This is a genomic window from Alteromonas sp. P256, assembly GCF_036864455.1.
Lineage (GTDB): Bacteria > Pseudomonadota > Gammaproteobacteria > Enterobacterales > Alteromonadaceae > Alteromonas.
The window spans coordinates 1-115,343 of sequence record NZ_JAZETM010000011.1; the positions used below are offsets into that span (position 1 = coordinate 1).

The 115,343-nt window shown below is 43.9% G+C and carries 99 protein-coding genes and 1 pseudogene; 56 read left to right on the forward strand and 44 right to left on the reverse strand.

Annotated elements, in window-relative coordinates:
• Nucleotides 1-611: 611 nt before the first annotated feature.
• Complete coding sequence (locus V7R39_RS14965) at nucleotides 612-1,589, reverse strand: transposase (protein WP_334031671.1); 978 nt, start codon at nucleotides 1,587-1,589, stop codon at nucleotides 612-614.
• Between the two features lie 458 nt (nucleotides 1,590-2,047).
• On the opposite strand from V7R39_RS14965, the gene V7R39_RS14970 reads away from it, so the two are divergent.
• The 8 genes and pseudogenes from V7R39_RS14970 (at nucleotide 2,048) to V7R39_RS15005 (ending at nucleotide 12,994) form a co-directional block, all read left to right on the forward strand.
• A complete protein-coding gene (locus V7R39_RS14970; RefSeq protein WP_334031673.1) occupies nucleotides 2,048-4,636 on the forward strand; it encodes a bifunctional diguanylate cyclase/phosphodiesterase in 2,589 nt (862 codons plus the stop codon).
• 161 nt (nucleotides 4,637-4,797) lie between these two features.
• Nucleotides 4,798-6,159: an alkaline phosphatase PhoX gene (locus tag V7R39_RS14975; protein ID WP_334031674.1), complete on the forward strand. Its 1,362-nt coding sequence runs from the start codon at nucleotides 4,798-4,800 to the stop codon at nucleotides 6,157-6,159.
• Nucleotides 6,160-6,424: 265 nt separating this feature from the next.
• The gene (locus V7R39_RS14980; RefSeq protein WP_334031675.1) at nucleotides 6,425-6,601 is read left to right on the forward strand and encodes a hypothetical protein; all 177 of its coding nucleotides are present in this window, start codon (nucleotides 6,425-6,427) and stop codon (nucleotides 6,599-6,601) included.
• Between the two features lie 56 nt (nucleotides 6,602-6,657).
• Nucleotides 6,658-6,821: pseudogene (locus V7R39_RS14985) on the forward strand (catalase); the annotation flags it as partial.
• Nucleotides 6,822-7,347: 526 nt separating this feature from the next.
• The gene (locus tag V7R39_RS14990; RefSeq protein ID WP_334031677.1) at nucleotides 7,348-8,400 is read left to right on the forward strand and encodes an aldo/keto reductase; all 1,053 of its coding nucleotides are present in this window, start codon (nucleotides 7,348-7,350) and stop codon (nucleotides 8,398-8,400) included.
• 530 nt (nucleotides 8,401-8,930) lie between these two features.
• On the forward strand, nucleotides 8,931-10,118 hold the full coding sequence (locus tag V7R39_RS14995) for a hypothetical protein (RefSeq protein ID WP_334031679.1): 1,188 nt from the start codon (nucleotides 8,931-8,933) through the stop codon (nucleotides 10,116-10,118).
• 266 nt (nucleotides 10,119-10,384) lie between these two features.
• Entirely contained in the window at nucleotides 10,385-12,331 is a 1,947-nt protein-coding gene (gene acs, locus V7R39_RS15000; RefSeq protein WP_334031681.1) for an acetate--CoA ligase, read from the forward strand.
• A 15-nt stretch (nucleotides 12,332-12,346) separates the two neighbouring features.
• Nucleotides 12,347-12,994 (forward strand): response regulator transcription factor, encoded by a 648-nt coding sequence (locus V7R39_RS15005; RefSeq protein WP_334031684.1) that lies wholly within the window; start codon nucleotides 12,347-12,349, stop codon nucleotides 12,992-12,994.
• 105 nt (nucleotides 12,995-13,099) lie between these two features.
• On the opposite strand, the gene V7R39_RS15010 is transcribed toward V7R39_RS15005, so the two are convergent.
• The 4 genes from V7R39_RS15010 to rimK all read right to left on the reverse strand — a co-directional run bounded on the left by V7R39_RS15010 (nucleotide 13,100) and on the right by rimK (nucleotide 16,666).
• A complete protein-coding gene (locus tag V7R39_RS15010; protein WP_334031686.1) occupies nucleotides 13,100-14,134 on the reverse strand; it encodes an amino acid ABC transporter substrate-binding protein in 1,035 nt (344 codons plus the stop codon).
• Between the two features lie 73 nt (nucleotides 14,135-14,207).
• Complete coding sequence (locus V7R39_RS15015) at nucleotides 14,208-14,642, reverse strand: ATP-dependent zinc protease family protein (protein WP_334031808.1); 435 nt, start codon at nucleotides 14,640-14,642, stop codon at nucleotides 14,208-14,210.
• A gap of 5 nt (nucleotides 14,643-14,647) precedes the next feature.
• A complete protein-coding gene (locus V7R39_RS15020) occupies nucleotides 14,648-15,679 on the reverse strand; it encodes a succinylglutamate desuccinylase/aspartoacylase family protein (RefSeq protein ID WP_334031688.1) in 1,032 nt (343 codons plus the stop codon).
• Between the two features lie 81 nt (nucleotides 15,680-15,760).
• Entirely contained in the window at nucleotides 15,761-16,666 is a 906-nt protein-coding gene (gene rimK / locus V7R39_RS15025; protein ID WP_163107308.1) for a 30S ribosomal protein S6--L-glutamate ligase, read from the reverse strand.
• A gap of 274 nt (nucleotides 16,667-16,940) precedes the next feature.
• Between rimK and V7R39_RS15030 the strand changes: the two genes are divergently transcribed.
• Nucleotides 16,941-17,561 carry a mechanosensitive ion channel domain-containing protein gene (locus V7R39_RS15030; protein WP_334031809.1) on the forward strand — a complete coding sequence of 207 codons (621 nt, stop codon included), beginning with the start codon at nucleotides 16,941-16,943 and terminating at the stop codon, nucleotides 17,559-17,561.
• An 18-nt stretch (nucleotides 17,562-17,579) separates the two neighbouring features.
• Here V7R39_RS15030 and V7R39_RS15035 read toward each other — a convergent pair whose 3' ends face one another.
• A complete protein-coding gene (locus V7R39_RS15035) occupies nucleotides 17,580-21,032 on the reverse strand; it encodes a PAS domain-containing hybrid sensor histidine kinase/response regulator (RefSeq protein ID WP_334031693.1) in 3,453 nt (1,150 codons plus the stop codon).
• Between the two features lie 257 nt (nucleotides 21,033-21,289).
• On the opposite strand from V7R39_RS15035, the gene V7R39_RS15040 reads away from it, so the two are divergent.
• The 4 genes from V7R39_RS15040 to V7R39_RS15055 all read left to right on the forward strand — a co-directional run bounded on the left by V7R39_RS15040 (nucleotide 21,290) and on the right by V7R39_RS15055 (nucleotide 26,193).
• The gene (locus V7R39_RS15040; protein WP_334031695.1) at nucleotides 21,290-21,556 is read left to right on the forward strand and encodes a DUF4212 domain-containing protein; all 267 of its coding nucleotides are present in this window, start codon (nucleotides 21,290-21,292) and stop codon (nucleotides 21,554-21,556) included.
• A 4-nt stretch (nucleotides 21,557-21,560) separates the two neighbouring features.
• Complete coding sequence (locus V7R39_RS15045; RefSeq protein ID WP_334031697.1) at nucleotides 21,561-23,267, forward strand: sodium:solute symporter family protein; 1,707 nt, start codon at nucleotides 21,561-21,563, stop codon at nucleotides 23,265-23,267.
• 285 nt (nucleotides 23,268-23,552) lie between these two features.
• A complete protein-coding gene (locus tag V7R39_RS15050; protein ID WP_334031699.1) occupies nucleotides 23,553-25,382 on the forward strand; it encodes a putative nucleotidyltransferase substrate binding domain-containing protein in 1,830 nt (609 codons plus the stop codon).
• A gap of 118 nt (nucleotides 25,383-25,500) precedes the next feature.
• Nucleotides 25,501-26,193: a 3'-5' exonuclease gene (locus V7R39_RS15055; RefSeq protein WP_334031700.1), complete on the forward strand. Its 693-nt coding sequence runs from the start codon at nucleotides 25,501-25,503 to the stop codon at nucleotides 26,191-26,193.
• Between the two features lie 43 nt (nucleotides 26,194-26,236).
• On the opposite strand, the gene V7R39_RS15060 is transcribed toward V7R39_RS15055, so the two are convergent.
• The gene (locus V7R39_RS15060) at nucleotides 26,237-27,220 is read right to left on the reverse strand and encodes a GGDEF domain-containing response regulator (RefSeq protein WP_334031702.1); all 984 of its coding nucleotides are present in this window, start codon (nucleotides 27,218-27,220) and stop codon (nucleotides 26,237-26,239) included.
• A 198-nt stretch (nucleotides 27,221-27,418) separates the two neighbouring features.
• Nucleotides 27,419-27,925: a fasciclin domain-containing protein gene (locus V7R39_RS15065; RefSeq protein WP_334031703.1), complete on the reverse strand. Its 507-nt coding sequence runs from the start codon at nucleotides 27,923-27,925 to the stop codon at nucleotides 27,419-27,421.
• 378 nt (nucleotides 27,926-28,303) lie between these two features.
• Between V7R39_RS15065 and V7R39_RS15070 the strand changes: the two genes are divergently transcribed.
• Entirely contained in the window at nucleotides 28,304-29,470 is a 1,167-nt protein-coding gene (locus V7R39_RS15070; RefSeq protein WP_334031704.1) for a tetratricopeptide repeat protein, read from the forward strand.
• 111 nt (nucleotides 29,471-29,581) lie between these two features.
• Here V7R39_RS15070 and V7R39_RS15075 read toward each other — a convergent pair whose 3' ends face one another.
• From V7R39_RS15075 to V7R39_RS15095, 5 genes are all read right to left on the reverse strand, one after another.
• The gene (locus V7R39_RS15075; RefSeq protein ID WP_334031705.1) at nucleotides 29,582-30,421 is read right to left on the reverse strand and encodes an isopenicillin N synthase family dioxygenase; all 840 of its coding nucleotides are present in this window, start codon (nucleotides 30,419-30,421) and stop codon (nucleotides 29,582-29,584) included.
• Between the two features lie 168 nt (nucleotides 30,422-30,589).
• On the reverse strand, nucleotides 30,590-31,801 hold the full coding sequence (locus V7R39_RS15080; protein WP_334031706.1) for a NupC/NupG family nucleoside CNT transporter: 1,212 nt from the start codon (nucleotides 31,799-31,801) through the stop codon (nucleotides 30,590-30,592).
• Between the two features lie 12 nt (nucleotides 31,802-31,813).
• Nucleotides 31,814-32,437: a uridine kinase gene (udk, locus tag V7R39_RS15085; RefSeq protein ID WP_334031708.1), complete on the reverse strand. Its 624-nt coding sequence runs from the start codon at nucleotides 32,435-32,437 to the stop codon at nucleotides 31,814-31,816.
• Between the two features lie 245 nt (nucleotides 32,438-32,682).
• On the reverse strand, nucleotides 32,683-33,645 hold the full coding sequence (locus V7R39_RS15090; protein WP_334031710.1) for a hypothetical protein: 963 nt from the start codon (nucleotides 33,643-33,645) through the stop codon (nucleotides 32,683-32,685).
• A 2-nt stretch (nucleotides 33,646-33,647) separates the two neighbouring features.
• Entirely contained in the window at nucleotides 33,648-34,409 is a 762-nt protein-coding gene (locus tag V7R39_RS15095; RefSeq protein ID WP_334031712.1) for a PhnD/SsuA/transferrin family substrate-binding protein, read from the reverse strand.
• A 507-nt stretch (nucleotides 34,410-34,916) separates the two neighbouring features.
• Here V7R39_RS15095 and V7R39_RS15100 point away from each other — a divergent pair.
• Entirely contained in the window at nucleotides 34,917-38,087 is a 3,171-nt protein-coding gene (locus tag V7R39_RS15100; protein ID WP_334031713.1) for a TonB-dependent receptor, read from the forward strand.
• Nucleotides 38,088-38,233: 146 nt separating this feature from the next.
• Nucleotides 38,234-38,917 carry a type 1 glutamine amidotransferase domain-containing protein gene (locus tag V7R39_RS15105; RefSeq protein ID WP_334031715.1) on the forward strand — a complete coding sequence of 228 codons (684 nt, stop codon included), beginning with the start codon at nucleotides 38,234-38,236 and terminating at the stop codon, nucleotides 38,915-38,917.
• A 224-nt stretch (nucleotides 38,918-39,141) separates the two neighbouring features.
• On the opposite strand, the gene argR is transcribed toward V7R39_RS15105, so the two are convergent.
• A complete protein-coding gene (gene argR, locus V7R39_RS15110) occupies nucleotides 39,142-39,606 on the reverse strand; it encodes a transcriptional regulator ArgR (RefSeq protein ID WP_334031716.1) in 465 nt (154 codons plus the stop codon).
• 261 nt (nucleotides 39,607-39,867) lie between these two features.
• Between argR and mdh the strand changes: the two genes are divergently transcribed.
• Entirely contained in the window at nucleotides 39,868-40,806 is a 939-nt protein-coding gene (mdh, locus tag V7R39_RS15115; RefSeq protein ID WP_032095517.1) for a malate dehydrogenase, read from the forward strand.
• A gap of 218 nt (nucleotides 40,807-41,024) precedes the next feature.
• Here the strand turns inward: mdh and V7R39_RS15120 are convergent, their stop codons facing one another.
• The gene (locus V7R39_RS15120) at nucleotides 41,025-41,822 is read right to left on the reverse strand and encodes a hypothetical protein (protein WP_334031717.1); all 798 of its coding nucleotides are present in this window, start codon (nucleotides 41,820-41,822) and stop codon (nucleotides 41,025-41,027) included.
• A gap of 194 nt (nucleotides 41,823-42,016) precedes the next feature.
• Nucleotides 42,017-44,638, reverse strand: a complete 2,622-nt coding sequence (ppc, locus tag V7R39_RS15125; RefSeq protein WP_334031718.1) for a phosphoenolpyruvate carboxylase — start codon at nucleotides 44,636-44,638, stop codon at nucleotides 42,017-42,019.
• A 233-nt stretch (nucleotides 44,639-44,871) separates the two neighbouring features.
• Between ppc and V7R39_RS15130 the strand changes: the two genes are divergently transcribed.
• From V7R39_RS15130 to V7R39_RS15195, 14 genes are all read left to right on the forward strand, one after another.
• The gene (locus tag V7R39_RS15130; RefSeq protein ID WP_334031719.1) at nucleotides 44,872-45,492 is read left to right on the forward strand and encodes an FKBP-type peptidyl-prolyl cis-trans isomerase; all 621 of its coding nucleotides are present in this window, start codon (nucleotides 44,872-44,874) and stop codon (nucleotides 45,490-45,492) included.
• Between the two features lie 353 nt (nucleotides 45,493-45,845).
• On the forward strand, nucleotides 45,846-47,024 hold the full coding sequence (gene fabV / locus V7R39_RS15135) for an enoyl-ACP reductase FabV (RefSeq protein WP_334031720.1): 1,179 nt from the start codon (nucleotides 45,846-45,848) through the stop codon (nucleotides 47,022-47,024).
• A gap of 485 nt (nucleotides 47,025-47,509) precedes the next feature.
• Nucleotides 47,510-48,850, forward strand: coding sequence for a Na(+)-translocating NADH-quinone reductase subunit A (locus V7R39_RS15140; RefSeq protein ID WP_334031721.1), 1,341 nt, complete (start codon nucleotides 47,510-47,512; stop codon nucleotides 48,848-48,850).
• Nucleotides 48,851-48,853: 3 nt separating this feature from the next.
• Nucleotides 48,854-50,056, forward strand: coding sequence for an NADH:ubiquinone reductase (Na(+)-transporting) subunit B (locus tag V7R39_RS15145; protein WP_334031722.1), 1,203 nt, complete (start codon nucleotides 48,854-48,856; stop codon nucleotides 50,054-50,056).
• Entirely contained in the window at nucleotides 50,046-50,810 is a 765-nt protein-coding gene (locus V7R39_RS15150) for a Na(+)-translocating NADH-quinone reductase subunit C (RefSeq protein WP_334031723.1), read from the forward strand. The genes V7R39_RS15145 and V7R39_RS15150 overlap by 11 nt, the downstream gene beginning before the upstream one ends.
• 10 nt (nucleotides 50,811-50,820) lie before the next feature.
• The gene (locus V7R39_RS15155; protein ID WP_032095524.1) at nucleotides 50,821-51,453 is read left to right on the forward strand and encodes an NADH:ubiquinone reductase (Na(+)-transporting) subunit D; all 633 of its coding nucleotides are present in this window, start codon (nucleotides 50,821-50,823) and stop codon (nucleotides 51,451-51,453) included.
• Nucleotides 51,454-51,456: 3 nt separating this feature from the next.
• Nucleotides 51,457-52,065 carry an NADH:ubiquinone reductase (Na(+)-transporting) subunit E gene (gene nqrE, locus V7R39_RS15160; protein WP_032095525.1) on the forward strand — a complete coding sequence of 203 codons (609 nt, stop codon included), beginning with the start codon at nucleotides 51,457-51,459 and terminating at the stop codon, nucleotides 52,063-52,065.
• A gap of 20 nt (nucleotides 52,066-52,085) precedes the next feature.
• Nucleotides 52,086-53,318, forward strand: a complete 1,233-nt coding sequence (gene nqrF, locus V7R39_RS15165; protein WP_334031724.1) for an NADH:ubiquinone reductase (Na(+)-transporting) subunit F — start codon at nucleotides 52,086-52,088, stop codon at nucleotides 53,316-53,318.
• A gap of 75 nt (nucleotides 53,319-53,393) precedes the next feature.
• Entirely contained in the window at nucleotides 53,394-54,422 is a 1,029-nt protein-coding gene (locus V7R39_RS15170) for an FAD:protein FMN transferase (protein WP_334031725.1), read from the forward strand.
• 9 nt (nucleotides 54,423-54,431) lie between these two features.
• Nucleotides 54,432-54,665 (forward strand): (Na+)-NQR maturation NqrM, encoded by a 234-nt coding sequence (nqrM, locus tag V7R39_RS15175; protein ID WP_032095528.1) that lies wholly within the window; start codon nucleotides 54,432-54,434, stop codon nucleotides 54,663-54,665.
• A 159-nt stretch (nucleotides 54,666-54,824) separates the two neighbouring features.
• On the forward strand, nucleotides 54,825-55,295 hold the full coding sequence (locus V7R39_RS15180; protein ID WP_334031727.1) for a type II secretion system protein: 471 nt from the start codon (nucleotides 54,825-54,827) through the stop codon (nucleotides 55,293-55,295).
• Nucleotides 55,296-55,430: 135 nt separating this feature from the next.
• Nucleotides 55,431-56,501, forward strand: a complete 1,071-nt coding sequence (gene dinB / locus V7R39_RS15185) for a DNA polymerase IV (RefSeq protein ID WP_334031728.1) — start codon at nucleotides 55,431-55,433, stop codon at nucleotides 56,499-56,501.
• Between the two features lie 134 nt (nucleotides 56,502-56,635).
• Nucleotides 56,636-56,884 (forward strand): DUF1653 domain-containing protein, encoded by a 249-nt coding sequence (locus V7R39_RS15190; protein WP_334031729.1) that lies wholly within the window; start codon nucleotides 56,636-56,638, stop codon nucleotides 56,882-56,884.
• Between the two features lie 247 nt (nucleotides 56,885-57,131).
• Complete coding sequence (locus V7R39_RS15195; protein ID WP_334031731.1) at nucleotides 57,132-58,031, forward strand: MBL fold metallo-hydrolase; 900 nt, start codon at nucleotides 57,132-57,134, stop codon at nucleotides 58,029-58,031.
• A gap of 134 nt (nucleotides 58,032-58,165) precedes the next feature.
• On the opposite strand, the gene V7R39_RS15200 is transcribed toward V7R39_RS15195, so the two are convergent.
• The 5 genes from V7R39_RS15200 to V7R39_RS15220 form a co-directional block, all read right to left on the reverse strand.
• A complete protein-coding gene (locus tag V7R39_RS15200; RefSeq protein WP_334031732.1) occupies nucleotides 58,166-58,612 on the reverse strand; it encodes a group I truncated hemoglobin in 447 nt (148 codons plus the stop codon).
• A gap of 4 nt (nucleotides 58,613-58,616) precedes the next feature.
• The gene (locus tag V7R39_RS15205) at nucleotides 58,617-59,444 is read right to left on the reverse strand and encodes a DUF3034 family protein (protein WP_334031810.1); all 828 of its coding nucleotides are present in this window, start codon (nucleotides 59,442-59,444) and stop codon (nucleotides 58,617-58,619) included.
• 14 nt (nucleotides 59,445-59,458) lie between these two features.
• Entirely contained in the window at nucleotides 59,459-61,786 is a 2,328-nt protein-coding gene (locus tag V7R39_RS15210) for an EAL domain-containing protein (protein ID WP_334031734.1), read from the reverse strand.
• An 8-nt stretch (nucleotides 61,787-61,794) separates the two neighbouring features.
• The gene (locus V7R39_RS15215; RefSeq protein ID WP_334031736.1) at nucleotides 61,795-62,529 is read right to left on the reverse strand and encodes a methylamine utilization protein; all 735 of its coding nucleotides are present in this window, start codon (nucleotides 62,527-62,529) and stop codon (nucleotides 61,795-61,797) included.
• 169 nt (nucleotides 62,530-62,698) lie between these two features.
• Nucleotides 62,699-62,917, reverse strand: a complete 219-nt coding sequence (locus V7R39_RS15220; RefSeq protein ID WP_334031737.1) for a VF530 family protein — start codon at nucleotides 62,915-62,917, stop codon at nucleotides 62,699-62,701.
• Between the two features lie 186 nt (nucleotides 62,918-63,103).
• On the opposite strand from V7R39_RS15220, the gene V7R39_RS15225 reads away from it, so the two are divergent.
• From V7R39_RS15225 to V7R39_RS15240, 4 genes are all read left to right on the forward strand, one after another.
• On the forward strand, nucleotides 63,104-63,964 hold the full coding sequence (locus V7R39_RS15225; RefSeq protein WP_334031738.1) for a class II glutamine amidotransferase: 861 nt from the start codon (nucleotides 63,104-63,106) through the stop codon (nucleotides 63,962-63,964).
• 146 nt (nucleotides 63,965-64,110) lie between these two features.
• On the forward strand, nucleotides 64,111-64,296 hold the full coding sequence (locus V7R39_RS15230; protein WP_334031739.1) for a hypothetical protein: 186 nt from the start codon (nucleotides 64,111-64,113) through the stop codon (nucleotides 64,294-64,296).
• A gap of 504 nt (nucleotides 64,297-64,800) precedes the next feature.
• Nucleotides 64,801-65,544, forward strand: a complete 744-nt coding sequence (locus V7R39_RS15235) for an SDR family oxidoreductase (protein WP_334031740.1) — start codon at nucleotides 64,801-64,803, stop codon at nucleotides 65,542-65,544.
• Between the two features lie 17 nt (nucleotides 65,545-65,561).
• Nucleotides 65,562-66,455 carry an NmrA family NAD(P)-binding protein gene (locus V7R39_RS15240; RefSeq protein ID WP_334031741.1) on the forward strand — a complete coding sequence of 298 codons (894 nt, stop codon included), beginning with the start codon at nucleotides 65,562-65,564 and terminating at the stop codon, nucleotides 66,453-66,455.
• A 55-nt stretch (nucleotides 66,456-66,510) separates the two neighbouring features.
• Here V7R39_RS15240 and V7R39_RS15245 read toward each other — a convergent pair whose 3' ends face one another.
• Nucleotides 66,511-67,413 (reverse strand): LysR family transcriptional regulator, encoded by a 903-nt coding sequence (locus tag V7R39_RS15245; RefSeq protein ID WP_334031742.1) that lies wholly within the window; start codon nucleotides 67,411-67,413, stop codon nucleotides 66,511-66,513.
• A gap of 157 nt (nucleotides 67,414-67,570) precedes the next feature.
• On the opposite strand from V7R39_RS15245, the gene V7R39_RS15250 reads away from it, so the two are divergent.
• On the forward strand, nucleotides 67,571-67,915 hold the full coding sequence (locus tag V7R39_RS15250; protein ID WP_334031743.1) for a nuclear transport factor 2 family protein: 345 nt from the start codon (nucleotides 67,571-67,573) through the stop codon (nucleotides 67,913-67,915).
• Nucleotides 67,916-68,146: 231 nt separating this feature from the next.
• Here V7R39_RS15250 and V7R39_RS15255 read toward each other — a convergent pair whose 3' ends face one another.
• Nucleotides 68,147-68,428, reverse strand: a complete 282-nt coding sequence (locus V7R39_RS15255) for a type II toxin-antitoxin system RelE/ParE family toxin (protein ID WP_334031744.1) — start codon at nucleotides 68,426-68,428, stop codon at nucleotides 68,147-68,149.
• Complete coding sequence (locus V7R39_RS15260; protein WP_334031745.1) at nucleotides 68,421-68,672, reverse strand: type II toxin-antitoxin system ParD family antitoxin; 252 nt, start codon at nucleotides 68,670-68,672, stop codon at nucleotides 68,421-68,423. The genes V7R39_RS15255 and V7R39_RS15260 overlap by 8 nt, the downstream gene beginning before the upstream one ends.
• A gap of 443 nt (nucleotides 68,673-69,115) precedes the next feature.
• Here V7R39_RS15260 and V7R39_RS17870 point away from each other — a divergent pair, with 443 nt between their 5' ends.
• The gene (locus V7R39_RS17870) at nucleotides 69,116-69,433 is read left to right on the forward strand and encodes a tyrosine-type recombinase/integrase (RefSeq protein WP_438823553.1); all 318 of its coding nucleotides are present in this window, start codon (nucleotides 69,116-69,118) and stop codon (nucleotides 69,431-69,433) included.
• Nucleotides 69,434-69,765: 332 nt separating this feature from the next.
• On the opposite strand, the gene V7R39_RS15270 is transcribed toward V7R39_RS17870, so the two are convergent.
• A complete protein-coding gene (locus V7R39_RS15270; protein ID WP_334031747.1) occupies nucleotides 69,766-70,707 on the reverse strand; it encodes a LysR family transcriptional regulator in 942 nt (313 codons plus the stop codon).
• A 162-nt stretch (nucleotides 70,708-70,869) separates the two neighbouring features.
• Here V7R39_RS15270 and V7R39_RS15275 point away from each other — a divergent pair, with 162 nt between their 5' ends.
• The gene (locus tag V7R39_RS15275) at nucleotides 70,870-71,385 is read left to right on the forward strand and encodes a lactoylglutathione lyase family protein (protein ID WP_032095540.1); all 516 of its coding nucleotides are present in this window, start codon (nucleotides 70,870-70,872) and stop codon (nucleotides 71,383-71,385) included.
• 127 nt (nucleotides 71,386-71,512) lie between these two features.
• On the opposite strand, the gene V7R39_RS15280 is transcribed toward V7R39_RS15275, so the two are convergent.
• The 4 genes from V7R39_RS15280 to V7R39_RS15295 are packed head-to-tail and all read right to left on the reverse strand — an operon-like array spanning nucleotide 71,513 to nucleotide 76,188.
• Complete coding sequence (locus V7R39_RS15280) at nucleotides 71,513-72,154, reverse strand: MBL fold metallo-hydrolase (RefSeq protein ID WP_334031748.1); 642 nt, start codon at nucleotides 72,152-72,154, stop codon at nucleotides 71,513-71,515.
• Between the two features lie 32 nt (nucleotides 72,155-72,186).
• Nucleotides 72,187-73,473: an APC family permease gene (locus tag V7R39_RS15285; RefSeq protein WP_334031749.1), complete on the reverse strand. Its 1,287-nt coding sequence runs from the start codon at nucleotides 73,471-73,473 to the stop codon at nucleotides 72,187-72,189.
• On the reverse strand, nucleotides 73,466-75,169 hold the full coding sequence (locus V7R39_RS15290) for an amidohydrolase (RefSeq protein ID WP_334031751.1): 1,704 nt from the start codon (nucleotides 75,167-75,169) through the stop codon (nucleotides 73,466-73,468). Before V7R39_RS15290 ends, V7R39_RS15285 begins: the two co-directional genes overlap by 8 nt.
• Nucleotides 75,166-76,188 (reverse strand): serine/threonine dehydratase, encoded by a 1,023-nt coding sequence (locus tag V7R39_RS15295; protein ID WP_334031752.1) that lies wholly within the window; start codon nucleotides 76,186-76,188, stop codon nucleotides 75,166-75,168. Before V7R39_RS15295 ends, V7R39_RS15290 begins: the two co-directional genes overlap by 4 nt.
• 120 nt (nucleotides 76,189-76,308) lie before the next feature.
• On the opposite strand from V7R39_RS15295, the gene V7R39_RS15300 reads away from it, so the two are divergent.
• Both V7R39_RS15300 and V7R39_RS15305 read left to right on the forward strand, forming a co-directional pair.
• On the forward strand, nucleotides 76,309-79,281 hold the full coding sequence (locus V7R39_RS15300) for a sensor domain-containing protein (protein WP_334031753.1): 2,973 nt from the start codon (nucleotides 76,309-76,311) through the stop codon (nucleotides 79,279-79,281).
• A gap of 28 nt (nucleotides 79,282-79,309) precedes the next feature.
• Nucleotides 79,310-79,684, forward strand: coding sequence for a PH domain-containing protein (locus V7R39_RS15305; protein WP_334031754.1), 375 nt, complete (start codon nucleotides 79,310-79,312; stop codon nucleotides 79,682-79,684).
• Between the two features lie 121 nt (nucleotides 79,685-79,805).
• On the opposite strand, the gene V7R39_RS15310 is transcribed toward V7R39_RS15305, so the two are convergent.
• Nucleotides 79,806-82,025: a S9 family peptidase gene (locus V7R39_RS15310; protein ID WP_334031757.1), complete on the reverse strand. Its 2,220-nt coding sequence runs from the start codon at nucleotides 82,023-82,025 to the stop codon at nucleotides 79,806-79,808.
• 70 nt (nucleotides 82,026-82,095) lie between these two features.
• On the opposite strand from V7R39_RS15310, the gene V7R39_RS15315 reads away from it, so the two are divergent.
• The 8 genes from V7R39_RS15315 (at nucleotide 82,096) to V7R39_RS15350 (ending at nucleotide 93,141) form a co-directional block, all read left to right on the forward strand.
• Nucleotides 82,096-82,716, forward strand: a complete 621-nt coding sequence (locus tag V7R39_RS15315; protein ID WP_334031759.1) for an NAD(P)H-binding protein — start codon at nucleotides 82,096-82,098, stop codon at nucleotides 82,714-82,716.
• A gap of 228 nt (nucleotides 82,717-82,944) precedes the next feature.
• Nucleotides 82,945-83,670: a tRNA1(Val) (adenine(37)-N6)-methyltransferase gene (locus V7R39_RS15320; protein WP_334031760.1), complete on the forward strand. Its 726-nt coding sequence runs from the start codon at nucleotides 82,945-82,947 to the stop codon at nucleotides 83,668-83,670.
• A 12-nt stretch (nucleotides 83,671-83,682) separates the two neighbouring features.
• Entirely contained in the window at nucleotides 83,683-84,168 is a 486-nt protein-coding gene (locus V7R39_RS15325) for a YgjV family protein (protein ID WP_334031762.1), read from the forward strand.
• Nucleotides 84,169-84,442: 274 nt separating this feature from the next.
• Nucleotides 84,443-85,033, forward strand: a complete 591-nt coding sequence (locus V7R39_RS15330; protein ID WP_334031763.1) for a hypothetical protein — start codon at nucleotides 84,443-84,445, stop codon at nucleotides 85,031-85,033.
• Nucleotides 85,014-87,233, forward strand: coding sequence for a UDP-forming cellulose synthase catalytic subunit (bcsA, locus tag V7R39_RS15335; RefSeq protein ID WP_334031764.1), 2,220 nt, complete (start codon nucleotides 85,014-85,016; stop codon nucleotides 87,231-87,233). The genes V7R39_RS15330 and bcsA overlap by 20 nt, the downstream gene beginning before the upstream one ends.
• Nucleotides 87,234-87,239: 6 nt before the next feature.
• Nucleotides 87,240-89,567, forward strand: a complete 2,328-nt coding sequence (locus V7R39_RS15340; protein WP_334031765.1) for a cellulose biosynthesis cyclic di-GMP-binding regulatory protein BcsB — start codon at nucleotides 87,240-87,242, stop codon at nucleotides 89,565-89,567.
• Complete coding sequence (locus tag V7R39_RS15345) at nucleotides 89,561-90,646, forward strand: glycosyl hydrolase family 8 (protein ID WP_334031766.1); 1,086 nt, start codon at nucleotides 89,561-89,563, stop codon at nucleotides 90,644-90,646. Before V7R39_RS15340 ends, V7R39_RS15345 begins: the two co-directional genes overlap by 7 nt.
• 5 nt (nucleotides 90,647-90,651) lie before the next feature.
• Nucleotides 90,652-93,141: a cellulose synthase subunit BcsC-related outer membrane protein gene (locus V7R39_RS15350; RefSeq protein ID WP_334031767.1), complete on the forward strand. Its 2,490-nt coding sequence runs from the start codon at nucleotides 90,652-90,654 to the stop codon at nucleotides 93,139-93,141.
• Between the two features lie 11 nt (nucleotides 93,142-93,152).
• Here the strand turns inward: V7R39_RS15350 and V7R39_RS15355 are convergent, their stop codons facing one another.
• The 5 genes from V7R39_RS15355 to V7R39_RS15375 form a co-directional block, all read right to left on the reverse strand.
• A complete protein-coding gene (locus tag V7R39_RS15355) occupies nucleotides 93,153-94,445 on the reverse strand; it encodes a collagen-binding domain-containing protein (protein ID WP_334031768.1) in 1,293 nt (430 codons plus the stop codon).
• 170 nt (nucleotides 94,446-94,615) lie between these two features.
• The gene (locus tag V7R39_RS15360) at nucleotides 94,616-95,023 is read right to left on the reverse strand and encodes an ExbD/TolR family protein (RefSeq protein ID WP_032095551.1); all 408 of its coding nucleotides are present in this window, start codon (nucleotides 95,021-95,023) and stop codon (nucleotides 94,616-94,618) included.
• A 144-nt stretch (nucleotides 95,024-95,167) separates the two neighbouring features.
• On the reverse strand, nucleotides 95,168-95,953 hold the full coding sequence (locus V7R39_RS15365; RefSeq protein WP_334031770.1) for a CLCA_X family protein: 786 nt from the start codon (nucleotides 95,951-95,953) through the stop codon (nucleotides 95,168-95,170).
• A 33-nt stretch (nucleotides 95,954-95,986) separates the two neighbouring features.
• On the reverse strand, nucleotides 95,987-96,523 hold the full coding sequence (gene fldB, locus V7R39_RS15370; RefSeq protein ID WP_334031771.1) for a flavodoxin FldB: 537 nt from the start codon (nucleotides 96,521-96,523) through the stop codon (nucleotides 95,987-95,989).
• 18 nt (nucleotides 96,524-96,541) lie between these two features.
• Nucleotides 96,542-98,401 carry an alkaline phosphatase family protein gene (locus V7R39_RS15375; RefSeq protein WP_334031772.1) on the reverse strand — a complete coding sequence of 620 codons (1,860 nt, stop codon included), beginning with the start codon at nucleotides 98,399-98,401 and terminating at the stop codon, nucleotides 96,542-96,544.
• A gap of 336 nt (nucleotides 98,402-98,737) precedes the next feature.
• Here V7R39_RS15375 and V7R39_RS15380 point away from each other — a divergent pair, with 336 nt between their 5' ends.
• Nucleotides 98,738-99,856, forward strand: coding sequence for a hypothetical protein (locus V7R39_RS15380; RefSeq protein WP_334031773.1), 1,119 nt, complete (start codon nucleotides 98,738-98,740; stop codon nucleotides 99,854-99,856).
• Between the two features lie 239 nt (nucleotides 99,857-100,095).
• On the opposite strand, the gene msrA is transcribed toward V7R39_RS15380, so the two are convergent.
• Nucleotides 100,096-100,641, reverse strand: a complete 546-nt coding sequence (gene msrA, locus V7R39_RS15385) for a peptide-methionine (S)-S-oxide reductase MsrA (protein WP_334031774.1) — start codon at nucleotides 100,639-100,641, stop codon at nucleotides 100,096-100,098.
• 157 nt (nucleotides 100,642-100,798) lie between these two features.
• Between msrA and V7R39_RS15390 the strand changes: the two genes are divergently transcribed.
• The 3 genes from V7R39_RS15390 to V7R39_RS15400 all read left to right on the forward strand — a co-directional run bounded on the left by V7R39_RS15390 (nucleotide 100,799) and on the right by V7R39_RS15400 (nucleotide 103,546).
• Entirely contained in the window at nucleotides 100,799-101,194 is a 396-nt protein-coding gene (locus V7R39_RS15390) for a thiol-disulfide oxidoreductase DCC family protein (protein WP_032095557.1), read from the forward strand.
• A complete protein-coding gene (locus V7R39_RS15395; RefSeq protein WP_334031775.1) occupies nucleotides 101,184-101,909 on the forward strand; it encodes an SDR family NAD(P)-dependent oxidoreductase in 726 nt (241 codons plus the stop codon). Before V7R39_RS15390 ends, V7R39_RS15395 begins: the two co-directional genes overlap by 11 nt.
• Before the next feature lie 215 nt (nucleotides 101,910-102,124).
• Complete coding sequence (locus V7R39_RS15400) at nucleotides 102,125-103,546, forward strand: sodium-dependent transporter (RefSeq protein WP_334031776.1); 1,422 nt, start codon at nucleotides 102,125-102,127, stop codon at nucleotides 103,544-103,546.
• Nucleotides 103,547-103,766: 220 nt separating this feature from the next.
• Here V7R39_RS15400 and V7R39_RS15405 read toward each other — a convergent pair whose 3' ends face one another.
• Both V7R39_RS15405 and V7R39_RS15410 read right to left on the reverse strand, forming a co-directional pair.
• Nucleotides 103,767-104,594 (reverse strand): NAD-dependent epimerase/dehydratase family protein, encoded by an 828-nt coding sequence (locus V7R39_RS15405; protein ID WP_334031778.1) that lies wholly within the window; start codon nucleotides 104,592-104,594, stop codon nucleotides 103,767-103,769.
• 294 nt (nucleotides 104,595-104,888) lie between these two features.
• Nucleotides 104,889-105,689 carry a DUF2884 family protein gene (locus tag V7R39_RS15410; protein WP_334031779.1) on the reverse strand — a complete coding sequence of 267 codons (801 nt, stop codon included), beginning with the start codon at nucleotides 105,687-105,689 and terminating at the stop codon, nucleotides 104,889-104,891.
• Nucleotides 105,690-106,088: 399 nt separating this feature from the next.
• On the opposite strand from V7R39_RS15410, the gene V7R39_RS15415 reads away from it, so the two are divergent.
• Entirely contained in the window at nucleotides 106,089-106,280 is a 192-nt protein-coding gene (locus V7R39_RS15415; protein ID WP_334031780.1) for a hypothetical protein, read from the forward strand.
• Nucleotides 106,281-106,369: 89 nt separating this feature from the next.
• Here V7R39_RS15415 and V7R39_RS15420 read toward each other — a convergent pair whose 3' ends face one another.
• From V7R39_RS15420 to V7R39_RS15430, 3 genes are read right to left on the reverse strand one after another with little or no spacing between them, the layout of a single operon-like run.
• A complete protein-coding gene (locus V7R39_RS15420) occupies nucleotides 106,370-107,638 on the reverse strand; it encodes a mechanosensitive ion channel family protein (RefSeq protein ID WP_334031781.1) in 1,269 nt (422 codons plus the stop codon).
• A 3-nt stretch (nucleotides 107,639-107,641) separates the two neighbouring features.
• Nucleotides 107,642-108,535, reverse strand: a complete 894-nt coding sequence (locus tag V7R39_RS15425; protein WP_334031782.1) for an acyltransferase — start codon at nucleotides 108,533-108,535, stop codon at nucleotides 107,642-107,644.
• Entirely contained in the window at nucleotides 108,532-109,446 is a 915-nt protein-coding gene (locus tag V7R39_RS15430; RefSeq protein WP_334031784.1) for an acyltransferase, read from the reverse strand. The genes V7R39_RS15425 and V7R39_RS15430 overlap by 4 nt, the downstream gene beginning before the upstream one ends.
• A 113-nt stretch (nucleotides 109,447-109,559) precedes the next feature.
• On the opposite strand from V7R39_RS15430, the gene fghA reads away from it, so the two are divergent.
• Nucleotides 109,560-110,402, forward strand: a complete 843-nt coding sequence (gene fghA, locus V7R39_RS15435; RefSeq protein WP_334031811.1) for an S-formylglutathione hydrolase — start codon at nucleotides 109,560-109,562, stop codon at nucleotides 110,400-110,402.
• Between the two features lie 139 nt (nucleotides 110,403-110,541).
• Here the strand turns inward: fghA and V7R39_RS15440 are convergent, their stop codons facing one another.
• From V7R39_RS15440 to V7R39_RS17875, 3 genes are all read right to left on the reverse strand, one after another.
• The gene (locus V7R39_RS15440) at nucleotides 110,542-111,396 is read right to left on the reverse strand and encodes a nucleotidyl transferase AbiEii/AbiGii toxin family protein (protein ID WP_334031785.1); all 855 of its coding nucleotides are present in this window, start codon (nucleotides 111,394-111,396) and stop codon (nucleotides 110,542-110,544) included.
• Nucleotides 111,380-112,411: a type IV toxin-antitoxin system AbiEi family antitoxin gene (locus V7R39_RS15445; RefSeq protein ID WP_334031786.1), complete on the reverse strand. Its 1,032-nt coding sequence runs from the start codon at nucleotides 112,409-112,411 to the stop codon at nucleotides 111,380-111,382. Before V7R39_RS15445 ends, V7R39_RS15440 begins: the two co-directional genes overlap by 17 nt.
• Nucleotides 112,412-112,890: 479 nt before the next feature.
• Entirely contained in the window at nucleotides 112,891-113,049 is a 159-nt protein-coding gene (locus tag V7R39_RS17875) for a pyocin activator PrtN family protein (RefSeq protein ID WP_438823554.1), read from the reverse strand.
• Between the two features lie 346 nt (nucleotides 113,050-113,395).
• Here V7R39_RS17875 and dusA point away from each other — a divergent pair, with 346 nt between their 5' ends.
• Nucleotides 113,396-114,406: a tRNA dihydrouridine(20/20a) synthase DusA gene (gene dusA / locus V7R39_RS15450; protein ID WP_438823555.1), complete on the forward strand. Its 1,011-nt coding sequence runs from the start codon at nucleotides 113,396-113,398 to the stop codon at nucleotides 114,404-114,406.
• 193 nt (nucleotides 114,407-114,599) lie between these two features.
• The gene (locus tag V7R39_RS15455; protein ID WP_334031789.1) at nucleotides 114,600-114,908 is read left to right on the forward strand and encodes a hypothetical protein; all 309 of its coding nucleotides are present in this window, start codon (nucleotides 114,600-114,602) and stop codon (nucleotides 114,906-114,908) included.
• The last annotated feature ends 435 nt before the right edge of the window (nucleotides 114,909-115,343 follow it).

The following is a 115,343-nucleotide window of genomic DNA, read 5'->3' on the forward strand; positions in this document are numbered from 1 at the left end:
TCGTGAAGGTGGTCGTACAGTAGGTGCTGGTGTTGTTGCGAAGATCCTAGACTAATCTAGACTCTGCAAACACTGCACAAAAAAGCGCACTTAGGTGCGCTTTTTTTATACCTACGATTTACTAAGGAGACGATTTACTAAGGAGACAGTCACTTTAAACTGTCATTTTTTATACCTCCGAAAAATCTACTATTGAGACAGGCACGTTAATTTCTCTAATTTAGCCATTCCCGCTATTACAACCAGCTACTATCGAGACAGGCATAACATGTACGCATAGCAAGCAATGCTACCAATTAGACAGTCACAACAAACCAGCCATTATCAAGACAAGCACAAAAAACAGTCGTAAAGCATCATTATTAAGAGAGTCACAGTAGATACGCATAGACACTAAAAAGACAGGCATAAAAAATTATAATAATAAAGCGCCAAATATCGAACGCTATGTATAGATTTAGTTACGATGGGGATGTGTTTTGTTGGCCAAACAGTGATTGATGTAAATTGAATCAGTATGATTTTGTGTAATGACGAGAGCTCTGTCCTGCAGTTACTACTCTGTTAAAGTCCAACCCTATTAGCATTATGTTGTTTATTGAGATATTCACCTATCCAAATAAGCGCATAGCATTGTGCTTCCCAAAAACTCTTAACTGCTTTCGGTTATGAGCATATTGCTCAAGTTTAATCACCTGGCCTGCCGCTTGTTTAAAGCAAACTTCAAATCGTGTGGTTAATATCAACCACTTTTCATTACTTATATTAAGCCGGTCTAGAATATTAGGTACTTGGTTGGTGATTTTGTCTCGCTTATTAGGAGAGATGTTACGGCTAGTGACGTCGACCAACTGAATATAGTCGACGAGGCTGAAAGGTAGACTATTTTCAATATTCTGCTGAGAGCTGCCTTTTAGCGGCATGAGGTGTTTAGGTATCTTGCCTGCTTTGGCAGCATGAATACGATACTGGATACTAGTATGCCGAGAGGCCTCAGGTGAAACGGCTAACTTCGCGCGAACTGGATTTAGGTCAACGTATGCCATACAGGCTGCGAGAGCGCCATCATCTAATAGTGCTTGTGACTTAAACCGTCCCTCCCAAAAGTGTCCGGTGCACTCATCCTCTTTATTTGCGGCTCTGGCGATATATTCATTCAAGGCTCTCATAAACCAACTAATGTCGTGTAAGCGCGTTCGCCAAGTCTCCGCTGTGCTTTCCACGGACTCTATTTGAGCATCACTAAGGTCTTTTCTTGTCTCTTGTAAAGCATATTTCTGTGTTAATAAAGTTCCTTTGTACAGAATGTGCCACCGTTGAATTACTTCATCTGTAGTGAGCGCCTGTGCCTTTTCCCTGCAAATATGCAGCACAAGGTGGGTGTGATTGCTCATTACCGCATAAGCACAAACATCAATGGTAAATACTTCACTCAGGACATGAATTCGATCTTCAACCCATTGACGGCGATGTTCGAAGCTTTTTCCTTGCTCAGAACCGCACAAAAACGCTCGGCGAACACATCTAGATACGCAGTGATAATAGGGCGTGTCTGATAAACTAATTTGTGATTTTCTGGCTTTTGGCATCAAGTTTTCTAGCTCTGGGTTATTTAATTACTAGTGTGTATAGCTAACTAGGCTAAAGAAAGTGTATTGAGGTACAGTTTTGTTTATCTGAATGTTTGAAAAATGCCTGTCTCGAAAAGTGACTTGTGATTCCTGTCTTCATAAACAGTCTTCATAAGCACCTTAATAAATATCTGTCTCAATAAATATCCCAGGTAAGGTGCCTGTCTCAATAAGTAGTAAGCTCAAACACTGCCTATTCATTATATTAGAATTCACTTAGTTATTGTTTGTATTAGTATTTTTTGATGCCTGTCATTATTAATCAGTCACTATTAATCAATTGACTGTGATGCAGACTCTACTATTATACTACTAAAGACTAAGGCATCGTTTTTAACGTTCTTTTATGTCTTTCCATTCATCAACGCTACCAACATAGATGCGGTTAATGGGTTTATGTTGAGTAATTGAGGGCTATGTTTTCACATAATACGGTTTACGAAGAGGCTGAGTTTCGCGGCCTCGTTCGCAAATACAGGCAAGAATTCTTCGATGAGCTTGTTGGATACAACGCATCGTTGAAAGCAGATTATTTACTGCTTGGTGTCCGAGACAAAGACTGTGTTTCAGTGCTTATTGGCATTCAACAGCAGTCTGAAGTCAGCGAGCTGTTTGAGTATCCCTTGCAGGGCTCACCTTGTGAGCAGGTTTTGCAAACCGGTATTTGTGCATATCCAAATGCGGTTTGCTCTCTATTCCCACACGACGCCTCTCTTTCCCAAATAGGTGCTGAGGCTTACCTTGGCGCTGGGCTTTTCAATGAGCTTGGGCGCAATGTCGGAATTTTGGTTGCTATTTTCAATTCACCTCAACCCGACATCGAACGCGATAAAGCTGGATTTCATGCAAGCGCGAAGCTAATTGCTACGCGCCTACAAAAATACTTTTTAGAAACCCGAACAATCAATAATTTATCTCTACTTGATGAGGTTAGCAGTCTTTCAAAAACTGGAGCATGGGAATACTACCCACAGGATAAAAAGCTTTTCTGGTCTAAAGAGACCTACGCAATACACGGTGTGGCCATGAAAGTCCCCATCGATGTTGAGCAAGCGTTAACATTTTATAAGCCAGAGTCTAAAGCTGTCGTTCAGTCGGCGTTCCATGAGTTGTTAGCACACAACACGCCATACGATATTGAAGTGCAAATTATATCGGCACATAACGATAGCAAGTGGGTCCGCACCTCTGGCAAGTATGAGTTAGACGACGAGGGAAATATACGTCGTTATTTCGGTGCATTCGAAGACATCACAAATTACAAAAGCACTGTATTACTAAGCGAAGAGCGGGCAAGCCGAATACAGAATATTCTCGATAACATAAACGATGCGGTAATAAGCATAGATGCAAAAGGCATAATCCTTAATTGTAACGACATCACGCTTAAAATATTTGGCTATGATGATGGTGAGCTTATTGGGAAGTCGGTTGAGATGTTAATGCCCGAGCCTTATGCATCAAATCACGCTAGTTATATGGCGAATTATGAGCGCAGCGGAAACGCGCAAATCATTGGTACTGGTCGGCAGCTCCCGGCAAAGCGCAAGGACGGTTCGGTATTTCAAATGGAGCTATCGCTGTCTGAAAGTACGGATGTAGGAAAAAAAATATATATCGGTGTAGTGCGCGATATTAGTGAGCGTATTGCGGCGCAGGATACGATTTATAACCTAGCCTATACCGATAGTGTCACCCATTTACGCAACAGACAGTGGTTTCAAAAAGAGTGCAAAGACTTAATCTTGCGGGCCGCTGTACATGAAGAATATATGCACATTTTATTGCTTGATATGGACAATATGGCGCAAATAAATACGCGCCTTGGCTATTCAAATGCAAATAATGCGCTTCAAGCCATTGCTGAAAATTTATCGTTTATAATAGGCCATGAATACCATATTTATAAGTTTGCAGGCGACAGCTTTATTATCATGTCTAAAAAGACCTATAAAAAAGCTGACATTTACCGCTTTGATACCAGCTTAATTGAGAACGCGCTTATTAATCCTCGGCACTACGACATAGATACCGAAGATGGCAACTGGTCACTAAGTGCATCCCTTGGCAGCGCGGTATTTGAAGCCAATAAGCAAAATTATGAGCGCGTGGTCAATGTACTAGAAAACGCGGTTAAGCAGGCTAAGAAATCAGCGCCTTTCGGACTTTGCCACATTTCCGATGATGGCATGCAAGAGTTCGATCGCTACCTCGCTATCAAATCTCATTTACGCCAAGCCTTAGATAAACAGGAGTTATCTCTATCGTTGCAACCCCAGGTGAATCATCAAGGAGTTACCACGTCGTTTGAAGTCTTAGTCCGCTGGCATTCTAATGAGCTGGGGACAGTGAGCCCTGGCGACTTCATACCTATTGCGGAAGAAAGTCATATTATCTGCGACATTGGGAATTGGGTTATCGATGAAACACTTAAAACCCTAAAGCAGTTTATAGCGCGAGGTTTAGACTTGTGTGTTGCCATCAATATAAGTGCCAAACAAATTGTACAGCCAGACTTTGCCTCTTCTTTGCTAGCAAGAGTTAATTATTATGGCATTCCTGCTCAAATGGTTATGTTAGAGCTTACTGAAACGGCGTTAGTGATAGATATAGATATTGTTAAAAATACGATGGATCAGCTAGCAAAATGCGGCTTCCGCTTTTCAATCGATGACTTTGGAACTGGCTATTCCAGTCTGGCCTATCTAAAAGAGCTTCCAATTAGCGAGTTAAAGATAGACAAAATATTCATAGATGATGTCAGCACCTACAGCAATCACAATGGCTCGCCTATAGTTGATGCAATTATTGATATGGCAAGAGCCCTTAATGTGACATCCATTGCTGAGGGCGTAGAAACCTTGGAGCAAGTTGAATACTTAATCAGCAAAGGGTGCAATCGCTTTCAGGGTTATTATTTTTCAAAGCCTATGCCTGTAGAGCACTGGCACAATACTAATCTGATCAACAATTTGAGCACCAATACCAGTACTAAGCTAAAGTAAAAATATACGACGTCAATAATGATTGTTTTTGCCATCTATTGTTATACTATCACAATAGGTGGCGATGATTTATGTACATCTGCGCACTTAGGTCTTGCTTGTTTAATGCTACCTTTCTACCTTTCTACCTTTTTATCACGAGCACCTTTGGGGCATTTAGTATGATTACACGGCGACAGTTTATGTTGGGCTCACTCGCTTTTGGCGGTCTTGCGTCAAGTGCATTTGGTAAAAGCCAACTGAGTAAGGCAGTAGCTTCTGCAATGCCCATTGCAAGGGGCTACGGTAACCTTGTAAAAGACAAAAACTCACTACTAGATTTGCCAGAAGGCTTTGCCTACCGAGTAATATCTCAATTTGGCGATGCTATGTCAGATGGCCTGCACGTGCCCGATAGAGCCGACGGTATGGGCTGTTTTGGCCTTGATGAGCAACGTGTTGCGCTAATTCGCAATCACGAGCTACATCCCACACATATTGAAAAGCAGCCTCAGTCTATTCAACAGCATTCGCCAGCTTTATTTTACGACTCCTATAGCAAGGGGAGTGCGTTTGAGGGTACTGCACTGCCTGGAGGCACAAGCACCCTTGTCTATAATCTTTCAACTCACAAGGTTGAGCGGGAATTTATAAGTTTAAGCGGCACTGTGCGCAACTGCTCAGGCGGTATTACCCCATGGGGAACATGGCTTACCTGCGAAGAGTCGGTAGATAAACCAAACGGCGTGGTAAGCAAAGATCATGGCTATATTTTTGAGGTTCCTGCCTCTGCCACATCGATGACGCAACCCAAGCCTCTTAAAGCCATGGGGCGATTTAACCATGAAGCCGCAAGTGTAGACCCTCGCACAGGAATGGTGTATCTCACTGAAGACCGAGGCGATAGCGTGCTATATCGGTTTGTACCGAATACGCCTGCTAAATTGGCAGGTGGCGGCAAGTTGCAAGCCCTTAGAGTGGTCGACAAGCCTCAGTTCGATTCACGAAATTGGAATAATCCTTCTATGGAAACAGGGCAGTGGTTTGATATTGAGTGGGTAGATTTAGATAATCCAGAAAGCCCAGAGGACGATCTTCGTATACAAGCCTACAAAAAAGGTGCTGCCTTGTTTGCGCGTGGGGAAGGTATGCACTGGGGGGATGAAGAGTTATATTTTTGCTGCACCAACGGTGGAGAAAAACAGTTGGGGCAAGTAATGCGTTTGGTTCCATCAGTTGGTGGCAGTGCTGATAAACTTCAACTGTTCTTGCAAAGTGAAGATAAAAGCCTGTACAACTTTGGTGATAATCTAACGGTGTGTCCAAACGGGCATTTATTAGTATGCGAAGACCAATACACCGATATAGTTGATAACCATCTTCGTGGAGTAACACCAGAGGGTGAGGTGTATAACTTTGCTAAATTGCATGCACAAACCGAACTTGCTGGAGCCTGTTTTTCTCCTGACGGCAGCACGCTTTTTGTCAATGTTTACTCGCCTACTAAAACGTTGGCTATCACTGGCCCTTGGCTTAGCAGTTAATGGATAGCAGTTAATGGGTAGTAGTTAATAAGTAGTAGTTAATAAGTAGTAGGAAAGACGGCATTTTACTTTCTCTTCATCCGCTATTTTTCCTAATCCTCTCTTTCTTTCCTTAGTGCTCATTGCATCTGCTTCCATTGTATTTTTTTACTAGATTAGCAAGCATCTTTACAATCTATTAAATTAATACTGTGAATCAGTTTTTGTGGTTTTAATAGTTTTTTTAAATTAATGATAATGCTCCTAACTTAACAAGGAGAATCAAATGAACACATTACTAAAAAAACTATCAACGCCGAACGGTCACCGTGATTCCTTCACTACGGACCAGACTGTTCAAATGCGATGCAACTATGCTGACAACTATTACGGCGACCGAGTTTGCGTTGAAGTTAAAAATACCCAGTCCCGCATTAACATTCATGTAGGAGTTCAGCTTTGAGTACCACATTATAATCTACTTTATCTAAATTTATCTTAGGCGGCGTTACAGCTAGTATGCTTGCACTTGGCGTTAGTACAGGTACGCTTACTCATCAAAATGGCGCTTCAGTAGGTGATAACCAGAACTCACAAACAGCGGGTCCATAGGGCCAGCTTTACTGGAAGACTCTCACCTTATTGATAAGCTAGCTGCGTTTGATCGTGAGCGTATTCCAGAGCTAAGCGATATCTCAGCGAGCTCTTGCTGACGTTGCACGGTTTTCTAGCCGCTCAAAGCAATCATTCAAACTAGATTTTATGCCAAGTGGGTTTACAGAATTAAAGTCAGCTTACTGAATTCGCTTTCTAGATGATTGAATAATGAGGTCGAATTCGAACATTATTATCGAGACAGGCACTGCAATTATTCTTAATGCGAGCCGTTAACGTGACAGTCAAAGAAGGTATTATCGAGACAGGTAATTAAAGTGACAGTCATAGAGAGTAATTAAAGTGACAGTCATAGAGCGTTATAGAGCGTTAGGCAGAACATCACATTGGCTCTGGGATAATGCACGATAATGAGACAGGCATCGTAATCTCTGGCATCATAATCTCTACTAAGACAGTCATTCTAATCGCGGCCATTCTAATCGCGAGTAGCAGGCTAGCAAAACAATCAGTGAAAAAGAGCGATTCACAAAGTATGAGTGCTTAACGACTCAAAGGCATAGTTCAAAAGAACATTTTAGAGGTAAAAGTAGAATGAAATTTAATATTTTGGGCTCAAGTGGCTTAAAAGTTTCCGATATATGTTTAGGTACTATGACTTGGGGCATCCAAAATACGCAACAAGATGCGGATGCTCAAATGGCCATGGCCCTAGACGCGGGTATTAATTTTATCGATACAGCAGAAATGTACCCGGTACCGCCTAATAAGCAAACATACGGTGATACGGAGCGTATTATCGGCAACTGGATTTCTCGCAATCAAGACGCGCGCAATGACATTGTGGTGATGACCAAGGTAGCAGGTGCAGGCTTGAAGTATATCCGAGAGGGTGGGCCAATAACGGCTTCTTCGCTTACTACTGCTCTTAATGAATCACTCGCGCGTTTACACACCGATTACATTGATGTGTACCAGCTTCACTGGCCAAATAGAGTAACCCCTCACTTTGGCAAGCACTGGCCTGACAGTACAGACCCAACAGCCATCGACCGCGACAGAGAAATCAGCGGCATGCGCAATATTCTCAAAGGTATAAAAGCGGCCCTTGATGCGGGCAAAATTCGCCATTGGGGACTATCTGATGATACTCCTTGGGGGATTCACACATTTTTACGATTGTGTGAACAAGAAAATGTGCCGTTACCCGTGTCTATTCAAAACGAGTTTAGTTTATTACACGCAAAAGATTGGCCTTATCTTATTGAAATGTGCCAGTGTGAAAACATTGCTTATCTGCCTTGGTCGCCGCTAGCTACGGGAATGCTCAGCGGTAAATATCACAATGGTGCACGTCCTGAAGGTTCGCGCTGGACATTGGCACAGCGAATGGGGTTGTTCAGAGACCAACCTGCAGCGCAATTAGCTACCGAGCAGTACGTTAATATTGCAAAGGACGCAGGCATTACACCGTCGCAACTTGCTCTAGCATGGTGTCAGCAAGTACCGGGTGTTACATCTACTATTATCGGTGCAACTACGCTCAAACAGCTTTCTGAAAATATCGCAGCGTTTGATATTACGCTAAGCGATAACACACGTAACGATATAAATAACGTGTTTAAAGCGTATCCCATGGGATTTTAAATCTACCCATTTAACTTCGGTCTGCGCGCCTTAAGGCAAGGTGCGCTAATTCATTTTTCTAACGTATTGACGCACACTCCCCACGCTTTTCTAAGTTGAACTACTGCTTTTCAATTCAGCGCTTGTCCTATTTTTTAACTCCCACTGCCCCCTATCATTTTAAAAGGTCGGCAATAAGATCGGTGATTTTCTCTTTTTTACCTATGCTTACAGCTTTAGCCATTCAGACGTTGAAATCTGTAATGCTTTGTTTGAAGTTCTTAAATTAAACAGTACTTTAACTTATTTATGTGATGACTTAGCGCTAATTCAACCTACTAGAAATAATAAGACTTTGGTCGCAACAACTATGATTTATAGAGTATTTTGCTTATTTTTAACCCACAATTGGTTTGTTGATTTTATGTTAACCGTAAGTTAATCCGTTGCATGGTCACACTAAATTACATACTCCCTGCGCTTACACGCGTTCGCAGGGGCACTGAGATAAGAATTAAAGTTAAACACTACAAATAATTTTGGAGAACCACATGCTTAATCGTGTAGCTGCATCGTGCGCACTTGTTTTGATATCTTCACCTGCTCTAGCTTTTGAATTCAGTTTTAAAGGTATGATCAAACCCGAAATGGTAACGTCTGATCAAGGCGTTGCTAGTTATGGCAGTGCTTATAGCCAAGTAGCCCCAACGCATGCGTTAAGAACCGATATATTTGGCGGTGCGCCAGCAACAGAGCAACAGACGACGTTTCTTAGTTCTGATGCCACGTCGTTTCAAGCGGCACAGTCTCGCTTTTCACTAAACATGAGCCATGAAAAAGTAAGAACGGTATTGGAATTTGATTTTATTGATGGTGAAGATGGCTTTACTAACCAAACAGCCATTCAGGCTCAGGAGCCACGGCTTCGCTTGGCTACTATCTATTACGATATGGATGAAAATTGGACGTTCTTCGGTGGTCAAAAGTGGAGCACTGCCGCAGGTATCAAATCAAGCGGCAGCTATAACTGGATTGGTAATGCGTATCGAGCCGGTAATTCTGGGTTTTTGGCCGTGGAAGTGGGTGCGACATATAAAAATGATGGGCTAATGGTAACCGGCGCTTTAACGGGTAAGGGAAGAAACGCTACCGCAGGTGGTATTAATGCGAATGAGCTTGGCAGCATGCCTGGTTTTGCGGTTGACGTAAATTATAGTTTCTCTGGTCATAAAATTGGTGCCGCTGGTCATTTTGCTGAATTAAATTATGAGGATGAAGCTAATTTTACCGCTGGTGAAAACCAAGATGCGACCTTGCTTAAAATGTATACAACACTGAATTTTGGATCAGTTAGCCTAAACGCCGAATATTATACTGGTGAGGCCTTAAACAACCAGAATGCCCTAGGTGTTGCTCCGGCCTCAGGTTTAAATGCTGCGGGCGAAGTAAGAGAAAGCTTTAGCGAAAGTGGCTTCTTTACTTATGTGACTTGGAAACTCAACGCAGACTCTACGATTAAAGTGGGTTATGCCAGTGCTTCTGTCGACTCGGGTGACCGTGCTCGCTTATCACTTACTGATTTAAATGAAAACACCACCGCTTATATCAATTACGGACATAAGATAACGGATAGCTTTACCGCGTTCGTTCAATTGACTAACTTTAACACCGAATACGGAAGCGATTTTGAGGACTTCTCGGCAAATGTTGGCCGCGCGGGTGTAGTCTTTAAGTTCTAGAGATTAAGCCGTATCGTTTAAAGTGCACACTTGTTATTTCTTCACTGAAATAACAAGTGTGCACGTCGTTTAAGCACTTTTTAGTAATTGCCATAAATAATTTGACCGAATAAAAAAATAATAAGGCGTCTATAAATCGACTTTGAGCAAAAATTATTTCAATCAAAAAGTCATTAAGACCAATGTCTCATTTTGCTTTATTGATTAATGACTAGAGTAATAACTAATCACTCGAGAATTTAACATTATTAAATCGGAGGCAATCTATGACTGCCAGCAAGACTTATCCCGTACCAGAAAATATTCTTCAATCTACACATCTCACTGCGTCCCAATACGACGAAATGTACAAGAAGTCGATAGACGACCCTGAGTCATTCTGGGCAGAGCATGCTGCATTATTGGAGTGGTACGAAACGCCAACAAAAATTAAAAATACGGTTTTTAATAAAAACGACGTATCGATAAAGTGGTTTGAAGATGGCGCGTTAAACGCAAGTTATAACTGTATCGACAGACATTTAGAGAAAAACGCCACTAAGGTTGCCTTTCACTGGGAAGGTGACTCTCCACAAGACAGTTTAGATATTACCTACCAACAGGTGCATTACGAGGTATGTAAGTTAGCAAATGCACTCAAAGAAATGGGCGTAGAAAAAGGCGATCGCGTGGCGATTTACATGCCTATGATACCAGAAGCCGCTTATGCAATGTTGGCCTGTGCCCGCATAGGTGCAGTACATTCTGTTATTTTTGGTGGCTTCTCGCCAAATGCCATTGCTGATCGCATTAACGACAGCGCAGCTAAAGTGGTTATTACCGCAGATGAAGGGCGTAGGGCAGGGCGAAGTGTTCCTCTTAAAGCAAACGTTGATAAGGCGTTGGCAGACAATGCTTGTCCTTCTATTACTCATGTAATCGTACACAAGCTGACTGGTGGCGATATAAATTGGAACAGCAAGCACGACGTTTGGTGGCAAGATGCAATTGACAATTGCTCTGCTCAATGTGAACCAGAGGTCATGAACGCTGAGGACCCACTTTTTATCCTCTATACATCAGGTTCTACTGGTACACCGAAAGGTGTTGTGCATACTACGGGCGGCTATTTATTGTATTCAGCCATGACGTTTAAATATGCCTTTGATTACAAAGACGATGATATTTACTGGTGCACAGCAGATGTTGGCTGGGTGACTGGACATAGCTATATGGTTTATGGGCCTATGGTTAACGCTGCTTCACAGGTATTCTTTGAGGGTGTGCCCACGTATCCTGACGTAAAGCGTATTGCACAAGTAGTTGAAAAATATAAAGTAACCAGCTTGTATACTGCCCCTACAGCGATCCGCGCGCTTATGGCTCACGGCGATACGCCCGCAGAGGGCTGTGACCTATCATCTCTTCGTTTATTAGGGACTGTAGGTGAACCGATTAATCCTGAGGCATGGGAGTGGTACCACAGAGTAATAGGTCAAGAACGTTGCCCAATTATCGATACCTGGTGGCAAACGGAAACCGGTGGTCATATGATTTTGCCGTTACCGGGTGCGACAGCGCTGAAGCCCGGCTCGGCAACTCGCCCTTTCTTTGGCGTAGCGCCAGCGTTATTTGATGCTGATGGTAATGAACTTGATGGTGCCGCCGAAGGTAACCTTGTTATAAAAGACAGCTGGCCAAGTCAAGCGCGAACCGTCTATGGCGACCATAAACGCTTTATTAATACTTATTTTAGTGCGTATGAAGGCGTGTACTTTACCGGTGATGGCGCGCGTCGCGATGAAGATGGCTACTATTGGATAACAGGTCGCGTAGACGACGTTTTAAATGTTTCAGGTCACCGTTTAGGTACTGCAGAAATTGAAAGTGCACTTGTGGCACACAGCAAAGTGGCAGAGGCCGCTGTTGTCGGCTATCCACACGATATCAAGGGCCAAGGGATTTATGTTTATGTAAGCCCTATTGAAGGCGTGGAGGTGAATGACGCTCTTACTAAAGAGTTGAAAACCTGGGTGCGTCAAGAGTTGAGCCCTATAGCTACGCCAGATATTATTCAGTGGTCGACTGGGCTACCTAAAACACGTTCTGGTAAAATTATGCGACGCATACTGCGTAAAATCGCAGCAAACGAGCATGAGCAATTAGGTGATACATCAACGTTGGCGGATCCATCCGTTGTTGATACACTCATAGAGGAACGACTCAATAAATAATTAAGGAAATCGACAATGATAACGCTTTTGATTGCAGATGATCACCCGCTGTATCGCGATGCATTAAGAGGCGCTTTATCGTTGTCGCTGCCGTCCTTGACCCTCAAAGAGGCAGGGGATTTAATGTCTACGGTTGATATGCTTAATAAAGAGGATGTCGACCTGCTTCTTCTCGATTTACATATGCCCGGCAGTAACGATCTGTTCGGGCTTCTTCATATCCGCAAACTGTACCCAGACATTCCTGTTGCTGTGGTATCGGGCACCGAAGACACTGTGTTAATATCTAAAATTATTGGTGTTGGAGCATCTGGCTTTATACCCAAGACCGCCAGTGCACAAGACATAGGTAGTGCTGTTGAAGCCATTCTCGATGGCGATATTTGGTTGCCTGAAGGACTCAGTGAAAGCGTCGATGAAGTTGACGAGGCATTCTCAGAGCTCGCGGATAAGGTTGCTTCACTGACACCCTCTCAGTACAAAGTGCTGTGTTATATGCGAGATGGTCTGTTAAATAAGCAGATTGGCTATAACTTAGACATTGCTGAAGCGACGGTAAAAGCCCACGTTACGGCCTTATTCAAAAAGCTTGGCATCAATAATCGCACACAAGCGGTGCTGATTGCGTCGCAGCTAGAATTAGAGCCGCCCTCACGTCAATAGCGCTACGATGTGGCGAATTAAACCAAGGAGGTTTAACTTCGCTCTTTTATCACCTAGCTCTTTCCAGCTGAGCTTTACGTAGTCGAGTTATTAACCTCCGTGTTCTCAATTAGAGCTTTTAATGGCCGTGCTTTCAACAGCGTCCTCTGCATCACTAGCATCCATAATAGCGCCATCTGAAGCCGAGCTATCGAACAACAATTCAGCGGGGGCTAAAAGCGGAAGAAAATTTTCAATCGCTTTTTGACTCTCTTTACTTAAAAGCGGATTGTCGATACTTATAACGGTTCGCCCCTTTACAAGTGCAAGGCTTTGTTGATAGCCCTTATGCTCTTTTAACAACTGTTGGAATCGATGGTTTTTTAACAGCTGTAATAAGCCTTCGGTTATTCGTGTGGCAAGCTGCTGATTATTACTACCCACAAAGAAAAAAATCGGACTAGGGTATGAAATAACGATATTGTCCTCAACAACAAGCCCCTTACTAAAGTCTTTGTGCTCCATTTCCTCTAACACTTCCATCACGCTTCGAGGGAACATATCAGCAAATCCCTCTGACACCATTTTAAATGACGCGCGATAAGTGGTTTCAATTACCCGAATACCCGCTTTTCTAAAAATAACGGTATCGGGCCAGTCATAGCCAAGCACCGCTCTGAACTCCTTAAGATCTGTAATATCCATATCCTTAGAGAAGCGGGTGTCTTCAGCGTTAACTAACAGGACGCGCTTGCCAAAGAGTCCAGCCATAATAGGAATGCGGATGGGCAAAAAGTAGGCTTCTCTGTCTGATGAGGTAACGCTCCACGTAATATCTAAAAGGTCGTGCTCTAAACTTCTGAGCTGTCGGCGCTGAGGGCTTTCTTGAGTACTCACTATGAATTCGAAAGTGCCGTAGTCCGCTTGCGTTATAAGAAGTGCTTCAGTGAGTAACCGTTTCGCGTGGGCGTAAACTGCATCCCGGCCTGGGTGAACATTAGGTAGTCTTATTATGGTGTGGGCAGCGCTAGCAGTGTCGTTTGTTTGATTGGCATAAGCGTTTGGAGTGAAAATAAAAAAGCTAACGGCAAAAAGCACGCAAACCATACGTGCTTGTAGAGATGAAAAAAGTAAAGCCTTACCTGGCTGACACATGTCCATTGCGATCTTTCCTTTGATAACAGCGCGCTGACCTTTGCTATACAGTAACTGCTAGGCAAAAGGGGAGTGCGCTCTAGTCTTTTCCAGTGAGAAGGAAATCATATTCAGGGTCTACAATGAAATGCCCAGCCATTCCCTCTCGGCCTAGTAACATTGAATATGTCATTTCCGAACGGTCTGTTAGCGTTAGCTGTATATTCCACTGAAGACCGTCCATAATAATATCAGTGAGTATAACATAACGCTTTTCACGGGTAGCGGTAGAACTTTTCACCTTTTTTTTGCCAAAAACTTTCGCTTCACGTCTCACCACCGTATCTACATTATAAATATCAGGGTGGATATCAAAGCTAATCCATAGCTCATCGCCTTTGGTTAGCTCTTCAATATTATCCACATGCAAAGACGACGTCGCCGCCCCAGTGTCTACCCTCACATTAAGTTCTGTAATGGCTAGCTGGGGAAGGTCACATAATTCTACAACACCAATAAGCTTTTTATTATTCATCATTGTTACTCAATAAGAGGTTCTTCGCTAGGCAGCAAGTTGTCCTGATAAAGCTCAACATGCTCGGCTACCTCGGTTGGCTTAGAAAAATAGGCAATGTGGTATATAGCTTCACCCTCTTGAGTAAGCGGTATGTTTTGTTTTCCAATAACAATACCCTCAGCCGGGCTAATAATATTGCCGACAAAGTTGCCAAATGGGTCGGCAATGGCGGCTAATTTATCACCCTTTTCAACATGGTCACCAAGCTGTGCCAAGTGGGTAACAAAGCCGCTTTCTGAAGCCCTTACCCAGCCGCTTTGCTGTGCAATAAAACGATTGATACTGTGGCCTTTGCTGCGACTCTTATTCAGCATGCCAAGGTGTCGCATAGTATTGATAATACCTTTTACACCTGCTCTTATTGAAAATTCATCATAGCGAAGTGCTTGACCAGCCTCGTACAGCAGAATCTTTACGCCACTAGTACTAGCCGCCTCTCGCAATGAACCTTCACGAATTTCAGCATTCAGCAATACCGGTACGCCAAATGCTTTTGCCATTTCCAGCACGTCCGTATCGTCTAAATTTGCCCGAATTTGCGGAAGGTTACTTCGATGAATAGCGCCGGTGTGAAGGTCTATTCCTACGTCGCACTTACTCACCACCTCGTTAAAAAACAGGTTCGCCAATCTGCCTGCTAAAGAGCCCTTTTTACTTCCGGGAAAGCTGCGGTTTAAGTCTCGTCTGTCGGGTAAATAGCGGGATTGATTCAGTACACCGTAAACGTTAACCATCGGTACTGCGATAAGTGTGCCGCGCAGTTTTTCAATGGCTTTTGAGCGAATTAAGCGACCTACAATTTCTATACCGTTAAGCTCGTCGCCGTGAATTGCTGCACTAACAAACATAATTGGACCAGGGCGTTTGCCTCGTTTTACATAAACGGGAATGCTCATATTCGTCGCTGTATAGAGCGGTGGCATTTCAAGTTCTATTTTTTTGGTTTCGCCTGGGGCTATATCGTGTCCCCCAATTGTCAAAACATTATTTACCACTAAGGTTTTCCTTCACAGATGGCGTTGCAGCCTTAAATTACTAATAGGGCGACACACCCTAACCATCACCTAACGACCTACTTATCCTTTACCACGTGTCTTTGTTTTATGTGGTTCAGCGCTTTTTTCAATGAACGAAATGATCATCGCCGCAACGTCTTTGTTGGTCGCTTTCTCTATACCTTCTAAGCCCGGGGATGAGTTAACTTCCATTACCACAGGGCCATTGTTAGAGCGCAAAATGTCTACTCCACAACAGTTGAGTCCCATGGTTTTCGCAGCATCTATTGCGGTTTTGCGCTCTGCGGGGCTTAATCGTACTAAGCTAGCTTGACCGCCGCGATGTAAGTTAGAACGAAACTCACCTTCTGCCGCTTGACGCTTCATCGCTGCTACCACTTTGCCGCCCACTACCAAGCAGCGAATGTCACTGCCACCCGCCTCTTTGATGAATTCTTGCACCAGTATGCTGGCGTTTAACCCCATAAAGGCTTCGATAATAGATTCAGCCGCATTATGTGTATCTGCTAGTACTACGCCAATGCCTTGGGTGCCTTCCAGTAATTTTATCACCACGGGAGCGCCACCAACGGTTTTAATCACGTCGTCTATTTTATCTGGGTGATGAGCAAAGCCTGTTCGCGGCATGCCAATGCCTTTTCGAGAGAGCAGCTGTAAGGAGCGAAGCTTGTCTCGAGAACGGCTAATAGCAACAGATTCATTAACACTGTATGTGCCCATCATTTCAAACTGACGAACTACCGATGTGCCGTAAAAACTCACTGACGCGCCTATACGGGGAATTACCGCATCGTAATAGGGAAGCTTTCTTCCTTTGTATCTTACCGAAGGGCGGGCACTGGTGATATCCATATAGCAATGCATAGTATCAATAACATCCACTTCATGGCCTTTTGCTTTGCCTGCCTCAACAAGGCGTGAAGTAGAGTAAAGTTTTGGGTTTCTCGAGAGTATTGCAATACGCATTGATATATCAACCTTGATAACGATAATGTGAGTTTGCTCACGAATTAACCACACCGTTACATGTGATACGTAAATGCGCAAGCTATTTAGGCGCGCATACTAATTGAGTCTGTAACAGGAGTCTTACGAAATTTTCTTATGGTGGCGATTGTTTTTATTTTATGAAAGAGTAGCCCAATAACGATAGCATGTCGAAGATGGCGGTATATTTGCCGTGAGCTTACTAACGAATATTTACACTGGTATGAGGATTTTTGTGAAGAATGACGGGGTAATGATAGAGCTGTTAAATGGAGTTTTACGCTGGGCAACTGAGTACCAATCAAACATCATATTTAGCAGTTTGGTTTTGTTGGTTTATTTGGTTATGTCTAGAAAGTTACTGCCAAAAATTGAAAATGATATTGCCAAGTCAAAGTTAAAATCTCATAGCGCATTAAAAGGGCTATTTGCTGCGCGTGTTCTGGTGGCTACGGTTTCTTTGTGTTTACTGTTACTTGCATGGGGTATCGACTTTTCAGGGCTACTTGTACTTTCCACGTCCATTATTACGGTAACCGGTGTGGCTTTATTCGCGAGCTGGTCGTTAATAAGCAATATTACTGCCTACTTTATTTTGCTCACCAATGTGTCTTATCGCAGAGGCAACTACCTACGCATTATCGATGGCGATAATTTTGTTGAAGGCTTTATAGCTGATATTGGTCCGTTTAGTACGAGGTTGGTGACAACAGAGCGCGAAACCATTATGTACCCAAACAACCTTATTCTTACTCGCCCTGTTATGCTAAATCCGAAAGTAAAGTGGAGCAGCCTAGGAAAAGTGGTGGCTAAAACCGACACGCCTACCCCTAAGCACGTAGACGATTCAAACCAAGTAAATGAAGATCGATAGCAGATTTTCTCAACGTATCTAATCGCGCTCTACATTTTTGGCTGCTCGAATATAGCGGGTCATGCTTTGCAGTAAAGCCCGCAGCTTTGCTGGTTTGAGCGGTTTAGCTAAAAAGTTAACTCCCTGCTCCTTGCATTGAACCACTAAGTTTTCATCAGGGGTTGCTGTAATCAATGCCGCGGGTACAATCACATTCAGCGTTGTTCGAATAAGTTCGATAAGTGCCAAGCCGTTTTTATCTTCTTCATAACTTAACTGATAATCCATCAATAGTATTTGTGGCTTTACAGACAGTGCAAGCGATACTGCATCATCCCAATTATTGGCAAGCGTTACGCTAACGCCCCACTTTTCTAGCAACGTACTTAATGCATCTAAGTTTTCCCGTTGGTCGTCTACGCACAATACTTTCATACCGCTGAACGTGGTGTTTTTGGGCTTTGTAGTTTGGGCAGAAGGATGCTTGGCGGCTGCTCTTTCCAGCGTAAATTGAAAGCTGCTTCCCTTGCCTAAGCGAGATGAAACTTTAATATCGCTGTTAAGCTGTAAACTAAGTCGCCTTACGACACCAAGCCCCAAGCCAAGGCCGTGCTCTTTGCTTTCATTGGCACGGAAAAAGTCGCCGAATATGTTGTCCAATTTATCGTTGGAAATTCCAATCCCAGTATCCAAAATGTTAAATGTAACGCTGTTGCCGATGGGCTTTACAACAAATAGCACTCTGCCTTTTTCAGTATACTTTACTGCGTTTGACAGTAAATTTTGTAAAATCCGATATAGATAAGTTTTATCAGCTCGCACCCAACATGGGCGAATGATTGCCTTAAGTGCCAGCCCTTTCTCTTTCGCTCGCATAGACATCTCATCCACAAGAGGTGAAAGTAGGTTGCTCACGTCAACCGACTCGAAATCTGGCTTCATCTCGCCTTGGTCAAGGCGCGCAATATCTAGCAATGTACCGATAAGTGCTTCGCTCGACGATACACTGTGGCTAAGCTTTTGAATGATGGCATGCGTTTGCTCTGGCAAGTCTTGCTCTTCTAATGCACTCACATAAAGCTTAGCCGCATTGAGTGGCTGCAACACATCATGGCTGGCGAGGGCTAAAAATCGCGTTTTACTTGCGTTGGCATCTTCTGCAGCTTTTCTCGCTCGAATTAACTCTTTTTCGGCGCCAGAGCGTTTTTCAATTTCAAGGCGAAGCTCTGCATTAATGGAATGCACTTCTTCAGTACGCTTTTTAATTCTGGCTTCAAGATCGATATTTGACTCTTCAAGGGCCTGCTGAATTTCTACGTGGCCAGTAATGTCATTAAAACTTGTTACAAAGCCGCCACCAGGTAATGGGTTACCCACCATTTCTATCACTCGCCCATCTTTTCGCTGACGGGTGAATCGATGGGGCATGCCTGAGCGTAAATGCTCTAAGCGCTTCTCTACCTCGGCTTCAACATCATATGTGCCAAACTCTCCCTGTGTGGCGTTATAACGAATAAGACGTTCAATGGGTACGCCAACAGCAAGTAAGTCGTCAGGAAAAGGATACAGGTTTGAGTAGCGCTTGTTCCACGCGACTAAATGCAGATGCTTATCGACAACACTTATCCCTTGGTCCATATTTTCAAGCGAGGTTATTAGCGCGGTCATATTAAATTGCATGGCTTGAGTAGTGTCATCAAAAAAGTTGATGATCTCAGTGAAGTCCATCTTTTTGCCGCGCAATGCACTATCTAGCAGTACTTTTGCACTTGATGCCCCAATTACACCACCTAGCGCTCGCTCACAGAATGATAAGAATGACTCATCGGGGGTATCTTGCTCATTCAGCTGACAGTGATTAAGCGTCTGGTATTCATCAACAAGCTGTAAGCATCTGCCCGAACCCATAAATGTGGACAGTAGCGTGGTTAAGTCTGACACCCTCACGCTTGTTGCTTGAGTTTTTACTGTGTTACTAGCCGACATCGTGGGAGACACAAAAGCCTCAGCCTGAATGCGATCGATAAGTCGCTGGGGTGCAAACCAAGAAAAAAGCACGTACATAAACGCATTGGCGGCTAAACTAATCATAGCTCCTTGGCTAATCAGTTCGTTTTGTTCAAGCCTTGACACTTGGTCGCTCACAATAGGTAGCACTAGCCACAAAACCCAAATAACCAAGCCAATCATTAATCCGGCATATACGCCATGGGCATGGGCTCGCTTCCAATACAAGCCGCCTACAATGGCCGGTAGTAATTGAATAACTAATGAAAAAGCAATAAGACCTATAGAGTGCAACGAGCGGCTGCTGGTCATTTGCTGGTGGTATAAAAAGGCCATTAGCAAAATGAAGGCGATAACCACCCGCCGTATTAGTCTAATTCGGCGTGAAATATCACGTTTTCTGCTTGTGTCTTCGGTCAGTGCCAGTATGCGCGGCAGAATAACGTCGTTTGTTAGCATAGTGCTGAGCGTAAGCGTTGCCACAATAATCATCGCAGTGGCAGCAGACAAGCCGCCAACAAAAACGATGACTTGCAGTAGTGTAGACTCTGAAAACATGGCTAGCGATAGTACATAGGAATCCGGTTCAATATTGCTGCCTGCAAATATGGCTTTGCCCGCAATAGCAATTACAGGAATAACTGCTGAAATAACAATGAGATAAGTTGGGAAGAGCCAGCGAGCGGTGCGCAAATGAGACAAACTTAAATTATCGATAATGGCTACGTGAAATTGTCGCGGCAAACACACAATGGCGGCGGCTGCCATTATTGTTTGGGCAATGAATGAAAATGAGCTAAAGGTAGACAAAGCCGCTTCGTTTAAGAAGCTTTCAAAAAAGGGGCCGTTCTGAGTGGTTTTCCACGCGCTATAGCCAACAAACGCCACAACAACTAACGCGAGAAGTTTTATCGACGACTCGAAGGCGATAGCTAGCATTAACCCTCTTCTGTATTCAGTGACATCCGTTTGGCGTGTACCAAAATAAATAGCGAAAGCTGCAATAAAAGCCGTTGCCGCAATAATAATGATGTCGTTTTTAGGTTGCTGAGTAAGCAACTGAAACGTGTTGCCAACCGCTTTTAGTTGCAGCGCGATATAGGGAATGGTGGCAAGTAATGCGATAAGTGTAACCACTAACGCTACTGTTTGACGCTTTCCGTAACGAGAGGCAATAAAGTCGGAAATAGTCGTGATGTGCTGCTTTTTACTTACAAAAGTAAGCTTGTAAATAAACTTATAACCCACCACATACACCAAGATAGGGCCGAGCATAATAGGCAGATAAATCCAGGTATCTCTACTTGCCTGTCCCACCATGCCGAAGAACGTCCATGCAGTACAGTAAATAGCCAATGCAAGCGAGTATATCGCTGGGTGTGAGGTAAGCGCTCGCGCCGTTGGCGAGTTCTTCTCGCCCCAGCTTGCCAGAGAAAAAAGTAAAAACAGATAAAGTAATGCTAGTGTAACCCAACCAAAAACCATAGCCTTCCCGTTAACTAAAAATTTACAACTCGATGCGTATTATACCGATTGAGACCTTCGTCTACCTACGACCATGGTCTCATTTTTAAATATTTCATGCAGGTCTAAAGTGATATTCAACCTCCTATGGGCTTGGCTTTGATGCTTTTGGTTGTCGTTGATAGTAACGTTGAATCAGTAGCAACAATGTAAAAAAGTTAAGCGTTAGGAAAATGTAAAAAAACAACAACCGATTAACCTGACGTGGGGACGGAACAATGTCTTTTAGAAATAATGATGACCAAAAAGCATATTGGAAGGAGAATCTTGCTCTCCTTTTTAAACTTTTAGTCGTTTGGTTCGCTGTATCTTTTGGTGCCGGCATTTTATTTGCCGATGCATTAAACAACATCCAATTCTTTGGTTTCAAACTGGGCTTCTGGTTTGCACAACAAGGTTCCATTTTAGTTTTTGTTGCTCTTATTTTTGTCTATATGGCGAAAATGAATGCAATGGACAAACGTTACGGCGTAGACGAGGAGTAATACGATGGATGTTCAAACACTCACCTTTATCATTGTTGGCGCTACTTTCGCGCTGTACATTGCAATTGCGATTTGGGCCAGAGCCGGATCGACAAACGATTTTTACGTCGCCGGTGGCGGTGTTCCGCCTGTACTAAACGGCATGGCAACCGCTGCCGATTGGATGTCAGCTGCATCGTTTATTTCTATGGCGGGTCTTATCTCCTTCATGGGATACGACGGAGCCGTTTATCTTATGGGGTGGACCGGTGGTTACGTTCTGCTTGCGCTTTGCCTAGCACCTTATCTTCGCAAATTCGGAAAATTCACTGTACCCGATTTTATTGGAGACCGCTACTACTCACAAACCGCGCGAACTGTTGCGGTATTTTGTGCCATTTTTGTCTGTTTTACCTATGTGGCAGGGCAGATGCGAGGGGTCGGCGTTGTATTCAGTCGATTCTTAGAAGTTGATATTGTTACCGGCGTTGTGCTTGGTATGGTTATTGTTTTTTTCTACACCGTACTGGGCGGCATGAAAGGGATTACCTACACGCAAGTTGCACAGTTTTGTGTGATGGTATTTGCGTATGTAGTTCCTGCGGTATTTATTTCCATCATGGTAACCGGTCATATTCTTCCTCAAACCGGATTCGGTGCCACGCTGGCCGATGGGTCGGGCATGCATCTGCTGCAAAAGCTCGATAATTTATCCACCGATCTTGGGTTCCATGAATACACGACAGGCACGAAAAGCACGATTGACGTGTTCTTCATTACCTTTGCACTTATGGTAGGTACGGCAGGTTTGCCACATGTTATTGTTCGCTTCTTCACGGTTCCTAAAGTACACGATGCGCGTAAATCAGCGGGTTATGCACTAGCGTTTATCGCCATTGTTTACACCACTGCACCGTCTCTAGCTGCTTTTGCTCGCGTTAATATGATTGAAACCATTAACGGGCCCGAGCTTACAGGTACAAGTTACGAAGAAGCACCATCGTGGATTAAGAACTGGGAGCAAACCGGACTTATCGAATTTAACGATAAGAATGGCGATGGCGTCATGTTCTATTCAGGCGATGAGCGCAACGAAATGACCGTAGACCGTGACATCATGGTACTGGCGAACCCTGAAATTGCAAATTTACCGGCTTGGGTTATTGCTTTAGTGGCTGCCGGTGGTGTTGCCGCCGCACTTTCTACCTCAGCTGGCTTGTTACTTGTAATCTCCACGTCGGTATCTCATGACTTACTGAAACGAAACTTCGCGCCGAATATTACGGATAAGGCAGAGCTATTTTATGCACGATTGGCCGCAGGTGTCGCCATTGTGATTGCCGGCTACTTTGGTATCAATCCGCCCGGTTTCGTTGCGCAGGTGGTCGCTTTTGCCTTCGGCTTAGCAGCGTCCAGTTTCTTCCCTGCTATTATTATGGGTATCTTTAGTAAACGTATGAATGATAAAGGTGCTGTTGCAGGAATGCTATCTGGTATTGCCTTTACCGCGACGTACATTATCTACTTCAAGTTTGTTAATCCGGCGGCGAACGTACCCGACAACTGGTTGTTTGGTATCTCACCGGAAGGTATAGGTACACTGGGTATGATAGTTAACTTTGTGGTGGCATTCCTTGTCTTTAAAGTGACGGATGAAGCACCAGAGGAAATCCAAGAGTTGGTTGAAAGTATTCGCTATCCTAAGGGAGCGGGCGAGGCCTCTGCACACTAATGAATGAAAAACATGAGTAAGAAGAAGCATTAGTACAATAGAAAACCAACCTTCTAGCAGTGTTTAGTCGGTTGGTTTTTTTTCTTTTGTGCAGGTGTCTCTTTCTTTAATGAGTTAATCAATTCATTAAAGAAACGGATATAGGCATACGGCGAAAGAAGTATCAGCAGACTCAGATGCAAAAGCCAGAAGTGAAAACCAGAGGTAAAAACTAGGTGTAAAGACCGAGCATAAAAAGGCACAGCGCAGTTACAAGGCAAAAAGTAAGAGAATAAGGGTGAACAAATGACAGCAATAGCAAAGCAGGTTGAAGACTTTCTTTCTACATCAGCACCGTTTGATATGTTGGATGAGTCCAAGCGTCATGACCTTATTCGACATGCTGATTTATTATATGTGACGAAAGATAATACAGCGCATTTTGCGACGGGCGAGCCCCGACTTTATCTTATTCAAAGCGGTCAGTTTTCCGTGGAAGATGGAGAAGGCGCTGCTAGGCATTTAAGCGAGGGAGATTATTTTAATTATGCTGCAATTTTAGATAAGCGAACTTATTCGCTTTCGGTACATGTAGATAGCCCTGGACTAGTTTACAGTTTTGCCGCTGAAGACGTATGTGCGTTACTTGAATTTGTAGAGGTTAATAGCTTTTTTACGGGCTTACGCAATAATGCGCTGCAAAATCACGCCATAGCCGACTCCAATTCCATGTGGCTATACAAGTCTCTAACCGATGTTATCGATAAAGCGCCTGTGGCCGCCCACAGTAATACGTCAATTGCAGATGCTGCCATGTTAATGACTCAAGAAAAAGTATCTTCTTTATTGGTAACCAATAACGACAAGCTAATTGGCATAGTGACAGATAGAGATTTGCGCTCCCGCGTAGTCGCCAACGCTCTTGATACCGCTCTTCCGGTTAAGCAAATAATGACCGTAAACCCTACCCAAATTGGCAATAGCAGAACTCTGTTTGATGCTATGGCATTGATGACAGAGAAAAACATTCATCATTTGCCGGTTATCGACCATCTATCTCAGTCACCCATAGGGATGGTGACGGCCAGCGATATTATAAGGCACCAAAGGGGCAACGTACTTTTTATTATTGGAGAGCTCACAAAAGCGAATAACCTGTATGAGCTCACAAGGCTGTCTTGGCAATTGCCACACTATTTTGCCGCGCACGCCAAGCGAGCCGGAGATTACGACATTGCGGGCAAAATCTTGTCTCAGGCAACCGACGTGATGACGCGAAAGCTAATTGGCTTTTTTCAGCAAGATAATGGTAAAGCCCCAATGATGTTTGCTTGGCTAGTGTATGGCTCGCAGGCAAGAGAAGATCAAACCACGGGCTCCGACCAAGACAGTGGGTTATTGTTAGCATCTACGCCTAACGAAAAGCAGGCCGCTTATTTTGCGGATATGACAGATTACGTATGCAAAGGATTAGCGAAATGCGGTATTAAGCTGTGTGATGGCAATATTATGGCCAGTAATCCTGAACTGAGATTGTCAGTTGATGAAGCGGTTAAAGAAGCCGAGCGGTGGGTCGCAGCACCTACAAGCAAGGCTATTATGCATTTTAATATTTTTTTGGATGTACGCTGTGCTGCGGGCGATGCAAGCCTGTTCAAACAGCTGCAGAAAAGGCGAGCACCATTATTACAGCAGAAGATGTTTTTAGCTGCCCTGGCGCGCAACAGCAATGATGTGTCTGTCCCCCTATCTATGTTTCAAAAATTTAGCTATGAGAAAGGACGTAAACAGAAAGATACCATCGACTTAAAAACCCGTGCGGTGGCGCTTATTAACAACATTGCACGAATTTATGCGTTAGCTGATGGTATTACCTTGCCCAATACGGTTGCCCGCCTTGAGAGTTTGTCTGATAAGTCTGAGCTTTCTACTAAGGATGCGGCTAATTTGAAAGATATCTGGGTATTTTTAAATAGGCTACGCTGGCGTCATCAGCTAGAGAACAAAGTCACCGATAATCTAGTGTCGGTGAGTATGTTGTCGTCGATTCAAAAGCACCAGCTTAAAGCGGGCTTTAAAGCAATAGAGCGAGCTAACGAAGCCATGGTAATGAAGTTTTCCGGCGGAGTTGGTTAGCGCATCCCGTGTCACTGCCCACCAGAATAAATGACACAAAGGTAGGCAACGTTGGGGCAAGAAAGCCGTAAGGTGATTTAAAGCATAAGGCAAATTAACGGGTAGGGTTAAACGATAGATGATATTGCAATGGCTTAAAAGACAGCTCACATTATCTGCAGGGTCATCGCTAACAAAGCAACTTAGCGATAGGTATATCAATGACACGGACTTACTGGCTATTGATGTTGAGTTGACCTCACTTGATGCCAAAGCCACGGATATTACATCTATAGGATGGGTGGCAGGTAAGGGCGGGCAGTTGTCACTAAGTTCTTGCGAGTACTTTGTTATAAACACATCAGCTGCGTTAGGCCAAAGCCCAGTCATTCACGGGTTAACGCATGATATTTTGGCCCAAGGCAAGCCGTTAGCCGTGAGCTTAGATAAGTTGATGCCACGGCTTCAATCGTCAGTACTGGTGTTTCACAATGCGAGCCTTGATTTAGCAGCGCTTAACAAAGCGTTTGTAAAGCTGTCGTTACCCGCTACGGATGTTATCTACATTGATACGCTTAAGCTCGCGGTTTATCAGTTGAGCAAACAGCATCAAGTGCTTCCTACCAATAGTGCAACGCTTACCGTTTGTCGACAGCGATTAGACCTTCCAAGCTGTCCTGAACACAACGCCCTAGATGACGCACTCGCCACACTTCAGCTGTTATTCGCTCAGTTTGAGCAGTTTGGATTAGACCAATCCAGTCCGTTATCGCAACTGCTGCACACTAAGGCGTTAGGGAAATATCGATTGGGAGAAACACAGGACAGATAAAAGCACAGAAGGGGTAAAAACGTAGCCAACAAAAAAGCTGAGATTAAACAAGTATTCGTCTTTTTGTTTCTCGTACAGGGGTATCATACTCGGCTTCATCAAGCCCTTCTACTTTCAAACGATTTCGACCATCGGTTTTTGCAAGGTAAAGGTTTTTATCAGCTTCTAGCATGATATAGTCTATCGTTTTCTCATCGTCCGCGTTTTTAGTCGAGAGTCCTGCGCTTAATGTGACCCTGTCAAATTCAGAGGCGTCATGCTTGATATTCAATTCATATACGGTTTCTAACAGCCTCTTTGTTACCGCAGCGGCGCCTTTTGTGTCCGTATTTGGCAAAATAACTAAAAACTCTTCACCACCGATACGAACCAGCTTGTCCATAGGCCGTTTTAATGTGTCACTGATACACTGGCTGACTTTCCACAGACAGCTATCGCCGTCTAAATGACCGTACATGTCATTGAAAAGCTTAAAGTGGTCAATATCTAATATGACAAGTGACAGGGGCGTAACATTGCGAAGTCCATCTCGAACAAGTCTGGGAAGATAATCATCGAGGTAATGGCGGTTATATGCGCCAGTGAGCTTATCTATATAAATTAACTTTTCAAGCAAGTCATTGCGTATTTTATTTTTTAGGTGAGACTTTACGCGATTTTGAAGTGTACAGGCATTAACTGGCTTAACCACAAAATCCACACATCCTGAATTCCAGCATTTTGATTCCTCTTCTTCCGTTGACGATGAAGTAACAAAAATAATGGGTATGGATTCACATTTTGGTTTTTTGCGCAACAATGCTGTAGTGTCGTGACCGTCTAATTCTGGCATGGACACGTCCATCAAGATTAGGTCAGGTTTTTTAAACCGGCAGTGCTCGATGGCCGCTTTTCCAGAATCAACTGAAACGCAGGAGACTATACCGTTCAGTAAGGTTTCTAGTATGAGTCTGCTACTCGCGTCGTCATCTACAATAAGAACGCTACAATCAGAGAGTGCTCTGTTGTCAACTTGTTCGATGTACACAGCAATTCCTCGTTAGGCGACTACTCTCAGGCAGTATTTCTATTAACTCTACACTTACGCGAGAAAAAAAGTTATTAAACATAAGTTTAAATAATGGAAATCTAATGTGTTGGCAAGGCAGACCTGAAATCTCTATGCCTCTGATACGAAAAACCACCGCGTTAAGCAGTGGTTTATTACGTTTTCTGGTTTTTGTAGTTATAGCGCTGCTGCCACATCAGCAGGTAACAATACGGCATCAATGACGTGAATAACGCCGTTTTCAGCCATTACATCAGCTTTTACAACGTTCGCATTGTTAATCTTTACTTTACCCATAGCGGCATTTACCGTCACGTCGCTACCTTCCACTGTGGTGGCCGATGAAAGTGATACTACGTCTTTCGCCGTTACCTTACCTGCAACAACATGGTAAGTAAGAATTTGCACCAAGGTGTCTTTATTCTCTGGTTTTAACAACATCTCCAATGTACCTGCGGGAAGCGCTGCAAAGGCGTCATTAGTAGGTGCAAATACGGTGAACGGTCCATCACCTTTTAATGTGTCTACCAAGCCACCAGCTTTTACCGCAGCAACCAAGGTTGAAAACATTGGGTTGCTCGCCGCTGTGTCAACGATATCTTTATGGTCACCCATTTTATGATGACCAGCAAATGCAGATGAACTAACGACTAAAATAACTAAAGCACTTAAAAACTTACGCATAATATTTCCTTTTGAGTTTATCCAACGGTTATATAAATTAACTATCATTTAACAAGTTTGATTTCGTCTATGGTTACGGTGGTTTCTAAAAAAGTGATGATTAACTTTATGTAACGTGAGAGCCCATAGTGTCGAAATACATCTGTGAGGGGGACGAAGCGATAAAAGGCTGTGCTATTTATTTTATCCGGTGCGGCAAACAGAAAAAGAAGAGAAGCGAAATTAAAGGCAAAGAACACAGGTTCAAGACAGAAAAAACAAAGTTATCAGGGCAGTCTATACTTACGGTAGCGAATGAAGCTTCATAGAGGCTCGAAGCGCGCTTTTATTGAGCGGCTTCATGAAACGCCTGTGAAAAGCGCATGAGGAGAGTTTGTCATGTCTACCCGATCGTTCTTAATACCATTAATCATAATGACGTATTTAACTGCTTGTCAAAGTACACAGCAAGGTGACCTTGCCACTGCAGATATCAAACCCTTATTAAAAGATGAGTTGTTTCCTAGCTATCATCTTTTCCATGTTGAGTCAGAGGAAGATGTATTTTATCTCGGTGAAGAAGCAAAACGCTTTGCAGAGCGTTCTGCTTACGATAACGCATTAAATGCAAAGAATGTCAGTGGCTTTGCAAATGCTATTTTAGACTACTCAGACAATGGCATGATGTACCGCAACAACGCCAATACAGTGGCCAATACCACCTTTAATAACCGGGCGGCTAATTGCCTATCTTTGTCAATAATGACCTTCGCCTTAGCCCAACACCTTGGATTAAATACTACATTTTACGAGGTCGACATTCCCGAGTATTGGACCCGTAGAGATGGCTTTAGTTTGCTCAATGGGCATATCAATTTAAGAGTAAGCGCGCCAGAAACCTCAATGGCAATTACCATAGGAACAACGTATGCCGACGTAGACTTTGACCCACAAGTTATTCGAAGCCACTTTCCCCGCATTGCAGTATCGAAAAGAAGTGTTTTAGCCATGTTTTATAACAATAAAGGCGCTGATGCATTTGTGGCAAATAGCTATACTCGTGCATACAGCTATTTCAGAGCGGCAGCGAAAATTGCGCCAACATTACAACAAACCTGGACAAACTTAGGCGTGCTTTATCGTATGCAAGGAGATTTTGAACAAGCTCAAAGGGCCTATGAGCACGCGTTGTCTCTCGATCCTGAAAATTTAACCGTGTGGGAAAACCTGGCAATATTATATCGATATCAAGATAAGCGGGAGGAAGCGGCTGAACTGTTTAGCAAAATAGAAACGAAAAGAAAGACCAACCCTTTTTATCATTTCATTCTTGGCGAGCAATCATTTGAGGATGGTAAGTTTAAGAAGGCGCTGAGTCACTATCAACGTGCTGTACGACTAGACAGAAAGAATCACGAAGTGTTATTTGGTCTGGCTAAGGCCTATTTCGAATTGGGCGATACCAACAATGCCGTACGTTACCTTAAAAGCGCTGAGACTTACGCACCAGATGATTATAGTGCTGAACGCTATTCAACAAAGCTTGCTATATTAGCCCGACGCTGAATACCTATGCAATTAAGTGGATATGAAATTGAGAGAATATGCGAGTGAGAAGATATAAAAAAGCCACGGACAAGCCGTGGCAGAAAGGTAACACTACAAAAGGAACTTAACTTAAATCACGCCCAGCTCACGAAGGCGCTCTTGCAGGTATGAGCCTGCGGTATGACGTTCTGAAAGAACAACATCTGGTCGAGGGTGCAAAAACAACGGTAATGAAATACGAGCCTTTGTCATATCTGCGCCATCAGGATTCACTACCCTGTGAGTTGTCGATGGGAAATAATGGCCAGATGCTTCTTGCAGCATGTCACCAATATTCACAATCAAACTACCAAAATCACAAGGGACATCTAGCCAGCTGCCGTCTTTGGCTTGAACCTGTAGGCCTGGCTCATTTGCAGCTGGTAAAATAGTAATTAAATTAATATCTTCATGAGCAGCAGCGCGAATTGCGTCTACTTCCTCATCACCACTTAGTGGCGGATAGTGAAGAATGCGCAAAAGGGTTTGATCTGAATCTTTAATCATATCCCCTAGCGGCTGACGGTACTTATCACTTACTTCACTTGGTGAGTGAGACTCAATCCAACTCAATAACTCTGAAGCAAGCGTGTTGGCTTCTTTGTAGTATTGAGATACCTGAGGACGTAGCTCCTCTGGACACTGGCCCCAAGGATAGTAGTGATAATACTCTTTGATGTCTTTTTTCGTGAAACCCTTGGCTACCTCAGAAACGCTCTGAGGAAAAAATCCGTCTTGCTTACCTTTGTTATAAAGGTAATCGTTCTTCTGTTCACTATTGAAGAAACCCTGCCAATTGTCATAAATACCTTGAACCAAAGACTGCTGAATAGGGTGGTTCTTAAGAACACCAAATCCAGTTTCCCGAAGTGATTTAACAAATTCTTCTTGTGCGTTTTCAGCTTGGTAATCAACAGCAACTAATTGCATAACGTTATCCCGTATATTTTGATTGCGGCATTATAAAGGTAGACGGGCTACAGAAAAAAGACGCAGGCGTTGATTCAGATCAACGCCTGCGAAGAATGTGCGTAATTTACATAAACCTGACCGTTTAGTCTAGTAAAATCTTGACCAAATAGTCTGTTTAAGAAAATTTTAACCGAGAGAAAGGAATATGCCAGCCAATGCAGCACTCATTAAGTTAGATAAGGTTGCAGCAATAACTGCCTTTAATCCCAGTCGCGCAATTTCTTTTCTGCGTGTTGGTGCCATCGCACCAATTCCGCCCATCAAAATAGCGATAGAAGAGAAGTTTGCAAAACCACATAATGCAAAGGTGATAATGGCCTGAGAGGCTTGAGACAGCTGATCTTGGTTATCTAAAAAGCTGAGGTAAGCGACAAACTCGTTAACCACCATCTTTTGTCCAATAAAGCTACCAGCAAGTTTTGCTTCTTCCCATGGTACGCCGATTGCCCATGCTAGTGGCTGAAGAACAAACCCCAGGATCCCTTCAAAAGTCACGTTTTCATAGCCAAAAAGCCCCGCGGTCCAGCCAATGAGGCCGTTGAACATGGCAATAAGTGCTATGAAAGCGAGTAGCATTGCACCTACGTTTAACGCAAGCTGCATGCCTGACGCTGCACCACTAGCAGCAGCATCAAATACGTTGGCGTAGCCTGCACTGTCAGCATCTACGTCGTGTAAATCTTCGTTAGGCTTAGTCGTTTCAGGCAAGATAATTTTCGCCATCAACAATCCACCTGGTGCCGCCATAAAGCTCGCGGCCAGTAAGTATTTAAGGTCTACGCCCATACCTGCATATCCGGCCATCACAGAGCCCGCAATTGATGCCAAACCACCCACCATAATGGCAAATAGCTCAGAACGCGTCATGTGTGGAATAAAGGGGCGAACTACCAGGGGCGCTTCGGTTTGACCGACAAAGATATTTGCTGCTGAAGACATTGACTCAGGTTGACTGGTGCCTAATAGCTTTTGCAGAAGACCACCAATAATTTTTATAACAACGCCCATCACCTTAAGGTGATAAAGCACCGCAATCAGTGCGGAGAAGAAAACAATAACGGGAAGTACATTAACCGCAAATATAAAGCCAAGAGAATTATTGCCCAGGGGGCCAAATAAAAAGTTTATTCCGTCTTGGCTGTAGCCAATGATATTGCCAACAAATTCTGTTGCTTTGAGGAGGAACTCCTTGCCGGGTTCAAAATACAGGACAAACGCACCCACGGTGGCTTGAATAGCGAATGCACCGCCCACAGTACGCCAGTTTATGCTGCGCCTCGCCGACGACATCGCTAATGCAATACCTATTAGGAGCGCAACGCCCAGTAAACCTACCATAATGTTATTCCCTTAAAGAAGCGCTTGCTGAATGTGTGATTTGATCACATCTAATGCAATTTGATTTTTTCCACCCTGCGTTACTACTACGTCGGCAGTAAAGCGGCTTGGCTCAATGAATTGGTGGTACATTGGTTTTACGGTTTCTTCGTACTGCTTAGCAACAGACTCTATAGAGCGCCCGCGTTCTTTTAGGTCGCGCATCATTCGGCGCATTAGGCAAATATCCAATGGGGTATCAATAAAGATTTTCACATCGTACAAAGGAAGGAGATCCGTACGAGCTAGCAACATAATACCTTCAAGAATGATAACTGGTGCTGGATTTAAGCGCTCAGTTTCAGGCAAACGAGTGTGTGTTTTGTAGCAATAGTGAGGATAGTCAATTGGCTGCCCCTCTCTCAACGCCTGCAAATGCGCTTTAAGCAACTCGTGCTCAAATGCGTTTGGATGGTCGTAGTTATTTTGCTCGCGCTGATCCATGGGCAAATGATCTTGCGCACGGTAGTAATGATCCTCGCGCAAAACCTGAACAGGACGGCCTTGTGCGCTGAATCCGTTAAATAAATTTTTCGTAAAAAGAGACTTCCCAGAGCCTGAAGCTCCAGAAATGGCAATAATTAATGGCGATTGCATAGTACTTTAAGGCTGATTTTATTGGTGCAAAGATACGCGCTTAGCCCTCACGAATCAATGTTATATTCGTGTTTCGTTGGTTTTTGGTCTGGTCTTTGCTAAGTCTTTTGTTGAAGTTCACCGATATTTCAAGGTATTGCAGGTCCTTCATTAAACCATGAAGAAGTTATCCAATTGGTCAATATAATTCACATGCAAGGGGGGGGGGTGTTCAAATTTAGAGCAAACTGTCTAAGCCAACGCCCCTAGTTACCAATTATTTCTATGTCAGCTAACACGATTTTGGATAAAGCATAAGAATGTTGTTTTGAGCGAGAACCTTCACCTTGTGCTCTTGGTGGATAGTAGGTTTCTTTTTCAGCATTAAAGTCGGTAAATACTTCATCAAGTGACGCTCGAATCTCGCTGAGGGTTTTATCTAAATTGGCGTTAAAGTCTGGCCTTTTTCGTTTAGTATGACCTAACTCAATAAGGCGACCAAAACTTTTATTCGCTAATGCGACTAACTCATTGGGTACGTCTTTATGCACATGTAATGGCACTCCTGGATTCTCGATGCAGAACTTCACTAACGCAGTGTAAAAACACAGAGGTTTGTTCTGTAACGTCACAGCATTATCGGTGACGCCGTTTGATATGGTTTTATCTTGTAAGTTGATAATAAGTTTTGGGGTAGGGGGCAGTAATGACTCTGCCCGTTGCGCCCTTTGCTTTGCAGTGGTTCTGGTGTTAATCGCAAACATCGGTGTTATAAGAAGTGACGCTATCAAAGCGGTCCAACTAAAACCAAGTGCGCTAGATATAGGTTTGCTAACTATCTCTATATCTATTCGCTGCTCGGCATTTCTTAACACCGTTGTATAGCTTTTAGGAAAGCTAGCTTTTGTTATTTTCTCGCTTTTAAATTCCACACCTTGAATCGACTTCACTAAAACAGGGTAGGCTTGGGTGGATAGTTCCGCATTCAACGTTGTAGCGTATTGTGATATTGCGTAGCGATTTACGGGCGTTTGCAGGGTTTGATTACCCACGTCTAAAAAAGCGCTGTCTAAGCTAATTCTTCGTTCAACCTTATCAATGGCGCTATGAAGCGTGCTTCGATAAGAAACAAACTGTCCAGCAACAGCTATGCACTGCAGTAACAAAAGCAGTATCAACCCATTAATTACAATTCGTCGCTTGGATTTGAAAAATAGTTTATTCGACATGTTCATCGGCAGCCTTCCTCAAGAACAATATTCTTATAGTAGGGACGAGGATGTGCCATAGCGATATCATGAATAACAGACTGCATTGCGCAAAATAGGTCGGTGTTTTGAGTTTGCATTTTTAAATACCAACGCATTCCGCTTACCTGCTGTAATAATGGTGCGGTATAATTTTTTGACAGAATTTCTTCGTCGTCTTTTGCCCAATAAGAGGAAATAATATCTACTTCACCCGCGAGCAGCGCTCGCCGTAATTCTTTATGTGAGCTGTAATATACAATGTTGACATTAGTGTCACTTAACCCAAGCCGTTTCAGTACGGTTTTTGGCACTATGTGGCCTGACCGGCTGCTTGGGTAGTCGAGCAAGCCAATTCGCTTGCCCAATAAATATTCTTTTTCTAGTTTAGGCTTTTCTCGTAATGAGATAAAAAATGCCCCATAGTCTGGGTGAGATGCAATAGGTGTTAAGCCGTAAATATCGTTCGCTGCGAATGCTTCAACCACGTTTCTCTTAACTAATGCTAAATCAACTACACCATGGTTGATATAACGAAAGGTGTCATAGTCACTCTGACCTACTATAACCGTTACCTCTCCATATTGCCGCTTTATGACGCTATTGTTACAGATTTTCTCACTAGCAAGCTGTGCAATTCTGCTGTCTGTAACATATACCGAAAATCGGTCGGCATTGGCTGAAAATTCGCCGCTACAGGTTAAGTATTGACCTGTTTGTGGTGGTATATCAGAAAAGTTCCGCAAATTTGAAAAATAATTAATCGAGACGCAGCAGACTGCAGCGAATACTAACAACCACCATTTTAGTAAAGAAACAATTCGAAGAGTTGTCAAAAAACGACCAATAAAGTTAATAATCGAAAGTAGTATTTCAACAGCTAAGATTATTTATTGCAATAGGTAAGTTTATTTTATTGTTCTATCTACATGATTTTTATCTTTTTGTTGTGGGTTAATCTGATTTTTGTTAACCGCTGTTTATTAGTCGCAGGTGTGACAAGAATAGCGATGTAAATTGCGAGTAGGAAACAATAATAACAATAAGTAATTTAACTTGACCGCTTGGTCAGCTTAGATAGGCGTAGCTGTTTACGATATATGAATTCTGCGTAAACAAAAACGCAATTTTGTAATAAAAATGACACGAAGCTCGAAGACAATTTAACCAAATCTTGTCCAAAACACAGGGCGAGCGATTTGTTGTCTGTAACATCTAATTAGAAAAACATTCTAAACAAAAGGGAAACACACATGAACTTTAAAGCAAAACTCAGCCGCGTTGCGATCGCTGTTGCTGTTTCTGCTGGCTTAGCTGGAACAGCTATTGCCCAAGAAACATCATCAGGTATTCGCGGTACTATTGTTACGGAATCTGGTGCAATCGTTGATGGTGCTACGATAACTATTACCGATCAACGGACAGGACAAACTCGTACCTACGAGTCTGAGAGCAACGGTGCTTTCAGCGCTCGCGGCCTTCGCGTTGGTGGTCCTTACACAATAAATGTAACTGACAGCAGTGGTTCTCGTACTGTTGAAGATGTTTATCTGTCACTTGGTGAATCATCATCTATCGATATTTCGTTGCAGCCCACAGATGTAGAGCGAATTGTGGTAAGCGGTTATGCAGGTGGTGTTATAACAGAAACAAATGGACCGTCGGCAAACTTTGGATTTGAAGATTTACAAACGCAGCCGAACGTAGACCGAGATATCAAAGACGTTATTGCTACCGATCCACGTATCTCAATCGATCCGACTAATGCAAACGCTATTGGATGTGCTGGTGTAAACAACCGTTTCAACAGCTTAACGGTTGATGGTGTTAAGCAGAATGATAACTTCGGTCTCAACGCAAACGGGTACCCAACAGAACGCCTTCCTTTCCCATTTGACGCTATAGATCAAGTTGCTGTTGAGCTTGCGCCATTTAACGTCCAGTATGGTGGATTCACAGGTTGTAATATCAATGCGGTAACGCGTTCTGGTACTAACGAAGTACACGGAAGCGTATTCTTTGACTACACCAATGACTCATTGCAAGGCGACTCGGTCGATGGTGACGATTTTGTTGTTCCAGCGTTTAACGAGCGTCGCTATGGTGCGACTATCGGTTTCCCAATAATCAAAGATAAGTTGTTTTTCTTTGGTGCCTTTGAAAAGCACGAGCCAGTAGAAATTATTGAGTTTGGACCGGAAGGTGCCCCTGTCCTTAATGAGATTGAAGGGTTAACACAAGACGTTGTTGACCGCGTAGCTGGAATTGCGAATGACGTATACGGTTACCAAGTTGGTGATGTACTTAGTTCGCTTGACCTTAAAGAAGAAAAAATACTCGCTAAGCTTGATTGGGAAATCAACAATGACCACCGTGCACAGATCACTTACCAAAATACAGAAGGCTTTACACTAAGTACTTCTGGATTGGGTAATGACAGCTTTGCATTTTCAGACCGTTTCTATCAGCGCGCAAATGAGTTGACAACCTACGGTGTTCAGATTTTCTCTGACTGGTCTTCAAAACTTTCAACCCAATTTCGTGTGAACCGAGCAGAAGTAGTTAACGGCCAGACTCCTCAGACTACGCAGCCTGATTTTGGCTCTGTAACTATTTTCGACGTCGTACCAAACGTTGATTTTAATATTGGTGCTGACCAATTCCGCCAAGCTAATCAGCTTAACTATGATACTGACAACTACGTGTTCATCGCTAATTATTTTGAGGGCGATCACGAAATCATGGCAGGTGTTGAGTATGAGAGTGTCTCGGTATTTAACTTATTCGTGCCAGGCAGCCAAGGGATTTTTGAATTTGATTCTTTAGAAGACTTTGAGAACCAACAGGCTAGCCGAATTGAATACAACATTCCTCCGTCACTAGATGTTAATGACGGTGCAGCCGAATTTGAGTTCAATACATTTACTGCTTACATGCAAGACCGCTGGATGGTAAATGCGGACCTTACCCTAACATTTGGTCTTCGTTATGACCGTTGGGATTCTGACAGCGACCCTGTTGCAAACAGCCGTTTCGAGCAGCGCTATGGCTTTTCTAATGCACAAGGTCCAGACTTTGACCTCGTTCAGCCTCGCTTGGGTTTCAACTACATTGTTGATGATGAAACGTTTATTTATGGTGGAGCGGGCTTATTCGCGGGCGGAAATCCAAATGTGTGGTTGTCAAACAACTACTCAAACAATGGCGTGTCTATTCGTGGTTCAGAGTTTGAAGGGGATGCTACAGACCCTCGAGTATTAGCAGCATTAGATGGTACTAATACCGCCAATTTTGGTTTCGAAGTACCTGCGCTATCGACTGACGAAGAGTTCTTTGTTGGTGGAGACGGTGCAGTTAATGCTATGGCGCCAGGTTTTGAAGTGCCTGCGCTGTGGAAATATAACATTGGTATCCAAAAAGAAGTTCAATACGGTGTAATCTTGGCCGCTGATATTATGTATACGCGTGAAGATAACCCGGCTATGTCAGTACCGCTGAACGTGCGTAACATTGGTACTGCACCAGATGGTCGCCCTGTTTACCGAGACTTCGATGCATTAGATGCTGACTGTCAAGCTGATCCACTTAGCTCAGATTGTGGTCGTTCAGGTACAGATTATTTGCTAACCAATAACCCTGATGAGGGTGATGGCTGGGTTTATACCTTTACAGCGCAGAAGACCTTCGACAACGGGTTTGACGTTAACTTTGGCTACTCTCATCAAGACATTGAGCAAGGTAGTCCAATGAACAGCTCAACCGCAAGTTCAAACTTTGGTAACCTATCGGTTCGTGACCTAGGGCAACCAGCTGTTGCGACAAGTAACTACCAGGTTGAACATCGCTTTACGTTAAACCTTAGTTATGCACATGAGTTTATCGACGGCTATCCAACGCGTGTGAATCTTTTCGCGACTCGCCGCAGCGGTCAAGTGTTTAGCTACACATTCGATGGAGACCCAGGTTTTGGTGATGAGCGTTTCTTTGAAGATAGAAACCTTCTTTATGTACCACTTGAGAATGATCCTATCGTCAATTACGCGCCTGAGTTTGACCAAGCAGCCTTTAACGACTTTATTGCTGATGCTGGTCTGAACGGTTCGCGCGGCACAATTGTCGATAGAAATGCTCAAGACTCAGATTGGGTTTCTAGGGTTGACCTTCGTATATCTCAGGACATTCCTGGCTTTATGGAAGGACACACAGGAGAAATATTCTTTGTTGTAAGAAACCTAGGAAATCTTCTTAACGACGAGTGGGGCACGCTTAGACAAGTTCCATTTGAGTATAACGAACCTGTTGTAGACGCGTCTTTTGCTGACGGGGTATATACCTTCGAAAACTTCGATGGGCCTCGCGGCCAACGAGTTGATACACCAGCATCAACTTGGTCTGCTCGTGTAGGTATTAACTACCGCTTCTAATATCGATAGTTTTAAAACTACGTAAAATCTTTGTAGTGTTAAATGCCACTTGCCTTTACGGGCAGTGGCATTTTTTTTGATCTAATCATTCACTTTGGACGAAAGAAAAAGACTCTATTCTCTGGAAATCAATGCAAGGAGGTCAAATGTCAAAGTCTATTCTTATGGTAATGACATCACACGAAATCATGGGCGATACGGGTAACAAAACCGGTATGTGGTTAGAAGAGTTTGCCTCTCCCTACTATGCATTCAAAGACCAAGGCTACTCCATTACACTTGCATCACCTATGGGTGGTCAGGTACCTATCGACCCCAATAGTCTCTCCGACGACGCGATGACCGATGATGCTATTCGCTACACAAAAGACGATATTGCCCGAAGTGCAATCGCGTCTACAATTCCGTTAGAAGATGTGAGAGCAGAAGAATTCGATGCGGTATTTTACCCAGGCGGACATGGCCCATTATGGGATTTGTCGGACAACGCTCATTCAATTAAATTAATTGAAGATACTATTGCTGCGAATAAGCCTGTTGGTGCGGTGTGCCATGCGCCAATTGTACTTAAAGACGTGAAGATGCCTGATGGTAGCTTTCTTGTTGCAGGTAAGGCAGTAACAGGTTTCACAAACAGTGAAGAAGCTGCAATGCAGTTAACTGATGTGGTGCCTTATTTAGTGGAAGACGAGCTGCGAAATAAAGGCGGTAAATTTGAAGCTGCAGACGACTTTGCAGTGAAGGTATGTACTGACGGGTTACTGGTAACGGGTCAGAATCCACCGTCATCACGACCTGCCGCAGATGCCTTAATTAAGTTGCTGTCATAGAGTGCTTCGGTGCACTGCACCGATGGTGCGAATAACATGATAACGTGAACTAAAACGCAAAAAGCCGCCAATGGCCTCACTTCATAGTGAATGTCCATCGGCGGCTCTTTTATAGGCTGTGACGTTTATTGTTTGGCGCTACTTAGTAAAATTGTCTCAGTTAGAGACTGTCTTTATTAAACGTTGTCTTAGTTAAACACTGTCTTTATTAAACACTGTATTAGTTAAACGTTGTCGAATAACTCTTCCACACGAATTCGCAATTCTTCAATTTTCTGAACATCCGCAGGGGCGATAAAGATAGTATCGTCACCGGCAATGGTACCCAGTACGCCATCTTTTTTACTCAATGAGTCGAGCAGGCGGGCAATGAGCTGTGCGGCGCCAGGGCTAGTTCTAATGATAACCATGACATTATTGTGTACAACATCAAGCACAAGCTGCTTTAAGGGGCTTTTAGCGGTAGGCATACCCAACTCAGGGGGAAGACAGTACACCATGTCCCCACGGGCGTTACGGGTACGTACGGCGCCAAATTTACTGAGCATTCTTGATATCTTCGATTGACTAATGTTGTCAAAATTTTGGGCCTTTAAGGCGTCTACAATTTCACCTTGTGAACCGTAGCTCTCTGCTTTTAGTATCTCTTTGAAAGCTTTAATCAGTTGTTCTTGTTTTGAATTAGCCATTCAGCGCTCTTTTTTCATGTCGTTTATCGTTTTCGTCGGTAGGGCGTGACAAAAACGTGAGAATCTGGTTTTTATTCGCATATTGTGCCCCACAGGTGGACTTTAGGCAATTTGTTTGCATAATCATCCATGATAATGAATATTGACAAAATATCGCTGCTTATGACGTCAATAAGACGATCCGGTGATTGAGTTTTCCCCCGCGTTGCATTAGTGTGACGTTCCGTTTAAATACGTGAGTAATCCCATAGGAGAAATGGTATGAAAGTAGCCGTGTTAGGTGCTGCAGGTGGTATCGGTCAAGCGCTGTCGTTGTTGTTAAAAACACAATTGCCAGCAGGTTCAGATTTAGCGCTTTATGATGTTGCGCCAGTTGTTCCTGGTGTTGCAGTTGATTTAAGCCACATCCCCACTGCGGTTAAAGTAACCGGTCACGGTAAAGATGACCTAGCTGGTGCACTAACTGGATCAGACGTTGTTCTTATTCCAGCAGGTATGCCGCGTAAGCCGGGTATGGATCGTTCTGATCTATTCAACATCAACGCTGGAATCGTTAAAAACCTCATTGAAGGTGTTGCTGATAACTGTCCAGATGCGTGTGTTGGAATCATCACCAACCCAGTTAATACTACAGTTGCTATCGCAGCTGAAACGCTTAAAGCAAAAGGCGTTTACAACAAAAACAAACTTTTCGGTGTAACTACGCTTGACGTTATTCGTGCTGAAACGTTCGTTGCTGAGCTTAAAGGTGTAGATGTTGCTTCTGTGCATGTACCAGTAATTGGTGGTCACTCTGGTACAACTATTCTACCTCTTCTTTCACAAGTTGAAGGTGTTGAGTTTACCGACGAAGAAGTGGCTAGCCTAACGACTCGTATCCAAAATGCGGGTACTGAAGTTGTTGAAGCAAAAGCTGGCGGCGGTTCTGCAACCCTTTCTATGGGTCAAGCAGCAGCGCGATTCTGTCTATCTCTTGTTGCAGCAATGCAAGGCGAGAATGTGGTTGAGTACACTTACGTACAAACAGATGACAGCGATGACGCAGCATTCTTTGCACACCCAGTTCGCCTTAGTGCAAACGGTGTTGAAGAAATCTTGCCATACGGTGAGCTAAGCGCATTTGAAGAAAAAGCGAAAAACGACATGCTTGAAGGCCTACGTGGCGATATCAAGCTAGGCGTAGACTTCGTAAACGGTTAGTCGAACAGTGTAATTGGCCGACCTTTGAACGAAGGCACGCCGTGAATACTTCCCTGTAGGCTTCGCCACCGCATCCATGCGGTGGAGAGCCTACTTATCAAAGCCCCGCCAATTTAAAAACACCACACTTAATTGTTTACCAGAGATATTTTAAAAGAAAACATAAGTACGACCTTACGTATCCAGCCTTTTTGTTACATCCTGTAGGCTTCGCTGCCTTATTGGTTTTTGATTCGGTATAGTTTTATTTCCCCCGTGCCAGCTGGATAACCTTTATGTAAGGCATAGGTATAGCCGTGTATCATGCCTTCTGCTTTAACAAATAAAAGAATGTTTGAGGCAAAGGTAGTGTGTGAGGCTTCAATCTCGATCACTTTACCGTTTATACTGACGTTGTCTGGTGAAAAATGAGTTTGAGTTTCCTGAAATGTATTAGTGCCTTTGCTATATACACTTAATGTTCCCTGTTTATGCTCGTTCAATTGGAGTAATGCCAGCTCTGGTTCATCTAAATACTGCATCACGCCAACCCATGTGCCGTAGGGGGGCTCTACTAAACTTTTCTCAGCGTCCAGAAGGAGATGCTTACGATTCTCAACAAATTTACGGGGAGTGGATTTTGCTTCTTGTTTTACAAGCCGATAGGTTCGAGATAAATAACTGTCATCCCCTTTATAGCTAGATTCTAAAACCGAAAAACCGATCCCTAAATAAGGAGATAGGGTGAGAGTTCGCGTTACGTTGTCTTCAATAATCGTGTCGATTGTGCACCGGTTTTCTATGCACTTTATATCGTTATTGGTGAAGGCTGTACGTCGAACTTTTTTCAAACCACCCGGGATGACTATTTCATAGAAGTAGTGTTCATCACTGTCAGTTATTTCAAGCAGTCTGAAGGTTAATTCATCATCAGCAATGCCTTCCCATAACCCTGGTGACATTTTCATAGTTTTAGCGTTGCCGATATTACTTAGCGACAACGATGCTATAAATAGTGTTAGTAGAATAGTGCGCATTTTTAATCCTTTAAAAAATAGGAGAGGGCTTTTAAGGTTGCCAGTCTCGGACTGCTTATAGGATTAAAGTAACGATTTTTACCAATAATTCAAATAAAAAGCCCGTGCTGTTAATCCAGTACGGGCTTTTCGAATAATGATGTTTACGTAGTCAGTGGTTTAACTGACCGCTCATCAAATTAACGTTATTTCTATTAACCAGTATTACGCATACCAATAGCGATACCTGCAATCGTCACCATCATAGCGCGTTCTAAGCTGGTATTTTGCGACTCATCACCTGCTTTGCGGATGCGGTCAAGCAATTCAATTTGCAGATAGTGAAGAGGCTGCAAATACGCTGCGCGAATTTCCATCGACTCTTTGCCTTGAGGATCATTTGCCATAATGTCCTCTTCGCCAGTTATCGCAAGTAGAGAAGAAATACTCTCTTTTAACTCACTGCGCAGTGCTTCACCAAAGTGCTTAAGCTCTTTTGGCACTAAGCGTTCGTCATACGCTTCACTGATGCGAGGGTCGGCTTTGTGGAACACCATATCTAACATTGATAGGCGTGAACGGTAAAATGGCCATTCGCTGAACATTTCGTTGACGACTTTCTCGTTTTCTGGTGTTTTTACGCTATCGATTGCACGCATAACGCCAAGCCAGCTAGGCAGTACTAAGCGCGTTTGTGCCCATGCAAATATCCATGGGATAGCGCGTAGGCTTTCAATACCGCCCTGAGGTTTACGCTTCGCAGGGCGGCTACCTAATGGTAACTTACCAAGTTCTTGTTCTGGCGTTGCAACGCGAAAGTAAGGAACAAACTCTTCATCGTGACGTACAGTGGCGCGATAGTTGTCTCGGCCCTGACCTGCCATAGTAGTGATGAGCTCGCGCCATTCTTCTTTTGGTGCCGGAGGCGGGAACAACATGGCTTCAATAATAGCGCTGGCATAAATACCTAAGCTACGTTTAGCCAGGGTTGGCATACCAAACTTATAGCGAATGGTTTCACCTTGTTCAGTGACACGGAAGCCGCCTTCAAGAGACCCAGGAGGTTGCGAATAAATAGCGGCGTGAGCAGGTAGTCCACCACGACCGATAGTACCGCCACGACCGTGGAACAGCGTCAGTGACACATCAAACTCTTCAGCAATGGCAACGAGTGCTTCTTGAGACTGATACTGTGCCCAACCAGCGGCTAATGCTCCGGCGTCTTTTGCAGAATCAGAATAACCTATCATCACAAACTGACGGCCTTTCACGTATCCGCGGTACCAGTCAATTGACAGCAGCTTGCGCATCACATCAGGCGAGTTATTCAAGTCATCCAATGTTTCAAACAATGGCGCAACAGGCATTGGCCAGCTTACGCCACTTTCTTGTAACAATAGCTGCACGGCAAGCACGTCAGAGGGCTCACTCGCCATTGAAATAATATAAATACCAAAACCGTGTTTGCTGTGTTTAGCTACCACTTTACAGGTATCGAGTACTTCTTTTACGTCATCTGATGCATCCCACTTAGCCGGGAATAAGGGACGCTTTGAGCCAAGCTCGCGTAATAAGAACGCCTGCTTGTCTGCTTCGCTCCACTGTGCGTAATCACCAAGGCCAAGATAACGCGTTAGTTCACTGAATACATCTGAGTGACGCTCTGAATCTTGACGTACATCAAGGCGCAGCAGATGAATACCAAATACGCGAGCACGGCGAATGGTGTCCAGCAATAAGCCATTGGCAACGACCTGCATCCCACAGTCAATCAATGACTGATGACACAGCATGAGTGCATCGATAAGTTCATCGTCGCTTTCAATCCAATCCGATGAATCAGGGTTTTTCCCAGCAAGGTAGTCGTCAATTCCATCGCGAGTTTTAATGAAGCGGTTTACTAATGGACGCAACAGGGCGCGGTAGGGTTCGTTTGCATCGCCAACTTTAGCACGAACTTCGTCGTTGCAGTCGTACATTGAAAGTTCAACCTGCAGGCGATCCAAATCGATAGCAAATAATTTTGCTGCTCGCTTTCTTGCTAACAATAATACTTGCTCAGTTACTTTTGAGGTAACGAAAGGGTTGCCGTCGCGGTCGCCGCCCATCCAAGAGCTGAACTGAACTGGGGAAGCGTCAAGTGGCAACGCAACATTGTAATCTCTAGTAAGTCGATCACTTAACTCGCGAAGGAAGTCTGGAACCGCTTCCCATAGCGAATTCTCGATAACCGAGAAGCCCCAGCGAGCTTCATCTACAGGTGTAGGGCGTACCGAACGAATTTCTTCAGTATGCCAGGCCTGTGCAATTAAATCGGCGATACGCGTTTCTACTTTGCCGCGGTCGACATCGTTGAGTGATTCTTGGTGAACGGCCTGCAAGCAGTCAGCTAATTCTTTATGCTTATGTATTAGCGTTCTGCGAGTAACTTCAGTAGGATGGGCAGTTAAAACAAGGTCGATATTGAGTTTGCCTACAGCCTCTTGCACTTTTTCAGTAGTAAGCTCGGCTTTATCAAGGTGCTCAAATAATGCATCCATCGACGCATCAACATTCATCGCTGCGTTGTACTCTTGCTCAGCAATATTGCCTAAATTCAAAAACTGCGCGAATGCACGACCAACGGTGAGCAAATCATCGTCAGACATGGTTTTGAAAGTTTCTTTCAGTTCTTCGCTACAATTTCCGTCGCCCTGATACGAGGCTCTGCCGTCAATTCGTATTTTTTCAATACGATCAAGCCAGTCTTGACCCAACTGATTTTTAATCGTTTCGCCAAGTGTCTTTCCAAGATATCGAACGGTATCTTTTAGTTCAGCATCGTGATGAGTTTGCATGCTATCCTCCTAAATATATGGTCATAACCATACTGTGTCCTTTGCAACTTGTCTAACCTCTTTCGGTTATAATTTACAACATTTTGATACTTTAATAGCCTTATTAACAATGCTGAAAGCAAGATAAATTGTGGTGTGATACACTCTCGCACCGGAAAATGCAGAAAAATTCTCGCAGTGTGCGAGTCGTTTAAAATTCGTACTGCATTTGTAATTTAATTTCAGGAGTTATTGTGACTGATACTTTCAATACAGTAGAAACCCAAGCAAGTTATGGCATTGGTTACCAAATGGGCCAGCAACTACAATCTAACCCGTTCGACGGCCTAGCGATTGATGCAGTTGTAGCTGGTTTAAAAGATGCGTTTGCGGCTTCTGCACCTCAAGTTGATAACGACACGCTTCGCGATGCGTTTGGTGAAATCCACAACCGTATGCAAGCTGCTAAAGAAGAAGCAAGCAAAGCTGTGATCGAAGCAGGAACTAAATTCCTGGAAGACAACGCCAAGCGTGACGAAGTTAACGTAACAGAGTCTGGTCTTCAGTTTGAGGTGATCGCTGAAGGTGAAGGTGATTCACCTGTAGCTGAAAGCACGGTTCGTGTTCATTACCACGGTACTTTAACTGACGGTACAACATTCGACAGCTCTTATGAGCGTGGTCAGCCTGCAGAATTCCCAGTTGGTGGCGTTATCAAAGGTTGGACTGAAGCACTTCAAAGCATGAAAGTTGGCGCAAAATGGCGTTTATATGTACCTCACGACCTTGCCTACGGTGAGCAAGGTGCTGGCGCAGCAATTGCACCTTACAGCACACTGATTTTTGATGTTGAGCTACTCGACATTCTAGGTTAATCAGCCTATTGGGGCGCCGTATTTTGCTGCGCCCCAATCGCTACTGAAATCGCTACTGAAAAATCATCCGGTGTAGTAAAGTAGCATCAATAAAAATCTTCTTTTGTTAAAAACACTACCTATTAAAAGCACCTTCCGTAAAAAACATCCTCAGTAAATTGGGCTTTTAGCAAGGCCATATTCAATACCCCTTCCTTTGCGTTATGCTGTGTGATACTCGTCCGCATGGATAATTACCCACTCAGCGAGCAATTATCTATGCGGGCTGGTATAAACGATTTTCGATCTGCTCCGAGTTGTTAAACGCAATGACGGCATTACAATAGCGCCACGCTTAAATAAGGAAAATTATTATGATTATCAAGCCTAAAGTGAGAGGCTTCATATGTACAAACGCGCATCCAGTGGGCTGTACAGCATCAGTTAAAGAACAGATCGCATATGTACAAGGTCAGGGCGACCTAGGTAATGGACCAAAAAACGTACTCGTTATTGGCAGCTCAACAGGCTATGGCCTTGCGTCTCGTATTACTTCAGCCTTTGGATATGGCGCTAAAACCTTGGGTGTATGTTTTGAAAAAGCCCCAACGGAAAGAAAAACAGGTACTGCTGGCTGGTATAACACCGCCGCGTTTCACAAAGAAGCTAACACCAAAGGTTTGTACGCAGACACTGTAAACGGCGATGCATTTTCTGATGAGATAAAAGCAGAAACTATCGAAAAGATTAAGCAAAACATCGGAAAAGTAGATCTTGTCATCTACAGTCTCGCTTCACCGCGTAGAACAGACCCAGAGACGGGGGTAACCTACAAGTCTACTTTAAAGCCTGTGGGCCAGGCTTATACCACCAAGACTTACGATACTGATAAAGACAAAGTCCACGATGTATCTTTAGAGCCTGCTAATGATGAAGAAATTCTCAATACCATCAAAGTAATGGGTGGAGAAGATTGGGAACGCTGGATGGACTTTCTTCGCGATGCGGATGTGTTGGCAGAAGGGTGTAAAACAACTGCCTACACCTATATTGGTAAAGAATTAACCTGGCCTATTTATGGGCAAGCGACAATCGGTAAAGCGAAAGAAGATTTAGACCGTGCGGCAGCGGCCATTATTGGTAAAAATAGCGACCTCTTTGTTGAAGCTAACGTCAGCTCGCTTAAAGCACTTGTTACCCAAGCAAGCTCAGCAATCCCAGTAATGCCCCTTTATATCTCACTCATTTACAAAGTGATGAAAGAAGAGGGAACCCACGAGGGCTGTATTGAACAAATCCACGGGTTATTCACTCAGTGCCTCTTTGGCGATAACCCCACTCTTGATGAAGCCAATCGCTATCGTATGGATGCAAAAGAAACCAACGACGCAACGCAGGCCAAAATTAAGGTGTTGTGGGACCAAGTCACTCAAGAGAACTTCCATGAGTTAAGTGATTACGCTGGCTATCATCACGAATTTCTTAAGCTGTTCGGGTTTGATATTGAGTCGGTAGATTACGAGCAGGATGTGGATCCTCAGGTAAGTTGGTAAGCGCTGAATAGCGACGCTAAAACATGTTGAAAGCCGCCTACAAAGGCGGCTTTTTTAAAGCCTATTTAACGCGTTGAATGTAAAAATTAGCCGATATAGACCATAGGTTTACATTAAATTGTCGAAAATTTTGTCTTTATCTGTGATTTGCGTGGCACAAAGGCATTGGTTAATGCTAAAATCCCGATATTAAGTGAGGAGTTTTCAACGATTCCTTGCCTATACAGCAGTATCGAATTTGATATCATAGTTTTCGCAACAAATAATTCAAATACTGCTGTCCAATAAAAACAGGGCGAAAAGCCCGCGTTAGGAATAAGCCGTTGCGGCCACGTAGCAAGCAAACCGCGACTTTATCGGTAAGTTTCGCCAATCAAAACAAAAAAGGTGTTTAGCACCTGTTACTAGTACGCTTTTGCATGCTGACAGGCAGGATAACTGCGGTTATGCAAAAGGGTATTTATATTAGAGTAGTGCAATTACATATGATAAAAATCAAGAAAGGTCTCGACCTCCCAATTGAGGGAGCGCCAAAGCAGGAGATTGCTGATGCATCTGCTGCAACGCGCGTTGCCATTCTGGGAGAAGAATATGTGGGTATGCGCCCTACCATGCACGTCCAAGCTGGCGATGTAGTGAAGAAAGGTCAGGTTCTTTTTGAAGACAAAAAGAACCCTGGCGTTAAATTCACTGCACCAGTAGCGGGTGAAGTGGTAGAGGTTAATCGTGGTGCAAAGCGAGTGCTTCAGTCTGTAGTTATCAAAGCAAACGGCAGCGATGCTGTTAAATTTGATACGCTATCTGCTGAACAAATCTCAAGTGCTTCACGAGAGCAGCTTCAATCAATCCTAGTGGAATCTGGCATGTGGACAGCGATTCGTACGCGTCCATTTAGCAAATCGCCTGCGTTAGATTCCGTACCAAACTCAATTTTCGTTACAGCAATGGATACTAATCCACTTGCAGCCGATCCGGCTGTGATTATTGCTGAGCGCCAAGAAGACTTTGCAAATGGTCTGAAGGCGTTAACGCAATTGAGCGGTGGAAAGACTTACGTCTGTAAGGCGCCAGGTACATCGGTAGCAACCGGTGATGCTGCGGTAGACGTAGAAGAGTTCGGTGGTCCACACCCAGCTGGTCTTCCAGGTACGCACATCCATTATTTGGATTCTGCTGGCATGAACAAAACCGTTTGGCATGTTAATTACCAAGACGTAATCGCCATTGGCGCATTGCTGACAACAGGTGAATTAGACAGCAGACGTGTAGTTTCATTAGCCGGTCCTGCAGCTAAAAATCCACGCCTTGTGCGCACAATGGTTGGAGCTGATTTAGCAGAATTAACAAAAAATGAACTTGTAGACGGTGACGTACGCGTTGTGTCTGGCTCTGTACTTAACGGTACAACAGCACAGGGTGTACACGGCTTCTTAGGTCGTTTCCACACACAAGTTTCAGCATTAAAAGAAGGTCACGAGAAAAAGTTCTTTGGTTGGATTGCTCCAGGCTCAGACAAACACTCAGTGACACGTGCTTACCTAGGTCATTTAGGTGGTAGCAAGAAATTTGATATGACAACAACTACCAATGGTTCAGAACGTTCTATGGTTCCAATTGGTAATTATGAACGCGTTATGCCCCTAGATATCATTCCTACGCTTCTGCTTAGAGATCTGATTTCTGGTGATACTGACGGTGCTCAGACATTGGGTTGCTTAGAGTTGGACGAAGAAGATTTGGCGTTGTGTACATATGTATGCCCTGGCAAATATAATTATGCTCCTATTTTACGCGACTGTTTGGCCACGATAGAGAAAGAGGGTTAAGTCATGGGTTTAAAAGCGTATTTAGAAAAAATCGAACCGAACTTCGAGCCAGGTGGTAAGCATGAAAAGTGGTATGCGCTTTACGAAGCTGCGGCGACCATCTTTTACACGCCCGGTAAAGTAAACAAAGCAAACACTCACGTGCGCGATAGCATCGACCTTAAGCGCATTATGATTTTTGTATGGATGGCAACATTCCCAGCAATGTTCTTCGGCATGTACAACATTGGCTTACAAGCGCAAGACGCAATTGCTGCTGGTGCGGGTACTCTGCCTGACACGTGGCAAGCGGGTTTGTTCTCTGCCCTAGGTGGAGACTTATCAAATGCCGGCGTACTAGGCATGTTCTTCTACGGAGCGTGTTTCTGGTTACCTATTTATGCCACTACCTTTATTGTTGGTGGTTTCTGGGAAGTCCTTTTCGCTTCAGTGCGTAAGCATGAAGTTAACGAAGGTTTCTTCGTAACCTCAGTACTTTTCGCTCTAACGTTACCTGCAACAATTCCTTTGTGGCAAGTAGCGCTAGGCATCACTTTCGGTGTTGTTATTGCGAAAGAAGTATTTGGCGGAACAGGCCGTAACTTCTTAAACCCAGCATTGTCTGGTCGTGCGTTCTTGTATTTTGCTTATCCTGCACAAATCTCAGGTGACCAAGTATGGGTAGCGGCAGATGGTTACTCGGGTGCAACGTCACTAAGCCAAGCGGCTTCTGGTGAACTTGACTACGCAAACATGGATCACTGGATGAACAGCTTCTTGGGTACTATCTCAGGTTCTGCTGGTGAAGTATCGACCCTTGCGATTATTCTTGGTGGTTTATTCATCATGTATATGCGTATTGCAAGCTGGCGCATCGTTGCCGGTGTTGGTCTTGGCGTAGCATTCTTTGCAACACTGCTCAATGTAATCGGTAGTGATACCAACGCAATGTTTGCAATGCCTGCATATTGGCACTTTGTAGTCGGTGGACTTGCCTTCGGTATGTTCTTTATGGCAACAGACCCAGTTTCGGCTGCATTCACAAACCAAGGTAAATGGGCTTACGGCTTCTTCATCGGATTCATGACGGTATTAATACGCGTATTGAACCCAGCCTTCCCTGAAGGTGTGATGCTAGCGATTCTATTTGCTAACTTGTGGGCACCATTGTTCGACTATTTCGTCGCGCAGAGCAATATTAAGCGGAGGGTAGCACGTGTCGGCTAAGAAAGAATCTTTAGGCAAAACGGTAGGCATTGTTGTAGCCGTATGTTTAGTATGTTCAATTGTTGTATCTGGCGCGGCCGTTGGCCTGCGCTCGCTACAGCAGACAAACGCTGCTCTTGATAAAAAGAGTAATATCCTTAACGCTGCGGGCCTTTATGAAATGGGCATGAGCAACAGCGCTATCGAAAGCACCTATGACGAGCGTGTTGAACCGCGCTTTGTTAATCTGGATAGCGGTCAATTCGTTGAAGCGCCAACTGCAGATTACGATATGTATAAGGCTGCTAAACAAACTGAATACAGCACGCAAGTAACAAACAGCAATGTTGGTTTCCAACGCCGCCCTGACGTAGCAAGTGTTTACTTGGTGCGTGACGCACAAGGTGATGTTTCGCGCATTATCTTGCCTGTGCACGGCAGTGGACTGTGGGATCTTATGTACGGTTTCTTAGCGCTAGATGCAGACGGACAAACTGTTCGTGAGCTTATCTACTATCAGCAAAAAGAAACGCCAGGACTAGGCGGTGAGGTTCAAAATCCAGCGTGGCAGGACAAATGGGATGGTAAAGAAATATACGAAAACGGCGACGTAGCCATTCGTGTAGTAAAGAATGCTAACCCAAGCAATCCTCACACAATTGATGCGCTTTCAGGTGCGACCCTAACAAGTAACGGTGTAGAAAACACAATTCGTTACTGGGTAGGCGAGCAAGGCTTCGGCCAATTCCTGAAGAACCAAGCATGGCGTTCATAAGGGAAGTCTCATGGCAGATACTAAAGAAATGAAAAAGGCCCTCTTTGGGCCAATCTTGGACAACAACCCGATCGCCCTTCAGGTACTAGGGGTATGTTCAGCACTGGCAATTACCACAAAGCTGGAAACAGCGTTGGTAATGTCATTAGCACTAACAAGCGTTGTAGCATTCTCAAACTTGTTTATCTCACTTATTCGCAACCAGATACCTTCTAGTGTTCGAATTATTATTCAAATGACAATCATTGCCTCATTGGTAATTGTTGTTGACCAAATATTGAAAGCGTATTCGTATGAAATTTCGAAACAGCTGTCGGTGTTCGTCGGATTGATAATTACTAACTGTATCGTAATGGGTCGTGCAGAAGCCTATGCGATGAAGAGTCCACCTCTTATGAGCTTCCTTGACGGGATAGGTAACGGCCTAGGGTACTCTTTTGTACTTGTCGTTATTGGTACCATCAAAGAGCTATTTGGCTTCGGTACTATTCTTGGATTTGAGATCCTTCCACTTGTTCAGAACGGTGGTTGGTACCAAGGTAACGGGCTGTTAATACTGCCATTCAGTTCATTCTTCTTAATCGGCGGCTTAATATGGTTTATCCGTACTATCCGTCCAGAGCAAGTAGAGCCTAAGGAGTAAGTCGTGGAACATTATTTGTCGTTATTTGTTCGCTCAATATTTGTTGAGAACATGGCGTTATCACTTTTCTTAGGTATGTGTACCTTCTTGGCGGTATCTAAGAAAGTTAAAACTGCAATGGGTCTTGGCGTAGCAGTAATTGTTGTACTTGGTATATCAGTACCTGTTAACCAAATCATTTACGTTAATATCCTTGCTCCAGGTGCGCTTGCATGGGCGGGCTTCCCAGAAGCTGATTTAAGTTTTCTTAATTTTCTAACCTTCATCGGCGTTATTGCGGCGTTGGTGCAGATATTAGAAATGAGTTTGGATAAGTTCTTTCCAGCGCTATACAACGCACTTGGTATCTTCCTACCACTGATCACAGTTAACTGTGCAATTTTTGGTGGTGTAGCATTTGCCGTTCAACGTGAATATAACTTGACCGAAAGTGTAGTTTACGGCGTAGGAAGTGGTATCGGTTGGGCAATTGCTATTGTGCTATTGGCCGCTGTACGTGAAAAGCTGAAATACGCAGATATGCCTGATGGTATTCGCGGTCTTGGATCGGTATTCATGATTGCGGGTCTTATGGCGTTAGGCTTCCAGTCATTCACTGGTATTCAGCTTTAATCGAGCTCGGGAGCATTTAAATGAATAACGTAGAAATTTATCTAGGCGTCGGCATGTTCATTGCCATTGTATTGGCACTAGTATTCATCATCATGTTTGCCAAGTCTAAATTGGTACCAAGTGGTGACGTTACTATTACAATTAATGGCGATCCGGACAAAGCTATTAAAACTGAGCCAGGCGGCAAGTTGCTAGGTGCGCTTGCAGATGCTGGTTATTTTGTGTCTTCAGCGTGCGGTGGCGGTGGCTCTTGTGGTCAGTGTCGCGTAGATGTGCATTCAGGTGGTGGCGAAATTTTACCTACTGAGCTTGACCACATTACTAAAGGCGAAGCGCGCGAAGGTTGCCGTTTGTCGTGTCAGGTTGCTATTAAGCAAGACATGGACATTGAACTTGAAGAGTCAGTATTTGGTGTTAAGAAGTGGGATTGTGAAGTTATCTCTAACGATAGCAAAGCTACCTTCATCAAAGAACTTAAGCTTAAAATTCCTAACGGCGAAAGCGTACCGTTCCGTGCTGGTGGATACATTCAGATCGAAGCTCCACCTCATCATGTTAAATACAAAGACTACGATATTCCTGATGAGTACCGTGGTGATTGGGAACGTTTTGGCTTCTTTGACATTGAATCAAAAGTTGACGAAGAAACAATTCGTGCTTACTCGATGGCTAACTACCCAGAAGAAGAAGGCATTATTATGCTTAACGTGCGTATCGCTACGCCGCCGCCTAATAACTTAAGCCTACCTGCTGGTAAAATGTCATCGTACATCTGGAGCCTTAAAGAAGGCGACAGCGCGACTATCTCAGGTCCATTTGGTGAGTTCTTTGCTAAAGACACTGATGCTGAAATGGTATTCGTTGGTGGTGGTGCGGGTATGGCGCCAATGCGTTCACACCTTTTCGACCAACTACGTCGTTTGAAATCAGACCGTAAAATCTCATTCTGGTACGGTGCCCGTTCACTTCGTGAAATGTTCTACACAGAAGATTTCGACGAGCTAGCCGCAGAGAATGAAAACTTTCAGTGGCACGTTGCACTTTCTGATCCGCAGCCTGAAGATAACTGGGAAGGCGAAACTGGGTTTATTCACCAAGTATTGCTAGAAAGATATCTGAAAGATCACCCTGCACCGGAAGACTGTGAGTTCTACATGTGTGGGCCACCTATGATGAACGCTGCCGTTATCAACATGCTTAAAGATTTAGGTGTTGAAGACGAGAACATCATGCTAGATGACTTCGGTGGTTAATCTACGCAAATAAGTTTATAAAAGGGGCGTAAGCCCCTTTTTTGTTTGTGTAAAGGATAGAGTAAGGAACCTATTGTGATTCGATTTTTTGTTCGAATTCTATTAGCGGTGATTGCCATATCAATGGTAATGCTTGCAAGCTGCAGCGATAAAAGTCGTCCTGTTGTGCATCTGCAGGGACAAACTATGGGCACAACGTATAACGTTAAGTACTTGGCTGATAAAGGTAAGGCGGTAGAAGGTCTTCAGGCTGAGATTGATGCGCGTTTGGTTAAGGTTAACAAAATGATGTCAACTTACGACCCCACGTCTGAGTTGTCGCGCTTTAATCAGTATCGTTATACCGATAATTTTGTGGTGTCTAATGATACTTTGCTTGTGGTTAATGAGGCATTGCGGCTGGCCAAATTAAGTGGCGGTGTATTAGACGTTACCGTAGGCCCGTTGGTTAACCTATGGGGGTTTGGCCCCACTAAGCGACCTGAGAAAGTACCATCTCGCAATGATATCGACGGTGTTCGCGATTACGTAGGTCATCAAAAATTAGGTATTACTCAGACGGGACTGAAGAAGCAGCATCCTATGCTGTACGTCGACCTATCTACCATCGCTAAAGGCTTTGGTGTTGATGAAGTGGCTGAAATACTAGAGCAGTACAACATCGAAAATTACTTAGTTGAGATTGGTGGCGAGATGCGTGTTAGAGGACTGCGTGGCGATGGTAGCGAGTGGTTAATTGCCATTGAAAAGCCAGTGACTACAGAACGCGCAATTCAAAAAGTGGTGTCGATTGGAACAAACGCTGTGGCAACATCGGGTGACTATCGTAATTATTATGAAGAAGACGGCACGCGTTATTCTCACCTTATTGACCCGACCACCGGTTATCCTATATCGCACAATTTAGTGTCGGTAACCGTCATCCACCCGTCATCAATGACCGCAGATGGCCTTGCCACTGCATTTAACGTGATGGGGTGGGAACAGGCTATTGAAGTGGCAGAGCAGGAAAATCTTGCTGTATTTCTCATTCGTCGCACAGATGATAGTTTTGAAGAGTATGCGTCGCCAGAATTTGATAAACTGGTCACAGTTCATAATTAAGGGGTAGGTATGTCTACATTTATTCTCGCATTCGGTTTCTTTTTGACCATGGTTGCTGCTATGGCCATTGGTTACTTGGTGCAGCGAAAAACTATTTCGGGAAGTTGTGGCGGATTAGGTGCAATCGGTATAGAAAAAGCGTGTGACTGCCCAGAGCCTTGTGATCGTAAAAAATCGCGCATGGAAAAAGAAGAAGCACGTCAGAAAAAGCTAAATGAATGGAAGCAAAACCAAATTCTGTAGGTTAAGACGCTTTCAAATTCCCGTTACATGAGAACGAAGCCGCTAGCTGCCCACTAGCGGCTTTTTATAACGGTTTTATTTCAAGTTACTTTTAAGTTCATATATTGTCTCTTAATAAATATTACCTTATGAATATGTTGATACTAAAGAAGAGTATTTATGAAGTTAGGTGAAGAAGGGTTTACCCTAATAGAGTTAGTTATCGTTATCGTTGTTTTAGGGATCCTCGCTGTGACCGCAGTGCCTCGACTAGTGGACTTAGGACGTGATGGACGAATTGCCACCCTTGAAGCCGCAGAGGGGGCAATGAAAACAGCGTCTGATCTTGTCAACTATAAGGCCAGGCTCGAAAATAAAACCGATTGCAACTTAGACCCCACTGTAGAACTTGCAGGACAAACTATTACCCTACGCTGTGGCTTCCCGTGCCCTCACCCGAGCGGTATTGAAAGGGCGATGGATGTAAGCGAAGGATTAACTTGGAGTGGAGGCAATTGTTCAGGTAGATTGGGAAATATCAACCTTACATTAGATGAAGCTCCAGACCCTGCAAATTGCAAGGTGAGATATGCAGCTGCTCGGTCAGCTGATTCAAAACCTATCATTAGTCTAACAACAAGCGGCTGTTAGAAACTCTTTCATTTAATCTTCAAAGAGCACGTCTCACTGGAATAAGTCTTCGCTAGTCGCTACTATACTGTCTATATGTACAGTTTGGTATTAGCATACACTTATAAGCATCCTAGTACCGCAATGTGAGTTTAAATGCGAAAAATCATCCACGTTGATATGGATTGTTTTTATGCCGCAGTGGAAATGCGGGATAATCCTGCGCTTAAGAATATTCCCATCGCGATAGGGGGAAGTTCTGATCGCAGAGGCGTGATTTCAACGTGTAACTATCCGGCAAGAAAATATGGCGTGCGTAGCGCAATGGCTACCGCTTATGCCATGAAGCTGTGCCCAAACCTTACCTTAGTGAAAGGCCGGATGGACGCTTACGCCAGCGAGTCTCAAAAAATTCGTAAAATATTTTCTGACTACACAGACTTAGTAGAGCCATTGTCATTAGATGAAGCATACCTTGATGTGACTAACAGTCAGTTTTGCGGCGGCAGCGCTACGTTAATAGCGGAGGAAATCCGCGCAAGAATCGAAAGCGAGTTGGGTTTAACCGCATCAGCAGGGGTCGCCCCATGTAAGTTCGTTGCAAAGGTAGCAAGTGATGAAAACAAACCCGACGGCATTTGTGTGATTACGCCGGATAATCTTGATGAGTTTGTTCGCAATATGCCGCTAAAAAAGATACCTGGTGTGGGTAAAGTGACAATGCAAAAATTGGCGCGTATGGGGCTCAACATTTGTAACGATGTGCGCCAGTATCCGTTTGAACGAATACAGAAAGAGCTTGGAAAGTTTGGCAGCGTATTGTGGGAAAGGGCCCATGGCATTGATGAGCGTGAACTATCAGTGTCTCGTGAGCGAAAATCAATTGGTGTAGAGCGTACCTTAAGTGACGATATTCAGACGATTGAACAGTGCAAGGCATTCCTTCCCCATTTACTCGAAAAGCTCCACGAGCGCATGGAAAATCACAAGAAAAGAACAGGGAAGCCTGTGCGTTTAAGAACACAGGGCGTTAAGCTTAAGTTTAATGATTTTCAGCTGACTACCGTTGAGCATCGACATGCCATGCTTGAAGAGCATTATTTTGCAACGCTGATGGAAGAGGCTTTTGAACGGGCCAAAGGACGAGGAATACGCCTAGTAGGAATACACATAGGCTTAGCTGCCCATCAATCAACGCAGCAATTGATCTTACCCTTTGACGATTAACGCCAAGCCATTCAAGCCAGCCAAGCCAGCTAAGCTAAGCAAATAGAGCTAAGCAAATAGAGCTTAGCAAATAGCGCCAAGACATTTAACAAACGCAATCATATGATAAAGCTAGCTAAGAATAAGGACCCACAATGGAAACGAAACAGCTCATTACTCCAGGTCGCTACAAGCATTACAAAGGCAATATGTACGATGTGTATGAGATTGCCACACACTCAGAGAATGAATCGAAACTGGTGGTATACAGGCCCTGTTACGGCGAACGTGCACTGTGGGTTCGCCCTCTCGGTATGTTTACAGAAACAGTAGAGCGTGACGGAAAGGAAGTATTGCGCTTTGCTTATATGGGCGATATTCCAGACGGTGAAAAAATGATCTAATACGTCGATTAAGCCATAGTGAATGCATAGTCAATTTTATGCTTAATATCGGCCATTAGTTAATGCTAGTTAAGGTTAATCGTCCGATATCGTTAGTATCTAATAATCAATGCCAATCAAGTTGCTACATATTAGTAATCGATAGAATGGTTGTGCCAAATTAATAGCGTTAAAGTAATTGCATTAATCGCCAGAGTATTTGAATTACAGCATTGCATGTACAGGTTAACCACCCAAGGAAAGTAGAATGAAAACAATGAATAAAACGTCGATACATTCACTGTCGGTAATAGCGGCGGCACTAGTTGCGCTATCGACAGTAGCGTTACCAACCTCTGTATCATTTGCACAAGATAGATTTGCAAACGTGGAAGTAAAAGCGACACCTATTAAAGGTGCTGTGCATATGCTAACGGGAATGGGCGGTAATATCGGTGTTTCTGCAGGTGAAGATGGCGTACTTATTATTGATGATCAGTTTGCTCCGCTTGCGGAGAAAATTGCCGCACAACTTGGCGAGCTTGGCAGCGACAAACCTAAGTATGTAATAAACACCCATTATCACGGTGACCATACAGGCTCGAATGCGTTTTTTCACAGCCACAAAGGCGCCACTATATTTGCTCACGAAAACGTGCGGGTGCGTTTAGCGGGAGACGAGAACGTCGAGCCTGACGCCTTGCCAACGATAACCTACGAAGACGGCATCAAAATATATTTTAACAACGAGACGGTACATGTGATGCACCTTCCTGTGGGTCATACCGACGGTGACAGTGTTGTATGGTTCGAACAGCCTAATGTTATGCATACAGGCGACTTATTTTTCAATGGCATGTTTCCCTATATAGACCAAGGTGCAGGCGGCAATGTAGTGGGGTATATGGAGTCTGTGCAGCATTTACTGACCAAGATTGACGATAACACCATGATCATTCCCGGTCACGGTGGTGTAGGCACTAAAGCGGAATATACGACGTTTCTTAACATGATCAATGAGACATTTGATTATGTAAAAGCCCTTAAGCAAAAGGGTAAGAGCCTTGATGAGGTAAAAGCTATGGGGCTTGAGGATAAGTGGGCTACATGGAGTTGGAACTTTATTAACGAAGAAAAATGGATCAGCACGCTTTATAACGACGCCTAGCATTAATACTAGCCCGCATACTTCCCGTCATTTCCCTTGCCGCTACTTTAGTCCTCAGGCAAGGGAGCCCTTAAAAAATTAGTCCTCAGGCAAGCGAGCCCTTAAAAAAGTAGTTTTTCTAAACAAGTCGCATCTTACAAATAAAGCATTTCATCGCGAGTGGGAGCAAGCACTCTTAGCACTTTGTTTTGCAGCGGGTGGGGCACGTCTGCCTTGTTCATTGCATTAATCAGTAAGTCGACGGTGCGGTTAAAGTCGGCTTCAGTAATATTCATACCACCATGCACTTGTTCCATGGTATCGCCTGAATACTCGCAGGGGCCGCCGGTGCGATGACATATCTGTTCACTTAATTTATCGATAAAGCGGTTAATATCTGCGCCGTCAAAATAGGCGAGAATAACAGGGTCGCGCTCAATCTCAACAACAAAGTTTTCTACTATCTCCTCTATCTTTTTACTGCCGCCCAGCTCTGCGTATACGCTTGATGATGGGTTTTGGCCACCAATGTTGGTAGAGCAGCCACTCAAGCCGATAATTGCCACAAAACTGATGAAGGGGAGAATACGCGTTATCAACATGATGTCACCATAATTGGCCATTTATTGAGAGATACAGGCCATTTTGTTGTTGTGCACCTGCCATACTTCCAAGTTCAGCCCAAGCAAGGGTAAGTGCAATGTGTTTGTTGGGGATATAGCTAACAAAGTAATCTACCCAATCTTCTTCACCTAAACCCAAATTATCAGGTTTCTGACGATATTCTGCGCCAATGGCAACGCTGCGCGAGAGCAATATGCCTGCTGAGGCTTCAAGCATAACTTCATAATTGCTGTTTTTTGCTCCGCCGAACCCCAGCAAACCAAGCTGGTTGGCTTTAGTGGCTCGCGCCGTCACATTCCACACCGCATTGAAGCCTGCTATAGCACCTAAATGAATCTTAGTAGCGGCAATGTAATAGTCAGTACCGTTTGATGAAGAGTCAGCGCCAACTAGGTCTGCGATTGCACCATCTTCAAGTCGTTTGTGTTGAAAACCAATACTGACTTGGGGCAAGCGGGAGTAAACCGCGTCTCCATAAAGACGATATTTCACTCCGAATATATTTTGCCTTATGTCGACGCCCAGCTCTTTTAAGTCGAACCGCTGGTGGGCTGCACTAATTTCAATACGGTCGTAAAAAGAAGCAGACACGCCCATAACATTCAGGCGATAGTCGTCAAGGTCTACCTGCGTCATCACAGCATTAACAGATACTTGGTCTTGGGTATCGTAGCCGGCTAGCGTTGCCCAGGGAACTATTCCGCCTCCGCCAGAGCCTTCAACTTGGATAAGACCCGCAGTGCCAAGCAATTTACCGTCGCCAGCGAGCGCTTCATTGTTATAAACCATCAATAAAAGAGCGCATAACATCGCCGCACAGTGTTTCATTGTGATATCCAGTCAGTGTTTTTGTTATCTTTGTACCATTGCATAAATTGCTCTACCGGTACAGGGCGAGAGATAAAATAGCCCTGAGCATAATTACACCCCCATTGATTAAGCAATGACAGACTAGGTAGGGTTTCAACGCCCTCAGCAATCACTTTTAAGTCAAAGTTATGCGCTAAGTCGATAATGGTTTTTACTATCTGTTGGTCACTTTGGTTTTTGTCTAAATTAAGAACAAAGCTTTTATCTATTTTAAGTTCATTAACCGGTAAGCTTTTTAAATACGACAATGATGAATAACCGGTACCGAAATCATCGATTGCCAGAGTAAACTCCGCCTCCCTGTACAAACAAAGTTCACTGTATACACCCTGGGCATCACTAACTAAGTCACTTTCGGTTATTTCAAAAGAAAGTTGAGTGGGGGATAGCCCGGCTTCTGCAATATGAGACTTAATTTGCGGCAGTAGTGATGTATTCAATATATCTTTGGCGGATAGATTAATGGCAACGCAAACATCTACGTTGTTATCCACCAATGTCTTAGTGTCGTTAATGGCGCGTTTAATTACCCAGTCGGTAACGGCCCCTATTAGCCCTGCCTGTTCGGCAACTAATATAAACTCATCAGGGCCCACAAATCCAAGGTTTTTGCTGGTCCAGCGCATTAATGCTTCCGCATGACTTATCGAGCCACTGTCTAAGCATAACTTGGGCTGATAAACCAAGGAAAGCTCAGGGCTATCTCGGTGCAAAGCCTGCTTTAATTCGGTAATGATGCTAATACGCCGCGTGTATTCAGCGTCGAAATCTGGGCTGTAGCGAACGCGGTGCTTTGGCAAATGGCGAGCATGGTCTAATGTAATCGCGAGGCGTTTTAACAGAGTGGATGGGCCATCGGCGTCTTCAGGGCAGTGTAACTCACCAAAAGACAGCTTCAATGTAATCTCAACATTTTCTGCGTAAATAGGCGCTTCAAGTTCAGTTTGAATAGAGGCCAAGTCGTTACTACTGAGCCTAGATTCGGGCATCCATAAAAATTCACCACCATTTAGTCTTGCTGCTACACCGCCAAGCTCATCTAAGCGCCCTGCTAGAGTATGTAAGCATAAGTCGCCGTTGCTGTAACCAAACACATCATTCACATTTCGAAAGCTAAGAATATTTATCCCAATGACGTCAAAAGACTCTTTGTTATTTAACTTTTTATTGATGACATCGGCAATGTGATAGCGGTTGGATAGGCCTGTAAGCAGGTCGTGTCTGGCTTGAAATTGAATTTGTTCCTCACGCATTTGAATATTGCTTTGCATTGACTGAAAAGAGTCAGAAAGCGCCGCGATTTCTGTTGTATGAGATTTTACAAGCTTTTTGTGACTATAAACACCTGCGGCTATTTCTTGTGATATGGCTGATAGTCGATGAAGAGGTTTTGATATTCGTCTTGCAAATAATGCGGCAATAAATAGTGATACCGCAAGAAGCAGAGCGGCAATTATGCTAATTTGCTTTTGTAGTTTGGCAAATTCGGTTAATAGCGTTTGGGCGCTCTTTGAAAGCTCTAGCGTTATTTTTGTATCACTATCGTTAAACAGCGGTATGTATTGGGTAATGAGTTGGGCTTGGTTTGAGGGAATAAAAGATAACCAAGACAGCTCGTCTACGCCGTTTACGCGATTATAATTTTCTTGGGCATCATTAAGCGTGGTTTGCTTAAAAATGATGCTGTCTTGTTTTTCTGCCACAATAGCAATTTCAGACAATGTAATTGATTTTAAACGAGCTAAAACGGACCCATCTATTCTAAAGCCGATAGCGGCGATTGCGATGGGGTTTGGGGCTTCAACAAGTAAAAATAGCACTTGATAAAGTTCATTATTCACCACAATAAATGCATTCTGGCCACCTTGTTGTAGCGCATTTTGCACTAGTTGAGGGTGAGGAAACTGCTGTCCAGACTGTAATCCTTCAGAGGTACTACTGGTAATACTGCCCGACAACGACAATAACGCCATCATGTCTGCGCCAACTCGGTTACCGTGATTTTCTAGTGTGCTCGTTATAGTGGCGTTATCTTGAGATGCTACTGCGCTTTTAAAGCCAAAATCATCAACAAGTACACTCGCGTTAGTAAATAGCTGTTCTTCACGGTTACTGAAAACTTCTGCTACTACGTAGCGCGCAACTTCAAGACTCTCTGCTAATTCGCGTTTGGCATGTTCAGTGGTCGACGACCACACGCTCAACAGTATTGCTATTGTTGACAGCAAGACTAGTCCTGCCGCCAGTCTAAATACATTTTGATTGAGAGAATAAGACTTCAAAAGTTACCTCAACCGCCAAACCGACTAGAGCCAAAGATGCGTTTTTTAGGCGGTGGTGCTCGACGGACTAACTCAACTTTAGCAAAGGAGCTGCCGTCCCTGTCTTCTAGCATTACTTTCACTTTAAGGCTGCCATCTATCGACAAATCTTTATGCCACACTATCACACTTTCTGGTACTGGCTGGTCAAAACTTGCTAAGCCGTTACTGTCAGACACGCTAGTTATTTCCCCATCTGACACGTAAATATGCCCTACCATATCGTCATGTATATTGCAGCCAAGGGTGCCAATACCCGGCTTGTCAAATAGAACAGGATCAACATTCGACCCTTTATACAGCTTTATTTCAAATGGTTTAGTGGGGGAGAAACTATAAACGTGATGACGTATATCATCACTGTTGGGAAATTTGACCCTTTGGCCTTTTTGAATGGCGATAACGCGAGGTAAAAACTGCTTATCTACTTGGTCCATAATGGCCACCTGCTCACCATCGCTTTGAAAACTGCCCGTAGCAGCGTGCTTTGCAGTTTCTTGATGAGTGGTGGCAGTTACGCTGGGGGACGTGTTTAGCTCGTTGGGTATAGGGAGAAATGCGACCACAGCATTGCTGACAGGCTTATTGTCTTGGTCGACAACGGTCACCGTGCTAGTAGCTGCAGCGCAGGACAGTGAAAAGCTCAACGTAAAAAGTAACGCATAATTTAACAACGTTCGAAATTCAACAACTTGCTTAACCATGGCTTCTTCCTTCCGTTGTTTTTCGTCTTACTAAACATAGCAGTATTTGTACTTCTAGGTACATTAAAAAGTAAACAATATTAAGATGTTGATTGAACGCTAGTTATCTATTTAAATCAAATAAAACAGACGAAACACGTAGTAGCACGTTCTTTATGTAAAATCGATACTACTTAGAAAATGTCTGTATATAAAGTTGCTCCACCTTGTCTCTCGCCCACTGAGTTTTGCGTAAAAATTTAAGTGACGATTTAATAGAGGGATCGTTATAAAAGCAATTAATTCGAATGCGATAGTACAACCCTTCCCATCCGTAACGCTCGTGCAGTTGGGTTACTATATTCTCGAGGGTGAGACCGTGCAGGGGATTATTTGGTTGTTCTTTCATGTGGCAGCCAAGCGTGTTTTTTTAATATAGTACCATATCTAAAATCGCCATCGTAGAAGGTGTCGCGATGTACTAATCGTTTGTCAGCTCCGAAGTAAAGACAATGTATCCAACGTTGAATTGATTGATTGGCTCTGCTTGCGTATTCTCAGTGCTGAAGAATTAGTAGTAAAGGGAAGCCAAGCAGTGTGTGAACTTTTAGGCATGAGTGCCAATACACCAACAGATTTATGTTTCAGCTTCACCGGGCTTACCCGCCGTGGCGGTGAGACCGGCCCACATAAAGATGGGTGGGGAGTGGCATTTTACGAAGGTAAGGGCGTAAGGATGTTTCACGACCCTGAACCTAGCGCCATATCACCCATTGCAGATTTTGTCTCTACGTTACCCATCAAAAGTAAAACCGCCATCTGCCATATTCGACAAGCGAATGTGGGCAACATTATGTTGGCGAATACTCATCCCTTTGCGCGTGAGCTCTGGGGTGAGTATTGGGTATTTGCGCACAACGGCCAAATACCCAGCTTCTCTGCTGCAAAAGGCATGTATGAGCCTGTGGGCGATACCGACAGCGAAGCAATGTTTTGCGACATTATGAACCACGTACGACAACATTTACCGCGAGACACATCGCCCCTGCAATTGGTCGAGTCTCTTGTTTCATTAGCTAAAGCTTATGCCAAGCAAGGTGTCTTTAATTGTTTATTGGGTAATGGCGACTGGTTGTTTACGTTTTGCAGTACCAAGCTTGCCAGTATTACCCGAAGAGCACCGTTTGGGCCAGCGTGTTTAAAGGATGTGGAAGTAGCCATCGATTTTGCAGCTGAGACCACACCGAAAGACGTAGTGAGTATTATTGCTACAGAGCCCCTAACCAATGATGAGCAGTGGGATGTTTACGAGCGAGGGGAATGGAAACTGTGGCAAGACGGAGAAGTGATTGCTGCTGGTAAAGTAGATGTGCCTGAACACAAAAAAGAATCTGAAATGGTATCTCCCAACCCGGATATTGAAAGAAAATCGTCAACGGATGAGAACCAAGGCTAACGTGTAGTAGTGGCGTTAGTTGGATTAACAGATTTTTCTAAAAAACCATAACGTCAAATGGAGAGTTTTTAAGCTCATTCGAAGGTCAATTTGCGAGCACACAAGTACCTATTAAAATTCGCTTCTGGGTTGAAAATGGAAGATTGATGAGTCAAGGAGAGGGCCAAAGCGATCTTCCACTGACAGCGTATTCAGAAACAGAATTTCGTTTTGATCCTGCTGGTATCGTCTTCAACTTTGACAAACCGAGTGCCTCATCATCTCAGTCAAATGGTTTCATTCTAAGCCAAGGCGGTGGTAAATATATTTCAAACGCCAGTAGTAGCATGTAAGTCAGTTTTCTTTGACTAAAGTCAGAAGTATAAAATAACATCGTTTAATGTCTTAACTTGTCTTATGGAGCAACAAAACTCTTGGCTGTGGGGCGGCAAAGTACGTGAAGCGAACCTTCAGATATACCAATAGACTATTGCAGGAGTGAGCGTATAAAAGTCACCCAACCTTCCACATTCAAATGGCTCCTAAAAGGCAGTTTCCTGACATTCGTTTTTTATCATATAGCTATAATTTAGCGCCTAAATAGATTCCCAAATTTGGTGCTCACGGACTTGCTGTCTCGGGATTTTCTTGCAATAGAACTTAATATCTTGTTGCCTAATGCCAACTTCTCAATTGTGATTTACCCAATAGATCTTAACTGTCATGAGCAATATGAATCATGAGGTTGCATTTTTTGCAATTACAGCTTGTAAAAAGTGGGCACATACAAAGAAAATACAACTAACTATTATTCTCCTCGAACCATAACACTATTTAATTAAATCGAGGAAACAATCATGACTAATTCAAACGACCAACAAACAGCAATCATCACTGGCGGCTCACGTGGTATCGGAAAAGCAATCGCGCTTAAACTAGCCGAGCAAGGAAACAACGTTATCGTAAACTACCAATCCAATGCATTAGAAGCCGAAGCAGTTGTCAAGCAGGTGCAGGCAATGGGTGTAAAGGCTAAAGCAGTGCAGGCAGATATCAGTGAGCGAAAATCTGTAGATGACTTGTTTAACGTAGCAAAAGCAGAGTTTGGCGGTGTAGATATCGTTGTAAACAATGCTGCCGTGCAAATACATAAGATGATAAATGAACATACGGCTCAAGACTTAGATTCAATTTTTGACATCAATGCAAAAGGTGCGTTTTATGTCTTACAAAATGCCGTGCAACATCTTAACGAAGGTGGCCACATCGTGGCACTTTCGTCGTCACTGACCACGATGATGGTGCCAGGTTACAGTGCTTACAATGCAACAAAAGCAGCTGTTGAACAATATGTGCGCTCTGCGGCAAAAGAAGTGGCTCAAAGAGGCATTAACATTAACGCAGTCGCCCCCGGACCCGTAGATACAGAATTACTACGTAATACTGAAACCGAACAAGGTCTTAAATTTTTAGCTGGATTATCTGGATTTCAACGCCTAGGTACGCCACAAGATATCGCCAATATTGTTGGTTTCTTTTGTAGCGATGACAGCCGCTGGGTGAGTGGTCAGGTAATTCGTGCTAACGGCGCACTTATTTAAGTTTAAGGACCATAGATATGAAGACTCAAGCAAATATACTTATTATTGGTGCGACCGGCAAAGTTGGCGGTATGGCCTTAAACTACTTGGTTGAAAACACTAATCACAACGTGATCGCGGCGGTGCGGAAAAAAGAGCAAGCCTCTGCCTTTGATACTCTCGGCGTTCAAAGTGTGTATCTCGACCTTGATGATGTATCGAGCATTCGTCAAGGCTTAAAAGATATAAATAGAGTGCTTCTGCTAACTGCATATTCCGTCGATATGTTAAAGCAATCGATGCGCGTGATTGATGAAGCGAAGTCAGCGGGCGTAAAACACATTGTGCACGTTGGTGCATCGGGTAATCCAACAGCAGAAGTCGCCCATTGGGGATGGCACCGAATGATTGAGGCCTACATTGAAAAACAAGGCTTTAGTTTCACTCATTTGCAACCAGAAGCCTTCATGCAGAATATTACCGCCTTCGGTTGGCTGTCTCAAAGCAGTCTCACTAACTTGATCGGGAATTCGGTTTGGAGTTGGGTTGATGCCAACGACGTTGGGGCATTTGCTGGAGCTGTCTTAGCAAAGCCTGAAATATACTCTGGGCAAACGTGGCGGTTGGGCTATGCCAGAGCATCCATGCAAAAAGTAGCGAGAATGATTTCATCAAGTGTGCTTCAAGATATCAAGGTACACGAGCAAAACCCTGATAATTTTTATCAAATCGCAATCGAAAATGGTGCCGACCCCGCGTATATGTCTTGTGTGCGAGACCAGTTTAAACTCAACTCAAAAAACGCCATCGAACATGCAGATATGATTTTTGATGAGCATGCGTTTGAACAAACGGTAGGATATAAGCCGACCTCGTGGCCTGCATTCATAGAGCGCGAGCTAGGAGGATTGAAAGCAGCCACAGCTGCTTAAGCTTTAAAGTGGTAATTGGTTTAGGCTCTTTAGTAAAGAGCCTACATCTATTCATTTATAGTTGAACAGACTCCATTTTTGACACCAAAGTATCAATAAAAGTGCGCACTTTCGCTGGCAAATAACCGGTTCGAGTATACTTATACAGCGCATGCACTGGGTAGACTGGTTTTTCCCAATCAGCAAACAGCTCTACCAATTTACCATTTTGAATATCTTCGCCAAATAACCAAATAGGCCCGTAGTGTAAACCTGCTCCAGTATGCACTAAGTTGGCAATTGCCCCGACGTTATTAACGGACAAGCGCCCTCTAAGCGGAATTTGCAAAGCTTGGTTATTTTTCTTCATGGTGAACATATCGGGTGTAGCAAGCCACTGGTATCGTATAAACTCACAATTTGCTAGTTCTTCTCGGCTACCATTTGGAATATTCGCGTTAACGTAATCTGGGTGACCCACAACACACATGCGCATGTCGCCAAGATGCCGTGATTTAAGAGTAGAATCTTGCAATTGCCCAATACGAATTGCGACATCTACGTTGTCGTGCATAAGGTCGACATATTGGTCACTGAGCAGTATCTCTATCTCTAGTTTTGCATGCCTTTGTTGCAATTCGCTTGCCCATAAGCTCACATACTGCGCCCCAAAATCGACCGGGCAACTCACCCTTAATAAACCTTTTGGTGTATCTTTTGCGCCAGCGACTTCAACTTCTATTTGCTCCAACTCTTCGATTATTCTGCTCATATTATCGTAATAAAGCTGGCCCGCTTCGGTGGGAGCTGATTGTACTTTTGAGCGCTCAATCAATTTTATGCCTACATGCTCCTCAAGGGCATTGAGTCTTCTGGTTACTCTTGATGGCTCAGTATTGAGCTCAATGGCTGTCATACGCAAGCTACCCAATTCAACAATACGCAAAAACATGCGCATGTCATCAATCCCGATCTTCATGCTAAGTCCCCAAATAACGAACGTTAGCATCGTCTCATAAATTGCATTTATTGCAACTTATAGTTGAGTTAAGTAGGTGTTCAATTCATTTTTGACAAGACATAAAGTAGTACTCACGCAATCATAAGCGTTCGTTCAAACAAATCGGAGAAACCAAATGCGTAAAACAATATCAATCTTTTTACTTTTAACTACTTTCTTTGCATCTGCGAATACCAGCCTTATAGACTCGAAGTCGACCTTGGAATCTAAGGTTCAATTGCTACTCGATAGAGAAGAAATTAGCCAAACCATCACAAACTACGGGCTGTCATTTGACCAACTCGATTGGAAATTACATCGCAGCGTATTTACAGATGAAATCCAAATGGATTTTTCAGCATCAATTGGCGATGGTTTATCCACTATGCAAGCTGACGACTGGGTAAACGGCGTGAAAGGATTCTTTCATAATTTGAATGCTACGCAGCATATTGCTGCGCCTCTGACCATCAGTATATAATGTACAAAATTAAAAATATTTTGTGCTTAAGCCAGCATACTTTATGCTCGTGAGAACTCCACTTTTTCAACTTGTTTCAATTTTTTTGAATAACAATGTCTTGGAAATCCAGGACCATAGTCTAAAAGTTAATCCCTTGATGACGTTATCGAAAAAAGGGCATATCGTTGTAGATGTTACGGCTACGTCTGCTTTTGAATGTGCTCTGTCTGTCATTTTATGACAGTCTAGTTATAGTTTTACTGGATATTTGCGTATAACACGCGTTATCTCTATGAAATTTTCGCGCTCAATGAAATAGATGGAATACGTTTGATAAATTGCTCTGCGGTATCCTTTGCGCACTTCATCAATTAGGGCAAATTGAGCAGGATTATTAACGATTTTTGGAAATACGCTCAGTAGACCCTCGTAAAACTTAAGTGCTGATTGAGTACCGAAATGCACTTCGCCATATTCTAAAATATCAGCGAGGTCCTTTTCTGCGGCAAGGGTTAGCCTATAGTCAGACACTTATACGGCGCTTCTCTTCAAATTCCTGCAAAATTTGTTCAGCTGATTTGGTGGAATAGCCACTTTGCTCACCCACAATGAGCGCCTCTCTGATGACATTAATGTCTTCGTTTCGACGTTGCTCTTTGCGTATTAAGTCTCTCAGTAATTCGCTATCACTGGCGTATTCGCCGCTTTTTAATTGACTTTGCATCCACTCATTTTGCTTATCAGTAACGGTGATGCTCTTTTTAATCATGCTCATGTTTCACCTTTAAACCTTATTAGTAGTATTTAATACTATTATACATGGCGCTTGTATTGCAATGGGATTCTGACCGTCTATGGTTAGACTCAATTCTGGAGAATGCTTATGTACCCACTTGCCGTTTATAAGAAAAAAGAGCCTTGGAATAAAGGGAAGCTAGTTGGCCAAAAACTAGCTTTGAAGCAAAAGCGCCTTTAGCCATAAAAGAAGTGGGCAATTCGAATTAGGTTAGAAATTTCAGGAAACATAAGGGACCTTGCATTGTTTAGTCTTGGCCTAGATAGCAAACTCCGAGGTTGTGATTTAGTGTCCTTGCGTGTCAGAGATATTGCGCTAGGAATGAATATTCAGTCGCGAGCCGCTCTCTGTTTCAAAAGCAGATTCAGCAAAAAACTGGCCGGCCTGTTCAGTTTGAAATTACTGAGCAGACTCGAGCAGCAATAAAGGCATTGATTCAAAAAGATACGCTTGATAATTCCGACTATCTTTTCAAATCTCGGATCAAGGATTCACCGCATCTTTCTACGAGGCAATATAGCCGTATTGTCGATGGGTGGATAAACTCAACCGGATTAGAAGAAACGCACTATGGTACCCATACGATGCGTCGAACAGAACCTTCCTTGATTTATAAAAAGACTAAAAATATAAGAGATTGTCAATTGCTCCTCGGCCACTCAAAATTAGAGAGCACGGTTCGATATCTGGGCATTGAAGTTGATGACGCATTAGAGATTTCAGAGAGCATCGATATTTAAATTTGCTTTACTCGCCAACGGCGGCTTTTGGATGTCGGCTGTCCGTCAAAACCACACCCATCAATGTCGCCTTATGGCACATATCGGAATCAAGAACTGTGCGACCTGAACGTCTGCTGTTTATCTTTTGCTGCCTGTCGGGTCAAGTCGAAACTGTCGATCAAATGTGTGATTAGATATGAGCCACTACCACTACACCTGTTAACACCAATCCAACTAACGTTATTTTTCCAGTACTTTTTTAAATACCAACCCTCTACGCGAAACATTGCTCCGCCCTCGCTATAGAACTTTTCACAGTCGCCTTATGATAGAGCCTTATTAAATAAATCTCATGGCGAAGAGTTGCAGACACTCTTCTTTATCACATTCTTTACTATATTGTAGCGAGCGGGCAGCGCAGCGTGTGCTGCCTGAACGCAGTAAAGAGGTTCGGTCACATCATTTTTAGGTGTATACACCGTAAGCTGATTTGCCACGTCGACAAACTCAAGTGTGCTGCTTGGTAACACCGTAAAGCCAAGCCCTTTACTCACTGGAATAAGAATTTGAGAGAGTTGATTTACATAACCTGAGTGCTTAAGTTTACTTGGGTTAATAAGCGCTAAGTCTGCTTCGCCGCTGTCTTTAATGTAGCGCTGCAAGTAATGCACGGCGTCAGGATGATTAATAAGCCCTAGTGTATTGAGTGTGTCGACGATATTGTTTGCGCTGTGTTTATTATTGCGCTTTTCTTGGCGCTTTCCTTTTTTGGTAAGGTATGAGCTTGGCAAAATAAGCCCTAACGGCTCTTCACCTAGATAGGTGCAGGATACATCTTCTATGTTGGGCATATTCGTCACTATGCCAAGTTCAAAAGCCCCGTTAGTGATACCAGAGAGAATGGTTTTTCTAGGCGCAACTTCAAGATGAATGTTAAGTTTAGGGTGCTGCGTCTGCAATGCGACTAGAGCAGGGTAGATACGCTGAGCAATGGCACCCGAGCAAGCGACGATACATTTGCCCTCGTAAGGCTCATCAAACTTTAAGCTGGCAACAAAGTGTTGCTCCTGCCGCTGTTGAGCTTTGGCATATTCGAACACTCGTCGTCCCTGCTCGGTAAGCTGAATGCCTTTACCTAGGCGAATAACTAATTCACAGCCACACGTTTCTTCAAGCTTTTTTAGGTGCTGGCTTACGCCGGGCTGTGTCATAAAGCGCTGTTCAGCAGTGCGGGTAAAATGGCCAGTTTCTGCCAGTGTGATAAAGGTGTCTAACCAAATAGGATTAATCATGGTTATAATTTTAAATTATCAAAGTGAGAATTAATGATAATTTCAAGTTTTACCTTTGTCTAGCTATCATCGCTTCACGTTGACTCACAGGCATTCTATTGAGTGGCTTGGGTTTCCTTCTACTATTTGTTTAACGCAAGCATGCGTTAAGAGGAGTAAGTGATGACTGAAGCAGTAAAAACACCGTATCCACGTACGTTTTCTCATATTGGGTTATCAGTTCCCGATTTAGACGCGGCCGTAAAGTTTTACACCGAAGTACTAGGTTGGTACTTGATCATGAAGCCAACAGAAATTCTTGAAGATGATTCTGCAATTGGTGAGATGTGCACCGATGTTTTCGGTGCTGGCTGGGAAAAATTTCGCATAGCTCACTTATCTACTGGAGACAGAGTAGGGGTGGAAATATTCGAATTTAAAGATCAGCAAAACCCAGAAGACAACTTTGAATACTGGAAAACGGGCATCTTTCACTTCTGTGTTCAAGACCCAGATGTTGAAGGCCTTGCAGACAAAATTGTAGCCGCTGGTGGTAAAAAGCGCATGAAAGCGCCGCGTTATTACTACCCTGGTGAAAAGCCTTACCGCATGATTTACATGGAAGACCCGTTTGGGAACATTCTTGAAATTTACAGCCACAGCTATGAACTGCATTACGCAAGTGGTGCTTACGAGTAAGCGTTAATTCATTATCTAGGCTAAAACTGACGTCGCCGCTTCTGCTTTAAATACACAGAATGTTAGATGGCGAAAGCGAGTGCGGCATCTCGTGTAACTAACCCCAATGCAATTAACCCCACAGCAATCAACCATAAGGCCCAGACACATAGGGGTTGGTTGCCCTCTCTGTGGCGATGGTGGTGGTAGGCCCATGCCCTGGATAAATGGTCATCAAATCGGGAAGCGTGAGGATCTTTTTCTTTATTGAGCTTATCAGCTGCTGCTGATTGCCCTGCGGGAAGTCTGTACGTCCAATCGACCCTGCAAAAATAATATCTCCAACAATCACTTTATTGCTAGTGCGTTCAACCAGCGCTACGTGTCCGGGGGTATGCCCAGGGCAATGCAACACATTTAACGTTAAACCGCCAACAGCAATGGTGTCATTATCGTTAAGCCACTGGTTAGGCTCAAAGGGCGAAGCAGGTGGAAAGCCAAACATCTGACTTTGCTGCATGAGGGCATCTAACCAAAACTTATCACCTTTATGTGGACCGATAATGGGCACATTAAAATGTGACGCTATTTCTGCGGTGCCGCCAACATGGTCGAGGTGGCCATGGGTAAGTATTATTTTATCAATATCAACGTGGTTATCGTTTGCCGCTTTGATCAATTTATCTACGTTGCCACCAGGGTCGACAAAGGCGCCCTTCATAGAGTCTGGGTCCCATATTAGGGAGCAATTTTGAGCGAATGGAGTCACGGGTATAACAATAATTTCCACAATATTTCTCTTTTTTTTGCAAATTAACGCTTTTAGTCTTTCGCGTTTCTCGTGAACAGCCAGTAAAGTGCTGCGCCTATCACCAGCTCGCCAACTAAGAATAACCAAGCATTGGTTGCCGACTGACTGATCGACCAAATACACACAGCCAGGGCTATAAAGGGTACTGCACGTTTGACGATGTTGGGTGTGTAGGTGAGCTGATGTTGCGCTTTCATGAGCACTACAACGCACACCGCGTAAACTACAAGCCTTGCTAATACACTTGAAATTGCAAGCCACACGAAGCTTCCGCTTAGCGCCATAACGCCTGCAAAAACACCTAATACTAAAACCGAAATATATGGAGTGGCAAACTCGTTATGCACTTTGCCAAGCCAGTGCTTACCCAATGTGTTTGGGATAAGAGATTGACGTGCCATGGAGTACGTAAGACGTGATGTTGAAATCATGTTGGCAAGTAGGTTTCCAGCTACAGACACAACGGCGGTCAACGTCATTATCAGCGCGCCAGTTTCACCAAAAATAATATTAGCAAGGGCGATTAACGGAGCGCTATCGGGTGTTGCAGCGCCAAGCGTATGCCAGTAAAGCCACTGAACGCAGAAATAGAATAACGCTATACCTGACACTGTCAGCATTAATGCTTTTGGAATGGTTTTCTTAGGAGAGTTAGTTTCGCCGCTGGTAACCACAACCGTTTCAAAACCGATAAAGGCGTAAAGCGTAATGAGTGCGCCTGCAGAAATGGTATCTAATGTTGGGGTGACAACGGGCGAAGCAGTAGAGAAATCAAGTTGCCAATATCCTACGCCAATAAGCGCTACAAAGGGCAATAGCTTCAAAACAGAGATTGTGTCGAGGGAGCGCATTGCTGCTTTTAGCCCCACAATATTGACAAATATGAGTAGGCTAGTGAGCGCTATTATTGCCAGAGATTTTCCCATTCCTGCGTTGATTTCTGGCCACAAATAGCCGGCGTATAGCAGCAGAACGTGCATATTGGCCGCAATGGCAGTGGCCCTGGCAAGGTAATACACAAACCCCGTTTGAAAGGCCGCTGCATTTCCAAACCCTTTACGGGCGTAAATAACAGGGCCACCAGTTTCTTGATAAAAAACAGCAAGCTGCCCAAAACACCATACAATGGTGAGCATGAGGGCGCCAAAAATAAGAAATATATAAGGGCTAAACGCGCCTAACTCTGCAGCCATTTTAGCAGGCAAGGCAAAAATACCAGCGCCGATAAGGCCGTTCAGTACAAGTAAGGCGGCACCAATGCCGCCAATACCCTTAGTGAGCAGGCTGTTTCTAGTCATTGTTTAGGCTAAAAACGTGTTCACCGGCAACATAGGTTGAAAGTACTTTTGTTTTCCAAATGTGCTGAGGCTCAATACTGAAGATGTCTTGGTCGACTAAAATAAAGTCAGCCCATTTACCTGGAGTTAGTGTCCCCAATGTATCTTCCATATGTCCCGCATAGGCGGCATCAAGAGTAAAGCCCTTGAAGGCTTGTTCGATAGACAAAGCTTCGTGAGCATACCACCCTTTAACCGGCTGATTGTCTCTGTCTTGACGGGTCACCGCAGCGTGTAGGCCATAAAACGGGTTGGCCAATTCCACAGGAAAGTCGGAGCCAAGTGGCAGTGCAATGCCCGAATCTAGCAGTGTTTTCCACGCATAAGCGCCTTTCATTCGATCTTTACCGATGCGATCTTCTGCCATATTTTTGTCGCTGGTGGCATGGGTAGGCTGCATGGATGGAAGCACCTTCAAGCCAGAGAAGCGCGCTAGGTCGTCAGGTGCAATAACCTGCGCATGCTCAATACGGTTGCGCAGTTCGCTTCCGCCAATGCGGTCAAATGTACTTTCAAACTCATTAAGCGCTACGTGATTCGCTTTGTCGCCAATAGCGTGGTAGTTCAGCTGAAACCCTGCGCCTATTACGGTAGTGAATAGCTCACTCATATCTTCTGGCTGAGTCAGTAATAAGCCGTGTTGATGAGGTGCATCTGAATACGGCTCTAATAGCGCCGCGCCACGACTGCCGAGTGCGCCATCGCCATAGGCTTTTACAGAGCGAATATACAAAAAGTCGTCGTTGTCGCGAATAGTCCCGTTACCCAGCATGGTGGATAACTCAGGATCGGTAGCGCTCACCATGGCGTAAATACGAATAGGTAAGTCACTTTCTACCGACTCTTTTAAATAGAAGTCATACACATCGCGACTAATGCCAGCGTCGTGCATTGACGTTATTCCGTTTGCCAGCAAGTGTTCGCCAGCTGCCTCTAACTGCTGCTGATAAATAGCATTACTTGCCGAGGGTAAGTGTTTTTCAATAAGCATTGATGCGTTATCGATAAATACGCCAGTAGGGTTGCCGTTGGCATCTTTAATTATTTCGCCACCAACGGGAGATTTGGTGTCTTTGGTGATGCCGGCAATTTCCATCGCTTTGGTATTGACCCATGCAGCGTGTCCATCAACCCGCGTCAGCACTACCGAGCGGTCTGATACTACTTTATCTAGGTCGCTGGCGTTTGGAAAAGCACGGTCGCTCCACAACTCTTGGTTCCAGCCGCGACCGGTAATCCAGCTTTGCGTTTTATTTGCGAACGCATAATCTGACACCATTTTTGCCGCATTGCTTGCACTTGTGCTTTCTCGTAAGTTCACTTCTAACAGGTTGGCGCCCAACCCTAACAGATGGCCATGAGCATCGATAAGCCCAGGAAGCATGACTTTTCCTTCGCCATCGATAGTTGTGCTAATGTCAAAGTTTTCTGCCTTGGCATCAAGGGCGAGTACTTTGCCTTCGTCCATTACCATATTACTGAATTTAACAAGTGTGCCACTGTCGTTTAGGGTGTAGCCTTTTACGTTTTTAACCAGTGTTGCTGCGTTTACATAGTTAGTAGAAATAACAGTAATAGAAATAACAGAGCTAAGTGTAATACAGGATGCCGCGAGCGTGAGGCCGGTTATTAGCTTTTTCATTGGTTTTGTTTTCATAATTCTTCTTCTGTTGCGTCGTCGAAATCTATAATAGGGGGTTGAAGTAAAAAGTCTTGCTCCCAAATTGCTGTCATTGACGCTTGGCTGATATTTCCACCAGAGAGCATAACTAACGCTGTTTTGCCCGAAGGGGTATTAGCAGCCCACGATGCCACTGCCGCCATTGTCATTGCGCAGGTGGGTTCTATATGTAACTTCAATAGATGGTGTAGCCATTGAGTCCAATATGCAATCTGCAGCTCGTCAACTTCATAAAAATCATCGAGTTGTTGTAGTAACTCAAACGTTACATCACCAACACTGGGGGTGGCTGCACCGTCTGCTAAGGTAACTGGCGCGTGCTCAAGGGCCACAATTTTACCTGCCTGCAGCGACTGGGAAGCGTCATTCGCTTCAACGGGCTCGGCGCCAATCACTAATGCGTTGGGTTGCAATGCTCGTGTCGCTAATAGCGTTCCTGCTAGAAGGCCGCCACCACCACAGGGCGCAAATACTGCGTCTACGTTTCCTGCGTCTTCAAGTGCCTCTAAGGCTGCAGTGCCTTGTCCGGCAATAATATCTTCATGGTTAAAAGGCGGTATCCATACGGTATCAGCGCCCTTAGCCGCTTCTTTCACCGCAATGTCTGCCTCAGGGCGAGTAGCAAACAGCTTCAATTCTGCGCCGTAGCTCTTTGTAGCCGCCGCTTTTATTGGGGATATATTTTCACTGGCGAAAATAGTGGCTTTTATACCAAAGTGAGCCGCTGCATAGGCTACCGCCTGTGCGTGATTTCCAGAGCTGTTGGCGACAACCTGTGATGGCAGTCGGCCTTCTTCCTTTAATTTGGCTAGGAAGTTCATTGCGCCACGAATTTTGAAAGCGCCAATGGTTTGTAAGCACTCAGCTTTAAAAAGAATTCTATGACCCATCCACGAGTTTAACAGCGTCGACTCAACAATAGGCGTGCGTTTAACTACTTCATTGATACGCGTGCTTGCTTTTTTAACACTGTCAAAGTCTGGCGTTTTGCCCATAACTACCACTCATTAATAATAAAAAAGTTAAATCGCTGAATTGAATACTACCGAAGACAATTCATATTTGCTTCATAAATCTTTGTTACTCTTAAGAACTATGTTTCCGGAGATTTAGTCATGTTCGATAGGATAAACCATCGTGTTTATGCATTACCCACGGTGTTGTTCTTATTACTTTCTATGTTGTTCGTTTCCACCGGTATTTATATTCAAAAGGATGAACAAAGCGCAAGGATATCAAAAGCGCAGTCGGTAGCCGAGCAAGTGAAAATCAGCTTAGAAGTATTTTCCACTGAACGAGTTAAAGCAATTTATAACCTGATGCAGAATTGGCCAACCTTTGAGCCAAATCCAGTTGACTGGTTTAATACTCAATCATTATCTTTAATGGGAATGCAGCGGGGCTATAGTTCTCTGGCGTATATCGACAAAACTGGAACAATCCAGTGGGTCGCTACCCCTGAAGCAGGTACTAAAACTCGTATCGACAATAGCCTTATTGGCGAGCCTATGGCTGCGCTTGGCCTTCCTATTCCAACGCTATCAGAGTCACTGAATAGTGCGTTGCTCTATTCTCCCTCCACGCAACATCATCACATTTTGCTGGGACGAGCAATCAGCCCTCAAGAGCCTGAGCATGGTTATATTGTAGCTGGCTTCGACGTACAAACCATTTTGGGTGTCATGCTTGGCGAACTCGTTGGCCCTCAGTTTAACTTTAAGTTACAGGCAGGCAACAGCACGCTGTTTGCTAGTGGTGAAATGGTGGATGATGGGACACTCGTTTCACTATCTCCCTTTAAGTTTATAGACCGTGATATCACGCTCTCCATGCAGTCCCAGTTTAGCCCGTTTAACGCAGGAATACTGATTATTGGCATTGGCTTACTGATGTCTGCGCTAGTCAGCTACGTATTTCATAAGCAGTTAAAAGGTGCTGTACATCTTTCAGTGAGTCAGCAGCGTTACCTTACTGCAAGCGAGGCGTCATTAGATGCACTGCTTATTTATCAACCCTCACAGAATGACTACACCCTGGTAGAAGCAAACTCATACAGCCAATATCTTTTTAGAGGGGCGTTTGATGTCATGAAAAAAATGAGTTTGGCAGAGCAGTCCCGTTTTTTAGGTATACCTGAAGAGTTTGAGAAAGCAGCAAACGTAGCTAAAAACGGAGCGCCCTATGAGGGTTACGTTGCAATTCACAGCGACAAAATTGTACCCGAGTGGATAAAAATTCAAGTGGTAAAAGCAGGTAATAATATAGCCTTAACGATTCGAGATGTGACCGAACGCTTTAAAGCGCAGCAAGATTTGAAGGATAGTGAAGAGCGTTATCGTCGCTTAGTCGACGGGATGCATCGTCATTTTGTGTACACCAAAACCGCAGAGCACAGTTTTATTTACGTGAGTGCGGGTGTTGAAAAGATACTGGGCTATAAGCCAGAGCAGTTTTGTTCACAAGAAACGCGCTACGTACAGCAAGTGCCGGATGAAACTTTTGAGATAAGAGAGGCAATAGCAAGAGGTCAAAAGCCTGCACCCTATTTGGTGCATTATCAAGGGCAATGTGGCAAAAGCTATGTCGTCGAGTTCTCGGATACACCCATTTTGAATGACCAGGGACACTTAACAGCGGTCGAGGGGATTGCCCGCGACGTCACCAAAGAGTTGGCATTGCACGAAGAAGTGCACTTCCAAGCAAATCACGACCAATTAACAGGCTTGCTCAACCGCTATGCCTTTAATGCACAGCTTCGACAGATCCTTAACGAGACTAGAACAGAGAATAAAACAGTTGAGTTAATGGGGGATTCTACCTCTTCAGTTCTGCGGAATATACGCGATTCAAAAAGTCAGAATCAGCGTCGCAGTGTGATGTGTTTTATTGATATGGATCGCTTTAAATTAGTTAACGACAGTTGCGGTCATCCAGCTGGTGATAAACTGTTAAAAGAAATCTCCACGGTGTTCAGGCAATACGTAAACGGAGATGATCTACTGGCTCGTATCGGTGGTGACGAATTCTGCATTATTTTTAGAGATCAAGGACTAGACGCTGTTTTGAAACGGTTGGATAAGCTTTTACTTGCTGTATCGAACTATCGCTTTGTGTACGACGATAAATTATTTTTTGTTGGTGCTAGTATCGGTGTTATCGAAATAAATGCGCAAGCACAAAGCGCAGAGGCACTAATAAAGGCGGCAGACAATGCCTGTTATAAGGCAAAGCATCTGGGACGTAATCGTTATTTTGTATACCGAGAAGGAGATGCACAACTTGCTATCGACGACAGCGAAAATAAAGTGCTGCAGGCGCTTCACAAAGCGTTACAAAACGATGGTTTTGAGCTTTACAGCCAAGCCATTATGCCTCTTAACGTACCTAGCGAGGTAAGCACACATTATCCTCAGCACTATGAAATCTTACTGAGGTTAAACGCAAGCGAAAGCGGTCTTATTAGTCCGGGGTTATTTATTCCCCTTGCCGAGCGCCATGGTTTGATGAATAAAGTGGACTTGTGGGTCGTTGATAACACATTGAAAATGTTAGAAGCTAACCCTGCACATCTCGATAATGTGGGCAAAGTCGCCATCAACTTGTCAGGTATAACCCTGGGTGATGAGATTGCACTGCAAAAAATAGTACAGCGCATGCAGGGAACCACAGTGCCCGCTGAAAAAATTTGCTTTGAAATAACGGAAACCACAGCCGTTACAAACTTGGCCGCCGCAAAGCATTTCATTTCCACACTCAGAGATATTGGCTGTAGCTTCGCTTTAGATGATTTTGGGGCAGGAATGTCATCGTTTACCTATCTCAAAAACCTTGATGTGGACTACGTAAAAATTGATGGTTCCTTTGTGCGAAATATTGTTCACGATCCAATAGACCATGCTACAGTAACTGCCATCAATAATATTGCGCACAGTATGGGTAAACAAACCGTCGCCGAGTTTGTTGTAGATAATGCAACTGCCCAAGTGTTGCAAAAGCTAAATGTAGACTTTGGGCAGGGTTTTGCGCTCGACAAGCCAAAGCCTTTGGCACACAGGGTTCAATGGCGTATGAAGCTTGCCTCTGTGTAGTTCCCAGCAGTTTGAAAAGGAAAATAAAATGGGTTTATTCGATACAATAATGGGAAATGCGAGCGAGACAAGTTCTGAAGATGTTCAGGAAGAACTGTCTCCCATACTTGCTGATAACGAAACGGTTACGTCAGCATTTAAATTGGTTCGAGATTTGAGTGTGTTTACCAATAAGCGATTAATATTAATTGATAAGCAGGGGCTGACGGGGCGAAAAGTGAATTATCATTCTATTCCGTACAAGTCTATTACCCAGTTTATTGTTGAAACAGCTGGACATTTTGATACCGATGCAGAGCTTAAAATTTGGCTGTCGGGTAAATCAGATGCTATTGAAATTGAACTAAGTGCATCGTCGGCACAGGCAGTGCAAAAGAACCTTGCCAATCAGATGTTTGCATAAAAGATATGCTGGTCGTTAGTCGGCCAAGACGCTTTCAAAATAAAAAAGGGCATAACAAAAAATTGTTATGCCCTTTTTTGTCGCTTAGGTTTTTCCCATAAGCCTTTTCGCCAAACCTTTCTTACTTCAAATTTCTCTCAAAGAAGTTGGTAATGGTTTTGTATAAGTGAATACCAGTTTGCTTACCGCGAAGACTGTGCTTTTTACCTGGATAGTCCATGGTTTCAAACGGGATAGCCAAGTCCTGCAAGTGCTTATAAAGCATTGTGGAGTGGGTGAATAGTACGTTGTCATCAGCCATTCCGTGGTAAATCAGCAGGTCGCCTTTTAAGTCTTTCGCATATGGAAAGACAGAGGACGCCGTGTAAGCATCGTTCTCGGTGTTTGGGTTACCCATGTAGCGTTCGGTGTAGTGGGTGTCGTATAAACGCCAGTCGGTAACGGGAGCACCGGATACACCTGCAGCAAAATAGTCGCCCGCTTTAAACATGGCCATAAGGGTCATGTAGCCACCATAACTGTGTCCGTGAATACCAATGTTGTCAGCATCAACGAAGGGAAGCGTGCGTAAATATTCAACGCCGGCAACTTGGTCATCAACCTCGATAAAGCCCATTTTTTTGTAAATAGGATCTTCAAACGCTTTGCCTCGGTAGTTAGAGCCTCGGTTATCTACCGTGAAGACCACATAACCCTGGTCAACCCAGTGTTGCATCAATAAGCCACGATTTCCCGCCCACTTATTGGTAACCACTTGTGCGTGGGGGCCACCATATAAATACACGATAACAGGCAGTTTCTTATTCGGGTTTTCTACCGCGCTCTCTGGCTTGTAGATACGGTATTTTAGCGTTGCACCGTCTTTTGTTTGAATATCGCCAAACTCAGGCTTGGTCCAGCTATCCATATAGGCGTGCAAAGGATGGCCTTCTTCTACTTTATTTTCTTCAAGCCACGTAATACGTTTGCCTGAAGCATCGTTTAAACTGACTTGGAAAGGAGAGTTAACAGTAGAGAAACGGTCGATAAAAATAGAAGCGTCGCTGCTGAAGGTTGCGTCATGATAGGCGCCTAATTTAGTAATACGCGCTATATCGCTGGTGCCTTGTCCATCAAAAGGGACAACATAAATGTGACTTTCCAACGGTGTGTCTTTGCGGCCAGAGAAGAAAATGCGGTCGTTTTGCGTGTCGATGGCTTCAATACTGTCAACTACCCAGTCTCCCGATGTGAGCTGCTTAACCATTTTTCCGCTATTATCGAAAAGGTATAGATGCTTGAATCCATCGCGCTCAGAGGCCCAAACAAACTGACCTTTGTCTTTGAGGAAATACAGGTCGTCGTGCAGGTTAACCCAGGTATCACTGCTTTCATTTAACAGTACACGCTGGGTTTTTGTTTGCGTGTTGTACGCACGAAGCTCAAGGTTTTGCTGATCGCGTGTTTGCCATTGGTAGGTAAATGTTGTGCTGTCCGGCATCCATTGGCCTCTGGCAAAGTACACATCTTTATCTTCGCCTAAATCTACCCACGTACGCTCGTTAGTGTCTAGCGACTGAATGGCAAGTTCCACAACCACATTGGGTGTACCCGCTTTAGGATACCTTTGTTCAATCAGTTTGATGTCATCAGCGTAAATCTCAGTTCGCGTAATAACGTCTACAGGGCTTTCGTCTACTTTAGTAAACGCAATTTTGCTTTCATCCGGCGCCCACCAATACCCGGTCATTCTTCCCATTTCCTCTTGGGAAACAAACTCGGCCATACCAAACTTGATGTTGCCACCGCCGTCGTTAGTAATTGCCATCTCTTTGCCCGATGCAATATGTTTTACATAAAGGTTCTGATCGCGAACGTAAGAAATGTAATTACCTTTAGGAGATAGTTTGATGTCTGTCTCAAAGGCATCGGTATCGAGTAGCTGCTTGGCTCCTTTTTCGCCAAGTTTGTGATAGTACACATCACCGCCAAGAGGGAAGAGTAGAGCTTTACCATCGTCAGACCATTCGTAGCTTACTATACCGCTACCTTTTAGGCGCATACGCTCGCGACGGGCTTTCTCTTCATCAGAAAGTACTTCTTCACCGCTTTGTAAGTCGTTAGAATCGAACAGCATGCGGGTTTCGCCACTGTTGATGTGGTATTCCCACAGATCGAGACGTTCGTAGTCGGTTTGCTTTCCTTTTAAGAACGTAACGCGCTCGCCATCGGGAGACACTTTGAGTGTGCGAGGGGCGCTGCCGTCTAAAGAAGGTGATGAGAAAATTCGCTCAATAGTGAGCGTTTCAGCGTGTAAAGCAGTAGAGAGCATAGCGGCTCCAATTAAAAGGGCTTTTTTCATTGTTATCTGCATATTTTACTGTCGAAGGTTAGATTGTAGAGAAACCATCACATGATACAAGGTGCAAAGTATGAAATCCGCAATGGTGCTAGGAGCGACAGGTTTAGTCGGACGAACGCTCGTAAATATGCTTTTACAGGACAGGCGTTACGATGAAGTGACATGCTTGGTGCGTAAGCCCCTGTCTGCACAGATGTTCAACGACCCACACAGCCGATTAAGACCGGTGGTTATCGACTTTGACAATCTTCAAGACTTTCAAGGTTACTTTAGCGTTAATCATGTTTACTGCTGCTTAGGCACCACCCTTAAAAAGGCAGGTTCGAAAAAAGCATTTCGACGTGTAGATTTTGAATATATCCACGTTGCGGCTCAGCTTACCCGTGCCCAGCGTGCCGATAGCTTTGTTTGGGTGTCTTCTGTAGGGGCTGATGCGAAAAGTAGTAATTTTTACCTCAGGGTAAAAGGCGAGCTTGAAAATGCCATTATGCGTATGCCACAGCTGCCAAATGCATCCGCGGTCAGGCCGTCATTATTGTTAGGTAACCGAGATGAATCTCGCTTACTTGAAGATGTTGCGCAAAAAACCGCGCCCATTTGGCAATCTATAATGAAAGGGCCGCTTAAAAAGTATCGTCCCGTGGCGCCAATTGATGTAGCAAGAAATATGATGTCACTACAAAAATGGTAAGTGAGTTGAAAATAGAAAGCGGTTTACATATAGAGAGTGGATTAACATAAAAAGCGGGTTTAAAAGGGTAAGAAAGGTATCGGCCTAGCGCTAATGCTTGTCTCAATTAATATTTATTCTTATTTATCTATTCCATCACGCGTGCTGGGATAGAATAGATGAGGTAAGATCTCTGCCGTGTTTTATTTTCTATGTTCTTAAACAATGTTCCGTTGTAAGCAATTCAGTGTGGCGCAAGATAAGTGTGCCATGAGGGTGAATACCGATAGTCTAATTCTTGGAAGTTGGGTAAATCCCAATGGGGCCAAAAGTGTGCTGGACATCGGTACTGGAACGGGCATTCTCGCCCTTATGATGGCGCAAAAAACCGATACTGTTGCCGACATACAGGCGATTGAGGTAGATGAAAACGCGGCGCAGCAGGCTGTAAATAATGTTGAGATGTCAAAGTGGTCGAAGCGAATTTCGGTGCACCACCAAGCCCTAGAGGTTTATAAGCCAAAGACTAGCTTTGATATTATTGTATCGAACCCGCCCTATTTTGAGCACAGCAATAAACCCACTAATGCTTTTGCTAGCCAAACCAATGCAAGACACAGTGCGCGACAAACTGGCTTACTTTCGCCGACTGCACTTTTTCAGTTTGCGGCGAATAACGTATCTGCGGCGGGGAGTCTTTACTGCGTTTATCCTTATCGACGAATGGTCGAAATAGAGCAAGCAGCGCTAGCGTTCAACCTAGTTGTTACAGGTTGCTTAGTGGTAAAACACGATAGCAAAAGTGATCCCTACTTATGCGTCTACCGTTTTCAGGCTCGACGCGCTTATGATGGAGACAGCGAAAGGGTAGCTAAACCTGAAGACACATATCCATCCCTTACAATACGTGATAACAATGGTGAGTATTCATCTGCGTTTAAGGCGCTTTGCCGCCCGTTTTATCTAAAATTTTAAAAGAGAAAAATCATGGTTGTCGTTGCCGAAGCATTTGGTGCAATTGCTGTTGTTTTAAATTTCATTGGATACCGACAAAATAACGTTGACCGCTATCTGCTGATATCCGCGTTTGCTTTAGCAAGTTTGAGTGCCCATTTCTTCATGCTAGATGCTATGGCTGCAGGGGTAGGGACTCTTCTCGCTAGCGTTCGCAACATCATTGCGATCAAAAATAGAAGTAACCTTATTCTGTTTGCCTTTATTGGTATTAATGTTGGTTTTTTATGCTACGAGTGGTTTGTGCTTGAGCATCACTGGAACATATTTATCGCCTATGCTTCCTCACTCATTTTTACCATTGGCTCTATTGTAATAAGAGACACCCATCAAATACGAAGAACCTTTCTCGTCGCCGAGTCACTGGGCTTAATTTACGCGATATCCGTGGGCAGTATTTTTGGTACTGTTTTTAATATAAGTAACCTCATTAGCATCATAAGTAAGTTAAAGCGGTAACCTTAATAGTCAAAAGTTGGGACCATCAACATTCAAAAAGGGCCATTATCTCAAAGAAATAATGGCCCTTTTTGTGCTGGTTCGACTTTAAAAAGTAAGTGTTTACTTTCATCAATCCTGCTATATAACATAACCCTAAAGTTCAATAGGCGAAAGTTCAATAACGCTTTTGCGTATCTAAGCGTATTCTTATTAATTAGTAAGTATAAATGCCGCGATGTTTCCTAGTAGTGGGTAGAAGTAAACTCATTTGAGGTTTTGGGGGAGATGCGTTATGGACAAAGAATATAAGTTTCGCAGTGAACATCAAAAGAATGATTTTAGCGACGAACTAGAGCGTAAGTTTGCAGACTGTGTTCCTGTAAATATATATGAACTCGCGAAGGGGCAACGTCGCTCACAAAGCGATGGTGCGACGCCAGATACTCAAGAGTCACATTCTGGCGTTATTGGTGGTCAATCACAATTAGAGACCGAAAAACTTTGGCAGAAGAGGTTGCACCTGCTACTAAACGCTGAGCGCACACTAAATAATATTACTCGTTACCGTAAATTAACGGCTATTTTAGTTACGGCAAGCATGGCTACCTTACTGTTTTCATTATTTGTTGCACCATCATTACCACCTTCAGTTTTTTATGGCATTATAATAATAGGAATATGCGGAATTGCGACGTACCCTGCGTGGTGTGTTGCAACGAAAAGTGCGCAAGAGCAACGTGATAGCATTTCTAGAATGTTCTATAAAAGTAATCACGAGGTTGAACTGTCAAATGGTGAAGTTACGCTAATTAACAGGGCAAACTATGCTAGTGTCACAAAAATACACATAGCGGATCGCAATATTGGACAACTCGCCACATGAGAACGTATCGAACCCAGTACAGTACGTAGGCGCTCTATTATTAGCCTCTGTGCTGCTTGGCGCCATTTTGTTAGCGCCAATGGATGCTATCGGGCAGCTCTTCGCGTCATTGTTAGTGCTAATTTCAATTTCTTGGTGTAGCAAAGAAGCTCAACACACACAGCCCCATCAACACTTTTTCCGAATTTTAGCCCTTGTATTGGGCACAGCCTTAACCACTCGTTATTTGCTATGGCGAGGACTGTATACGCTCACCTATACCGACATTTTTTCGCTTATTGCGGTTTGGCTATTATTTATTGCTGAAATTTATGCAGGCATCACCTCCGTTTTGGGTGCTATTGTCAATGCGTTTCCCCTTAGTAGACCGCTGCTCACTTTGAAAGACATAGACACAGAGCGCTTGCCTTCTGTAGACGTCATGATCCCCACCTATAATGAAGATGTTGATATTCTTGAGGTGACAATTCGCGCCGCTAAAATCCTCGACTATCCCAAGGACAAGCTATTTATACACTTGTTGGACGATGGCGGTACTGATCAAAAAATTAATGCAAGTAATGAAACTGCTGCAGCAGCGGCAAAGAAACGACGAAGCAACCTTCAGGCGCTTTGTGAAAAACACGATATTGATTATCACACTCGCGCAAAGAATGAATTTGCGAAAGCGGGCAACGTAAATAGTGCTATAGGGAATACTAGCAGTGACCTTATTGTCATCTTAGACGCCGACCACGTGCCCACATCAGACTTTCTCGATAGAACCGTGCCTTGGATGTTGAAAAACGAAAATGTCTTTTTGGTGCAAACTCCACATTTTATGGCGAACCCTGACCCTGTTGAACGAAACTACTTTTCAGCCTTCACGAGAATGCCCTCTGAAAACGACATGTTTTACGGGACTATTCAAAAAGGCCTCGATTACTGGGGCAGTTCTTTCTTTTGTGGTTCTGCGGCCCTGATGAGGCGAGCGCACCTCGAGTTGGTAGGGGGAATATCTGGTGAGTCAATTACTGAAGATGCAGAAACCGCGTTAGATTTGCATAAATTAGGCTATGAATCGGTTTATGTAGATAGGCCAATGGTGAGCGGTTTGGCACCCGAAACGTTTGATGCGTTCATTCAGCAGCGAATGCGTTGGGCACAAGGAATGACGCAGATTCTTTTGTTGAAAAAGCCTTTTAAAGCCGAGGGTCTCAAGTGGTATCAGCGTGTAGGGTATATGAGCTCTATCATGTTTTGGTTATTTCCTTTTGCGCGTATTATATTTCTGCTCATGCCTTTGGCTTATCTTGTGTTTGGACTGCAGGTATATCATGCCTCTATGCTTGAAATACTGGCCTATACCATTCCTCATGTTATCGCGACGTATATGATTTCCACTATGCTGTTTGGACGAACGCGATGGCCCTTGGTTTCTGAAATATACGAAATTTTACAGTGTGCCTTCACACTCAAAGCGCTTATAAAGGTTTTTATAAAGCCTCGAGAGCCTTCCTTTGTGGTTACGCCAAAAGGGGAAAGCTTAGACAAAACTTTTGTGTCGCCACTCGCCAATGTCTTTTATTGGCTTATTCTTATATTGTTGTTTGCTTTTTTCACTGGGGTGTATAAATTTATCACCGAGCCGCTAAGTAGAGAGCTCACCGTGGTTGTTATGCTGTGGAACGGATTCAACCTATTATTGTTAATGTCGGTGTTGAGCGTGTTGTTAGAAAGAAAACAAGTGCGATCGCAATCTAGGTTACCCGCTACCAACAATGTCGTAATAAGCACCCAGAAAGGACAGGCCTGGGTCGGCGACCTTGTGGATCTCTCAATAGGCGGAGCAAGGATGAAGCTAAAAGGTGAGGGGGCGTTATTTTCTGACCAAGCCAAACTGACAACGTGGTGCGAGGCATTAAATAAGAACGTTCACTTACCCGTTACGGTATTAAACTACGATAGTAAATTGTCGTTGCTTCGCGTGCAGTTTTCCCCTTCAACGGAAGAGGAGCACAGCGAAGTTGTTGCCTTTGCATTAGCAGATAGCCGTAGATGGATGTCATTTCAGCGAAGAAGAACGCGCGCGATTACGTACTGGTACGGTGCTAAGCACGTACTGAGTGTTGGATTAAAACCTGCTCTTTTGCATTTTCTTCATGCTCTAGATATTGCAGGCAAAAAAATAAGTCACAAAATAAGTTCTGCCAAGGAATAAACAAAAATGATAAAAATCTATCCTATGTTGTTGTTGAGCTTACTATTAGCATTTACCGTTAATGCTGAAACAAATACCTATCGTCTCACCGATTTTTTTGCCGGCGAAAGTATTATTCGGCTAGAAGGTAAAGCGGACTCAATCGATTTTGCTATTCCTTTGGCTTCAATTACCGACGTTGATAACGCTGTGCTTACGTTAGATGTAATCAGCTCTAAGGCGCTTATAGAAAAACGTTCTCAGCTTGTTGTACGTTTTAATAACGCCACTATCGGTCAAATACGATTCGACCCTGACCGTCCCTCACTTATCTCTGAAGTGCCCATACCGGCTAAGTTATGGCGAGATGGCTTCAATACGCTTACATTCAGTGTTAGTCAGCATTATGCAAATCAGTGTGTAGATGGCAGTGCACCTGAACTATGGAGCGAGGTGAATATGTATAATTCAACCTTGCAAATAACCTCAAGTAATAACGTTGATACTTTCACATTCGATAAGTTAGATGGCTTCTTTAACCCAGGAATTGGCGGCCTGCGAGACGTGTCGTTGATTACAGCAACAGATGTGGAAGACGACATTACCAAGCGCACTCTTTCATTAGTAGGTCAGGCACTAGCGCTACGTAATCAATATCAACCCCTTGAGCTAAAGCATGAGACCTTTGATGAGGGGTATGTATTACCTGAATTAGACACTGCTAACGAGGGACAGCGCTGGACAGAAGAAAATATTCAGCGTTATGAGCGCTCAGCATGGTACACACGGGTTGGTTCTCAAAATAATCGTCCTGACAGCGCCTTAGCTAAGAGTCAAACGCCACAGTTACATGTAATAGTAGGTACTGCCAGATCGCTCTCACCTGTGCTATCCGATGCCACGGTTAACAGTATTAAAGGCCCTTATTTAAAAACAGAAGTGACGCCTTCATTTTCAATCGGTAATCGCGTGATTATCCCTTCCACGTTTCGCCTTATTGTCAGTGGCAATACCACTGACGAAGTACACAAAGCTGCGCAAACCTTGGCAGTTATGGACGATGAGATAAATGTAACTTCTCAAATTACCGTATTGTCTCACGCTGGTATGGAGGCAACACGATTACAAAAACAGCTAGTCGCAGCACCAGATACTGCTTACGAGTTTCAAGATTTAGGGATATCTGCGGCAAGGTTTAGAGATGAAGGAGACTTTTCAAAACGTGCTTCATTCTTACTACCTGCTGATTTTTATGTACCGGAAAATGCCAGCGTTGGTTTACTGCTTAATTTCGGGTACGGAGCGGGTAATGGACCTGGCTCTATCATGAATGTGAAAGTAAACGATGAGTTGGTACATGGTCTTGCTCTTGATAACCCGAACGGGCAGGTGTTCAAAAACTACAAGTTATCGGTGCCTGCAAGATACTTAAAAGGCGGAGCAAACAATATCGACTTTGATGTGACGCTGCGTGCGCCTCTCGCAGGAGTAGCGTGTGATGAAGTCGCGGGAAGTCATTTAATATTTCAGTTGGAAAACACCTCTGCTATCGACCTCCCTGATGCGGGTCATGTAGCAGTACAGCCAAGCTTAACGTTATTCGGCGAAACGGCTTATCCCCTAGCACGATTTGAGTCAGCCCCTGCATCGTCTATCATTATTCCGTCTTCAGACTTTATGGATAGTGCGCTGACGATAAGTGCAAAATTAGCGCAGGTAGCTAACGCTCCGCTACTTAATTTGACTATTAATAATATGGCGGTTGAAAGCATGCCATCGGACGCGATTGCAGGCTCGGCAATTGTATTGGGCACGCCAGACTCGCTGTCACAAGTACAACAGTCGGAGTTTACAACGGCAATAGAGGCGACGAAACGTTGGTCTTATCAACTTCAAAATAACCTTCATAATCGGGTGAGAAATCTGACTCAAGATAGGTCATTCAAAGCCATGAAAGTGGAAGGTAACACAATACAAGAAAGCGACTTAGGGCCGCAGGCTATTTTTACCGCACACGCCAACCCAGATAGTAACGACACATTGTTTATCCTTGCCGCACAAACCTCTGAATTACTCAACGACAGAGTGAGTGATTTAGTGAGCTTATCGATGTGGGGGCAGTTAGCCGGTGATTTCTTTGCTTGGAGCGACAGCCGCGCACCCTCCCTTGTTATGCAGGTGAATGAAACTTACGAAATTGGCGAGTCTGACGATGCGTGGCTTCAACTCAGACTATGGCTTTCCAACAACCCCTGGTACTGGTTAGTTGGTTTTGTGGTTCTGATTTTCTCAATCAGCTTATTTATTTACTTACTGCTTAAACGTCGGAATAAAAAAGTACAAGACTCATGGTAACAAGAGTTAAAGCCGCCGCTGTCTTTTGCTTAGCATTGCTTTTGGTGTCGTGTACGGAGTCTTATAATAAGCAATCTGATAACAAGCAATTTGAACAGCGTTTTATTGCCTATAAAGCGCTGTTTGTTATTGACGGTAGAATAGTGGACACCGGTAACGATGAGGTCTCTCACTCTGAGGGACAAGGTTACGGTATGTTGTTCGCTGCTCATGCTAATGACCGGGCAGCCTTTGATAGCCTATGGCAATGGACCCAAACCGTATTGCAGCGACCTGACGGTTTGTTCAGCTGGCGCTACACACCTTGTACGACTAAGGACACCGCTTGTGTTGACGACCCCAATAATGCGTCAGATGGCGATGTATTAATTGCTTGGGCACTGCTTAGGGCAGCAAAACGCTGGAATACACCGAGTTATGAAGACGAAGCACGCAGAATTATTCAGGCCATAGAAGAAAAGCTAATAGTGACACGGGATGGCTATACGTTATTACTACCCGGGGAATCAGGCTTTGATAACGGCAATGGCGTTAGTCTCAGTAGTAACGAAGATGGCGTTCAGTTTAATCTTTCATACTGGGTGTTCCCAGCCCTGTCGGCCTTTTCTGACTACTCTGAATACCCCAGTATTTGGCAGGAATTATTCGCCAGCGGCATATCGCTAGTGCAGAAAGCCCGGTTCTCATCTCATCAACTGCCCTCTGATTGGACGCGTTTATACAAGGGGAGTTTTTCAACAAACAATGTTATTGCCAGTGAATTTGGGTTCAATGCGGTGCGAATTCCTCTGCATTTAGCATGGTCTGATACTTTTTTAGCCAGTGCTGAACGCAATGATGTGTTAAGCCCATTCGCAAAATGGTGGTCACAAGATTATGTGCCAGCAACCCTTTCGCTAGATGACGAGAAACCAGCGGAATATGCAATGACCCTTGGCATGCGTGCGGTTGAGCAAGCGGTTAATAACATCGTTAATGACACCGCACCTGATTGGCCTGATATTAACAGAGAGGTTGACTATTATTCGGCAAGTCTACTGTTGCTTTCAATGCTGGCCGTCTCGGATATATCGGGGTGAAAAGCATGACTATAAATAACCGATTGTTCCTTTTTTTCCTTTTGAAATTAGTCATGCTTGCCACGTTGGCACCTCACATGGCTCACGGTCAATCTAAAACTACGTATGAAGAACGCGAGCTAGGGTTTGATGCCTTTGACGAAAGTCAGCCCGATGTTACCGGGCTATGGTTTCATATCGAGCAGGGGCAGAGAACTCTCGCAAACGACGAGTATGGGCGCTTGCGCTATCAATATCCTAGCTGGCAGCCATCGAAGCCAGTGCAAAACGCGCTAGACCGACTGAATAATCTGTCACGTGCAAAGCAGGGCGCTGGTCAAAAGGGGGCTAGTCAACAGGGGAGCCAGCCAGCTTCAAGCGAAAAGGAGCTTGTATCAAATGAGCCTAGTTCTGTAAGCAACGCACCTAAATCGCCACTCGCGATATTTGCAGAAAAAATACCCCAAGCTCGCAGACAAATATCAAATACAGAGTTTAATAAGCTAGTAGCCCTAGCAGAGAAAGAAAACCAGCCAAACTTCTATTTACTGATGGGGTGGGCGGCCATTGATCGTGGGCAACTTAACCTAGCGCGCACGCAATTTGATAGCGCACTGGTGCTTAACCCAAATGAGGTGCAGCGTCGCTCCGCTCAACAAGGCTTAGAAACCATCACTACTTTTATAGTGAATAGGGCTATACAGCAAAGGGATATTGAGCAGCTTGCGCGTTTACTTGCCAGCGGTAAAAGCAACAAAGACGGTGCTGCCAACGCAAGTTTGATCACGTCCCTTATAGAGGGAAGCGCGTGGCGAAAATACAATGAAGATGCGTACAACGAGGCCTACGAACTCTTTGTGTTATCGCAAAACGCCGATGGTCAGTATCTGTCGCTAAGCGCACAGCAAAAGCATGCAAGGGCCAGACAGTTGGCATGCAGCATTGATACAGAACGCTTTTTACGTCGATGTGCCGATGGCCTAGCGCAGCAGCAACTCTATTTTTATGAAGATGGAGATTACAAAAACAGTATTGAAACTGCCCAACAGCTAGGCGATATAAGAGCATTAACCCTTGATGAGCTAACCTTACTGGGTTGGGCCGCAGCAAAATATGGCGATGGTGAAACGGCGACGTTAGCGTTTGAAAAAGTGCTGAAGCAAAATCCAGAGGATGATGTTATTGCCGGCGAGTTAGTCAGGCTTAATAGTGACAATAGGCTGAAGTTAAATCAGCTTGCATCAGCATTTCCGGTAGTAAATACCCGCCGACAGGCGCAGGTGAATAGTAGCGCATGGCCTAGAAAACAATTTCTACTTTCCTATATAAACGCCGATACGCGTACAACAACGGCGCAGACTAAAGATGCATTCAGTGTGGTTTCTGGCATCACAACGCGCTCTCGCTCAGGTCAATCTGGGCTAGGAAATTTCGACGTTTTAACCAGCTATATTGGTATTGGTGATATTTACAAAGGTTGGCAATGGCGGGTCTTTCTGGATTATAAGCAGTTCTACAGTGGCGCGGCACAGTCTGGAGCGTGGCTGGGCGATGATTTGCTTGGAGATGGAGTGCGTAGCGCGGTATCAAACAACATCACTGGGTTTGAAGACAAAGGCCTAAGGGCCGATATTGCTTATCAAGACGTAGGCTTCAACTTTTATGCAAATGTGGAATACGGCATGTTTGATCAGCCCGTAAACGCTGATATTACCGGTCAAATTTCTGCAACGTGGTTTTTACCTAAGCTGACGCTTGCCACTACCTTGTTCCGTTACCCTAAAGAGGACAGCATGCTTAGCCAAACAGGCTCGTTCAACGCAAGAAATGAAGACGCATGGGGCTATGTACTGGAAGACGGCATACGAGGGCTAGCAGCCTATGAACTAGCACCGCGTTGGTCTGTAGCGGGTACGTTACAAATAAGCACCTTACACGGTGAGACAGTAGACAGCAATAGTGCACTTTCTGTGCGGGGTGATGTTAGTTACGATATTGCTACAGACGTGTCAGATATGCTTGATTATTGGCGCATTGGTCCTTTCGCAAGTTACTCAGGCTATGACCATAATAGATTTGGGTTTACTTATGGCAACGGAGGATATTTTAGCCCCAATTACTTCGTTTCTTTAGGTGTGTATTCAGAACTGCTTACCTTAGAAGCGCTGAATTGGCAACTCAAGCTTAGTAATGCAATAGCGCTTTCACGACTTGAGCAAACGGCAGACTCTCGTTTTCCGCTTATAGCGTCCCCCGATATAAATAGCGATGCCAGCCCGTTAGTTGCCTTGCCTTATTCTGAAACCACAGGACTAAGCGGAAATTTCCTCGCTGAGGCGCAATATCGTATTGGTAATGACTGGATTGTAGCAGGCTATATGAGTAAGGCATTTGCCGTGGAATACCAAGCCTTTGAGGCCGGTATTCAGTTTCGATGGCGAGGTGGAGAGGGGAGTGGCGTAACCAGTGACGAGCTTCTGTTGTCGTCACCTCGGTTACGTGGGTTTGCGCTTTAGTTTAAAGCACTTTAACGCTTTTTCCTGCGCAGCATCATAAAGCAGCCAGCGCCAAAAAGCAGTGCAAGTGAGGCGGGCTCACTCACATTAATTGAGCCGAACTGGTAATTGTTTATCTGACCTGTGGGCGCAAGATACTCTTCACCTTTGTCATTCACTAAGGTTACCTCAGGCGTTATTAAACTGTCAGCAATAACATTACCGTCTATATGTCCATTATAGAAGCTCAGCTGCGCATAGGGGGCGAGAACGCTACCTTTAACGCCAACGGAGTGAAGCGTTATGTCAGTTGCATCAACAAAGTTGAAAAGAATGTTATTGGTGTACAGACCGTCGTGGCGCAAATCGATATTATTATCGTTGTCGCGATACTGTCCGTTTTCTCTAAAATAACTATTTTCTTGTTTAAACGCCGTGTTAAAAAAGCCCGTATCGAATAACTCAACACTTTGCCCCAACACGTTGATGATATTTACGCTGGTGGTAGAGAAGTCGTATACAATGCCCTTATCGGCGGCGCTGAACCATGAACTGTCTATGGAAAAAATATTGACATCGTCAGTGCCGGTAAACGTAATGGTGTCGATTTTTGTACTTGCATCGTCAAGGCAATTAGCAGCGCCACAGTTGAGCGTTGTAACGCCATTCACGTCCATATTGGCGAAGTCTTTTGATTGCGTAAGAACTTCATCTTTTATCGCAGTGAAATCAAGATTATCCACTTGCACAGTATTTGCGGCATCTTTAACCGCTGGTGATGTGCCTGAGTTGCCGCTTTCTACAATGAGGTTGTTGCCATACGTCACAGAGCCATCGTCTAAGCCTGCACTTTTAATGACAACGTCTCTTTCGGCGTCGATATTTCCCTGCTTTATGCCTGCACTGACAAGAGACACATCTCCTTTGCTACTGATGCCGCCGTTGTTTACAGAGCCGCCTTCAATAGACACCGACGCTGCGCTACTCAATCCTCCGGCAAATTCAACATTATTGGCATTGATCATTCCTGAAACCGTAGTCTGACCGCCGTTGACTTTACCTCGCGTAAAATTGAGGTCACCACCCACATAAAGGGAACTACTGGATAGATCCGGTGGGAGCAATAAACCAACATCGAAGTCTTCAACCGTAAGGTTACCGCCTACAGCAAGCTTACCTTCAACATCGGAACGTTCGCCCTCATAATCGTTAAAGATAAATGCGTTATAGTTGAATGCTTCGCTCAACGCGATAGGTGCAGCAGTGCTGCATTGTGAGGATAATGCTACTGCGGTAATCGCAATAGTGGCAATTTTAGATTTCATAATAGCTCCAGGATTGTCTGAGCCCGGAACGGCACTTTCAACATGGCTTTCCAGACAATCTGTAGCTTACGATCTGACCAAAAGTTATGCAGTAATGCAATGTATACTTTGGTATGGGCGCTAATACGAAAAAAGCCGCCCAAGGGCGGCTTTTTTAGCAAAAAGAGATGTTATCCCTTTTTAACTAGTACAGATACTTTTGATATACCTGCAATTTTTACTTGGTTCATTACTTCTACCACAACGCCGTGTTCAGCTTCTTCGTCGGCTTGGATAGCAGCAGTGTCCGTATTGTTTTCAGCAAGATAAGTTTGCGTGTTTGCAACAACGCGACGAACGTCTACTTCACGTCCACCCATCATAATAGTGCCGTCTTCTTCAATACGAATTGAAAGCGCTTTTGATGGCTTATCGTTTTTAGCTTGATTGTCTTCTGGACGATTAACGTCTAACCCTTTTTCTTTTACGAACGATGTCGTTACGATGAAGAAAATCAACATGATGAACACGATGTCCAACATGGGGGTCATATCAATCTGAGCCTCGTCTTCGGCCGAGGTATGCTTTTTTCTTTTCATCTCGTCTTCTTTCTTCTGTTACGTTCGAGCCCATTAGTATACTGCTTGTTACAAAAATATACAGGCTTTTGTATAAAACAGTGTGCTCGTAACCACTTGTTGCTGGAAAAATGCTCGATTCCGCGGTAATAAAACGACTAATTTCTAACGTTTGTGCGAAATGGCGACGCCTAATTGGTAAAAATACAACATCAATGCCTGATTGAGTGTTACACGCAAATTACCATGAGGGTAAATGCCAAGTCTAGCTTCTGTGGATTTTTTTGTACCTTGAACTAAAAAGGCGTTTTTAATCTCGTGATCCTGAATACACGATTCGAAGGCGCGAGCAGCCATTTCTTGGGGCATGGCGTAATAAAATGTCTTCAGCGCTCTATCGGCTTCAACAGACTTAACAAAGTACTCATTAGGCCTTTTGTTGTGATCTAAAAACATGAGGTCAAAGCAGTCGCTCAATTTTTGATTAAGCGGGTGGGTATTCATTGAGGCGTTATCTAACCACGCTTGCGTGGCGAAAGTGCCGTGGGAAAGTCCTTCGAACATACGCGGTGCTATATAATGGTCAAATGCATGAAACCACTCGTGGGCCAAAGAGCCAGCTCCCGCATTTTTCGCCAATGCTAACTGTCGTTTTCCACTGTGATAGTGCGCACTGGCGTTTTTCTGCCCACCGCTTCCAAAAGCCAGTGATAGCGAGCCATTTAGTGAAAGCACCTGTTCGTTTATATTCAATATGGTGGTGAGGTCGTAAAGCGCATCGAAGAATAAATTGGCTGCTATTTGCTGTTCTTCTGGTGTAACCCATCTACCCACCGTGATGGTGGCAAAATTAAACAACTTCCTAATGTCTTGAAAAGACACGTCGGCGCCATCCCTATGGCTGGGGCCGTTTCGATAAAACGATTGATGGATGCGCCCTTTAGTTTCCACGCTGACCTATACCTATCTGCACCCGTAGTAAAGTTAAGCTAAAGAAATGAGGAGTTGTTCGCACCATGCTTCAATTCTAGCATCGGTATCATCATATTGATTTTCATCGTCTAGCGACAAGCCTACGAAATGGCTTTTATCATCGGTGAGTGCTTTAGAGGCGGTAAAGTCGTAACCCTCATTCGGCCAATAGCCTACTATATTGCAGTTTGAGGGGAGTATGGCATCGTGAAGCATACCAAGGGCATCTTGAAACCACTCGCCATAGCCCAGCTGATCGCCAAGTCCAAATAGCGCTATGGTTTTACCCGACAGGTCAAGTTGGTGTACATCTTCCCAATGAGACTCCCAGTCTTCTTGTAGTTCACCGAAATCCCAAGTTGAAATGCCAAAAATAATAATGTCGTAGTCTGAGGTGCGCGACAAATTCACATCTTTAATATTGTGAAGATGAACTACGTTGTCATCGAACAAACTATTAAGCTGGGCTTGAATTTTTTCCGCTGCCATTTCGGTATAACAGGTCGTTGAGCCGAAAAATAAACCTATAGACAGGGCGCCATCACTCATTAGATACCTCTTTTTTTGCTAGTCGTTATTTACAGGGGAGAATACTACCTCTTTCCCGTTACTCAACAAAGTTTTGCAGTGAACATCCTTACCTTTGTGTGAAATATTTAATACACCAATAGCACAGCCATTAAATAGTTCTTTATCGCCATTATAAGGCGGTCTCGCTTTTACCGACATGTTACGACGTTTTGTAAATACGTTCAGGGGCGACTTAGCACCGTAAAGAAGGCGGTTAAGTCTATCGAACCAAGTGATCAAGGTTTCTGGAAACGCATTTTTTAAGCCGCTACAAGTAAACTGGGTAATATGAGGGCTGTTGCGTCTAAATCGCAGCCGCACATCGTAAACAAACGAATAGTGCACGTCGCCAGATAGAATAATAAATTCAGGTGGTGTTTTGTAATGCCTGAAAATATTGAGCATCACGTTGGCCGTGCCTCTGTGTGCCATCCAGTTTTCAGCATCCACAGTTAATGCCTTGCCAAAAAAAGTGAACAGCTTTTGTATTGCTTCAATAATTTTCACCCCATAAATAGGAGCAGCAGACACAACGATAACGGCTTCTTTTCCAATGATAGAGTGTTGAAACTCGCAAAGGGCTTCCCAGTCCATAAGGCCTGAAGGCTTATTGAGACTAGATTCAGAGCGCCATCGCTGCGTGCGAGTATCCAATACCTCAATAGGGGGCGACGTATCGAGTCGATAATGCCATTCGCTGAAATCGAGCAGCTTATCAATGAATGTATCGTGTTCATTTAAATCGCTACTACTAAACATTTTTTGCGCATCGCCAATAAGGGAGGCCACTTTCTTAGGCGCATTACCCCAGCCCTGACAGAGCAAGTACCCAATAAGCGCGTTACCAATCATGCGCTTAGACAGCGGGTTAGCGTAAACTTCTTGCTCCCAACCGCGGGTTAAATTCCAATCGTCAGTGACATCATGATCATCAAATATCATATAGGTGGGTACATGAGCGAGTGCCCGTCTTACCGAAGGAAGCTGCTTCACAAAGCCGTCGATGACTTTTTGTTCTTTCTCAAAAGTGTCTCGGTACTGCTGAGGTATATGATTATTATCAATGTCAATCAATGGCCAGAGAGCGTCAGACCAAACTAAAAAATACATCGCGAGAATTTCAGCACTGCCAATAAGGTGGTTTTGTGCATTCACTGATGTGAACACAGGTTTCTTTTTCGCACCAAAAAAGAGAGATGATAATACGGTATTGGTCGCGATTTGTGGTAGCAACTGCTCGCGTTCGTAAAACCCATGCGAGTGCTGTGCGAGCTTTGCCGTGTTGCTAACAACGGCGCCCTCCAACCCTTCGTGGTACAGCCCAAGTAAGTCGCAGCAATGATGAATGGCCTTTAACATCGGGCCGGCCACGTCATCGGCATAAATCTGATCGCCAGTCATCAGCAATACATCTGGAAGTGATGAGCTGCCTGAAAGGCCTTTTTCAATGAGGTTATCTACTTGAGCGAGCGCATCGTCACCGTCAAAATGTGGTTTGCGGCAAGAGCCGTGTAAGATAGTTTCTGGCGTCTCGGTATAATGAAAACTTAAGCTATCTTCTGCGCTATACAGTAAACGCTGTTGCTCGATATGCCATTTTTTACTTGTGGCTTTATCGGTAAAGTCCAATTGATAATACACTCGTTCGCGATCGCTAAACTTGTGTGAAGCCGTTGCTGATAATAAATGGATGTAGGCGTATTGGCCCACCTGTACGCTTTCTTCAACACACTCAACCTCGACATTAACACCGCGTTGCATAAGGTGAATGGAAGGGGCACTAGGCAACGACGTCACCAACCAGATATGACAAGTATCCTCAGTAACCTTGCGAACGATTGGACCAGCTATAACCAATGGAAGGTCGGTTTGACGTTCTGTTCGATTGACTCGCTGAGATTCTAATTGGGAATCTAACTGAGAGTCTAATTGAGAGCCTAGCGTTGAAATAATTCATTCCCCTTAGTGATGACATCACATGCGTTGTTTCTTCGTACTTTACTCTTTTTTGTGTATAAACGGTATGCTCTATATACTCGCTTACAATTAATTCATGCTCGGCCAGTGCTTATCTTATGTTTAAGCCAGTGCATGATTCGTACTCTGAAAACGTGCGCCGTCTAACCTATTGTTTTTAGCCTGGCTCACTATGGTTTTGTACTGTAAACCACAGCCAAAAAAGGAACTATCTTGATGCTAAAACATGCGCTGCTTATCTGCGTTACTGCACTCATTATAACTGCATGTAGTGAGACAAAAGAGGTCATTATTACCCCTGAAAAAGAAGATTTGACCGTGATTACGGTGGGAAACTGGATAACGCAACAAAATGGCAAGGTGATGTTTGACCCACAAACATCTGGGTTGGTGGCGATTAACGATAGGCTTTTAACGATAGCAGACGCTAGCGCCAACAAAAGTCAGCAATTAAAGTTGCACAGCATAGACCCCGCGACATCAACGCTGCTGTCTTCAAGCAGTACCTTTTCTTTTTCAACCAAAGTAAGAAGAAGCTGCTTTTACAACTACCTAAGTGCCGAACCTGATTTAGAAGCACTCGCAGTAGACCCCAGAGACGCCAACGTTATTTACACCGTTACTGAAGATGCCACACGAACCGGTGCACTTAGCCCCCGCTGTGAGTCAAAATATAGCACTACGGGTTCAACCGATTACCCAACATTGCTAGTGCGTTTAGCGCGCAAAGCCAACGGCGACTTTGCAATGACCCATGTTCGTCCACTGCAATTTCCCGCATCATTTAACGTAGGCAACTTCCCAAATGACGGTATTGAAGGCATCGCGATGGACGCAGATGGAACCATGTATCTGGGGTTAGAAAAAGATATCGCAGGTCAGCCTCGTATTTTTAGCGTAAACGTTGATGACAACTTTTTTTCAACGACAGATTTTGCCGTAGTTAAAGAACCCGCGCTTTTATTACCTGAGTTTCCATCGGGCAATCACCCTATTAACGGATTGACGCTACACAAGGTTAATGACCGCGCTTTTCTGATTGCTGCGGCGAGAAACGATGACGAGTTATGGATAATAGATGTGATAGGTGAGCAACCTACACTACGAGTACCCGTTACCTTTATGGTGAAAGGTACAGAAGCCTGCGAAGATTACGTGATGGATAATGCGTCAATGGAAGGGCTCGTGACCCTAGAAAATACTCTGTGGATTATTAATGACCCATGGGAAAAGAATTACCTTAAAAATGCCTCTTGCAAAGCAGATGAGGAAAAGTACAAAGACCTGGCGCCGCTGTTATTCTCGGTGCCACTTAACGACGCTTGGTTTCAATAGCCGACGTTGGATTAAAAGCGGTGGATTAAAAGCGGTGGATTAAAAGCGGTAGATTAAATCAATTGATTGTCTAAGGTTGATGAATAGCGCGTAATAACAGCGGATGCATCAAAAGCGAAGGGTATCTAATTTCGCCAATCTTATAGATTTTGTGTAGCAATAAAAAAGGGGTAATGATTGCCCCTTTTATGTCTATTAAGCGTGTAGGTTATTAGACGGTTTAATTGTTAGACACTTATTTAAACGTCTTTTCGAAGTCGCGATGCAAATGTCTTTTTAAACTTTGCCAGTTTGGGTGCCAACACCATCGAGCAATACTGATTTTGCGGATTATTTTTGAAATAATCCTGATGGTAGTCTTCGGCCGGGTGATAATTGTTCACTTCTACCACCTCGGTTACGACGGGATTAGGCCAAATTTCTTCAGCGGTAATTTCAGCAATTATTTTTTCCGCTTCTTCTTTTTGCGCTTCGTTATGATAGAAAATCGCGCTTCTATACTGCGTACCCACATCATTACCTTGACGGTTAAGCTGAGTTGGGTCGTGCAGCGCAAAAAAGATTTCCAGTATTTCACGATAGCCAATGGTGTCTGCATCGAAGGTAACTTGCACCACCTCAGCATGTCCGGTACTGCCACCACAAACCGACTGGTAAGAGGGGGACGGCTCTTCGCCGCCGGCGTACCCCGATATCGCTTTTTCCACACCCTCAACGGTATTATACGCTGACTCTATGCACCAAAAGCATCCGCCTGCCAATGTGGCGACCTGTAAATTTGCCATGATTAAACCTCTCAATTTCAATAACTGTAGTGTGGGTTCCACCTGCGTCTAACTCAAGTCATCCAAGCATGTTTTTTTAGCGTATAAACGAATAACAAATACAAAAATACATACCGCGTGCGCTTTAGTACGTCTCCAATTAACTTGAGGTTTTGTAGTGATTATTTTTTATGATGGCTATTGTCCGCTTTGCATGACTGAAATGAAGCACTTGAGAAAGCGAGACAAGCACAATCGATTAACACTCGTTGACATACAAGAGCCAGATTTTAGTGAGCGTTACCCCACACTAGATTGGCATGCATTGAATGCAAGAATTCATGCACTTCGAGAGGATGGAACCTTGATAACTGGCTTAGATGTTACCCATGAAGCGTGGAAAGCAGTAGGCGTTGGTTGGCTTTATGCGCCTTTGCGTTGGCCAGGCATTCGCATTATTGCCGACGGGTTTTACAACATTTTTGCAAAACACAGATACACAATTTCTTATTTATTAACAGGCAAAAAGCGCAGCTGCGAGCGCTGTATACCAGGAGAGCCCAATGACAAGTAAAACACTAATAATTGGAGCCTCAGGCGGCATCGGTAATGCGTTAGTTAGTCGATTTGCAGATAATGGCGATGAGGTTATTGCGGTGAGTCGAAGTGGTTTTAAAGACAGTAATTGGCCTGACAATGTCACCGCGAAAGCCATTGCCGAGCATGATGAAGCAAGTATTTCTGCTTTTGTGGAGGAGTTGAAAAGCCAAGACGTCAAGCTTAATAATGTGGTTGTGACGACAGGCGTATTAAAAGACGACGACTTAGGAGTAAACCCTGAGAAGCGTTTAGAAGATATGAGCGAAAGCGCACTGGCTTCCTATTTTGCCGTGAATTCAATTATTCCTGCTCTGTGGCTTAAGCACCTAGTGAACATAATGGATAAAAGCCATGCCACTGTCGTTTGCTTAAGCGCTCGGGTTGGCAGCATATCTGATAATGGATTTGGTGGCTGGTATGGGTACCGCGCTTCTAAAGCTGCACTTAATATGCTGGTTAAAACCGCGTCCATTGAATACAAGCGTCGAGTGAAAAATGCCATGCTGGTGTGTTATCACCCCGGTACAGTAGACACCGAGTTGTCAAAACCCTTTCAGAAAAACGTGGCAGAGAAGAAATTGTTCACGCCAGCCTTTACAGCCGATAAGCTATTTACCCACGTATCTAAGCTAGATCGCGACCAACCTTGCCATTTTATTGACTGGGACGGTGAAGTGGTAACTTGGTAATACGCTTTGTTACTATTTCGTTGAGTCCAACATCAAGACTTTTTATTACACTGCTGTTACCATACTTTCTTGGGTATGGTGCAGCGTATTGATTGGCCTTGAGAGTCTACAATACTCTTAAATGGTCAGAACTACTGGGCGTTGACGCCGTTGCGAGTCATTTCAAAACATACCATCCTAATAAACATAACAATAACTCAACAAGAGGAAGGGATATGAGCGGGGCCAGAGAACAGTTCGGATCGCGCATAGGTTTTATTTTGGCAGCTGCAGGTTCTGCAGTTGGTATTGGTAATTTGGTTGGCTTTCCAGTAGGGGCAGCAAAAAATGGCGGGGGCGCATTTCTATTAATGTATGCCATATTCGTTTTTGCCATTTGCTTACCTGTGATGATGGCTGAAATGTCCGTGGGTCGTCATGCTAAAAAAGATCCATTGGGCGCCTACAGCGCAATTAGCAATAACAGTCCAAAGTGGAAGTTTGCAGGGTGGCTAGCCATTGCTACCCCATTTATGATTGCCGTGTTTTATATGGTGATCACCGTATGGATTTTCGGTTATTTATACGAAGCCGTGAGCGGTAATCTAGATCTGTTGGCTAACCCCGACACGTTTGGAATTTTCATCAATTCGCCGTCTATTTTTGCTTATATGGCAGTTGTTGTTGGCGTGGTTTATTTAATACTGCAAGGTGGTGTTAAAGAAGGGATTGAAAAAGCAGCGAAGCTGCTAATGCCAGCATTGTTCGTTATGCTTATTGGCTTAGTGATTTTTGTACTCACTCAAGACAATGCGATGGCGGGCGTTAAGTTTTACATCGTGCCTGATTTTTCTAAATTAAACGCGTCGGTGATAAATGGCGCGTTAGCACAAGCTTTCTTCTCACTATCACTAGGTATGGGTATTCTCATTACCTATGGGAGTTACATCGACAAAAAGTCGGACGTTCCTACTTCTGCGAAGCTTGTTGCGCTTATGGATACCGCTGTAGCGTTTACCGCCGGTTTGATGATCCTACCTGCAATATTCTCGTTTAACCCAGAGATTAACCCAGAGGACCTAAGCGAGTCGTCAGTAGGTATGATATTTACTTATCTACCCAGTATCTTCCTGGCATTACAAGAATCTATTGGTTATCTAGGCGCATCTGTAGTGGCTAGTTTATTCTTCTTGTTAGTGTTTTTTGCTGCAATTACCTCATTGGTCTCTATCTTTGAAGTACCCGTTGCTGCACTAATGGATGAGAAAGGGGTAAGTCGTAAGTGGGCTCTTACATCGCTGGGCAGCATCATGATTGTGTTAGCCATATTGAGCGCGCTGTCGTTCGGTAAAATCGACGTGCTGACAACATTTGTCAGTTACGCCGGTGCCGATAAATCCTTCTTTGACGTAATTATTGACGTTTTCTACGAAACTATACTACCCCTTAACGGATTGCTGATTTGCTTATTCGTTACCTATCGTTGGAAGACTGCAAATTTCAATGCTTCGCTAGAAGAAGGCAGCGATAGCTACAGAGGAAGTTGGTTTGAGAAATACGTCAACATTTCATTGAAAACCTTCATTCCGGTCATTTTGCTTGTTATTTTTGTTAACACGGTAGCGGTGAAGTATTTTAATTTTAGTCTGTTTGGTTAAATGCCATAGGTTACCCATACCTTTGCGCCCCCAAAAGTGTCAACGCTTTTGTGGGTTAGCCGATTAAAAGATAAAATTAACATCAAAAAAAGGGGGGAGCAGTTGCTACCCCCTTTTTAATTTGACGGTTCTGTCTTGAAATACGTTGGCAGTTTTTAGGACGGCATAGTCGTATTAAACGCCAGTGCTTCATCAATACATATTTATAAATACAGATTCATCAATACATGTCGTCTGGGTTTGCATAGGCCGGTGTAATATCAAGCGCCTGCCAGCTTGCACTAGCGTCTATTACCTTGCCCATTGCCTCAGATTCAGTATCTGAGAATAGTGGCAGAGGCAGGTTTAATGCTGATGCAGCGCGAGAATAGTATTCACCGCGTTTAGGGTGAAGTGCGCTACACAAGTGCAGTGTGCAATTGTGTGGGGGCGTTTCAATAACTGCGAGCAATCCCTTAACAACGTCGGCGATGTGCACTAGGTTAATTCGCTTATTACCCGCGGGTAACTCACGGCCGCTCAGTGAGCGCGCTGGGTGACGGTCTGGGCCCACTAAGCCTGCTAAGCGAAGCACGGTGTAATTCACCTTAGATGACAACGAGGCAAGATGTTCTTCAATGGCTACGTGTGCTTTTGCCGATGCAGTTTCCGGGGCAGTACTACTGGTTTCCGTGAGCGTTTGGTTAGTACTGTCACCATACACCGACGTGGTGCTTACAAAAATAATATGCGCCACGTTTGCCGCAACCGCATCGTTAATAAGGGCAATAACTTGCTGAGTGAAGCCGTCTAGCTGTGTGTTACGTCTACCCGGTGGAATGTTAATAATGAAGGTTGCATCCTGCATGTATTGGCATAGTCGTGAAGTGTCATCGCCAAGTGCAAACTTAATGCCTGTAATATTGTGCTCAGACATCTGCACCAACTTGTTGTCACTTCTGGTAGTGCCCACCACATGTGCGTTTATAGGGCTATCGCTACTTAATAACGCATTGCCTAAATAACCTGCCATCCAACCGTAACCGGTGATCACTATTTTTTTCTGCATTTGTTACGTATCCTTCATGCCTGTAATTAAGATGTTTGTATTTTAGCACTAGCGTCTAAGCCCTAGTTTACGTAGAAACTGTATCTTGACTATTAGTATATCAGGCAAAGAACGACTTACTCCATGCGTGTAGTGTTATAGCCGATTGGCGTAAAAGCAAAAAGCCGAACATATGTCTTATATGTTCGGCTTTGTCGGTTGGTGCTACCGTTATTTCACTAGCCCCTCGTGTCAGGATAGATGTTATCTATGTTTTACTAGGGCATACACATTTAGAAAAAGGTGTGGCTAAGCCTACATTTTCATCTCGCTGTGACTGCCTAAATCGATAAGGTTAAGTTCATCAAGCCCGGCAATAGAGGCTTGCATCTTAGACTCTGCATAATCTGCTTTTTTAAGAACGTCGCAAAGTGCCTCACCTTTTTCTTCTAAAGAAGCGGCTTTTGCTTCTAAACGATATTCCAAGTCTTCGCCAAAGCGTTCCATTTTCTGTTCAAACTCAGACATATCGCCTCCTTCCCACAGCATTTGTGTTCCAAGGGCGATAAGAATACGGCCCATTGATTCGCTGATTAAAGACTCTATCTGTGCTTCAAATTCGGCTTCCCAGCTTTCGTCAAACCAGCCAGGCTCATCAAACTGTGTGGAATCGATACGTATGTTGCCAGCATCATCATAAAACGAGCGAGCAAGCTTCTGGTCTAGAGAATCGAAGAGTGCTTGAAAATCACTGTCTAGGCCGCTATCGCTGCCAAGTAGCTCACCAAATACTTCGGTCACCGCTACACTGGCGACTTCTAAACCTTCGCTGGCAATAGTTAACGTCATGGGGATAGCAGTGTCGATATTATTGTAATAGTCGTTTACGTAAACTTGCTGCTCTTTATTAAGCGCTACCGACTCGCCGTTTATTGACAGTTCTCGGTTTGGATTGATGGTAAGTGTTGACCCATTTTCCATATTGACGGTGAGATTGCCTTGATAGTACTTAATCTGACCATCTAGCTCGATATCGCAACTATTGTCATGAGCTATAGCTTGGCCACTCAATAATGCTGTGGCAACAGTAACTGAAAGTAAAAACGTGTTCGACATTGTAAATTCCCTAATCGTGACGCAACGAAAATTAAACTGTGTATGGGTGAGCAAACGCTATATTGAGATAAATCGTAAATACCATAGTGAATCTAACTACCACCTACTCTTTTATATCTCTCGCGTTGTCTCTTCTTAAATCTATTTATCTTTGTTTATGGTTATAGATTTAGCAATGCTGATGCCATTTATTTAAAAGTAATACTTTCAATGGTTTATGAGTTTACGTTTTTTAGGGTTTAACGTGCTCCCTAAATTTTTGGCCAAAATAATAATAAAATAGTTATTTTGACTAAGATCAATCTTGTAGACAAAGTATAAAATTAAACCCCACTGTAATATGTTCAATAGGGTTTAATTAATGCATAATACTGCCAATTAATTTAAGGGGTTAACACAATGGCTGATTGGACTAATGCAATTATGTTCGGTGTTGCGCTAATTGCCTTTACGCTTGGGCTTAGCAGCATCATTATGGGCTTTACTACAGCGAAAGCGGGTGCTGAAGGTATGCAAGAAAAAGTAGAGTATGGCTTTTTCGGTGTTACTGGTTTGGTCATCTTCTTTTTGATGAGTTATGCACTGGCCTAACATCACGAACAAATAAAATGACCGGCACTATGCCGGTTTTTTTATCTTTCAATATTGCCTCTAGCGCAAACTTTTCACCAAGCGCGAGGCTACTCTGAGCCTCTGTTCACCAGTGCCCCTAAGTGGCTATCTCGTTGGTATGCTCTTAAATCAAAGGGCTCAAGCATAGCCATAACATGGTCAAAAATGTCAGCCTGTATTTTCTCATAATCCACCCAATCCTGTTTGGCGCTGAAGCAGTATATCTCAAGTGGTAGACCGAGCTCGGTAGGCGGCAACTGCCTTACCATTAGCGTGAGTTCTTGATGAATGTGAGGATGCTTTCTTAAGTAAGCCTCTAAATACGCGCGAAAGGTTCCAATATTAGTCAAACGTCTGCTGTTAAGTAAGTCTGACTCGTCAATTGAGTAGTCTTTGTGGTACGTCTGCAATTCGTTTTTCTTTTTCTCAATATAATCATTGATATAACGAATTTTGGAGAAACGTTCCAACATTTCATTGTCGCAAAGCTTTATTGAATGTACATCTAAGTGGATAGCGCGTTTAATTCTGCGTCCGCCAGACTCTTGCATTCCACGCCAGTTTTTTACGGCTTCTGTTGTTAAGCTATAGGTAGGTAAGGTTGAAATGGTTTTATCCCAGTTTTGAACCTTGACATTGGTGAGCCCGATTTCTTTGATTTCACCGTCAACTTCGTACTTTTGCATTGAGATCCAATCGCCTGTATTGAACATGCGATTTGCCGCAATTTGAATGCCGGCGACAAAACCTAAAATGGTATCTCTGAATATTAAAAGTAGAACGGCAGCAATAGCGGTGAGGCCTGAAACAATGAGCAGGGGGCTTCTGTCTACAATCAAGGAAATACTCAGCAATATAGCAATAATGGCAAAACCGAGTTTTGTTACCTGAATAAAGCCAGTAATAGGAGCGCGTTTTGCTAGGGCAGATGTGTTGTACACATATTCGACTGTGCTCAGTAAGGCGTATAATGCAAGTAACGCACTGTAAAGCATGTAAAGCTGCGAGCTTTTCACCATTAGACCAAGAAAAACAGCACCTTCATCAATGAGCACGGGCGCAGTGATATAAATAAAAATAGCTGGAAACAAATGCATCAAGCGTCTAAAGAAGCCGTATTCTTGTAGTGCGTTGTCCCACACATTATCTGAGCGATAAACCCAACTGGCTATTTGTGGCCGAATGAGCAAGCGTGCGATAACATAAAGAATTGCAGAGACAAGTAAAATACTGCTTCCTGCGAGCACGTTATAAAACGGTTCATCCGTAGTAAGATTCGGAAATACATCGTGTACTAAGTGCACAAAGGTGTCGCGAACAGTGGTAGTAACTTCCATCGATCAAGACTCCAAAAGATTTTTGATACGTGAGTCTTTTTCTTTCCACAGATCGTTTAACCAATTTTGGAAATAAAGACGGAATTCTGATTCATTGCGCGTTGAGTGCTGTTGCAATTCTGGAACCGAAACGACGTTTACGTCAATGACAATCTTGGTCATGGTGCCGCACAGCATTGCCATCATAGGGTGCTTCTTATTGTGTGGGTATAGCAGGGAAATATCTAAAACGTTAGTAAATAATTCACCCATGGCAGCTAGCGTAAAGGAAACGCCCCCCGCTTTTGCTGGTAATAAATGTGTATAGGGGCTTTTCTTTAATGCGTGCTTCTGCGGGGTAAACCGAGTGCCTTCAACAAAGTTAATGACCGTAGTGGGCACGGTTTTAAATTTTTCGCAGTAGGCTTTGGTTGTTTCTAAATCTTTACCTTTCTTATGCGGATTTTTCTCAATGTACGCACGAGTATATCGGCGCATAAAAGGCATATCTAACGCCCATGCGCCTAAGCCCACAAAGGGCAGCCAAATTAGTTCTTTTTTCAGGAAGAACTTGGGCGCGGGAATACGCTTAGTAGCAAATTCAATAAGCAAAATTATATCGAGATAGCTAAGGTGGTTAGCAATGATTAAATACCACCTGTCTTTAGTGAGCTCGCCATGCACTGCATATTCGATGTCGACGTTGTTAAAAAGGCGAATAAGTAAAACGCTTAAACGACCAAAACTAAACATTAAGCCGTGCATCACACTATTCCACATAGTTCTAATTTTGCCATTAGGCAGTAATAGTTTTACCAGCCCCAACGCGATAATAAGGCCACCCCAAAAGGCTAAATTGAGTAATTGCAGTGTGATATGAATTACAAAGGTAATGGGAGCGAGAATATTACGGATCATAAAGGCTTCTGCGTTGCGTTTAATTCTTCTAATAGGTTGTCTTTTGCTTGCCAGCGTTCATTGAGCCACGCTTGAAAACGGACTCGAACATCAGGGTCGTCAAAGTAAGTGTCTTGGAATATGCCACTGTCCATAATCTCTTTAATAGGCATAACGCTAATATTGACACGAATATCGCGCACTTTACCGCTTACAAAATCCCAAAATGTGGGCACGCCACCAGGATAGTCGATAGTGACATCAATGAGTTTGTGCAGTTGCTCTCCCATTGCCGAAAGTACAAATGCAATGCCGCCAGCTTTTGGTTTTAATAAATGCGCAAACGGCGACGCCTGTCTGTCGTGTTTGGACAGCGTGAAACGAGTACCCTCTACGAAATTCATAATACTCACCGGCTTAGAGCGAAATTTTTCGCACGCTTTGCGAGTAGTTTCCATGTCCTTACCTTTTAAGTGAGGGTGCTTAGCCAAAAATGACTTTGAATATCTGCGCATAAATGGAAAATCAAGGGCCCACCAGGCCAAGCCTAGAATAGGTACATAAATAAGTTCTTTTTTGAGGAAAAACTTTAAAAATGGAATTTTGCGGTTGAAAACCCGTTGAAGAACAAGAATATCTACCCACGACTGATGATTCGCAGTTACTAAATACCAATCGTTACGAGTAAGTTGCTCTAAACCTTTAACGTGAAAGGTAGTGCCGCTGCTTATACGCTGGTTAATGTTATTGACGCCAATCCACGCTGTTGCACAGGTATCGAGAAGATACGAGATAAAGCGTCGCCACTGCGCCACTGGGATAAGTTTAAATACCGATAATACGATAATAGGTGTAGCCCAAATTACCGTGTTAACAAAATAGAAAATAACAGAAATCGTGCCGACAATATGATGCAATAGTGCTTTAACCATTGTACTTACCTCAAAATTTAGGCGCTTAGTGTAAACGAACTTGATCTAAAATCCGATAGAGCCTTTACTGATTCGTCGATAAAGGTACAAAAATCATGAATAAAGGAGCGGTAATGAAGCTTATCAGCGAAAACAGAGCATTTGGAGGCACCCACCTTCGTTATAGTCATCCGTCAGAGTCAACGAATTGCGAAATGACGTTCGCCATATTTTTACCGCCATTCGCCAGTAAAGAAAAGCCAGTGCCGGTGCTGTATTGGCTATCGGGGCTAACGTGTACTGATCAAAACTTCATGCAAAAAGCGGGCGCTATGAAATTGGCGAGTGAGCTTGGTATGGCAATTGTCGCGCCAGATACCTCTCCCCGCGGGGACGGCGTTCCCGACGATGAAAATGGTTCCTACGATTTTGGACTAGGAGCTGGCTTCTATCTCGACGCCACACAAGCGCCTTGGAATAAACACTACAACATGTATTCTTACATTACCGATGAGCTTCCAGCGCTGGTTGAGAACAATTTTCCGGTAACGAAGGAGCGCGCACTTAGCGGTCATTCAATGGGCGGACATGGCGCCTTGGTTATAGGTATGCGAAACCCTAATCGATTTGTGTCGGTATCTGCATTTAGCCCTGTGGCAAATCCTACTGAGTGCGAATGGGGTAAAAAAGCATTTAGCCATTATCTTGGTGAGGATACCGAGCAGTGGAAAGCATACGACTCAGCTTTGTTGCTAGCAAGTAAGACCCACAGTATTCCATTGCTAGTAGAGCAAGGGACAAGCGATGAGTTCATGCAGGAGCAGCTTAAACCTCAAGCCTTAGTGCACGGTGCTCAGCAATCTGACACACAGCTTACGCTCAATATGCATGAAGGGTACGACCACAGTTATTTCTTTATTGCGTCCTTCATTGAAGATCACCTTGAGTTTCACGCGGGCCACTTAGGCTTAATCTAAAGTTGCTTTAAAGGCGTCGGCCTTTCTCCGGCGCCTTCTTATTTTTTCACCGCTCATAACTGTTGTTAATTTGTTGTATTCTCATGGTGTTCCTCAGGATAACTAAACCGACGTCTATATCCAGGAACAACCAATGGTTTTATCCTCCATTTAGCCTATCTTTTATAATTTCGATGAGTATGTTGGTTTCGTCATAATCTGCGACAGTGTACTTTGTTATATCAACCTTCATGCGCTCTAAGACTCTATTGTTGTTTAGCAAAGCCTGCGTTATGTAGGTCATAGTTTTCTCCTTCGCAATGTCCGTGACTTCGTCCCCCAACAACATTGCAGTGGCATTCATAATGTCGTAATCCTGCGTATCCATATAATCTTGTTCGTAAAGCGCATCTACAACCGCAGGAATCTTGCTGTAGTGTTTTATTACATAGTAGATATCAATGGCGTCTTTTCCCTGATACTCGCGACCTCGTTCAGTCCAAGCGATAAGTTTCAGTAACAATATTCCTGCCGGAGATGCTACTTTTACGCTAATTTTGGGGCTCTTTATGAGGGTAACGTTCCAAGCGTTTTGATAAACTTCATCGAACCCTAGCACGCTCATGACAAAATCTTGTTTTGGCGGCCAAGCAATCTGGTCGTTATCGTCACTGACCCCACCAAACGGAATCAGATCGATCTCCCAGGGCAAGCCGTCACTGTCAGTCGTGTTTAGTTGATGTGCCTTCTTCGAGTGCGGTGTAAATCCCGCTTCTATCAGTGCAGTTCGTAACACTTCGTAATGCTCCCAATTTTGCACTTCGATACCAAAGTCCACATCTTTCGTACCGCGCTCGATAGCAGCGTTATAGCTGTGAACCAAGATAATATCCCGTGCAGTAGCCCCTACAATTAGCAACGGAACACTTAGCTCTGCGGCAATACCGTGGATTTGACTATATACCTCGACAAGCCCTGTGGGCAGTTTTTCGGATACATCAAGCGAGGTGGTCATGGTAGATCCTTTTGGCAGTTTCAAGGTTGCGAGGGTCATCGCTGTTGAGTAGTTCAGCATAGACTAGCAATGGCGCGATATAGCCAGGTAACTCACCCCTAATTTTATCGATTCCCACAGGCGGCTCTACAATTTTCAGTATATTAACGTCTGTCTCTTCAGCACGTATTCGGCGTAGCCTGAACGTTTTTAATAGGGCTTTATGTGCTTCAGTATCAGCATATATGTGATATGTTTTGGGGGTAAGGTAATGAGTATAGGCATCGGCGGCGACCTCTCCGCCCCAGAGTGCTCCGTACTTATCTAGCGGTGCGTTACGAAGCTGCTCAATATTCTGAGGAACATATAGCTTTTGCTCCAGTTTTGCTTCCATGTTGTGTGGATAAGCGTCCAGCCATCGCGTTAGAAGCAGATCTTTTTCGTTGAGGACGAGTCCCTTTTTCCCTTTTTCGAGAATAAATGTGAGTTGTTTAAGGTCATCTAAAACTTGTTTTACCGTGCCTAAAGCAATTTCAGCTTGCTCCGCAAGTACCCGCATTGGCTGATTAACAAGCTCAGGCTTCAATAACAACATCATGACCAGTTTCATGCCTTTAGGTTGAAACGCCTTTCCTGTTAGCTTTCTCGCGTGTTGTATTTGATGCTCTTGAGGTGGTTTCTTGCCTCTAATATCGATATAAAAGGGAGGTATGTTGAGGTGCGCATTGCCTGCCATATCGAGATAATCGATTTGTAACTCCCGACAAAGCTCGGCAATGTTCTCATTGATATAGGTTGTGACTATAAGTGTTTTTTTGTTGTTAAAAACTATTTTTTCTAGTTGAAGCTTGTGTAGTCTGTGGCGAGTAAGCCCCTCCTTTTCTTCCACACACCAAGTATGTTTCTGGTTTCCGTGAGTGATCGTCAGCTGTCCGTCCGTATCCTCAGCATTTCGGGCATTGTGATGCGTATAAGTGACATTTAGCTTGGTATTCGCGGCTAATAGTTTCGCAGCTTCAGCTAGTAAGTTATCCATTTGTTCATTTATCTCTTATGTTCACTATTATTGAACGGTACGAAAAAATGAACAATATTGCAATTTTTGTTCATTATTCTTGAGCGTTCACTTTTTTTGAACGTTGGCTTTTAATGAACAAGAAGACATCCATGTCCAACATTTTTTAGGGGAGAAAGGGAGCCGCTAGAAACTCTAGCAGGAGTTTTCGCTCTTTTTCCTCAAACATGTATGCAGCTTCAATATACTTGAATGCAGCAATATCTTTCTCATCTTGCGTCCATACCGCTTTAAAAAAGCGGAAAAGAAGGCGCTAATTTTGGTTCATGTAAACCTTGCTATCATCAATAAGTGTGAGTTCGCTGAGCGAACCATTGAAATGCCAAAATTTGGCGAGCTTGGGGTAAGAGGAAATCATTGCTTCAAACGCTTAATTAAGCATTCATGGAAGAGTAGTGTCACTATCGTTTCCCTCTTGCAGAGACCAATTTTTGTGCACATTATTTGTGCGAATTCATAGCTTTCTTACGTTTTTTCTCAAGCAAAGCGCTGAGCCCATCAACATGTACCAAGTACGGGCTGCTCTGAGGGTTGCCAAGTCGAAAGATATTGAGTTCGATGTCGGCAGCTTTAACTTGCTTGATAGCGGTGTCGTGGATACTTCGATGTACTTTTCCACTTCAATGCACCGGTCTTATTTTGAAATATTTTCGATTTTGAAAAAGTAATAACCCCTGACTCTTTGTTTCTTACTCTCACACTATAGGCATTGATATTTTTTCTCGTTGTCTTAGTAATGCTATAATATGCTATCTTATTTTCTGCCTAAAAACTTGGACCCCAAAAAGACTCTTTTTGGACCCCGATACAGTGAAAATAAGGAATTAAAGGGATAAATACCGCACTTGGCATTTACTCAAGAAGTTAAATATTATCTATATGAAACATGGGCTTAAATTGAATACTACTGTTCAAACTCTTGACCGCAGGTTCTCTGTCGCTCCAATGCTGGATTGGACAGACAGACACTGTCGCTATTTCTTACGATTGTTCTCAAAGCACACTCTGCTGTATACCGAAATGGTAACGACGGGGGCTATTATCTTTGGAAAGGGAGACTACCTTGGTTTTAATACCGAGGAGCATCCTCTAGCGCTGCAGCTTGGAGGGAGCGACCCAACTGACATGGCACGATGCGCGGTGTTGGCTCAAGAACGCGGGTACGACGAAGTGAATATTAATGTAGGGTGCCCGAGTGATAGAGTAAAAAACGGCAGTTTCGGTGCGTGTTTGATGGCGCAGCCGGATGTGGTGGCCGATTGTGTAAAAGCCATGCAGGCCGAGGTCGATATCCCAGTAACGGTGAAGTGTCGTATTGGTATTGATGATATGGATGAGGACGAAGATTTTGCTCGCTTTATCGATATTGTGGCAGGGGCTGGTTGCGATACTTTTATTGTACATGCAAGAAAGGCATGGCTTCAGGGGTTAAGCCCTAAAGAAAATCGTGAAATTCCGCCGTTAAATTATCCGCGAGTCCATCGCATAAAAGAAACCCATCCTGAACTATCAATCAGCATAAATGGCGGTGTAAAAACCTTAGCCGATACCAAAACACAGTTGGAAAGTGTTGACGGTGTGATGATTGGCAGGGAGGTGTATGCAAACCCGTATATTATGGCTAACGTCGATACTGAAATATTTGGTGATGCGAATGCGATAAATATTTCACGTCGCGAGGCTGTATTTAAAATGCAGCAATATATTGAGAGCCACATTGAGCGTAAAGAAGATGCCTACTTCAAACCGTGGCACGTAGCGCGCCATATGCTCGGTTTATTTCAAGGGCAAGCTGGTGGCCGAATTTGGCGCCGTTATTTAAGCCAAAACGGCACCGGAAAATCACCTGATCCTGATTTGCTAATGAATGCGTTGAGTGCCGTAGAAGCTGCACAGCGAGAATTGGACGAATACAATAGCCAAAGAAATAGTCAAAGCAGTGGTCAAAAAAGCTAACAGGTTAGTGTCTTTGACTAAAGTTTAATATTTGCTCAATATGTTTTTTCAGTCAGCTTAATATTTATTTTCTATTTTAAGTATACAAATCATTGCTTTAACCTGATTTTAAGAAGTTGGCACACCTCTCGCTATATGTCTTATATCGCAACGACAACGTGTTGTTGTACTGACAAGACTTTCGAGGGAAATTATGAAAACTACACTAATCGCAGCAACTTTACTTTCAGCAAGCATGGCAAGCGGTGCAGCTAGCGCGCAAGAGTCAGTGCTCAATTCGTTGTTACAAAACATGGTTACTACCGCAGTGACGATGACGACAAACGAGCTATCTGCAGATGTTTATCAATCAGTGGCCAGTACGTCGTATCATTTTGAGTTAGACGGCACCAATACCCAACATATGGGAAGTGTGAGCGTTACCGACATCGCCTCGAACAAGAAAGAGTCAGACTCCGCCGATTCTTTAGAAAAAGATAGCGATGAAAAAGATGCTGAATAAGCACGAACAACGATAAAATTTACAAATTTTTAAAAGCGCCTGTTGGCGCTTTTTTCGTTTTTGCTCATGTGCCTAAAAGCTTGCATTTGAGGGAGCAGTAAACACTTGTACCCATACCAACTACTGATACCTTTACCATGCCCTTTTATCCGACCTTGTTACCCAAAAACTGTGCCTCAGCGAGTTGTCTATTTCAAAACGCAGCGTCTACATTTAACACTCGATCACAAATCGAGTTCACATGAAAATATCTATTTTTTACTGCCTACTTTAAATCGAGCAGAGCAAGAACATTACTTAAAAGAGTGTGGCGAAATTAACAAGCTGGATGGCGAAAAAGACTAAATTATAGTTCCATGATTATTTTTAAAAATAGTAATCAACGGTGTCTTTTTATAAAAGGCATATTTATCAATGTATTAAAGGTTTGGCACG

What these genes read in the sequence shown, in the direction of transcription:
- V7R39_RS14965 (WP_334031671.1), bottom strand. Translation starts at nt 1,589, where the DNA reads ATGCCAAAAGCCAGAAAATCACAAATTAGTTTATCAGACACGCCCTAT.
- V7R39_RS14970 (WP_334031673.1), top strand. Translation starts at nt 2,048, where the DNA reads ATGTTTTCACATAATACGGTTTACGAAGAGGCTGAGTTTCGCGGCCTC.
- V7R39_RS14975 (WP_334031674.1), top strand. Translation starts at nt 4,798, where the DNA reads ATGATTACACGGCGACAGTTTATGTTGGGCTCACTCGCTTTTGGCGGT.
- V7R39_RS14980 (WP_334031675.1), top strand. Translation starts at nt 6,425, where the DNA reads ATGAACACATTACTAAAAAAACTATCAACGCCGAACGGTCACCGTGAT.
- V7R39_RS14990 (WP_334031677.1), top strand. Translation starts at nt 7,348, where the DNA reads ATGAAATTTAATATTTTGGGCTCAAGTGGCTTAAAAGTTTCCGATATA.
- V7R39_RS14995 (WP_334031679.1), top strand. Translation starts at nt 8,931, where the DNA reads ATGCTTAATCGTGTAGCTGCATCGTGCGCACTTGTTTTGATATCTTCA.
- acs (WP_334031681.1), top strand. Translation starts at nt 10,385, where the DNA reads ATGACTGCCAGCAAGACTTATCCCGTACCAGAAAATATTCTTCAATCT.
- V7R39_RS15005 (WP_334031684.1), top strand. Translation starts at nt 12,347, where the DNA reads ATGATAACGCTTTTGATTGCAGATGATCACCCGCTGTATCGCGATGCA.
- V7R39_RS15010 (WP_334031686.1), bottom strand. Translation starts at nt 14,134, where the DNA reads ATGGACATGTGTCAGCCAGGTAAGGCTTTACTTTTTTCATCTCTACAA.
- V7R39_RS15015 (WP_334031808.1), bottom strand. Translation starts at nt 14,642, where the DNA reads ATGAATAATAAAAAGCTTATTGGTGTTGTAGAATTATGTGACCTTCCC.
- rimK (WP_163107308.1), bottom strand. Translation starts at nt 16,666, where the DNA reads ATGCGTATTGCAATACTCTCGAGAAACCCAAAACTTTACTCTACTTCA.
- V7R39_RS15030 (WP_334031809.1), top strand. Translation starts at nt 16,941, where the DNA reads ATGATAGAGCTGTTAAATGGAGTTTTACGCTGGGCAACTGAGTACCAA.
- V7R39_RS15035 (WP_334031693.1), bottom strand. Translation starts at nt 21,032, where the DNA reads ATGGTTTTTGGTTGGGTTACACTAGCATTACTTTATCTGTTTTTACTT.
- V7R39_RS15040 (WP_334031695.1), top strand. Translation starts at nt 21,290, where the DNA reads ATGTCTTTTAGAAATAATGATGACCAAAAAGCATATTGGAAGGAGAAT.
- V7R39_RS15045 (WP_334031697.1), top strand. Translation starts at nt 21,561, where the DNA reads ATGGATGTTCAAACACTCACCTTTATCATTGTTGGCGCTACTTTCGCG.
- V7R39_RS15050 (WP_334031699.1), top strand. Translation starts at nt 23,553, where the DNA reads ATGACAGCAATAGCAAAGCAGGTTGAAGACTTTCTTTCTACATCAGCA.
- V7R39_RS15055 (WP_334031700.1), top strand. Translation starts at nt 25,501, where the DNA reads ATGATATTGCAATGGCTTAAAAGACAGCTCACATTATCTGCAGGGTCA.
- V7R39_RS15065 (WP_334031703.1), bottom strand. Translation starts at nt 27,925, where the DNA reads ATGCGTAAGTTTTTAAGTGCTTTAGTTATTTTAGTCGTTAGTTCATCT.
- V7R39_RS15070 (WP_334031704.1), top strand. Translation starts at nt 28,304, where the DNA reads ATGTCTACCCGATCGTTCTTAATACCATTAATCATAATGACGTATTTA.
- V7R39_RS15075 (WP_334031705.1), bottom strand. Translation starts at nt 30,421, where the DNA reads ATGCAATTAGTTGCTGTTGATTACCAAGCTGAAAACGCACAAGAAGAA.
- V7R39_RS15080 (WP_334031706.1), bottom strand. Translation starts at nt 31,801, where the DNA reads ATGGTAGGTTTACTGGGCGTTGCGCTCCTAATAGGTATTGCATTAGCG.
- udk (WP_334031708.1), bottom strand. Translation starts at nt 32,437, where the DNA reads ATGCAATCGCCATTAATTATTGCCATTTCTGGAGCTTCAGGCTCTGGG.
- V7R39_RS15090 (WP_334031710.1), bottom strand. Translation starts at nt 33,645, where the DNA reads ATGTCGAATAAACTATTTTTCAAATCCAAGCGACGAATTGTAATTAAT.
- V7R39_RS15100 (WP_334031713.1), top strand. Translation starts at nt 34,917, where the DNA reads ATGAACTTTAAAGCAAAACTCAGCCGCGTTGCGATCGCTGTTGCTGTT.
- V7R39_RS15105 (WP_334031715.1), top strand. Translation starts at nt 38,234, where the DNA reads ATGTCAAAGTCTATTCTTATGGTAATGACATCACACGAAATCATGGGC.
- argR (WP_334031716.1), bottom strand. Translation starts at nt 39,606, where the DNA reads ATGGCTAATTCAAAACAAGAACAACTGATTAAAGCTTTCAAAGAGATA.
- mdh (WP_032095517.1), top strand. Translation starts at nt 39,868, where the DNA reads ATGAAAGTAGCCGTGTTAGGTGCTGCAGGTGGTATCGGTCAAGCGCTG.
- V7R39_RS15120 (WP_334031717.1), bottom strand. Translation starts at nt 41,822, where the DNA reads ATGCGCACTATTCTACTAACACTATTTATAGCATCGTTGTCGCTAAGT.
- ppc (WP_334031718.1), bottom strand. Translation starts at nt 44,638, where the DNA reads ATGCAAACTCATCACGATGCTGAACTAAAAGATACCGTTCGATATCTT.
- fabV (WP_334031720.1), top strand. Translation starts at nt 45,846, where the DNA reads ATGATTATCAAGCCTAAAGTGAGAGGCTTCATATGTACAAACGCGCAT.
- V7R39_RS15140 (WP_334031721.1), top strand. Translation starts at nt 47,510, where the DNA reads ATGATAAAAATCAAGAAAGGTCTCGACCTCCCAATTGAGGGAGCGCCA.
- V7R39_RS15145 (WP_334031722.1), top strand. Translation starts at nt 48,854, where the DNA reads ATGGGTTTAAAAGCGTATTTAGAAAAAATCGAACCGAACTTCGAGCCA.
- V7R39_RS15155 (WP_032095524.1), top strand. Translation starts at nt 50,821, where the DNA reads ATGGCAGATACTAAAGAAATGAAAAAGGCCCTCTTTGGGCCAATCTTG.
- nqrF (WP_334031724.1), top strand. Translation starts at nt 52,086, where the DNA reads ATGAATAACGTAGAAATTTATCTAGGCGTCGGCATGTTCATTGCCATT.
- nqrM (WP_032095528.1), top strand. Translation starts at nt 54,432, where the DNA reads ATGTCTACATTTATTCTCGCATTCGGTTTCTTTTTGACCATGGTTGCT.
- V7R39_RS15180 (WP_334031727.1), top strand. Translation starts at nt 54,825, where the DNA reads ATGAAGTTAGGTGAAGAAGGGTTTACCCTAATAGAGTTAGTTATCGTT.
- dinB (WP_334031728.1), top strand. Translation starts at nt 55,431, where the DNA reads ATGCGAAAAATCATCCACGTTGATATGGATTGTTTTTATGCCGCAGTG.
- V7R39_RS15190 (WP_334031729.1), top strand. Translation starts at nt 56,636, where the DNA reads ATGGAAACGAAACAGCTCATTACTCCAGGTCGCTACAAGCATTACAAA.
- V7R39_RS15195 (WP_334031731.1), top strand. Translation starts at nt 57,132, where the DNA reads ATGAAAACAATGAATAAAACGTCGATACATTCACTGTCGGTAATAGCG.
- V7R39_RS15200 (WP_334031732.1), bottom strand. Translation starts at nt 58,612, where the DNA reads ATGTTGATAACGCGTATTCTCCCCTTCATCAGTTTTGTGGCAATTATC.
- V7R39_RS15205 (WP_334031810.1), bottom strand. Translation starts at nt 59,444, where the DNA reads ATGTTATGCGCTCTTTTATTGATGGTTTATAACAATGAAGCGCTCGCT.
- V7R39_RS15215 (WP_334031736.1), bottom strand. Translation starts at nt 62,529, where the DNA reads ATGGTTAAGCAAGTTGTTGAATTTCGAACGTTGTTAAATTATGCGTTA.
- V7R39_RS15220 (WP_334031737.1), bottom strand. Translation starts at nt 62,917, where the DNA reads ATGAAAGAACAACCAAATAATCCCCTGCACGGTCTCACCCTCGAGAAT.
- V7R39_RS15230 (WP_334031739.1), top strand. Translation starts at nt 64,111, where the DNA reads ATGAGTCAAGGAGAGGGCCAAAGCGATCTTCCACTGACAGCGTATTCA.
- V7R39_RS15235 (WP_334031740.1), top strand. Translation starts at nt 64,801, where the DNA reads ATGACTAATTCAAACGACCAACAAACAGCAATCATCACTGGCGGCTCA.
- V7R39_RS15240 (WP_334031741.1), top strand. Translation starts at nt 65,562, where the DNA reads ATGAAGACTCAAGCAAATATACTTATTATTGGTGCGACCGGCAAAGTT.
- V7R39_RS15245 (WP_334031742.1), bottom strand. Translation starts at nt 67,413, where the DNA reads ATGAAGATCGGGATTGATGACATGCGCATGTTTTTGCGTATTGTTGAA.
- V7R39_RS15250 (WP_334031743.1), top strand. Translation starts at nt 67,571, where the DNA reads ATGCGTAAAACAATATCAATCTTTTTACTTTTAACTACTTTCTTTGCA.
- V7R39_RS15260 (WP_334031745.1), bottom strand. Translation starts at nt 68,672, where the DNA reads ATGAGCATGATTAAAAAGAGCATCACCGTTACTGATAAGCAAAATGAG.
- V7R39_RS15270 (WP_334031747.1), bottom strand. Translation starts at nt 70,707, where the DNA reads ATGATTAATCCTATTTGGTTAGACACCTTTATCACACTGGCAGAAACT.
- V7R39_RS15275 (WP_032095540.1), top strand. Translation starts at nt 70,870, where the DNA reads ATGACTGAAGCAGTAAAAACACCGTATCCACGTACGTTTTCTCATATT.
- V7R39_RS15285 (WP_334031749.1), bottom strand. Translation starts at nt 73,473, where the DNA reads ATGACTAGAAACAGCCTGCTCACTAAGGGTATTGGCGGCATTGGTGCC.
- V7R39_RS15290 (WP_334031751.1), bottom strand. Translation starts at nt 75,169, where the DNA reads ATGAAAACAAAACCAATGAAAAAGCTAATAACCGGCCTCACGCTCGCG.
- V7R39_RS15295 (WP_334031752.1), bottom strand. Translation starts at nt 76,188, where the DNA reads ATGGGCAAAACGCCAGACTTTGACAGTGTTAAAAAAGCAAGCACGCGT.
- V7R39_RS15300 (WP_334031753.1), top strand. Translation starts at nt 76,309, where the DNA reads ATGTTCGATAGGATAAACCATCGTGTTTATGCATTACCCACGGTGTTG.
- V7R39_RS15305 (WP_334031754.1), top strand. Translation starts at nt 79,310, where the DNA reads ATGGGTTTATTCGATACAATAATGGGAAATGCGAGCGAGACAAGTTCT.
- V7R39_RS15310 (WP_334031757.1), bottom strand. Translation starts at nt 82,025, where the DNA reads ATGAAAAAAGCCCTTTTAATTGGAGCCGCTATGCTCTCTACTGCTTTA.
- V7R39_RS15315 (WP_334031759.1), top strand. Translation starts at nt 82,096, where the DNA reads ATGAAATCCGCAATGGTGCTAGGAGCGACAGGTTTAGTCGGACGAACG.
- V7R39_RS15325 (WP_334031762.1), top strand. Translation starts at nt 83,683, where the DNA reads ATGGTTGTCGTTGCCGAAGCATTTGGTGCAATTGCTGTTGTTTTAAAT.
- V7R39_RS15330 (WP_334031763.1), top strand. Translation starts at nt 84,443, where the DNA reads ATGGACAAAGAATATAAGTTTCGCAGTGAACATCAAAAGAATGATTTT.
- V7R39_RS15340 (WP_334031765.1), top strand. Translation starts at nt 87,240, where the DNA reads ATGATAAAAATCTATCCTATGTTGTTGTTGAGCTTACTATTAGCATTT.
- V7R39_RS15345 (WP_334031766.1), top strand. Translation starts at nt 89,561, where the DNA reads ATGGTAACAAGAGTTAAAGCCGCCGCTGTCTTTTGCTTAGCATTGCTT.
- V7R39_RS15350 (WP_334031767.1), top strand. Translation starts at nt 90,652, where the DNA reads ATGACTATAAATAACCGATTGTTCCTTTTTTTCCTTTTGAAATTAGTC.
- V7R39_RS15355 (WP_334031768.1), bottom strand. Translation starts at nt 94,445, where the DNA reads ATGAAATCTAAAATTGCCACTATTGCGATTACCGCAGTAGCATTATCC.
- V7R39_RS15360 (WP_032095551.1), bottom strand. Translation starts at nt 95,023, where the DNA reads ATGAAAAGAAAAAAGCATACCTCGGCCGAAGACGAGGCTCAGATTGAT.
- fldB (WP_334031771.1), bottom strand. Translation starts at nt 96,523, where the DNA reads ATGAGTGATGGCGCCCTGTCTATAGGTTTATTTTTCGGCTCAACGACC.
- V7R39_RS15380 (WP_334031773.1), top strand. Translation starts at nt 98,738, where the DNA reads ATGCTAAAACATGCGCTGCTTATCTGCGTTACTGCACTCATTATAACT.
- msrA (WP_334031774.1), bottom strand. Translation starts at nt 100,641, where the DNA reads ATGGCAAATTTACAGGTCGCCACATTGGCAGGCGGATGCTTTTGGTGC.
- V7R39_RS15395 (WP_334031775.1), top strand. Translation starts at nt 101,184, where the DNA reads ATGACAAGTAAAACACTAATAATTGGAGCCTCAGGCGGCATCGGTAAT.
- V7R39_RS15400 (WP_334031776.1), top strand. Translation starts at nt 102,125, where the DNA reads ATGAGCGGGGCCAGAGAACAGTTCGGATCGCGCATAGGTTTTATTTTG.
- V7R39_RS15405 (WP_334031778.1), bottom strand. Translation starts at nt 104,594, where the DNA reads ATGCAGAAAAAAATAGTGATCACCGGTTACGGTTGGATGGCAGGTTAT.
- V7R39_RS15410 (WP_334031779.1), bottom strand. Translation starts at nt 105,689, where the DNA reads ATGTCGAACACGTTTTTACTTTCAGTTACTGTTGCCACAGCATTATTG.
- V7R39_RS15415 (WP_334031780.1), top strand. Translation starts at nt 106,089, where the DNA reads ATGGCTGATTGGACTAATGCAATTATGTTCGGTGTTGCGCTAATTGCC.
- V7R39_RS15420 (WP_334031781.1), bottom strand. Translation starts at nt 107,638, where the DNA reads ATGGAAGTTACTACCACTGTTCGCGACACCTTTGTGCACTTAGTACAC.
- V7R39_RS15425 (WP_334031782.1), bottom strand. Translation starts at nt 108,535, where the DNA reads ATGATCCGTAATATTCTCGCTCCCATTACCTTTGTAATTCATATCACA.
- V7R39_RS15430 (WP_334031784.1), bottom strand. Translation starts at nt 109,446, where the DNA reads ATGGTTAAAGCACTATTGCATCATATTGTCGGCACGATTTCTGTTATT.
- fghA (WP_334031811.1), top strand. Translation starts at nt 109,560, where the DNA reads ATGAAGCTTATCAGCGAAAACAGAGCATTTGGAGGCACCCACCTTCGT.
- V7R39_RS15440 (WP_334031785.1), bottom strand. Translation starts at nt 111,396, where the DNA reads ATGACCACCTCGCTTGATGTATCCGAAAAACTGCCCACAGGGCTTGTC.
- V7R39_RS15445 (WP_334031786.1), bottom strand. Translation starts at nt 112,411, where the DNA reads ATGGATAACTTACTAGCTGAAGCTGCGAAACTATTAGCCGCGAATACC.
- dusA (WP_438823555.1), top strand. Translation starts at nt 113,396, where the DNA reads ATGCTGGATTGGACAGACAGACACTGTCGCTATTTCTTACGATTGTTC.
- V7R39_RS15455 (WP_334031789.1), top strand. Translation starts at nt 114,600, where the DNA reads ATGAAAACTACACTAATCGCAGCAACTTTACTTTCAGCAAGCATGGCA.